The organism is Arsenicicoccus sp. UBA6765, assembly GCF_002453335.1.
Classification (GTDB): Bacteria; Actinomycetota; Actinomycetes; order Actinomycetales; family Dermatophilaceae; genus Arsenicicoccus; species Arsenicicoccus bolidensis.
On the sequence record NZ_DKGR01000063.1, the window covers coordinates 1 to 112767 of the forward strand.

Here is a 112767-nt window from a genome sequence, read left to right on the forward strand (position 1 = left end):
CGTGCGAACCCCGGCGAATGTGACTACCTGAGGTAGGTCCATCAGGCTGGGGGACGAAGGCCGGTCGATGCACCTGCCCCCGGTAGGGTTTGGCCATGACGAGCCTGACCGCCTCAGCCCTGATCGTCCCCGAGCACGGTGACTCCGGCGTGCTCCGCGTCGAGGAGCGCGAGGTCCCCGACCCCGGTCCCGGCCAGGCCCGCGTCACGGTCGCGGCCAGCGGGGTCAACTTCATCGACACCTACCAGCGCGGCGGGGTCTATCCCGTCGAGACGCCGTTCGTGCTCGGCATGGAGGGCGCGGGCACCGTCGAGTCCGTCGGCGAGGGCGTCACCGAGGTCGCGCCCGGCGACCGCGTCGCCTGGGCCATGCAGCTCGGCAGCGCCGCCTCCGTCGCCACCGTCCCCGCCGCCAACCTCGTGCCGGTGCCCGACGGCGTCGAGCTCGACGTGGCCGCCGCCGCGATGCTGCAGGCGATGACGGCTCACTTCCTGGTCAACGACACCTACCCCTGCACCGCCGAGACGGTGGCGCTGGTCCACGCGGCGGCGGGCGGCGTCGGTCAGCTGCTCGTCCAGCTGCTCAAGGCCAAGGGCGCGACGGTCGTCGCGACCGCCGGCAGCGAGGACAAGCTCGCCATCGCCCGCGACCGCGGCGCCGACCACGTCATCAACTACCGCGAGCACGACACAGCCGACAGCCTCGCGAGCGCCGTCAAGGAGGCGGCCGGGCGTGGTGTCGACGTGGCCTACGACGGCGTCGGTCAGGCGACCTTCGACGCGTCCATGGCGAGCCTGCGCCCCCGGGGCGTGCTCGTGCTCTTCGGCGCCGCCAGCGGTCCGGTCCCCCCGCTCGACCCGCAGCGGCTCAACCAGGGTGGCTCGCTCTACCTCACCCGCCCCACCCTCGCCCACTACATCGCCGGCAGGGACGAGCTGCTCGCCCGGTCGGGCGAGGTCCTCGACCTGATCGCGGACGGCTCCCTCGACATCGCCATCGACTCCCGGCACCCGCTCACCGACGCCCGCGCTGCCTACGACGCCCTCGAGGGCCGGCGCACCTCCGGCAAGGTCCTGCTGGTCCCGTGACCGACATCGAGCCCGCGGCCGCCCGGCCCACGACCCCCGCCGCACCCTCCGCGGCCACCCCACCCACCATCCGGCCCGCCACCGTCGACGACGTCCCCGCCCTGCACCGCCTCGTCCGCGACCTCGCGGCCTACGAGCGGCAGAGCCACGCCGTCACCGCCACGCCGCAGGACCTGAGGGACGCCCTCTTCCCCGAGGACGGTGACGCCGCCGTCTGCGCCGACGTGGCCGAGGTCGACGGCGAGGTCGTCGGCATGGCCGTGTGGTTCCTGACCTTCTCGACCTGGACGGGGCAGCACGGCATCTGGCTCGAGGACCTCTTCGTCGAGCCGGAGCACCGCGGAGCCGGTCTCGGGCGGATGCTCCTGGAGGGCCTCGCCGCGCGGGCCGTGGAGCGGGGCTACACCCGGGTCGAGTGGACCGTCCTGGACTGGAACGCCCCCGCCATCCGGTTCTACCGCTCCCTCGGCGCTGAGCCGCTCGAGGAGTGGCGGACGCAACGACTCCACGGTGACGCCCTCGCCAGGGTCGCCCGGCGCGCCGAGCAGCGCGCGTGACCGTCGACCAGCTCCTCCTGTCGATCCCACCGCTCGCGGTCTACCTCGTCGTCGCGCTCGTCATCTCATTGGAGTCCATGGGCGTCCCCCTGCCCGGTGAGGTCACGCTCGTCGCGGCCGCGCTGCTGTCGGCCCACCACGAGCTCGACGTCAGCCCGCTGTGGGTGGCCGTCGCCGGCTCCGCGGGCGCGATCATGGGCGACTCGATCGGCTACGGCATTGGTCACCACTTCGGCCAGCGGCTGCTCGTCTGGTTGCGGCGACGGTTCCCGCGCCACTTCGGCGCCAAGGAGATCGCCTATGCCGAAGCCGTCTTCGCCCGGCACGGCATGTGGGCCGTGTTCTTCGGCCGCTTCGTGGCGCTCCTGCGGATCTTCGCCGGTCCGCTGTCCGGCGTCCTGCGGCTGCCCTACCACCGGTTCCTGCCCGCCAACGCTCTCGGCGGCATCCTCTGGGCGTTCGGCACGACCTACGGCGTCTACCTCCTCGGCACCGTCGCCGAGCACTGGCTCAAGACCTTTGCGTGGGCAGGGCTCGCCGCCTTCCTGGTCGGAGGGCTGCTCGCCTCGACGCTCCTCGGTCGTCGCGTGCGCCGCGCCGTCGACCACTTCTCCGAGCACCATCCGGAGGCCGTGGCCGCCGTGGAGGCCCAGGGCTGAGCCGACGTCAAGGTCAGACCGGCAGAGCACCGAGCGCCGGTATGACGGACGGCCCGGCCTCCAGCGGGGTCACCGCGAGGAGGCCGGGCCGTCGGCATACGGTCCAGGCAGCCAAGAGCAGGGGCTGCGATCAGTGGGGCAGGGTGTAGGCCACGATCAGGTTGACCACCACGAGAGCAGCCGCGGCGTGCAGCAGGGCGGGCTTGGCCTCCCCGCGGCGGCCACGGGCGTGCGAGATCTCGGTCAGCGCCACGACACCGAGCATGACCAGCAGCTTGATGCCGATGAACATGTGGGGCGCGTTGCCCTCCATCTCCTCGAGGACGACGAGCGCCAGGCCGGACAGGAGCTGCAGCCGAGCGCCCCACGCCATGAGCTTGGTGGCGGCGCCGGGCTCGATGCTCTGGACGTAGCCGAAGACGAGCAGCGCGAGCGTGAGGTAGTGCAGGACGAGGAGTGCGAGGGTCATGGCCCGGATTCTACGGTGCCGGCGTCACCCGGCGAGGACGGCCAGCAGCGCGCCGAGCATGAGCGGTGGACCGAGGGCCAGGTGGTCCCGGCGGCCCGCCCGACGCGTCACCAGCAGCGCCGCCGCCACCACCCCACCCAGCGCGAAGCCCGCCCACAGGCCCAGCAGGACCTGCGACCAGCCGAGCTGAGCCAGGACCGCCGCCAGCAGGCCGGCGAGCTTGACGTCCCCGAGGCCCAGCCCCTGGCGCGGCGCGGTCAGCCACAGCAACCCACCCACCAGGAGGACGACGACGACCGCCACCGCGGACCGCAGCAGCGCCTCGCCGCCGTCTCGGGTGACCGCGGCGACAGCCGTCAGCGCGACGGCCAGGACGGGATAGAGCGGCAGCTGCAGCGCGTCGGGCAGCCGGTGGACGTCCAGGTCGATCGCCGCCAGCGCCACCATGAGCCAGGCGAGGGGCACCACGACGACCGCGAGCGGGGCCCGGTCGTGGGCGCAGAGCTGCCACCAGGCGAGAGCCGGGAGCGCGACGGACGCGGGCCGCACCCAGCGTGAGGCCCGGGGCCGCCGCACCAGGTCCCTGTCTCGGCGATAGGTCCCCGCCCGCAGCCACGCGTCCAGGCGGTGCCCCACGAGCAGACCCAGGACGGCCACGAGCACGGTCCCGCTCCCCTGCATGCGTTCCTCCTCACGGACGTCCTCGTCGCACCGTCGCAGCGTCGCACCGTCACGACGACCGGCTCACCTGGCGCGACCACCTGACGGTAGGCCAGGTCGGCACCGGGGTGCGTCGCGTCGTCCACAGGCGGTTTCGCCGTTAGGGCGTGGCCGCCGATGCCGTCTCGTTACCCTGGACCGGGCGTTCGTCCTGCCCGCGCCCCTGCCCCCATCCCTGTCGCCCCGCCCCGCCCCGTTGGAGGTTCTCCCCCGTGCCGCTGCCCGCCCGTCGACGCATCATGCTGGTCGAGCTGCCGCCCGCCGGTGGCCTCTTCCAGTTCGCCGTGCAGCTGGGCGAGGGCTTCGCCCGCCGCGGCCAGTCCGTGCGCGTGGTGACCGGCCCCTCCCCCGAGCTCGCGTCGCGCGAGCAGGGCTGCACCGTCGAGGCGATCCTGCCGACCTGGCACCCGACCGCCGGGGCGGACGCCCCCGAGCTGTGGCGCAAGGCCCGCCGCGTCGTCCGGGCCGGTCAGCACCATGCCGCGTGGGTGCGCCTCCTGCTCGAGATCCGGCGCACCCGGCCCGACGTGGTCCTGTGGTCGGCGTGGCGCTTCCCGGTGGACGGCTGGGGCGTCGTCGCGGCCCGGCGCCTCGCCCCCTGGGCCACCCTCGGCATCGTGGCGCACGAGCCGCGTCCGCTCGTCGAGCAGCCCGGACGCGACGGCCTCTACAACGACAGCGGCCCGACCTACCAGGCCCTGCGCGCCGCCTACGCGACCGTCGACGTCGTCTACGTCCTCGGCGAGAGCGCCCGCCGGGTGGTCCTCGAGACCTGGCCGGTGACCGGCCCGGTCCGCGTGATCCCGCACGGCGACGAGGACGTCTTCCGCACCGACACCCCATCGAGCGCCGCCTCCACGGCCCCCCACCTGCTGTTCTTCGGCACCGTCACCGGCTACAAGGGCCTCGACGACGTGCTCGAGGTCTGGCCCCGGGTGCGCGAGCACGTGCCCGACGCGACCTTCACCATCGCCGGGTCGATCAGCGCCGACGTCGACGCGGACGCCCTGCGCCGCCGCGTCGCCGGCCTGCCCGGCGTGGAGCTGCGCGACGGCTACGTCGCGGTCGAGGACGTCCCGGGGATCCTGGAGCGGGCGCGGGCGGTGGTCCTGCCCTATCGCCGGGCCAGCCAGAGCGGGGTCGCGCACCTCGCCCACACCTTCGCGCGGCCAGCGGTCGCGACGGCGGTGGGCGACATACCGGCCGTGGTCCAGGACGGGCGCACCGGCCTCGTCGTCCCGCCCGCGGACGCCGACCGGCTCGCCGACGGCATCGTCACCCTGCTGCGCGACCCCGGCCTCGCGGCCCGGCTCGGCGACGCCGGCCGGGCGGGCCTGGCCGGCGGCGCCTCGTGGGACGACGTGGCCGCGACCCTGCTCGACGGCCTCCCGGACCCGCGATGAGCGAGCACGTCACCGACGAGCACCACCCGCCGCCCGAGGAGGAGTCCCGCTCCACGCCCGCCCGTCGGGTCGGCGCCAGCACCGTCTGGAACGTCCTGCAGTACGGCGGCAGCAAGCTCGTCACCTTCGTCTCCACCGTCGTCCTGGCCCGTCTGCTGGCCCCGGAGGCCTTCGGCCTGGTGGCCCTCGCGCTGCTCGCGATCAACATCTTCGACCGGCTCAAGGACCTCGGCGTCGGCACCGCGCTCGTGCAGCACTCCGGGTCGTGGCGACGCATCGCCCCCACGGGCGCCGCGCTCACGCTGGTCCTGGCGCTGGGCTTCGGGCTGCTCTGTCTCGTCACGGCGCCCTGGCTCGCCGCCCTGCTGGGCAACGACGCCCTCGTCCCGCTCATCCAGGCCCTGTCCGTGTCGATGCTGCTGCAGGGCCTCGCCGTCTTCCCCGACGCCGCGCTGCGCCGCCACCTGGCCTTCAAGGAGCGCACGCTGCCCGAGCTCGGCGGCGCGCTGGTCAAGGCGGCCGTCTCGATCTCCATGGCGCTCGCGGGGGCCGGGGCGTGGAGCCTGGTCTGGGGCCAGGTCGCCGCCACCGCCACGATGGCCGTCCTCTACTGGCTGGTCTACCTCCGGCTGACACGCAAGGCCCGTATGACGGGCGTGGAGCCCACCGCCTCCCCCCTCACCGAGCCGGCCGACCGCCATCTCGGCTGGGACCGCCCGGTGGCGGGCGAGCTGCTGCGCTTCGGCGGCTCGCTGTCGCTGCTCGCCCTGCTGGCCCTGATCATCGACAACCTCGACTACTTCAGCATCGGTCGACGCCTCGGCGAGACCGAGCTCGGCTACTACACGATGGCCTTCCGCCTGCCCGAGCTGGTGGTCATCGGGGTGTGCGTGGTCGTCGGCCAGGTGCTCTTCAGCTCGTTCTCGCGGCTGCAGGACGACCGCGAGGCGCTGCGCGAGCACTACCTGCGGGCCATCGCCGCCGTCGCGACCCTCACCGTCCCCGCCGGGCTCGGCCTGGCCGCGGCGGCCGGTCCCGTCGTCGAGACGGTCTTCGGCGACCAGTACGCCCCGTCCGAGCCGATCCTCGTCGTGCTCGGCTGCTACTCCGCGGTCTACGCCCTGGGCTTCCACTCCGGCGAGGTCTACAAGGCCACCGGGCACGCGGGTCTGCTCAACACCCTGGCCCTCGCCCAGGTCGCGGTCTTCGCGCCCGTCCTGTGGGTCGCCGCCGGACGCTCCACCCTCGCCGTGGCCGTGGCCTTCCTCGCATGCCACGTGCTCTTCACCCTGCTGCGCTTCGTCGTCACCGACCGCGTCCTCGGGATCCCCGTCGCGTCCCAGCTGCGGGCGGTCGCCCCGGCCACGCTGAGCGCGCTGGTCATGGCGGGCGCCGTCACGCTCGTCGACCGGCTCGTCCCGCTGCAGCAGCCCTTCCTCCTGCTCGTCCTCGAGGTGGTGGTGGGCGCCCTGGTCTACGTCGGTGCCCTCGCGCTCGTGGATCGGCAGGCCCTGCCCCGCGTCACCCGCCTGCTACGACCCGGAGGTGCCTCGTGAGAGTGCTGCACGTCCTCGACTCCTTCAGCTTCGGCGGGGCGGAGAACCTCGTCGTCGAGCTGGCCCGGCACGTGTCCGCCGACCCCCCTGTCGGCCAGGACCTCCACCTGGACCTCGCGGTGGCCAGCCTCGGCCCGCGTGGGCGCGAGGGCAAGGACGCCATGCTCGACCGCTTCCAGGCCCTCGGGCTCGCCCCCACCTATCTCGGGGTGCGGCGCCTGCTGGACCCGATCGGCGTCATCCGGCTGGCCCGGACCCTGCGCGCCAGCAGCGCCGACGTCGTCCACGCCCACCTGGGCTACTCCGCGACCCTCGTGCCGCTGGCCGCCCGCCTCGCCGGGGTCCCCTGCGTCGCGACCCTGCACCTCGTGCCGCAGCTCGGGTCCCGCGCCGACCGGGTCAAGGAGGGTCTGTCGGTCCTCGTCCCGGCCACCCTCGGGCGGCTCGTCCTCGTCTCCCAGGCAGCATATGACGGCTACGCCCGCCACTACGGACCGGCCACCGCCAGCTGGCGGTGCATCCCCAACGGCATCGACGTGGACCGCTACTCCACGGCGCGGCGGCGGCTCCCCCAGGACGTCCCGGTCCCCGACGGCGCGCCCGTCTGGGCGGTCGTGGCGGCCCTGCGCGAGCCCAAGGGGCACGTGCCGCTCGTCGATGCCTGGGCCAGGGTCGTCGAGCAGCACCCCGACGCCCACCTGCTCGTCGTGGGCGAGGGAACGCACCGACCGGCGATCGAGGCGCGCGTGCGCGAGCTCGGCCTCGAGCGGCGCGTCCACCTCCTGGGGCGGCGCGAGGACGTCCCCGACCTGCTGGCCGGGGTCGACGGGGTCGTGTCCGCCTCGTTCACCGAGGCGCTGCCCACCTCGCTCGTCGAGGCCGCCGCGTGCGGCCTGCCCGTGGTGGCCACCGACGCCGGCGGCACCCGCGACGTCGTGCTCGAGGGCGAGACCGGACAGGTGGTCCCCGTCGGCGACGTCCCCGCCCTCGCGCGCGAGCTGTCCCGGCTGTTGTCCGACCCCGGCGCCCGCGCGGCCTACGGCGAGGCCGCGCGGCGTCGCGCCGAGCAGACCTTCTCCATGCAGACCTGGACCCGCGCCCTGCACGACCTCTACGCCGAGCTCATCGACCCGTCCCGCACGGAACCCAAGGAGAACGCATGACCACCGACACCACCCGCAGCCGCGGGCTCGGCCGCCTGCTGCCCGCCCTCGTCGCGGGCCTGCTCGCCGCCCTCGTCGTGGGTGGCTTCCTCCTGTCCCGCCCGGGCACCTACACCTCGACGATGGACGTCGTCGTCGTGCCGCAGAAGGTCGCCAGCGCCAACGACAGCGCCGCGCTCTTCGACAGCCTGAGCCGGGGCCAGGTCATCGCCACCGCGGCCGAGGTCTACTCCCAGAAGCGGTGGCTCCCCGAGGGCTCGAAGGTCGAGGTCACGGCCGGCAACGTCGCGCCGAGCGCCGTCGTCACGGTCCGGGCCGCGGGCAGCGACCCCGGCCAGGTGACCTCCGCGCTCGAGCGGGTCGTCGCGTCGGCCACCCCCGAGATCGGCAAGGTGCTCGCGCCCTACACGGTCACCACCCTCAGCACCGAGCCCTCCACCCCCGAGTCGGGTGGCCTGTCCACCCCGCTCAAGCTCGTGGTCGCCCTGCTGGCCGGCCTGCTCACGGCCATCCTCGCCGCGGGCGCCGGCTCGACGCTCAGCCGTCGCCGGGCCGGCTGACGAGACCTGAACAGACAGACCTCAGACGACAGCCGACAGACGACAGACGACATGACCCCCGCCACCCTCGAGCGCTCCCGCAGCGCGGACGTCGACCAGCCGCGAGCCGCGCTGCCGTCGTCCGCCGCCGCCACGCTGCTGCTCGCGGGGATGGTCGCCGTCGAGTTCTCCGGCGCCTCGGGGGTGCTCGAGGGGCGGGTGCCCGTGTCGCCGTTCCTCGCCCTGCTCGCGCTCGGCCTGCTCGTCGTGGTGGGGCGATGCCTCGTCCAGCGCGTGGCCGTCCCCTGGGCCACGGTGGGCGCGGTCTCGGCATACGTGCTGGCCACGGCCCTGTCCAGCCAGCTGGCCGACCTCGACGGCGTGGCCTTCCTGCGGACCGGCGTCGAGCCGGACTGGGGCTCGGCGGCGGTGCTGGGGGTGCTCAAGGAGCTGGTCTTCGTCGTGGTCGTGTGCCTGCTGGCGAGCGGCCTTCGGCGCTGGTGGCTGGTCGCCGCGGCGATGGTCCTGCCCATGGCGGCGATCTGCCTGCTCGGTGCCCTCAACGAGTGGGTGCTCGGCAACACGGCGACCTTCGGGGGCTTCGAGACCGTCACGACGGCCGAGGGGGTGGGCGTCGTCACCAAGCGGCACGCCGGTCCGCTGCCGGACGCCAACTTCTGGGGGCGCTTCCTGGTCCTCGGCCTCCCGTTCGCGCTGGCGCTGGTCCAGGAGTGCCTGCAGCGAGGGCGCCGGCTGCTCGCGCTCGTGCCCCTCGGCTGCCTCGGCGCGCTGCTCGTCGGCGTCTACCTCACCGGCTCGCGCGGGACCATGCTCGCCGCCCTGGTGGGCGCCGGCCTCTACCTCCTCCTGTGCGGCCTGGACCGCAGGGTCCTCGCCGCCGGCGCCGTGGTCGTGGTGCCGCTGCTGCTCGTCCTGCCCGGCGTCGGGAGCCGGCTGCTCTCGATGCTGGGGGTGGCCGAGTCCGGCCAGCTCGCCGCGGTCGACGGCTCGGTGCGCGAGCGCATCGCCACCCAGACCGTCGCGACCAAGATGATCCAGGACAACCCGCTGACGGGGGTCGGTCCCGGCGGCTACTTCGCGCGCTTCCCCGACTACGCCTCAGCGACCGACCTGCACCTCGAGCGGATCGTCGCCCCGCACAACCTCTACCTCGGGCTGTGGGCCGAGATCGGGCTCGTCGGGCTGCTGGCCTTCCTGTCGATCCTCGCCGTGGCGCTGTGGCAGGCGGGCTGGGTGCTGCGCGCCCTCCCGTCCCTGCCGTCCGCGGACGCCGCGCGCCTGCGGCCGTACGCTGCCGCCTGCGTCGCCGGGCTGCTCGCCTGGTGCGCCGCCAGCGTCTTCCTGCACCTCACCTACGCCCGCATCGTCTATCTCGTGGTGGCGCTCGCCGCCGCCCTCGCCACCCAGGCCCGGGCCCGCGGGGCCCACCGGGTGCCCCGTCCGCCCCGGCACCGCACCCCGGCGTATGCCGTCCCCCTGGCCGCTGCCGGGGCCGCCCTCGCCGCGCTGGTCGTGACCTCGCTGCCGCAGCCCGCCCACGCCCGCGTCGTCGGCTACCTCGAGCCGCAGTCGTCCAGCGCCTACCTGCTGTCCCTGCGCACCCGCGAGGTCACCGCACCGACCTATGCCGTCCTGACGTCGGTCGCCTCCGGCCGCACCGTCGACGCCCAGGGCGACCCCGCCTCCGGCCTCGTCTCCGTGTCCGCGGAGGCCGAGACGCCAGAGCGGGCCGCGGGGCTCGCGCGCGACGCCACCAGCGCCGGGGACGCGGCCGTGCGACGGGCCGGCCTCGACACCCTCTTTCGCACCCGCTGGGGCACCGTCACCACCTGGCGCGAGACCCCGGGCCGGTCGGAGGTGGCCGCCGCCATGACGATCGGGGCGGTCCTCGGTGCGGCCCTCGCCCACGCCCGGACGATCCTGGCGGCGGTGCGTCCTCGGCGACGTCCTGACCACCCTGACCACCCTCAGCGCCCCCGGCACCCCCATCGACCTACGGAGCAGCCATGACCCCGGCACGCGCACCGATGACCGTCGTCCACGTCATCCACTCCCTCGGCGCCGGTGGCGCCGAGAGCGTCCTGGTCGAGCTGGCCCGCACCGCGCGCGAGGCCGGGCTGCGCATCGTCGTCGTCGGCCTGTCCGACGCCGAGGACGACCGCGCGGCGCACCGGCTCGCCGAGGCGGGGGCGACGGTCTACCAGCTCCACGCCGGTCGCTACGACCTCCGGGCGGTGCGCCGGGTCGCCGCGATCGTCCGCCGCGAGGGCGCCGACGTCATCCACACCCACCTCAAGCACGCCGACCTCGTGGGCGGCCTCGCCGCGCGGCTGGTCGGCGTGCCCGCCGTCTCCACCCTGCACGTCATCGAGGCCGACCCCCAGGGCGCGGCCCACCGCGCCCGGGTGCGGGCCGCCGTGGCCGCGCGCGCCACGATGTTCGACCGCGTCGTGGCCCTGTCGGAGGCGCAGCGCGAGTGGTACTCGGCCTTCCGCTCCTCCACCCCCGTCGTGCTCGTGCCCAACGGCGTGCGCGAGCCCTCCCCCTCGGGCACGGGGTCGGCGGTGCGCCGCGAGCTCGGCGTCGACGACGACACCGTCCTCGGCGTGACCGTGTCGCTCATGCGCCCCGAGAAGGGCCACGCGGTCGCGCTGGACGCGGTCCGCCTCCTCCCCGCGGAGCTGCCGTTCGTCCTCGCGCTCGCAGGTGACGGTCCCCTGCTCGACGAGGTCCGCGCCGAGGTCGAGCGCGACCCCTTGCTGCGGGACCGCGTGCGGGTCCTGGGCTTCCGCTCCGACGTGGACGCCCTGCTGCACGCGGCCGACCTCGTCGTCCACCCCAGCCACGAGGACGCCCTGCCTACCTCACTGATCTCGGCGCTCGCGACCAGCACGGCCGTCGTGGCGACGCGGGTCGGCGGCATCCCCGACATCGTGGGCGACGACGCGGGGCTCCTCGTGCCGGTCGGTGACCCCGCCGCCCTCGCCGACGCCATCACCGCGCTGACCCGTGACCCGCACCGCCGCGAGGCGTGCGGCCGGGCCGGACGCGCCCGCTACGACACCACCTTCGCGGCGACGGTCTGGGTGGATCGCCTGCGCTCGCTCTACGCCCAGCTCGTCACCCCGCCCACGGAGTCGCTCCACGACGGCCCCGTGACCTCCGTCGCCGTGGTCAGCGCCGTGGCGCCATACCCCTCCGACAGCGGCAAGGCCATGGTGATCGCCGGGTTCCTGCGGCACCTGCGCTCCCGGCTGCCGGCCGAGGACATCCACTATCTGCACGTCGGCGCGCCACTGCGGCGCACCGCCGAGTTCGAGGGCGTCCAGGTGCACGAGATGGGCCGGCCGAGCCGCACGGACCAGCTGGTGGGGCTCGTGCGCGGCGTGCTCCTGCGCCGGCAGAGCCTGCAGGAGGCCTTCCTCGGCAGCCCGCGGGTCGCCGCCACCGTCCAGCAGACGCTGGTCGACCTCGACCCCGACCTCGAGATCATCGACACCGTCCGCATGGAGCAGCACGTGGCCGGCCGCCGGTTCCGCGGGCGCCGGGTGCTCTACCTCGACGACCTGTTCAGCGTGCGCTACACCCGCATGCTCGAGGTCCTGCGGGACAAGCGGATCGACACGGACTTCGACCCGCTGGGTCAGTTCTCGCACAACGTCCCCAGCCGCCTGCACTGGCTCACCCGCGCGCCCCTCACCCGCGAGGCCCTGCTGCGCTTCGAGCGTGGCCGGGTCGCGCGCTCGGAGCGCCGGGCGGCCCGCGCCAACCCCACCTCCGTGCTGCTCAACGCCGAGGAGGCCCGTCACCTGCGCGCGGAGACCGGCGCGGCGGTGGTGGCGGTGCCCCCGTCGATCCCCGGGCTCGACGAGACGTCGCACCAGCCGGACCGGTGGGACGGCCGTCCCGAGTTCGCCTTCGTCGGGCTGCTGTCGCTCGCGCACAACCACGACGGCCTCGGGTGGTTCCTGCACGAGGGCATGGACGAGCTGCTCGCCCTCCAGCCCGACGCCCGGCTGCACGTCATCGGCCGCGACGCCGACGAGTCCCTGCTGGCCGACGCTGCCCGGCACGGCGACCGGGTCGTCGTGCACGGCTTCGTCCCCGACCTGGACGAGGCCCTGTCGCGGATGTGCGCCCTGGTCAACCCCTTGCGCTTCGGCTCCGGCATCAAGATCAAGACGCTCGACGGGCTCGCCCGCGGCCTCCCGGTCGTCAGCACCCCGGTGGCCGCGGAGGGGATCGCCACACAGAGCCGCCCGGGCCTGACCGTGGTGCCCGACGCCGTCGAGGCGGCGCGGGCGCTGGCCGCACTCGTCGACCCGGCCGTCCGATCTCGCGAGGCGCAGGGCGCCCACGCGCTCTACGCCGAGCGGTACGCCGACCCCGTGGTGGCCGCGGCCTACGACGAGGTGTTCGGCACCGCGCGGGAGGACTGACCCCGACGGGCCTCGGCGCGCTCGAGCGCCCGGCCCACCTGCTCCAGCAGGGCCTCCACGTGCACCTCCGGGGCGTATGCCGTCCGCGCCGTCGCACGCGCCGACTCCCGGATGTCCGCGGCCTCGGCGGCGTGCGCGGGGTCCAGGCACCAGCGCAGCGTCTCGCCCAGCGCCGCCGCGTCCCCGGCCGGCACGACGAACCCCGTGACGCCCTGCTCGACGTGCTCGCGGACCCCGAGGGTGTCGGTGACCACGGTGAGCTTGCCCAGGGCCATCGCGTCGAGCAGCACCATGATCCCCGGCGCGCAGTCGTCCCGGTGCTCGAGGGCGACGACGACGACGCAGGCGCGGCGCAGGTCCCGGCGGAACGCCGGGGGGTCGACCTCGGTGCGCACGTGCACGTTGGCCGGCACGGGCACGCCCTGCGGCAGCCCGCCCGGCACGGTGGCGATGACGACCTCGGTGCCCTCGGGCAGGTCGGCGGCGCAGCCGAGCAGCGGGCGGTAGTCGCGGGCCGTGCGGCCGCCGCTGAACACCGGGCCGTCGTGGCGGATCTCGGGCTCGGCGCCCGCGGGACCGTCGGAGCGCTGCGGGCTTCCGGTCGGGTCGGGGCTGCCGGTCGGGTCGGGTCCGCCGGTCGGGTCAAGAGCGCCGGCCAGGTCGTCCGGGCCCAGGCCGTGGTGCCACGGGACGCTCACGACCCAGTCCCCCGGAACCCGGTGGACGCGACTGAACTGGACGCGCCCCTCGCGGGTCAGGGCCACGAAGGTCGTCCGCGGCCCCGCCATCGCCCGCACCCCCGCGCGGGTGACCAGCTCCACGAGGCGGCCCGGGCCGAGCTTCCACGAGCAGTCGACGACGAGCACCTCGGGTCCGCGCCGCGTGCGGGCGAGGATCGCGGTCGCGACCTTGTCCACCCGGCTGGTGCCGTCGAGCACCAGGACACCGCTCGTGCGGGCCGCGGCCAGGACACGGAGGAGCCGGACGGGGTCGCCGGGCCTGTCCTCGGTGAGGCAGCGGGTGCGCTCGACCCAGCGGGGGCGGAGGCGATAGTCCATCGTCGTGCTCGTTCTCACGCCCACGAGTGTGCGCTCGTCAGGGAGTCGGTGGCGGCGATTCCGGGAGAATGACGCGCACGAGGGCGGCCGGCGGCGGCATACCTAGCGGTGACCGGCCCGCAGGACCATGAGCAGCTCGAAGCGCACGTCCGGGTCGTCGAGGTCGGCGCCGAAGGCCTCGCGCAGCTGGGTCACGCGGTAGCCCACCGTCTGCGGGTGGATCGACAGGGCCTCGGCCACGGGCTGGCGCTGCCCCCAGTGGACGAGCCACTGCAGCAGGGTCTCGGCCAGCCGCTCACGGGTGGCGGGGGCGAACGCGTCCAGGGGCGCGAGCCGGATCCGCGCCAGGTCCGCGACGACGGCGGGCTCGGCGTGCAGGGCTAGCTGGGCCAGGTGGTCGCCGACGAAGACCGTGTCGGGACGCTCCATCCCCGCCGCCGCGGCCTGCTCGAGGCGGGCGATCGTCAGCACGGTGAGGCGCAACGACTCGGGCGCCTCGTTCCACGGACGGGTCGGCCCCACCACCGCACCCCGGCCGCGCAGCGCCCGCTCCAGGTCGCGCCGCGCACGCTCGGTCGTGGGCGCCGGGACCAGCGCCACGACGTCGTCCTCGCGCTCGACCACCAGGGCGCCGCGGCCGAGGGCGAGACGCAGCCCCTGGGCCTGCTCGCGGCGCAGCGCCACGACCGCCAGCTCCGGTGGCAGCGCCCAGCCCGCCGCGAGCGCCGCCTGGTCGACGCCCGCCGACGAGGCCCGCCCGTGCAGGACCAGCAGGGCGAGCTCGGTGCGCCGGCGCTCCACCTCGCCCAGCTGCTCGTTCTGCTCGTCGGCGTAGCCCTCGACCGAGGCGGCCGACAGCTCGTCGATGTAGGCGAAGATCGACTCGCCGAGGGGCACGATCACGTCCGGGGAGACGCCTGCGTCCACCGCGATCTGGGCCGCGGTGCGGAAGGTCACGCGGGCGCCGGAGCGGTAGGCCGCGAGCAGCGACCCCAGCTGGCGCCCCGAGCGGAACTCGCCGCGACCCAGCCCGGCATACACCCGTCTGGAGTCCGGCTCGAGGGCCGGACGGTCCGTCCCCGGCAGGTCGAGGAAGCGGTCGAGGGCGATGGCGACGCCCTGGTGCAGCCCCTGCCCGAAGCGGCCCTCCATGGGGCGCGCGTAGTCGGGAACGTCACGTGGGACGGCGCGGATGATCTGGTCGACGATCTCGACGACGCGGGGCCGCAGCAGCTCGGACACTTCAGCGGGCAACGACAACCATGGTGGCGCTTCAGCGGGACGGTCGAGGCTCATGGGGCCCGATTCTATCGTCGCGTGATAGTCCCTCGGCGCGATTCGGGCGCGCGCCGACGAGTATGAAAGGCCCTGCGTGGGAAATACTGGAGTATGCCGTCCATGCGTCCGCTCGATCGCCTGGCCAAGGCCGTCAGCCCCGTGCTGTCGCCCCTGGCCAAGCCGTTGACGACCCCGCTCAGCCCCCAGGACTTCCTGTCCCTGATCAATCCCCTGTCGTCGGCCCGCCAGCTCCGCGGTGTCGTCACCTCCGTCGTCCCCGAGACGACCGACACGGCGACCATCCACTTCCGCCCCGGCCACGGCTGGGACCCCCACATGGCCGGCCAGTGGGCCCGCGTCGGCGTCGAGGTCGACGGCGTCCGCCACTGGCGGTCCTACTCGCTGACCACCGCGGCCGGCGAGGACCCGGCCATCACGGTCCACGCCGAGGGCCTCGTCTCGGACTCGCTCGTGCACCGCACCCGCCCCGGCGACGTGCTGCACCTGGACGTCCCCCAGGGAGACTTCGTGCTCCCCGAGCACCCGCGCCCCCTGCTCATGCTCACCGCCGGCAGCGGGCTGACCCCCGTCATGTCGATGATCCGCACGCTGGTCGGTCACCGTGACGACGCCGACGTCGTGCTGGTCCACAGCTCCCGCACGGCGCAGGACGCGCTGTTCGCCGAGGAGCTGGCCGAGCTGTCGACCGCCCACCCCGGCCTGCGGGTCGTCCACTGGTACTCCGGCGAGCGCGGTCGCATCGACCTCACCTCGACCGCCGCGCTCGACGAGCTGTGCCCCGACTGGCGCTCGCGAGCGTCATACGCCTGCGGTCCGCCCGAGATGCTCGACGCGGCCGAGCGCCTGTGGCACGACGCCGACGCCCGGCACTCGCTCGTCATCGAGCGCTTCGCGCCCGTCGTCCTCGACGGCCAGGGCGGCGAGGGCGGTGTCGTGACCTTCCTGCGCTCCGACAAGGAGATCGAGGTCGACGGCGACACCACGCTGCTCGAGGCCGCCGAGTCGGCCGGCGTCATGATGCCCAGCGGCTGCCGCATGGGCATCTGCCACACCTGTCTCACCCCGCTGCGGGCCGGCAAGGTGCGCGACCTGCGCACCGGCGAGGTCCACGGCGACGAGGGACAATCCATCCAGACCTGTGTCTCCGCAGCCGCGGGACCCTGCCATCTCGAGATCTGAGGAGGGTCACATGACCACCACGGCCGAGCGCCCCACCGCACCCACCGACGGCGCCACCCCCACCCGCGAGCAGCTGCCCGCGATCCCCACCCGCAACCCCGGCCTGGCCGACAGCGGTCGCCCCGTGCGCCGCCCCGACCACGCCCAGCACCTGACCGACGAGCAGGTCGCCGAGCTCGGGCGCGAGCTCGACCAGATCCGCGCCGACATCGTCGCCTCGCGAGGGGCCGCCGACGCGGCATACATCCGTCGGGTGATCCGCGTGCAGCGCAGCCTCGAGCTCGCCGGCCGCGCCACGCTGGTGCTCGCCGGCAAGCGCAAGTCCGCCTGGGTCGCCGGCGTCGGCCTCATGTCGGTCGCCAAGATCCTCGAGAACATGGAGATCGGCCACAACGTCATCCACGGCCAGTGGGACTGGATGCGCGACCCGGACATCCACTCCTCCACCTGGGAGTGGGACTTCGTGGCCCCGGCCAAGGGCTGGAAGCACACCCACAACGACCTGCACCACACGTGGACCAACGTCGTGGGCAAGGACAACGACGTGGGCTACAACCTCCTGCGGATCAGCTCGGACCAGCCGTGGAAGCCCTACAACGTGCTCAACCCGGTCTACAACGCGATCCTCGCGCCGTTCTTCGAGTGGGGCATCGCGTTCTACGACCTCGAGCTCGTCGACGTGCAGGAGGGCCGCAAGTCCCGCGAGGCGCTCAACGCCGACCTCAAGGCCCTCGGCGTCAAGGCCGTCAAGCAGGCCGGCAAGGACTACGTCGCGACCCCCGCCCTGGCGTCGCTCACCGGGTCCGGCAAAGCCACGCTGGCCGGCACCTTCGCCGCCAACTGCATCCGCAACCTGTGGGCGCACACCGTGATCTTCTGCGGTCACTTCCCCGACGGTGTCGAGTTCTTCACCGAGGAGATGATCGAGGGCGAGACCCGCGGCGACTGGTACATCCGCCAGATGATCGGCTCCTGCAACATCTCCGGCAGCAAGCTCATGCACCTGATGACCGGCAACCTGTCGCACCAGATCGAGCACCACCTGTTCCCGGACCTGCCGAGCAACCGGTATGCCGAGATCGCGGTGCGCGTGCGCGAGATCTGCGACCGCTACGGCCTGCCCTACGTCACGGGTCCGCTGCACCGGCAGATCGGCCAGACCTGGCGCACGATCTTCCGGATGGCCCTGCCCTGATCCTGGCCCCACCGCTCGGCTGCTCTCGGCTGCACTCTGCTGCTCTGGGCTCACCGAGCAGGGCTGCTCTGGGCTGACCGAGCAGGCCGTATGCCGACGCCCGCCGCCCCTCGGGGACCGGCGGGCGTCGCCGTCCCGCCTTCAGACCCGCCCCCGGTAGAGGCATCGACCGGCCGTCGTTCGCCAGGCTGATGCCTTTACCCCCGGCGGGTCCATCGACGTGGCGTGCTAACCCGGGCGGTTGTGCCTACCTGAGGTAGGTCTAGAGGAGGTGGCGGTTCATCGCCCACGCGGTGAGCTCGTGGCGGCTCGACAGCTGCAGCTTGCGCAGCACGCTCGACACGTGCGTCTCGACGGTCTTGACGGAGATGAACAACTCCTTGGCCACCTCCTTGTACTGGTAGCCCCGCGCGATCAGCCGCATGACCTCGCGCTCGCGCGCCGACAGCCGGTCCAGCTCCTCGTCGACCTCGGCGATCTCACCCGCCGCGGCCCCGAACGCGTCGAGCACGAACCCCGCCAGCCGAGGGCTGAACACCGCGTCCCCGTCGGCCACCCGCCGGATGGCGCTGACCAGGTCGTTGCCGCTGATCGTCTTGGTGACATAGCCACGGGCCCCGGCGCGGATGACGGAGATGACGTCCTCGGCGGCGTCGCTGACCGACAGGGCGAGGAAGCGCACGGGCACCCCGGCCTCGGTCGCCGTGCCGGCGCACCCGAGGATGACGTCCGTGCCGCCGCGCCCGTCGCCGCCGGGCAGGTGCACGTCGAGGAGCACGACGTCGGGGCGCTCGGCCTTGATGACGGCGACGGCCGACCCCACGTCGCCCGCCTCCCCCACCACCGGCAGCGACGTGTCGAGCTCGGTGCGCACGCCCGCCCGGAACATCTTGTGGTCGTCGACGAGGACGAGGCGGATCGGGGTCGTCGGGGGAAGCATCAGGACTCCTCGGTCGTGGGTCGTGGTGGGAGGGTCAGCGAGACCTCGGTGCCGTCCTCGAGGCGGCGGATCCGCGCGGTGCCGCCGTGGCGGTCCATCCGGTCGACGATCGAGCCCCGCACCCCGAGACGGTCGAGCGGCACCTCGCCGAGGTCGAAGCCCGGCCCGTGGTCACGGACGAAGGCCTCGATCCCGAGCGGCCCCGCCTCGACATAGGCCGACACCGGCGCGGCGCCGTGGCGGACGGCGTTGTTGAGCGCCTCGCCGAGGGCCTTGACCAGCGCCGAGACGTCCGCGTCCAGGCCGACGTCGCCCGTGACGACGAGGTCGATCGGGACGCCGTGCCGGTCCTCGACGTCGTGCGCCACCTCGGCCGCGGCCGCCGAGAGCGTGGTGGGGGTGGAGCTGCCTCCGCCATACAGCCAGGTGCGCAGCTCGCGCTCCTGGGCCCGGGCCAGCCGCTGGACCGCCGTGGGGTCGTCGGCCTTGCGCTGGATGAGGGCGAGGGTCTGCAGGACGGAGTCGTGCAGGTGGGCGGCGATGTCGGCGCGCTCGGTGGCGCGCACCCGCTCCGCCTGCTCGGCCTTGAGCCCGTCCCAGAGCCGGATGGCCCAGGGGGCGAGGATGACGACGAGCCCCAGCAGGACCGCCAGGGCCGACAGGGCCGCGTCGCCGAGCCCGCCGACGCCCTGGGCGCGGCTGGCGAGGACGACGACCCCGGCCAGGGTCAGCAGGACCCCGGTGACGACGCGCGCCAGGCCGGCGCGCGAGTCGGCGGCCGACAGCTGCAGGAAGCGGTCGCGCTCGGTGCGGTCGAGCTGGGTCCAGACGACGATGGCGCCGCTGGCGATGAGGGCGAGCGGCAGGGTCACGCCGAGCCGCAGGTCGACGCCGTGCCGGGTGAGCACGACCGCGAGCCCGCCGACCACCAGGGCCAGCCCCAGCAGGACGTTGACCACGGCCTCGTCGTGCAGCAGCCGCTGGCGCAGGAGGGGCCATCGCGTGGCGCCTCCCCCAGCAGCCGACCCGCCCAACCCCGTGGTTCCTGCCGAGCCCGTCGATCCGGCCGCCCCGGGCACCTGCGGCGCCGTGCGCGTGGTGCCCCCCGGCCCGAGCCGCTGCGGGGTGAGCGCCCAGACGGCGAGATAGAGGATCACGCCCGTGCCCATCCCGAACATCGTCAGGAGCACGAGAGCCATCCGGATCACGCCCACCTGGATGCGCAGGTGCTCCGCGAGCCCCGCGCACACGCCCGCGACCCAGCCGCTGTCGACCGGGCGCAGCAGCCGTGGCGCCGGCTGCTGCTGCTCGACGCGCTGGGTCTCGTAGGGGGTGGGCACCTCCCCATCCTCACCCATGGACGCCGCCGGGACGAGGGTCTGACCCGCACGTCAGGGGATCGTCAGGGTGGGGTCAGGGGCGACCCTCATGGCCCACCCCCGCGCCGGGGAGAGAGATTGTCGGTATGACGCAGCAGCCGCCTCCCACGCCACCGGGTCCGCCCGAGGCCACCGAGCACCAGCCGGACGCGCTCGACCGGTTCTTCCGCGGCGTGCGCGGCACCGGCATCCGCCGCCGGCTGTCGCACCGCTGGGTCGCCGGGGTCTGCGGCGGCGTCGCCGACAAGATCGGCATCGACCCGATCGTCGTCCGCATCGTGTGGATCGTGCTGCTGGTCATGGGCGGCATCGCCTTCCCGGCCTACTTCGTCGCCTTCCTGCTGCTCGCGGACACCAAGGGCGAGATCCCGCTCGAGAAGGCCCTGCGCCGCGGGGACGGCAACTCCGTGGTGCTGCTGGTCTTCACGCTGTTGGTCAGCCTGGGTGGTTTCACCGACGCGTTCGGGTTCCACGACGGCTCCCCCGGGGGCAACGTGGGCCGGATCGTCGTCATGGTCTTCTTCGGGGTCGGCGCGTACTACTGGTGGTCCCGTCGCAACCGAGGCCAGCACGGGTCCGTCACGGAGGTCGGCACCGAGCAGGCCGCCCTGGAGCACCCCTCCGCCGAGCAGCCCTCTGCGGACCACCCCTTTGGCGATCGTGTCCCCGACGCCTCACCGAGCATGCTGGCCCTCCCCGCGGTCGAGCCGCTGGACGCGACCCCCCGCGGTGCCCTCGACGCTTCCGTCGGTGACACCACCACCACCGCCACCGCCACCGGTGACGGCGTCGGCTCCAGCCCGGCCATGAGCTGGCCCACGGCCGCAGGGGCCGTGCCGGAGCACCTCATCTCGGGTGCGACGCGGGTCGTCCCGCCTGCTGCCGCCTACGTCCCGATGCGTCGCCGCCGACCCACCCTCGGCTGGCCGGGCACCGTCGCGGCCATCGGGCTCGCCGCCGCCGGCATCGGCGCGGTCCTCGCGGCCCACCAGACCGGTCGGATCCACGTCGACCACCCCTACGCGATCGCGGCGGCCACGGCCCTCGGGCTCGTCTCGGCGCTGCTGGTGGTCGTGGGTCTGGCCGGCCGGCGCGGCGGCTTCACCGTCCCGCTCGTCCTCGCCCTGGCCATCATCACCCTGTCCCTCGGTGGCCCCCTGCGCCTCGACGTGGCCGACGGGGCGACGTCCTTCTCGTCCTCGTCGATGGACCAGCACTGGGCGCCGACCACGCTGGACGGCGGCACGTCATACCAGGTGGGCGCCGGCGACAGCGTCCTGGACCTGACCTCCGTGGAGGCCTCCAGCCTCAACGGGCAGGAGGTCAGCGTGCAGGTCGGGGTCGGCGAGATGACCGTCCGCATCCCCCAGGGGATGCCGGTGCGGGTCAAGAGCCACGTCGGGCTCGGCGACGTCGTCCTCCGTCATCCCGACGGGTCCAGGACGGACCTCGGCGAGACGGACACCACCATCGGCACCGGCACACCCGTGCTCGTCCTGCGGGGCCAGGTCGGCCTCGGGGACCTGATCATCGAGGAGGTCGCGCGATGAGCGACCAGCGCTACTACCCCATCGACCCCGACGAGGCGCACCGTCTCGCGGAGCTCGAGGCGACCACGCAGCCGCGCGGCCCCTACGCCCCGGCGATCGTCGTCGGCCTGCTCGGGCTCCTGTGCGCCGCCTCGGTGCTGCTGCGCGAGCTGGCGGTGATGAGCATCGACCTCGTCACCCAGGGCCCGTGGATCGTGGTGGGCGTCGGCGTCCTCCTGCTGCTGGTCGGCGCCGTGGGCATCGCTCGTCGTGGCCGTTGAGGGAGCCGCCTCAGTCCGGCCGGTCGGACGGCAGCAGGTCGGCCAGGTCGGACCAGGCCGGCGCCAGCCGGAGCCCCTGCCCCCGCACGACGTCCGCCGAGACCCACGCCGCGGAGGCCGTCGTGCCGTCGCGGTCGTGCACCACGACGTCGTGGCTGCCCACGACCTCGGCGCGATAGACCAGCCGCACCGCCTGGAAGTCCTCCAGGACTCCCTTGGGGGACAAGCCGATCCAGTGGTGGCTGCGGACCGCCACCAGTCGCGGCCGCATGATGTCCTGACCGGTCTCCTCCCAGACCTCGCGCACCACGGCGGCCGCCGGGTCCTCCCCCGGCTCCACGCCGCCACCGGGCAGCCCCCACGCGCCCGCGGCGTTGGTGCGGTCCGACGCCTCGGTCAGCAGCACCCCGAGGGGGCCGACCACGACGGCGTATGCCGCGACCCGCGTGCGCACCAACGGCGGCTCGTCGGGATCCAGCTCGATGCTGGCGTCCATCGGGGTGGTCACCACGGGCAACGGCTCCGGGCCCTCCGGGCGGTGCCGCACCGCGTAGGACAGGACCACGGCGTGCGGGTCCCCCAGCGACCGCTCGGCGGCGAGCGGCGCGCCAGGCTCCCAGCCGTGGCTGCGCAGCAGGTCCTCGGGCGTCACGCCGTGCGGCAGGTCGATCGCCACGCGGCGACGCCCGTCGTGGTCGTAGCCGTCGACCTGCACGGGCGAGTCCAGCACCCGCCCGTGGCGGACCACGCGACCGTACTCGTCCTCGCTCAGCAGACCTGGTTGGTCCCCACTCATGTCCTGCCCCTCCTCGCGAGCCGCCCGGCCCGCGCATACTCCGCCTCCACCATCCCCACCACCGCGGGCCACGACTGCGTGGGCGGCGTCTCCAGGCTCTGCCGCCGAAGTCGTTGCCGGGCAACGGGGTCGAGCACCAGGGTAGCCACGTGAGCGGCCAGCTCCCGGTCGCCCCCCGCGAGCAGCCCCGTCACGCCGTGCTCGACGAACTCCTCCACCCCGCTGCCGCGTCGACCGACGACCGGCAGCCCTGCGGCCCGTGCCTCGAGCGCGGCGATGCCGAAGGCCTCCAGCACCGTCGGCGAGACGTAGGCCGCTGCGCCACGGTAGGACTCGAGGAGCTGGTCGCGAGACACCCTGCCCCGCAGCAGGACCCGGTCGGTCAGGCCGTGGGTGCGCAGGTAGGCCTGCACCAGCCCGCGCTGCGGCCCCTCGCCGAACACCTCGATGCGCCAGTCGATCTGGTCGCCGACGAGGTCGTCGACCCGGCGTGCCACCCGCGCGAGGGGGACGGCGCGCTTGCGTCGCGCGAGGCGCATGGCGGTGACGAGCCGGACCGGTCCGGCAACTCCCTCCGGCACCGTGCCGACGACGAGATGCGTTGGCGCCGTGGGCGATCGCCAGCGGCCCAGGTCGATCCCGTTGGGCAGCACGGCGACCCGCGCGTCGGTGGCCAGGCGCTCGAGCGGGCGGGCCGCCATACGACTCACCGCCGACAGCGCGACACCTCGCCCGGCCCACCGACGCACGCGCCCGCTGACGGCGAGCACCCGCTCCATCGCGTCCAGCACGCAGTGCCAGGTGACCGCGGTCGGCAGCCCGACCGACAGGGCGACGTCGACCGCGTCGCTGGCGAAGGGGCTGACCACCCCCATGTGCACGTGCGCCACGTCGAACCCTCCGGCCAGCAGCCGACGCCGCAGCTCCGGCGGCGCCAGCGGGTTGACCGGCAGGTCGCCGGGCAGCCGCAGCGCGAGGTGGTGCACCGGGACGCCGTCGACCAGCTCCACCGCGCCGTGCCGCTCCCCCGCCCGCCCGGGCGTGGCCGTGAACACCTCGACCTCGTGCCCCGAGCGCCGCAGCCGGTCCGCGAGGTCGTGGACCTGCACCTCGATGCCACCGAGGCGCGGCAGATAGCAGTCCGACAGCAAGGCCACCTTCACGACATCCACCCTGCCATGCGAGAGGATGACCACGATGGCTCACACACTGCTCGCGTTCCACGCCCACCCCGACGACGAGGCCCTGCTCACCTCCGGCACCCTGGCCAGGGCCGCCGCCGAGGGGCACCGGGTCATCGTGGTGACCGCCACCGACGGTGACCTCGGCCTGACCTCCAGCACGTATGCCGGCTCCGCCGCCCGCACGCTCGGCGAGCGGCGTCTCGGCGAGCTGATGCGATCGTGCGCCGCGCTCGGCGTGGCGCGGGTCGAGTGGCTGGGCTACGCCGACAGCGGGTCGGGCGCCGAGCTCTACCCCGACCCCGAGGGCATGACGCGCTTCGTGCGCGCCGACGTCGACGAGGCCGCCGAGCGCCTGGCGCAGATCCTGCGCGAGGAGTCCGTCGACGTGCTGCTGACCTACGACCGCAACGGCGGCTACGGTCACCGCGACCACGTGCAGGTGCACCACGTCGGGGCGCGTGCGGCCGAGCTCGCCGGCACGCCCCGCGTGCTGCAGGCCACGGTCCCGCGCGACGCGATCTGCCGGGCGCTGGACCTCGCCGCGCTCGTCTACCCCTTCCCGGCCGAGTTCGACCGCGCCTCCTTCGACCGGGCCTACTCCGCCCGCGCCGAGATCACCCACCACATCGACGTCCATCGCCACATCGCGGCCAAGCGCGCCTCGATGCGCGCCCACGCCTCGCAGGCCGCGGCGGACGACGGCGACCGCACGCTGGCGGCCTTCCTGCGGATCCCCCGGCCGCTCTACGACCTGGTCTTCGGCCGGGAGTGGTTCGTCGACGCGTCGCGGCCGCCCGGCGGACCGGTGGCCCACGACATCTTCGACGGGCTGGGCTGAGCATGACTCCGGGGGGAGATCAGCGGCGGGCGGCCGAGGCGAGCGACACGGGACCAGCAGCCGCAGACGCAGACCAGACGACAGGGGCGACCGCGACGCCGGCGACCCGGGACACCACGCCCGACCCGCGTGCGACGCCCGACCCGCATGCGACGTCCGACGAGCCGGGGGCGACCCGAGCCAGGGGCGACCAGCGTCGATCGTGGTGGCGCACCGCCCTGCAGGCTGTCCTCGGCACGGCGCTGGCCGTCGCGCTGCTGGTGTGGGGACTGCCGTACTTCGCCGAGACCTCGTGGTCCGCCCTGCTGGCGCACCTCGACGCGCTGAGCTGGGGCAACACCATCGGCCTCTTCGTGCTCATGGTCGTGGCGCTGTGGTGCTACACGTTCACGCTGACCGGGTCGCTGGCCGGGCTCACCCACCCGCAGGCCCTCATGGTCAACGTCGCGGGCTCCGCGGCGGGCAACCTGCTGCCCGGCGGCGGCGCGATGGGGGCGGCGGCGACATACGGCATGTATCGCTCCTGGGGCTTCACCCCCCGCGACATCTCCACCTCCCTCATCGTCAGCGGTGTCTGGAACGTCCTCGGCCGCATGGCCCTGCCCGTCCTCGGCATCTCCGTGCTGCTGATCGCCGGCGAGCCGATGCCGCCCGGGGTCGCGCGCGGCGGTGCCGTCGGCGCGCTCCTCGGCCTCGGGCTGCTCGGCTGGTTCGTCGCCGTCATCGCCTCCGAGCGCGTCGCCACGACCACGGGTCACGTCCTCGATCGACTCATCGGGCCGCTCGTCCGTCGCCTCAGCCGCCGCTCCGACGGCCCCGGGGTCGACGGCCTGGTCGCCGACCTGCGCTCCCGGATCGGCCACGTCGTCGAGTCGGGGTGGTTGCCGATGACCTTCGGGCTGGTCGGCTTCTTCGGCTTCCAGTACCTCCTGTTCATCATGTGCCTGCGCGCCACCGGGGTGGAGCTCTCGCTGGCCCACTTCTTCGCGGCGTTCGCGGTCGGACGCCTGCTGACGGCCGTCGGGGTGACCCCGGGTGGCGTCGGCGTGACCGAGGCGGGCACCGCGATCGCGCTCGTCGGCTTCGGGGCCGCGCACGCACCGGCCGCCGCGGGCATCGTCCTGTTCACGATCTACACGCACCTGCTCGAGCTGCCGCTCGGCGCCCTGGGCGCGCTGATCTGGTGGCTGACCAAGGGCCGGTATGCCGACCGCCGCCCCGCCACCACCTGATCCGCCACCCCGGCGCCACCGACGCCACCAGGCGACCCCACCTGCCCCGGCAGGTCACTTAAGGTCGCCCAGCCCGCCCCCACGCGACCCCACCTGACCCGGCAGGTCACTTCCGGTCGCCTGAGCACCGCAACCAGGCCTCCGGGCGACCCAACCTGAGCCCGGAGCTCACTTCGCGTCGCCTGAACCTCCCCTCGAGACCCCCAGACGACCCAACCCGACCTCCCGGGTCACTTCCGGTCACCCAAGCCAACCCCACACGACCCCACCTGGCCTGACAGGTCACTTCCGGTCGCCCGAGCACCCCAAGCCGACCCACCCTGAGCCCGGAGCTCACTTCGCGTCGCCTGAGCACCGCAACCATGCCTCCGGGCGACCCAACCTGAGCCCGGAGCTCACTTCGGGTCGCCTGAACCTCCCCTCGAGACCCCCAGACGACCCAACCCGACCTCCCGGGTCACTTCCGGTCACCCATGCCAACCCCACACGACCCCACGTGGCCTGACAGGTCACTTCCGGTCACCTGAGCACCCCAACCAGGCCTCCGGGCGACCCAACCTGAGCTCCAGCTCACTTCCGGTCGCCTGAGCACCGCAACCAGGCCTCCGGGCGGCCCAACCTGAGCCCGGAGGTCACTTCCGGTTGCCTGAGCACCCCAAGGCGACCCCCACACGACCCCACGTGGCCTGACAGGTCACTTCCGGTCGCCCAAGCCGCCCACAGGCGCCACGACCCGACCTGACAGGTCACTTCCGGTCACCCGAGCGAGCCGGGGTCAGCGCCGGCGGGTGGCCGCCACGAGTCGGCGGACCTGGCGGGTGCGGGCGTGGTCGGCATACGTGTCGTCGATCGGCTCGGGCTCGAAGGCCCGCCCGGTCGCCCGCTCCGCCGCCCACCCGACCAGGGCGTCCGCGAGAGCCGGGTTGGCCGGCAGGATCGGACCGTGCAGGTAGGTCCCGACGACGTGGCCGGTGATCGCGCCCTCGGTCCCGTCCTGCCCGTTGTTGCCCTGACCTGCGCGAACGCGCCCAAAAGGCTGTTGCTCAGGCCCCAGCACCGTGGAGCCCGAGTGGTTCTCGAAGCCCACGACCTCGCCGAACTCGGTGTCGAGGACGATGCCGCCGATCATGCGCTTGGCGTTGCCGGTCGTGGTGACGTCGAGGATGCCGAGGCCGGGCAGCCGCTGGCCCTCGACCGTGATGAAGGCGTTGCCGAAGAGCTGGTACATGCCGCAGATGGCGAGCATCGGGCAACCGTCGGCCGCCAGCTCCACGAGCCGGCCGCCGATCCGCTCCAGGTCGGACTCGACCCGCGCCTGGCCGGAGTCCTGGCCCCCGCCGCCCATGACGAGGTGGACATCGTCGCGCCAGGGGTCGCCGGGCGCGTGCCCGACCACCTCGACGTCGTAGCCGTGCCACCGCAGCCGGGAGGCGAGCGCCCGCGTGTTGCCGAGGTCGCCGTAGATGCTCATCTCGCGCGGGTAGAGGTGGACGAGGGTGACCGTGCCCTTGCTGGTGCCAGGCGTCCGGGCGCTCGCGAACTCGCTCATCAGGCCTTCGCCTCCTCGCCGAAGTCCGGCAGGTCGTAGCGCTGGGCGAGCACCCGCCGCAGCGCCATCATCGCGGTGTAGGTGCAGAAGATCCGCTTGGGCTCGTCGCGGTGCTCGGCGAGGAAAAGGTCGAGAGCGGTCTCGAGCTCGGGCTGGACCGCGGCCACGGGCACGTCGTCATACCTGAGCCGCAGCGCCATGTCGTAGGCGCGGACGCCGCTCGTGACGGCGACGCCGAGATCGCGGAGGGACTCGAAGCTCACGTCATACAGCCAGGAGACGTCCTGCCCGTCGGCGTAGTTGTCGTTGATCGCGATCATGGACGCGACCGGGGTCGTGCCGTAGGTGCCGAGCGCGACGGTGAACCCGGCGGGGTTCTTGACCAGCACCAGCTCGAGCGGCTGGCCGTCGACGTCGACGACCTCGCCCCTCCCGAACGGCGGGGTGACCGTGGCGAGGGCCTCGGACGCGGTCGTATGCCGGAACTCCGCCCCCAGCAGCAGCCGCACGAGCGAGGTCGCCGCGGTCGCGTTGATCATCGCCGCGAGGCCACGCTGGCGCAGCGTCACCGGCCCGACGTCGTGCCCGTCGCCGAAGACCACGGTGAACGAGTGGTCGTCGACCGGTTTGAGCAGCCCGTCGGACGGCCCCGCCGCCGGCACGTCGTCGGCCTCGCTGAACCGCACGTCGGCCTCCTGCAGCTCCGGCAGGCGGTCGGCGATGGACGGGTCGACGCCGAACCACCGCACCTCGGCACCCGGACGCACGTGCTCGTCGATGCGGGAGATGAAGGAGTCGTCGCGGTTGAGCACGACGCCCCGGGTGGTCTGCTCGGCGAGGCGGGTGAGCAGGCCTGCGGTGTGGTCGATCTCGGCGAACCGGTCGAGCTGGTCGCGGGCGACGTTGAGCAGCAGCGCGTGGGTGGGGGTCACGACCTCGGCGAACTTCAGGGCGTGGGCCTCGTCGAGCTCCAGGACGGCGATGTCGGCGTCGACGCGTCCGGTCAGCGGCAGCTCGGCGAGCATCGAGGAGATCACGCCGCGGGTGAAGTTGGACCCGGTGGGGTTGGTCAGCACGCGCAGCCCGTGGGCGCGCAGCAGGGCGACGACCATCTTGGTGGTGGTGGTCTTGCCGTTGGTGCCACTCACCACGACGATCCCGCGCGGCAGCTCCCCGAGCGTCGACCGCAGGAACCCCGGGTCGATCCGCTCCGCCACCAGGCCCGGGAGCGCCGAGCCGCCGCTGCCACCTCCCCGCAGCCGCGAGGCGGTCCGGGCGAGCTTGCCTGCCGCGATCGCGGCCGTCGTCCTCAACACGTCCGTCACCCTACCGTCGAGCCCCGGGCCGAGCCCGTATGCCGAGCCGGGCCCCGCGCGGAGGCGCAACCAGGTGGACACGGTGGGCGCTCGACGTCCCTGACCCCTGGCGCTCAGCCCCCGGCCCGGCCAGGGTGGGTCCATGGACCAGACCTGGCACGACGACACGAAGTCACGACTGCACCGCCAGCTCGACCGGCAGCGTGACGCACTGCTGATGAAGCTGCGCGGCCTCGGCGAGCGCGACCTGCGCCGTCCCATGACGCCGACCGGCACCAACCTGCTCGGGCTCGTGCGCCACGTGTCGGGGGTCGAGGCGGGCTATTTCGGCGAGACCTTCGGCCGGCCCCTGCCCGAGCGTCTCCCCTGGGACGAGACGTATGCCGACAACGACGACATGTGGGTCCCCCGCGACGTCCCTGCCACCGAGGTGCTGGCGTTCTACGACCGGGTGCGGGCGCACGCCGACGCCACGATCCGGGAGCTGCCGCTGGACGCGCCGGGCTCCGTGCCGTGGTGGGCCGAGGGCGGACGCGAGGTCACGCTGCTCGTGATCATGGGCCACGTCACGACCGACGTGAGCCGGCACGCGGGGCACGCCGACATCCTGCGGGAGACCATCGACGGCGAGGCCGGCTACCTCGTCGACAACGACAACCTGATGAGCACCGACCCGGCCTACTGGGCCGATCTGCACCGCCGCCTGCGGGAGATCTCCGACTCCTTCGGCGCGTGAGGCCCCTCGCACCGCCCCCCATCGCCGGGGAGGTTTGGTGCCGTCATAGCGACACCGAACCTCCCCGCTGCTGGGGCGTCGCGCGCGGTCGAGCGACGCCGACTGCTCACCGGCCGGTCACCGGGTGGACACGTGCCCATCCCCCACCGCGCCGTGACGCGGGGTTACCGTTCGAGCACTCCCCGGCGACGTCGTCGTCGCACCCCCATCAGCCCAGGAGCCCCCATCATGCGCATCCACCTGCGCGCCGTGAGCCGCCTCAGTGCCGTCGCCCTGCTGGCGACCACAGCTGCCGCCGTGCCCGTCGTCGCCAACGCCGTCGACACCGCCAGCCCCGTCGTGATCTCCGAGGTCTTCGGGGGCGGCGGCAACGCCGGTGCCCCCTACCGCACCGACTTCGTCGAGCTCTACAACTCCTCCGACCAGCCCGTCTCGCTCGACGGCTGGTCCGTGCAGTACGCCTCCGCCGCCGGCACCTCCTGGCAGCGGACGGCCCTGACCGGCACCATCGCCCCCAAGGCCACGTATGTCGTGGCGGAGGCCTCGGGCGCCAACACCGCCGCTCCCGCCCTGCCCCGCATCGACGCGCAGGGCACCATCGCGATGTCCGGCACCGCGGGTCGCATCGCGCTCGTCAGCTCGTCCACCGCGCTCGCCTGCGGCGCCGACTGCGACGCGGCCGCCGGCGTGGTGGACTACATCGGCTGGGGCACGGCCACGGACTTCGTCGTGGCGGCCGCACCGGCCACCACCAACGCCACCTCGATCAGCCGCGCCCTGCCCGCGCCGACGAGCGGGTGGGACAACAGCAAGGACTACACCGCGGGCGCGCCCACGCCGGCCGCGGTCACCGTCGGGACCGGCCCCACCGACCCCACGCCCACGCCCACGCCCACCCCGACGCCGACTCCCACCCCGACCCCGACTCCCACCCCCGGCAGCACCACCATCCAGGACATCCAGGGCCCCGGATTCGTGTCCCCGCTCAAGGGCCAGGCCGTCACCAACGTGCCCGGCGTCGTCACCGGCGTGCGCAGCACCGGTCGCACCAAGGGCTTCTGGATCCAGCAGCCGACCAAGGACCCGGCCAAGGCCAACGCCTCCACCGGCGTCTTCGTCTTCACCGCCTCGGCCCCGATCACCGTCAAGGAGGGCGACGCGGTCCTCGTCAGCGGGCAGATCAGCGACTACTACCCCCTGGCCGGCGGCGAGACGGTCGCGACCACCCCCAACCTGTCGATGACCGAGATCACCAAGCCGGTCGTCAACGTCCTGACCAGCGGCAACCCCCTGCCGAGCGCCCTGACGCTGCCGGCCGACATGCCGGACACCTACGCCCACAAGCCCCCGAGCGGCAACGTCGAGGACCTCACCCTGGACCCCAGGCGCTCCGCCATCGAGTGGTACGAGACGCACGAGGGCGAGCTCGTCACCGTCGGCGACGCCCGCGTCCTGGGCCCGGGCCAGCCGGAGTACGGCGAGATCTACGTCCAGACCAAGCCGGGCGAGCTGCGCACCCCGCGTGGCGGCACCTACATCGCGGACTACGACCGCACGCCCACCGGCCGCATGCTCGTCATGCCGGTCGACGGCAAGGTCCCGGCCGCCAACGTCGGCGACGTCCTCGCGGGCGCCACGACCGGCCCGGTCGACTGGTCCACCTACGGCGGCTACACCATCGCCGCCACCCGCCTCGGGGCCCGCACCGACAACGGCCTCACCCGCACGGTCGTCGCCCCGGCCGCCGACGACCAGCTCACCGTCGCGACCTTCAACGTCGAGAACCTCAAGCCCGGCGACACCGACGCCAAGTACGCCGCGCTGGGCCAGGCCGTCGCGACCAACCTGCGGTCCCCCGACGTCATCACGGTGGAGGAGATCCAGGACGACAGCGGCGCGACCAACGACGGCACCACCTCCTCCGACACCACCGAGGCCAAGCTCATCGCGGCGATCCGGGCCGCGGGCGGTCCGGCATACAAGGCCGCGGTCATCGACCCCGAGGACGGGCGCGACGGCGGGCAGCCCGGCGGCAACATCCGCGTGGGCCTGCTCTACAACCCCGAGCGGGTGACCTTCGTCGAGCGCGCGGGCGGCACCGCGACCAGCGCGACCACGGTCACCAAGGACACGACCCCCCGCCTGGAGGACACCCCCGCGCTGTCGGCGAGCCCCGGCCGAGTCGACCCCACCAACCCGGCGTGGAACGCCTCCCGCAAGCCGCTGGCCGGTGAGTTCGTCTACCGCGGCCGCAAGGTGATCGTCGTGGCCAACCACTTCAACTCCAAGGGTGGCGACGACTCGGCCGACGGGCGCTTCCAGCCGCCCAACCGCGCCTCGGAGGTGCAGCGCACGCAGCAGGCGCAGTCGCTGCGGGCCTTCGTCGAGCAGGTCAAGGCCGTGGACCCGCAGGCCAACGTCATCCTCGGCGGTGACTTCAACGACTACCAGTTCTCGGCCCCGATGAAGGTCCTGACCGCGGACGGCGCGCTGCTGCACGACACGATGTGGACGCTTCCCGAGAACGAGCGCTACTCCTACGTGTTCAACGGGATCAGCCAGACCCTCGACCACGTCCTCGTCTCGGCCAACCTCAAGGGCTCGACCTCCCTGCAGGTCGCGCACATCAACAGCGAGTTCGCGGTGCAGACCTCCGACCACGACCCCCAGGTCGTCCGGGTCCGCCCGGCGCTGCACCTCTACCAGCCCGGCACGGTCACGGTCGACGAGAGCGTCCGCAAGCCGGGCCAGAAGCTCACGCTCACCCTGGCCGGCTGGAAGCCCGGCGACGTCGTCACGGTCCGCCTGGACGGCGCCGTCGTCGGCACGGTCACGGTCGACGCCACCGGTGCCGGCACGCTGCGCTGGACCGTGCCCACCGGCACGGCGGTGGGCGCACACACGCTGACGCTGACCGGTCGCCAGACCTACCCGGCGAGCGTGGCCCTCACGGTCCGGCCCAAGAACGGCCCGGCCCGCTGACCCGTCGACAGCGATGACGCCGTATGCCGCGCGCCCGGTCCCTCACGAGGGGGCCGGGCGCGCGGCATAAGGGCGGAGTGGTCGTCCCGGCAGCAGGGCGAGCCTGCCGGCGGCGCGGGACCCTCAGCGCAGGTACTTCTCCACGGCCCGCGAGGTCGCCCCGACCAGGCCGCCCACGAGCCCGCCGATCAGCAGCAGCGAGCCGATGCCGAGGACGAGGCCGAGCGGGTTGGACAGGACGCCGACGCCCCACGACACGAGCAGCACCCCCATCACCACGACGGCCGACAGGCCGGACAGGACCAGCAGCGTCAGGCCGTAGGGAGCGTTGGAGACCCGGGGCTCACGGGTCCGCTGCCACCCGAGGCCACGGACCTGCGTGCGAAAGTCCCGCAGCATCCGTCGCTGCTGGGGACGACCGGCGACCAGCGCCGCGACCCCGACCCCGATGCCCGTCCAGAGGGCGACGAGGGCGATCGCGGCGATCACGTCGCCGGGCCGGTTCATGCGGACGACCACGACGCCGAGGGCGGCCCAGCTCGCCCACAGCGCGGCGAAGAAGGTCACCCACAGGCGGATCGTCATCGGCGTCACGAGGACGATCGCGATGGCGATCGAGCAGGACGCGACGGCGTGCCCGCTCGGCGCGGAGTTGACCGGTCCGAGGTGGTCGAGGCCGTAGTCCGGGCGGTGGATCAGGTAGGTGCGGGTGAGGTAGGCCGTGAGGTTGGCGCCCACCACCACCACGAGCGCCCCGAGCGCCAGGTCGAACCTGCGCCGCCACACCGCGAGCACCACGCAGATCGCGAACGCCGCGGCGAGGGTGCGCACCTCGACGGCGGCCAGGACGGTCCCGATGTGCTGGTAGCGGAAGGTGTCGGTGATCGCGATCGACCCGAACGCGCGGGTGTCGAGCCGCTGACCCCAGGGGGCGAAGACGTTCCAGGCGATGGTGATGACCAGCACGAGGAGTCCGGCGGCGGCCACGGCGAGCGCCCAGCGGCGCGCGTGCCCGTGGAGCTGGGTCACGGGCGGCGCGGTGGGCGCGGTCTCGGTCGACGACATACGTCCACCTTGCCCCGGGATGAAAAAACACGACGTATGCCGGGACAAACACCACCCCGCTGCATCGTCCCGGAGCGGCCCTCGTTAGGGTTGGGCTCATGCCCGACGCCAGCACCGCCCTCCCCACCGACGACGCCGAGGGCACCGCCCCCACGGGCAGCGTCCCCGCTCGTGCCCTGGTGGTGGGCGGTGGCGTCACCGGCCTCCTCGCGGCGCGGCGCCTCGCCCAGGCCGGCTCCCGGGTGACGGTGCTCGAGGCCGGCGACCGGCTCGGCGGGCAGGTCCGCTCCGTGGACTTCGCCGGCCGTCGCTGCGAGCTCGGCGCCGAGGCGGTCCACCTGGCGTCCCCCGCGGTGACCGCCCTCGTGCGCGAGCTGGGGCTCGAGGCCACGATGATCCGGTCCAACCCCGGCGCCACCTGGCTCGCCACCCGCAAGGGTCTGCGCCGCCTCCCCCAGGGTGTCGGCCCGACCGGCCCCACCCAGCTGATGCCCGTGGTCCGCTCCGGGATCGTCTCGGTGCAGGGTCTCGCGCGCGCCGCCCTCGAGCCGCTCGTGGCCCGCCGCCACCGCGTCGAGGGCGACGTCTCGGTCGGGCGCTTCGTCCGCGAGCGGTTCGGCGACGAGATCGCCGACTCCTTCGTCGACCCGATGCTCGGCGGGCTGCACTCCGGCGACATCGACCAGCTGTCGCTGCGGGCAGCCTCGCCGATGCTCGCGGCGGTCGCGCGCGACGGCCGCTCCCTCACCCTGTCGGTCCGCACGCGCAAGGCCGGGCCGAGCGTGGCGCCGTCGATGTTCGCGACCTGGCCGCAGGGCCTGTCCACCCTCACCGATCACCTCCTGGATGGCGTCGACGTCGACGTGCGCCTCTCCTCGCCCGTCGCCTCCCTGCGCCGGACCGAGCAGGGGTCGTATGCCGTGACCACCGTCTCCGGCGAGGACCACCACGCCGACGCCGTCGTGCTCGCGGTCAACGCCGCCGTCGCGTCCCGCCTCCTGGCCGGCGCCTCCCCCGACGCCGCGGCGCCCCTGGCGCAGGTCCGCTCCGCGTCGCTGGCGTCGGTCCTCGTGGCGCTGCCCGCCGCCGAGGCGCAGCGGTGCCGCCCCATCGCCGAGGGCACCGGCATCATGATCCCGAGCCGGCTCGGCCGCCGGCTCAAGGCCGCGACCTTCCTGTCCTCCAAGTGGCCCCAGCTGGCCGGGGGCGACACCACGCTCGTGCGCCTCTCCGCCGGCCGCGACGGCTCCACCATCGTCGACGACCACAGCGACGCCGAGCTGGTCGACCTGCTCCTGGCCGACCTGGGCGAGCTCACCGGGCTCGGCGCCCGGCCCGTCGAGACGCGGGTGCACCGCTGGCTCGACACCGCGCCCCAGCTCGTCGTCGGTCACCAGGAGCGGCTGACCGCGGCCCGCGCGGCCCTGCAGCGCGACCTGCCGGGCGTCGTCGTCGCCGGCGCCTCCCACGACGGGGCCGGCATCAGCGGCTGCGTCACCTCCGCCCTGCAGGCCGTCACCACCCTCACCGAAAGGCCCACGCGATGAGCCACGACCTGCGGCACCCCGGGGCGCCCGGCGCCGCGCCCGACCTCGCCAAGGCGGTCCGTCACCAGCGGCACGACGTCGCGGACAAGCCGTTCATCACCATCTGGGAGGTCACCCGGGCCTGCCAGCTCGCGTGCCTGCACTGCCGCGCCGACGCCATCACCCGGCGGGACCCCCTCGAGCTCAGCCTCGACGAGGGCAAGGCCCTGCTCGAGCAGATCGCGTCCTTCCCCAAGCCGCACCCCCTCGTCGTGCTCACCGGCGGCGACCCCTTCGAGCGCCCTGACCTGGCCGAGCTCACGGCATACGGCACCTCCCTCGGCCTGTCCATGGCCCTGTCACCCTCGGCCACCCCCAACCTGACGACCGAGCGGCTGGCCGAGCTGCGGGACGCCGGCGGCAAGGCCGTGTCCCTCTCGCTCGACGGTGCGCAGGCCCCGACGCACGACGCGTTCCGCGGCTTCGAGGGGACCTTCGAGCGCACCCTGGACTCGGCGCGGCTGGTCACCGAGGCGGGCTTCCGGCTGCAGATCAACTCGACCGTCACCCGCTCGACCGTGCTGGAGCTGCCGCGGCTGCTCACCACGGTCCTCGACCTCGGTGCCAAGCTGTGGAGCGTGTTCTTCCTCGTCCCCACGGGCCGCGGCCAGCAGCTGCAGACCCTCACGGCCGACGAGGTCGAGGACGTGCTGCACTGGCTCGTCGACGTGTCCCGCTTCATCGCGATCAAGACCACCGAGGCGCCGCACTACCGCCGGGTCGTGCTGCAGCGGCTCACGGCCGCGCACGACGGCTCGGCGGCCGAGGAGCGCGGCGAGCTCTACCGCCAGCTCACCGAGGCCACGGCCGTCCTGCTCGGCGACCGCGAGGTGCGCGAGCGGCCCGCCCGTCCGCCGATCGACGTCAACTCCGGCCGCGGCTTCGTGTTCATCGACCACCAGGGCTGGGTCTACCCCTCCGGCTTCCTCCCCCACCGGGCCGGCAACGTCCGCGAGACGCCGCTGCCCGAGATCTATCGCGAGTCGCCGATCATGCGGTCGCTGCGGACGCCGGAGCAGTTCGTCGGCAAGTGCGGGGTGTGCGAGTTCCGCGAGGTGTGCGGCGGGTCGCGCTCCCACGCGTATGCCGTCACCGGTGACCCGTTGGCCTCGGACCCCACCTGCGCCTACCTCCCGGCGTCGGTGACCGCGGAGGACGCGCTGCTCTCCGAGGCGCCCGCCGCCGCCCAGATGCGGGCGCACGCCCACTGACCCCGGACACCCCGACACGCGGGCGCAATGAGGGGACTGGTCCCGGATTCACCGACAATGAGCGGGTGCCGCACCGAATCTCCCCCCTCGTCCTGGCCCTCGGCCTCGCCGCCTCCGGGCTGAGCGGGTGCGGCGGGTCCGGCGCTGCCGCATCAGCGACCACGACCGTCACGGCCCCCGCCGTCACCCACACCGTCATCGCCCCGACCGACGACGAGCGCCCCGCGAGCGCGTCCACGACGGCCGGGTCGCCGACCACCGCCGTCTCGCCGTCGACCAGCGCGACGTCGACCACCCCGCCAGCGGCCGGCACGACGAGCTCGGCGGCCCCGACCTCGGCGCCGGCGTCCACCCCCGCACCGGCGGCCGGCGTCACCGAGGCCGGGTTCGACGCGGCCGCCGCGGCCTACCTCAAGGGCCGCAAAGGTCACGTCGGTGTGTTCGCCGTCGACCTGACCGACGGTCGGCAGGTGCAGCACAACGCCGGGCAGCGGTGCGAGACGGCCAGCATGGTCAAGCTCGACGTGCTGCTCACCCTGCTGCTGCAGCGGCAGGACGCGGGCAAGCCCCTCAGCAGCTCCGACCGGGCGCTGACGTCCTCCATGATCATCAACAGCGACAACAACGCCACCACCACGCTGTGGGGACGGATCGGGCAGCACGAGGGCGTGCGGGCGGCCAACCGCAGGTTCGGGATGACCGAGACCGAGCCGGGCACCTCCTACCGCTGGGGTCTGACCACCACCACCGCCGCCGACCAGGTGCGCCTGCTGCGCAACCTCGTCCGCGACGACGGCCCGCTGGACCAGGCGAGCCGGGACTACGCGCTGGGCCTGATGGGCCGGGTCGCCGACGGGCAGGACTGGGGTGTCTCGGCCGCCAACCCGCAGCACGAGGCCCAGGTCAAGAACGGCTGGCTCCCCCGGTCCGACGGCTGGGTGGTCACGTCGGCCGGACGCGCGCAGACCGCCGCTGGCCACGAGGTGCTCCTCGCGGCCGTGAGCTGCGAGGTCAGCAGCCAGCAGCACGGCATCGAGACCATCGAGCACCTCGCCGAGATGGCCGCGAGCGCCCTCGACCGCTGACCGGCCTCCCGCTGGGTCACTCCAGACCGGGTCACTCCAGACCGGGTCACCCCAGACCGGGTCACCCCAGACCGGGTCACCCCGGACCCGGCCAGCCCGGACCAGGCCAGCCCAGACCGGGTCACCCCAGGCGGGGCCGGGTCACTCCCACTCGATGGTGCCCGGCGGCTTGCTCGTGATGTCGAGCACCACCCGGTTGACCTCGCTCACCTCATTGGTGATGCGGCTGCTGATGGTCGCCAGCACGTCATAGGGCACGCGCGACCAGTCGGCCGTCATCGCGTCCTCCGACGAGACCGGGCGCAGCACGATCGGGTGGCCGTAGGTGCGGCCGTCGCCCTGCACGCCCACCGAGCGCACGTCGGCGAGCAGCACGACAGGGCACTGCCAGATCTCGCGGTCGAGGCCCGCCTCGGACAGCTCCTCGCGGGCGATCGAGTCCGCGCGCCGCAGGATCTCGAGGCGCTCGGCGGTCACCTCGCCGATGATGCGGATGCCGAGGCCCGGGCCCGGGAAGGGCTGACGCCACACGATCGCCTCGGGGACGCCCAGCTCGAGGCCCACCTGGCGCACCTCGTCCTTGAAGAGGGTGCGCAGCGGCTCGACGAGCGCGAACTGCAGGTCGTCCGGCAGGCCACCGACGTTGTGGTGGGACTTGATGTTGGCCGCGCCCTCGCCGCCGCCGGACTCGACGACGTCGGGATAGAGCGTGCCCTGCACCAGCCACTTGACGGGGTGCTCCTCGTCGCCGCGGTCCTCGACCACGTCGCGGGCGGCCTGCTCGAAGGCGCGGATGAACTCACGGCCGATGATCTTGCGCTTGGTCTCGGGGTCGGTGACGCCGGCCAGCGCCGTGAGGAACTGCTCCCGCGCGTCGACGACGATCAGGTCGACCCCCGTCGCCTCGACGAACTCGCGCTCCACCTGCTCGCGCTCGCCCTCGCGCAGCAGCCCGTGGTCGACGTGCACGCAGGTCAGCTGGTCGCCGACGGCCTTCTGCACGATCGCCGCGGCCACGGCCGAGTCGACCCCGCCGGACAGGGCGCACAGCACCCGGTCCTCGCCGACCTGCTCGCGCACGGCGGTCACGAGCTCCTCCGCGACGTTGCCCGGCGTCCAGTCCGCCTCGATCCGGGCGCCCTTGGACAGGAAGTTCTCGAGCACGCGCTGCCCGAACGTCGAGTGCATGACCTCGGGGTGCCACTGCACGCCGTAGAGCCGCCGCTCGTCGTCCTCGAAGGCCGCCACGGGGGCGCCTGAGGTCGCCGCGGTGACCCGCATGCCGTCCGGGGCCTCGGTCACCGAGTCGCCGTGGCTCATCCACACCGACTGGTCGGCCGGCTGGCCGTTGAACAACGTGGAGCTGGTGTCGCTGACCTGCGCCTGGGTCGAGCCGTACTCGCCGAGGCCGGTGTGCGCGACCGTCCCACCGAGCGCCTGGACCATCGCCTGGAAACCGTAGCACATCCCGAACACCGGGATCCCCGCCTCGAGCAGCGCCGGGTCGAGGCGCGGGGCGCCCTCGGCATACACGCTCGACGGACCGCCGGAGAGGATGATCGCCGAGGGCTCCTTGGCGAGCAGCCGCTCGGTCGACCAGGAGTGCGGCACCACCTCGGAGTAGACATCGGCCTCACGCACCCGACGGGCGATGAGCTGGGCGTACTGCGCGCCGAAGTCGACGACGAGAACCGGCTTGGCCTGGAGGGACTCACTCACGCGGCCAGCCTACCGTCGACCTCGTGGGCGACCTTGCGCTCGACCCAGAAGGACAGGAACGGCACGATCCCGGCCAGCATGACCTTGATGATCTTGGACAGGGGCCACCTGGCCGCCGTCCCCAGGTTGAAGGTCGCCACGAGATAGATCATGTAGAGGAAGCCGTGCGGCATCGCCCACCAGGCGAGGACGTCGTTCTTCCAGGGGCCGTACTTGAGCAGCATCTCGAGCACGAGCACGAGCAGCCCCACGCCGACGATGAAGGCCATGACCTTGAACGGCGTGAGCGCCTTGCGGACGGTCTCGGGGTTGTCGTAGCCGGCGGACGGCACCTGGGTCATCGGGCGGGTTCTCCTTGGTCGATCGGGTGGTCGTTGTCGTGAGGGGCTGGCCGTATGCCGGACCGGTGGTCGTCACGCACCATGCGCCACCACATGTAGACGGCGAAGGCGGCGAAGACCCACCACTGCAGCGCGTAGGCGAAGTTGCGCCAGTTGAGCTGAGACTCAGGCTGGGGCGGGGGGATGCGTTGGAGCGCGGTGCCGGCGCCGAGGTCCGGGCGCTCCGCCCCGGCGAGCACGAAGGCGTTGTAGAGGTCCTGCGGCCACCGGTTGACGAGCACCGCCAGGTCGATCGAGCCGAGCTGCCCGGCGGGCAGGACCTGGTCGGACGGGGACTCCCCCGGCGCCAGGGTCCCGGTCACCGTCACCGTCGTGGTCGGCGCGGCGGGCGCGTCCGACGGCCGTATGACGAAGCCCCGCACCACGGCGACGCGGGCCCTCGTGGCGGTCTCGTCGAGCGGCGTCACGACCCAGTAGCCGGTGCGGCCCTCGAGCAACCGTCCCGGCACCAGGAACTGACCCGACGGGTCGTAGGCGCCGGTCACCTCGACGCGACGGTTGGACATGACGCCCTCGAAGGGCGCGTGCGGCTGCACGACCTGGGACAGCGGGGCAGCGGGTCGGGCCTGAGCCTCGGCCAGGGCCTTCTTGGCGCCCTGGTCCTTGGAGACGTCCAGCTGCCACAGCCCGAGGCGGGTGAAGGCGATGACGACCAGCACCACGAGCGCGAGCAGCCCCAACCAACGGGGCTTGAGGGCGGTGCGGATCACCGTCCTACCCTAGGCGACCCGGCTGGGCGTCCCGTGCACGAGGGGTCTCAGTCGTGGGCGGGCCCGGAGGGTGTCGCCGTCGGCTGCCCGCCCTTGGGCGACGGGGCGGGCGTGCCGCCCTTGGCCTCGTCGAGCACCAGGATCGAGCCGCTGTAGCAGGACACCCACACGGCGTTGCGCGTCGGCTCGTAGGCGACGCCGATCGGGCTGGGCTCGGTGGCGACGACCTGCTGGACGGTGAGGTCGCTGGTCCGGACCTTGCTCATCGCGGCGGCGCCGTAGCTCACGACATACAGGGCTCGTCCGTCGCGGCTCATGGCCATCGACCGCGGCTGGCTCGCCAGGGAGACGGTCTGGTCGACCTTGGCCGAGGCGAGGTCGACGCGGACGAGGGTGTTGGCGTCGTTGTTGGTGACGTAGAGGTGCTTGCCGTCGGCCGACACGACGAGCGCGCGGGGACCCTTGCCGGGCTTGACCAGCGGCTTCGCCGTCCGCGCGGCCAGGTCGACCTGGTAGACGGTCTCCCCGCCCATCTCGGCGACGTAGGCGGTGGTGCTGTCGGGGCTGATCGCGATGCCGCGCGGGTGGGCGCCGATCTTGACGGTGGCCACCTCCTTGGCCTGCGCCACGTCGACGATCGACAGGGTGCCCGAGCACCAGTTGGTCGCCAGCAGGGTGCGCTGGTCGGGGCTCAGCGCGACGACCTTGGGGACCGCGCCCACCTGGATGACCTGGTCGACCTTGAGGGAGGCGGAGTCCAGGCGGTAGACGTAGGACCGGTCCACCGCAGAGGTGGCGCTGCAGTCGTCGAAGCCGTTCTTGGCGAACCCGGGGCCGTACATCGAGTAGTTGGAGACATAGGCCTTGGCGCCGTCCCGGGTCCAGGTCGCCTCGACGGGCGCGCCCTTGACGGTGCCCTTGGCGTCCTTGACGCCGAACTGCCCGAGGTCCACCGCGTCGGGGACGGTCGCCTTGAGCTGGCCGTCCGCGCCGTATGCCGTGACCGTGTGGCGGTACATCATGTTCTGCGCGATCACGAGACCGCTCGGGGACGCGGCCACCGACTTGGGGTTGATGTTGCCGGTGATCGTCTGCCGCTTGACGAGCTGGGTGCCCGACACGTCGTAGGCGGCCTTCTGAGCCTGGAGCGCGGCAGCCGTGGCGTCGTCGCCCCGTCCTCCGACGAGGGCCTGGCAGGCGCGGACGCCGCCCAGCACGAGCAGCGCCAGCAGGAGCAGCGCGATCAGCCCGACGATGCGCCGCCGGCGCACGTAGACAGGGTCGCGACGCACGACGAGCTTCACGGACGTCCTCCAGCACCAGGTCGGCTTTGTCCCATTCCTGGCTCAACCTAGCCGGGCCGGGCGCCCATCCCGCGCAGAAACCCCGCGCAGAACCCCACGCCGGCGCAGGACGCAGAGCCGGTCAGCGCCAGCCGGTGACCCGCAGGGACCGCAGCCCGCTCGTGAGCAGGCCCGTCCACAGCGACTGGTCCACACCCGCCGGGCCCTGCACGGGGACGAGCCGCTGCACGGCGACGTTCTGCTCCTCGGTGTACTTGCGCAGGCCCTCGGCGCCATGACGTCGCCCGATGCCGGACTGCTTCATGCCGCCCATGGGCGCCCCGACGGCGGTCCAGGCGGCGGCGTAGCCGTCGTTGACCCCGACGGTGCCCGCGTCGATGCGGCGGGCCAGATCCTTGCCGCGCCGCACGTCGCGGGTCCAGACCGAGGCGTTGAGGCCGTAGTCGGTGTCGTTGCACATGGTGATGGCCGCGCGGTCGTCGCGGGCGCGATAGATGGTGACGACGGGCCCGAAGGTCTCGCCGCGGGCGCACAGCATGTCCTCGGTCACGTCGGTCAGCACCGTGGGCTCGTAGACATAGGGCCCGAGGTCGGGACGAGCCCGGCCGCCGGTGAGGACGGTGGCGCCCTTGGCGCGCGCGTCCTCGACGTGCTCCTCCACGGTCGCCAGCTGCTGCGGGCCCGCGAGCGATCCCATGTCGGCGCCGTAGGCCAGGTCGACCGAGAGCCGCATCTGGCGCACCAGGGCCACGAACCGGCGGACGAAGTCGTCGGCGATCGCCTCGTGGCAGATGATCCGCTCGGCGGAGATGCACAGCTGGCCGGCGCTGCCGAAGCACGCGGTGACGGCCCCTCGGGCCGCGCGGTCCAGGTCGGCGTCCGCCGCGACGTAGAGCGGGTTCTTGCCGCCGAGCTCGAGGGAGCAGCCGACGAGGCGCTCCGCGCACGTGGCGGCGACCTTGCGCCCGGTGGCGGTCGACCCCGTGAAGCAGACGTAGTCGGTCAGCTCGACGACCGCCTGCCCCGCGCTGGGGCCGTCGCCCAGCACGACCAGCAGGACACCGTCGGGCAGCCCGGCCTCCTCGAGCAGCTGCACGGCGCGCAGGCAGCTGAGGGCGGCGCGGTTGTCGGGGCGCAGCACGACCGCGTTGCCCGCGAGCAGCGCGGGGATCGCGTCGGTGATCGACATGGACAGCGGGTAGTTCCACGGCGCGACGACCCCCACCACGCCCTTGGCACGCCGGGCGGCCCGAGCGGTGGACAGGAACGGCAGCCCGCCCTGGGCCGAGGTGCCCGCGAGATAGCCCGGCAGGCGACGCGCGTAGTGCCGGGCCACGATCGCCGTGTCGGCGACCTCTTCGAAGCCGTGGAAGCGCGTCTTGCCCGACTCGAGCTGGACGAGGTCCAGCAGCTCGGACTGGTGCTCCAGGACCAGGTCGTGGAAGCGCAGCAGGATGCGGGACCGGTCCGCCAGACGAGTCCGCGCCCAGCGCACCTGCGCCATACGACCGGCACGGACCGCGGCCTCGACGTCGGCCCGCGAGGACTGGGCCACCGTGCCCAGGACCTCACCGGTCAGCGGCGTCGTCAGCTCGACCGCGGGCACGGTCCCGTCGCTGACGACACCCCGGCTGACCTGGTCGATCCACGCCTGGTCGACCGTATGCCGTGGCGCCCCACCCACGACGGGGTTGCCGCCGGCGGCGCGGACGGAGTCGGTCTTCGCGGACGTCGAGAGGCTCATGGGCAGACCGTACTACGCAGTCATGACAGACCCCCGGGCGCCTGTAGCGCACGTCACTCACCTGGTTGAGCGCCGGGGTTTGGCAGGCTGGGGCCCGTGAGACGAGCTGCGCGGGCCACCGCGATCCTGACGGTGACCTACCTCGGCGTGCTGTCGGTGGGCAACACCGACTCGCGGCGGTGGCTCTACCTGCTCGTGTCCCTGTCCGCGTGGATCGTCTTCGGGCTGGTGGCCCGCTGGTTCTTCCGAGCCGACCGCACATGCCGCGCCGACCGACCCCTGCTCGCGATCGCCGCCCTGGCCCTCGTCGTCCAGCTCCCCGGCGTCTTCTTCGCCCCCGCCAGCTCGACCGACCTCAACCGCTACGTCTGGGACGGCCGGGTGCAGCTGGACGGCGTCGACCCCTACCGCTACGTGCCGTTCGACGACCGCCTCGCGCACCTGCGCGACCCCGTCCTGTTCCCGGGGCTGCGGCCCGACGAGCCGTCCGGCGTCACGACCGAGCCGCTGCCCGCCACCCGCGAGGGGGTTCTGGAGTACGCCCGCAACGACCCGCGCTCCCCCATCAGCCGCCCCCGCTTCCTCACGCCCTACCCACCCGTCGCCGAGGCCTACTACGCGGCCGTGTCCGCCGTGACGCCGTGGTCGTGGGGGTCCAAGGGCTTCCAGATCAGCGGGGCGCTGATCGCCGTCGCGACGTCGGTGCTGATCGCGCGCTACCTGCGCTCCCGTGGTCGTGACCCCTTCCAGGCCCTCGTCTGGGCCTGGTCGCCGATCGTCGTCCTGGAGGCCGGCAACGGCGGTCACGTCGACGTGCTCGTCGCCCTCCTGGTCGTGCTCGCCGTCATGGCCGCGGTGCACCGGCGGGCCGCGGTGGTCGTCGGCGGGCTCGTGGGCCTCGCGGCGGCGGTCAAGCTCACGCCGTTCGTCCTGCTGCCGGCGTTCACGCCCTGGCGGTTCACCCGCGACGACGGGTCCCCGGCCGGCGTCTGGGGCGGCATACGACGCTCTCTCGTGGTCGGGCTTACCGCCATCGGCCTGGTCGTCCTGGTCTATCTGCCGCACTATCTCGCCGTCGGCCCGGCGATCAAGGGATCGCTCGACGGCTACCTCGCCGAGGAGGGCGGCGAGAACCGCGCCTCTCTGCTCACGCTCGTGATGCCGCTGCCCGTCGCCAACGTCCTGGCCGTCGTCGTGTGCCTGGGCGTGGCCGCCTGGGCGGTGCTCGGGCGCCGCGGGCGTGAGGACGACCCGGCGCTGCCCGCGCTCTACCTCTTCGGCGCGCTGCTGCTCACCACCACGCCCGTGCTCGCGTGGTACTCCCTGCCGCTCGTGGCGCTGGCCGTGATGGTGGGACGTCCCGAGTGGCTGGCGCTGGCCGTCGCGGGGTGCTGCGCGTACGGGGGCCACGGGGCGTACCCTGCGACCCCCGTCGCGTATGCCGCGGCGCTGCTCGTGATCTATCTCGTGACGGTGCGCCGGATCAGGCGTCGTCGTCCGGCAGCAGCGACTCCGCCGCCGCCAGCACCACGCACGACGTGAGGACCCGCAGCGCGGTGTCCAGGTCGTCGGTCGACGGCATGGTCGGGGCGATGCGGATGTTGCGGTCGTCCGGGTCCACGCCGCCGGGGAAGGTCGCGCCGGCTGGCGTCAGGGCGACGCCCGCCTCCTTGGCGAGCTCGACGACCCGACCCGCCGTGCCGGGCACGACGTCGAGGCTGATGAAGTAGCCGCCGTCCGGGTCGGTCCACTCCGCGATCCCGAGCTCGGCGAGGTCCTTCTCGAGGTGCCGCAGCACGGCGTCGAACTTGGGCTCGAGAATCTCGCGGTGCCGCTGCATGTGCGCTCGCACGCCCTCGGTGGTCTCGAAGAACCGCAGGTGGCGCAGCTGGTTGAGCTTGTCCGGCCCGATCGAGCGGAAGCCGTCACGCTTGAGGAACCACGCCACGTTGGCCGGCGAGGAGGCGAAGAACGAGACGCCGCCGCCGGCGAAGGTCACCTTGGACGTGGAGCCGAAGACGAACGCACGGTCGGGGTTGCCGGCCTGCTCGCACGCCTCGAGGATCGGGTCGAGCTGCGCCTCGGTGCTGCGCAGGTGGTGGATGGCATAGGCGTTGTCCCAGTAGACCCGGAAGTCCGGCGCCGCGGTCTGCATCGCCGCGAGCCGCTGCACGGTCTCGCTGGAGTAGGTCACGCCCGTCGGGTTGGAGTACTTCGGGACGCACCAGATGCCCTTGATCGAGGCGTCCTTGCCGGCGAGCTCCTCGACGAGGTCCATGTCGGGGCCCTCCGGCGTCATCGGCACGGTCACCAGCTCGACGCCCAGCTCCGAGCACACCGTGAAGTGCCGGTCGTAGCCGGGCACCGGCGCCAGGAACCGCACCGTCCGGCCCGCCCAGCCCGTGCCCTCGGGAGCGCCGGGCGGAGCGTGGAAGAACGACGACGCCACGCACTGGTGCATCAGCGACAGCGACGAGTTGTCCCGCACCACCAGCTGGTCCGGGCGGACGTCGAGCAGCGGGGCAAAGATCTCCCGCAGCTCGGTCAGGCCCTGCGTCGGGCTGTAGTTGCGCAGGTCACCCTCGGCCTGCGTCGTGTGCTCGCCCTCGGCCAGCACGGTCAGCAGCCGCTCGCTGAGGTCGAGCTGGGCCGAGCAGGGCTTGCCCCGCGTGATGTCGAGCTTGAGCCCCGAGGCCTTGGCCTCCTCGTGCTCCCGGCGGGCGCGGTCCCGCGCCTCTCGGAGCAGCTGCGGGTCGACGGTCGGGTGGTTCACGGTGTCCTCCGGTGCTCGAGGTGGTCGACGCACCCGACCCTACCGATCCAGGCCGTATGCCGCGCGCCCCGCTCACGCCGGCCCACCCCCACCCGCGCCGCTGCGCGAGGTTCGCGCTCCCAGCGCAGACCCCGCACACCCCAGCCCCGGCCTATCCGCACGTGCACGAACTGCAGGCCGGACGCAGCATCGCCACGTCCCAGCCCCCTCCACGTGGACAAACTGCAGGCCGGACGCAGTTCGTCGCGGCCGTCCGATGGCTGCGACCGTCGTCACCGCTCGTTCGTCACTGCGCCGTATACGACTGGCGCAGCTCCTCGGACTCCGCTACGGCCGCACCATCCTCCGTCGGGCGCAACCTCCGCTACGCCCTTCGTCACTGCGCTCTATTTGATTGGCGCAGCTCCTCGGACTCCGCTACGGCCGCACCATCCTCCGTCGGGCGCAACCTCCGCTACGCCCTTCGTCACTGCGCCGTATACGGGTTGACCACGACCTCCACCCGCTGGAACTCCTTCAGGTCGCTGTAGCCCGTCGTCGCCATGGCGCGGCGCAGGGCACCGATCATGTTGGTCGTGCCGTCGGCGGTGTGGGCAGGGCCGAAGAGCAGTTCCTTCAGCGGGGCGGCGCCGCGGACGTTGACGCGGGCGCCGCGCGGCAGCTCCTCGTGACGTGCCTCCGACCCCCAGTGGTAGCCCTGGCCGGGGGCGTCGGTCGCACGCGCGAGCGCGGCACCGATCATCACCGCGTCGGCGCCGCACGCGACCGCCTTGACGATGTCGCCGGCGCGTCCCACGGAGCCGTCGGCGATGACGTGGACGTAGCGTCCGCCCGACTCGTCGAGGTAGTCGCGCCGGGCCGCCGCCACGTCGGCCACCGCGGTGGCCATCGGGGCGTGGATCCCGAGCGTCTGGCGGGTGGTGCTCGCCGCTCCCCCGCCGAAGCCGACGAGGACGCCGGCCGCACCGGTGCGCATCAGGTGCAGGGCGGCCGTGTAGGTCGCTGCCCCGCCGACGATCACGGGGACGTCCAGCTCGTAGATGAAGCGCTTGAGGTTGAGCGGCTCGGTGCGGCTCGACACGTGCTCGGCCGAGACGGTGGTGCCCCGGATGACGAAGAGGTCGCACCCCGCGTCGACGACGGTGCGCCAGTGCTCCTGGGTCCGCTGCGGCGACAGCGCGCCGGCGACGGTGACGCCCGCGTCGCGGATCTCCTTGAGGCGTGCGGTGATCAGCTCGGGCTTGATGGGCTCGGCATAGATCTCCTGCATGCGCGGCGTGACGTCCGCCCCGGACAGCGTGGCGATCTCGTCGAGGAGGGGCTGCGGGTCGGCATACCGGGTCCACAGGCCCTCGAGGTCGAGGACACCGAGACCACCCAGCCGACCGAAGGCGATCGCCGAGGCCGGCGAGACGACGGAGTCCATCGGCGCGGCCATGATCGGCAGGTCGAAGTGGTAGGCGTCGATCTGCCACGACACCGACACCTCCTCGGGGTCGCGGGTGCGCCGCGAGGGCACGATCGCGATGTCGTCGAAGGTGTAGGCCTGGCGGGCGCGCTTGCCCCGTCCGATCTCGATCTCGGTCACGTCTGGTGCCTGTCTGTGGGGTGGAGGGTGGGTGCGTGGGGCCGCGGCGCGTCAGCGACCGGAGTAGTTGGGCGCCTCGGCGATCATCTGCACGTCGTGCGGGTGGCTCTCCTTGAGCCCCGCCGACGTGATGCGCACGAACTGCCCCTTGGCCTGGAGGTCGGGCACGGTGCGGGCCCCGACGTAGAACATCGACTGGTGCAGTCCGCCCACGAGCTGGTGGGCGACGGCCTGCAGGGTGCCGCGATAGGCGACCTTGCCCTCGATCCCCTCGGGGACCAGCTGGTCGTCGCTGGTGACGTCGGCCTGGAAGTAGCGGTCCTTGGAGTAGGACTTCTTGGTGCGCGAGCTCATGGCGCCGAGCGAGCCCATGCCGCGGTAGGCCTTGAACTGCTTGCCGTTGACGAAGATCAGCTCGCCCGGGCTCTCCTCGCAGCCGGCGAGCAGCGACCCGACCATGACCGAGCTGGCGCCCGCGACCAGGGCCTTGGCGATGTCGCCGGAGTACTGCAGGCCGCCGTCCGCGATGACGGGGACATCGGCCGCCGCGGCCGCCTGCGCCGCCTCGTAGACCGCGGTGAGCTGCGGGACGCCCACGCCGGCGACGATGCGGGTCGTGCAGATGGATCCCGGTCCGACACCCACCTTGACGGCGTCGACGCCGGCCTCGACCATCGCGGCCGCGCCGGCGCGGGTGGCGACGTTGCCGCCGATGATCTGGACGTGACGGGTGGCGCTGTCGGCCTTGAGCCGCTTGATCATGTCGATGAGCAGGCGAGCGTGGCCGTGCGCGGTGTCGACGACGAGCACGTCGACCCCCGCCTCGATCAGCGTGGTCGCGCGCTCCCAGGACTCGCCGAAGTAGCCGACGGCCGCCCCGACCAGCAGTCGTCCGTGGGCGTCGTTGCTGGCGAGGGGGTACTGCTCGGACTTGACGAAGTCCTTGACCGTGATCAGCCCGGCGAGCCGGCCCTGGTCGTCGACCAGCGGCAGCCGCTCGCGCTTGTGCTGGCGCAGGAGGCCGGTGGCGTCCTCGCGCGAGATGTCGACGGGCGCGGTGATGAGCGGCATCGGTGACATGACGTCGCGCACCAGCGTCGTGGTCCACTCGGCGACGGGCGTGAAGCGAAGGTCGCGGTTGGTGCAGATGCCGAGCAGGGTGCGGTCCTCGGCGACGACCGGGAGCCCGGACACGCGATACTCCCCACAGATCTGGTCGAGCTCCTCGAGGGTCGCGTCGGGGCCGATCGTCACGGGGTTGCTGATGCGCCCGGTCTGGGTGCGCTTGACCAGGTCGACCTGGTAGGCCTGGTCCTCGATCGACAGGTTGCGGTGCAGGATGCCGAGGCCTCCCTGGCGGGCCATCGCGATGGCCATGCGGGCCTCGGTCACGGTGTCCATCGCCGCCGAGACCAGCGGGATGCGGATGGACAGCTCGCGGGTCAGGCGGGTCGTGGTGTCGACCTCGCTGGGGATGACGTCGGTCTCCCCGGGCAGGAGGAGCACGTCGTCATAGGTGAGCCCCAGGGTGGCGAACTTGTCGGGCACGGCGCGGGTCTCCTCGAGGCTCATGCCACAAGTCTATCGGCGGGGACGCCGTGGCTCGTATGCCGACAGCCCGGCGCCTCCCCGCGTCACCGACTCAGGGCTGGTCGCCGCTCTGGCCGCCCGACGGCGCACCCGTCAGGCTCGTCGACCGGTCGAGGGCCGGTGTGCGCTGCTGCGTGGTGCCGAAGGTGCGGGTGCGGCCGGAGGCCGGTGCGCGCGACTCGACACGCGGCGTCCCCGTGCCAGTCACGGACGGCGTCGGGTTCGGCGGTCGCAGCGGGAGGCTCGTCGAGGGGGCGCTCGGAGACGTGGGCGACGTGGTGGGAGACGTGGGCCGGGTGGTCGGCGTCGTCGGCCGCGTGGTCGGTGTGGTCGGCTGCGTGGGTTGGGTCGTCGGGCGCGGCGACGACGGGCTGGGGCTCTGGCTCGGCGACGACGGGGTCGTCGTCGGCGTCGGCGTGCTCGTCGGCGAGGTGCTCGGTGACGAGGAGGGGCGCGTGGTGACGGGGCCCGCCGCGGACGACCCGGTGCCCGACCGGTCGGGCGAGCGGGTCCCGGGACGCGTGGGCGACGCGGACGCCGCAGCGGTGCGCGGCGGATCCGCCAGCACCAGGCCGTCGTCGCCGGACCCGGACCCCGACAGGTCCTGGCGCACCGCGGCGAGCAGCGCGTGGTCGCCCTCGCCGAGGAGCGACGGGTCACGGCGGACCTGGTCCTCGACGAGGCTCAGGACGGCGGCGGCGGCGTCGCGGTCGCCGGCCTTGAGCCGCTGCGAGGCGAGGTTGAGGGCCGTGCGCACGGAGTGACCGTCCGGGCCGTGGCTCGTGGCGTCGGCGGTGGCGAGCACGGCAGCGTCCGCGGGCCGGGGGGCCGCCACGCCCTTCTCGACGCCGCGCTCGACCTTGCTGACGAAGCCGGCCAGGCCGCCCTCGCTCGCCGCGGCGGCGACGGTGACGCCCGACAGGACGACGGCGGCGACGCTGGCCGCGACACCCGCCCGCGTGACGATGACGGTGCGCCTGGAGGGGAGCGGTCGGGGCGCGCCCTCGGCCAGGTCCTCGGGCAGGTCCTGGTCGATCTCGGTGGCCCAGCCCTCGAGCATGGCCAGGACGGGGTCGTCGTGCTCGACGGTCTCGCGACGGTCGGCGATCTGCTGCACGAGCTCGTCGTCGTCGCGCACGAGGCGCAGCGAGGGCTGGGGCGTGCCGTCGGGTCGGTGGTTCATCGGGATCCTCCCCCGCCGGCCGGGCCGGCCATCATGGCGCGCAGCCGGGTGAGGGCGCGGTGCTGGGCGACGCGCACCGCTCCCGGGGTCATGTCGAGGGAGGCGGCGACCTCGTCGGCGGTCATGCCCACCGCGACGCGCAGGGTCAGGATCTCGCGCTGGGTCTCCCCCAGCCGGTCGAGCATGGCCCAGGTGTCGGAGGAGCGCTCCGCCGCGATGACCGTGTCGAGCGGGTCGGCGTCCAGGTCGATCTCGTCGGGGAGCTCGTCGGTCGGCTCGGGTCCGCGCAGGCTCGACCGCATGGCGTCGGCGACCTTGTTGGAGGCGATGCCGTAGACGAAGGCCTCGAAGGGGGCACCACGGTCCTCGTAGCGCGGCAGCGATCGGAGCACGGCGACACACACCTCCTGAGCTGCGTCATCGGCGGCCTGCACACCGGCGGGGAGACCCCCGAGGCGCGCGCGGCAGTAGCGGAAGGCGATGCGTCGGACGTCGGTCAGCAGCGCCTGCAGAGCGGCGGGCTCGCCCTGGGCGGCAGCCGACACGACGTCGGCCGAGCGCATGGCTGGACCCGTGGGTGACATCGGTGCGGCGACCCCGGACGTTACGTCCTCGGTGGGCCGGTTTGCGCCGGGTCCCCGGCCGCGGTCGGCGGGGTCGGCTCCGTAGACGTGAAGGTGCCGCTGATCACGGGCGTCGGGGACGCTCATCGGCACCTCCTCGGGGAGCGACGACCGGCCCCTCGTCGGGCGGGTCGTGGACACGGCGAAGGCCGCCTCACGGCGTGCCTGTTCCCTCAGAGTAGCCGCCTGGCCCTGCCCAGAGCCACCCAGCGCGTCAGGTCAGCTGATCAGGCCGGTGCGGTAGGCGATGGCGACCGCGTGAGCACGGTCCGAGGCGTCCAGCTTGCGGAAGAGTCGTCGGGCGTGGGTCTTGATCGTGTCCTCGGTGAGGTACAGCTCGGCGCCGATCTCGGCGTTGCTGTGCCCCTGGCTCATCCCGCGCAGCACCTCGAGCTCGCGGGCGGTGAGGGTCGCCGTCACCCCGGGGCGCCCGGCCCCGCCCGATCGCGGCATCGCCTCACCGATGAAGGGCGCGAGCGCGACGGCCAGCTCCTCGCGGGTGGAGTCCTTCATGACATAGCCCTTGGCGCCGTAGGCCAGGGCCCGCGCCACACCGTCGATGTCCTCGGCCAGCGTCATCATCATGATCTGCGCGCTGGGGCGCAGGGCGAGCAGCCGCTTGACGGCGTCCAGTCCCCCCATGCCGGGCATGCGCAGGTCCGTGAGCGTCAGCGCCGGCTGCTCCGTGGCGTACTTGGCCAAGAGCTCCTCGCCGGAGGAGGCACCGCAGACCCGGGTCACGCCGGGCAGCGAGCCGATCCGGCGCATCATCACCTCGCGGGTGAGTGGCGCGTCGTCGCACACCATCACGGTCGTCATCCCTGCCTCCGGTCGGGTCAAGTCAATTACCAAGAGTTATCTTGGCTCACAAAAGCGTCCAGGTGCAGGTAAATCACCGAACCGGTCGCAACGTCCCCCCAGAGAACCGACACTACCCATGCAGCCCAGAAGCGTGACCGCGAGCGACTGCCCGTCCCCCGCATGCGTGCCGCCGATGTCGGTGCGCACACCGGCCATCACGCTCAGCAAGGTCACCCCGACGGGGCGCAGCACTTGCCCTCGACCGCCCGCACGACGTCGGCCATGGTGGCCTCCTGCCCCGGCCAGTGCAGCCAGCCCTCGCCCCAGTAGACCTGGTCGCCCGACCGCGCGGACTGCCGCAGCCGGCCGGCCACCTGGGCGGCGACCGCACCCTCCCCGACGTAGACGACCAGCACCCCCTCGATCCCCTCACCCAGGACGCGGGCGGCCCTGCTGGCCGACCCCTCCAGCGAGAGGTCGCTCACGGCGATGGACCGCTCGGCCAGGGCGGCGCGCAGCAGGAGGCGGGCGGCGGGGTCGTCGAGGCCGGGCAGGGACACGACGTGCACCGGGCGGAGGTTGCGAGGGCTGCGTCGGAGCCGTATGTCGCCGACCGCCCCCGCCGTGGCGGAGGCCAGCATGGCGTCCGCACGCCCCTGGGCGACCGGCGCCAGCATCCAGGCCGCGTTGCGCGCGGGCAGCACCCGCTCGTCCCACGTGCGGGCGGCCCCGAGGTCGCGTTGCGCGAGGCGCAGGAGCGCCGTGCTGCCCTGCGCGTCGCCGTTGCCCAAGGTCCCCAGCAGGGTCATGACGGGAGCCGCCACCTCGCCCACCTGGGCGCCGCGGCCGAGGTAGCCGCCCCGCAGCGCGGTCGCGTCGCTGCGCCCGGAGACCAGGGACACCTCCCCCTCCCCGGGGTGCGTGGGGTTCGAGCTGGCGGCCAGCTCCTCCGTCGTGGCGTCCAGGGCGCGACGGGCGGCGTCCCGCGAGGTCAGGCCGGACTGGGTCAGGGCGCGCATGAAGCGCAGGCGCGCCACGTCGGTCTCGGAGTAGCGACGGTGCAGACCCGACCGGTGACCGGACGGCTCGAGGCCGTAGCGCCGGGCCCAGGTGCGCAGGGTGGACGGGGCCACCCCGACCATCTCGGCCACCACGGCCACCGTCAGGCTCTCGAACCCGCTGGGACGCCGAGGTGCGCCGGTGCTAGCAGCCATGTCCATGTACCCATCCTCGTCGCCGAACGGGGCCGTCCGATCCGCCGTCACGCTGACCGACCCCTGTCGACCTGTCAACCAGGTGCAACGATCCCCAGGGTCGCCCCCGACCGCGGGCGGCCACCGGCTGGTCACCTCGACTCCACCCGACCGGCACGAAATTGACACTGCGTTGCCACGATTTCACATTGTGTGTCGAATATTTATCCGGTCGGGCCCACCGGATGCCCAAGGGGCGAGAAGGCGACGTGGATTACGCCTGCCGCATCTTGCCGCAGGCGCATTCACGCAGGTACGGTCTGTCGCAGCAGCACGCCCCCGCCACCACGCGACGTCGCTGGCTAGGGCTCATGGGTCACCTCAGGTTACTCGTGAGTATGTCATACGTTTGATCATTATGCGAAGTGCTTGCATCGTGTGACTTGCGTGACATCCTCGGTCATCGTCGCCGCATCTCTGCACAGGAGCACACCATGGCCGAGATCAGCCGCCTCCCGGGACCCGTCGCCGATCAGTGGGACTGGCAGCTGCAGGGATCATGCCGCCGGGAGAACCCCGACGTGTTCTTCCACCCCGAGGGCGAGCGTGGCCCCGCCCGGCGCAACCGGGACGGCGCGGCCAAGGCGGTCTGCATCGCCTGCCCCGTCCTGGGCCAGTGTCGCGAGCACGCCCTGCGGGTGCGCGAGCCCTACGGCGTCTGGGGCGGCATGACCGAGGACGAGCGCGAGTCGCACTACGCCGCCAGCACCGCGATCGCGATCGCCTGACCCCCCTCACCACGCGCGAAGGCCGCCCACCCCGATCGGGGCGGGCGGCCTTCGCGGCATACGGCCTGGCGTGAGGTCAGGTCGCGTCGGGTCAGGTCAGTGACCGTGCCCGTGGCCGTGACCACCGGCGGGAGCGGCAGGCTCCTCCTCGGGCTTCTCGACCACGAGGGTGTCGGTCGTCAGGACCATCGAGGCGATGGACGCGGCGTTGCGCAGGGCGGAACGCGTGACCTTGACCGGGTCGATGACGCCGGCCTTGACCAGGTCGACGTACTCCCCCGTCGCGGCGTCGAGCCCGTTGCCCGGCTCCAGCTCGGCGACCTTGGAGACGGCGACGTAGCCCTCGAGCCCGGCGTTCTCGGCGATCCAGCGCAGCGGCTCGGCCGCGGCCTTGCGCACGATGTTGGCGCCGGTCAGCTCGTCGCCCTCCAGGTGGAGGTCGTCGAGAGCGCGGACCGCGTGGACGAGGGCGGAGCCGCCACCGGCGACGATGCCCTCCTCGATCGCGGCGCGCGTCGCGGAGATCGCGTCCTCGATGCGGTGCTTCTTCTCCTTGAGCTCGACCTCGGTGTGGGCACCCACCTTGATGACGCAGACGCCACCGGCGAGCTTGGCGAGACGCTCCTGGAGCTTCTCGCGGTCCCAGTCGGAGTCGGTGCGCTCGATCTCGGCCTTGATCTCGGAGACGCGGCCGTCGACCGCGCCGGCGTCGCCGGCGCCGTCGATGATCGTGGTGTCGTCCTTGGAGACGACCACGCGGCGGGCCTGGCCGAGGACCTCGAGGCCGACCTGGTCGAGCTTGAGGCCGACCTCCTCGGCGACGACCTGGCCACCGGTGAGGACGGCGATGTCGGCGAGCATGGCCTTGCGGCGGTCGCCGAAGCCCGGCGCCTTGACGGCCACGACGTTGAAGGTGCCGCGGATCTTGTTGACCACCAGGGTGGACAGCGCCTCGCCGTCGACGTCCTCGGCGATGATCAGCAGCGGCTTGCCGGCCTGCACGACCTTCTCGAGGAGCGGCAGGACGTCGGCGATGGCCGAGATCTTGCCCTGGTTGACGAGCACGTAGGCGTCCTCGAGGACGGCCTCCATGCGCTCCGGGTCGGAGACGAAGTAGGGGGAGATGTAGCCCTTGTCGAACTGCATGCCCTCGGTGAACTCCAGCTCGGTGCTAGCGGTGGAGGACTCCTCGACGGTGATGACGCCGTCCTTGCCGACCTTGTCGAAGGCCTCGGCGATCTGCGTGCCGACCTCCTCGTTCTGCGCGGAGAGCGAGGCGACCGCGGCGATCTCGGACTTGCCGGAGACCTCGCGGGCGTTGGCGAGCAGGCGCTCGGACACGGCGTCGACGGCCTGGTCCATGCCGCGCTTGACACCGGCCGGGGCGGCCCCGGCGGCGACGTTGCGCAGGCCCTCCTTGACCATGGCCTGCGCGAGGACGGTCGCGGTGGTGGTGCCGTCACCGGCGATGTCGTTGGTCTTGGTGGCGACCTCCTTGGCGAGCTGCGCGCCGAGGTTCTCGTAGGGGTCGTCCAGCTCGACCTCACGGGCGATGGTCACGCCGTCGTTGGTGATGGTGGGGGCGCCCCACTTCTTGTCGATCACGACGTTGCGGCCCTTGGGGCCGAGCGTGACCTTCACCGCGTTGGCGAGGGCGTCGACACCGCGCTCCAGGGACTTGCGCGCGTCGTCGTTGAACTCAAGCGTCTTGGCCATGAGCTTCCTTGTCTGTCTAGAGGTATGACGAGAGCCCCGCCCCCAGCCGCGAAGGCTCGGGCCGGGGCTCCCAGAGAAGTCGATGCTGCGTCAGCCGACGATCGCGAGGACGTCGCGGGCGCTCAGGATCAGGAGCTCCTCGCCGCCGTACTTGACCTCGGTGCCGCCGTACTTGGAGTAGATGACCTTGTCGCCGACGGCGACGTCGACGGGGACGCGGTTGCCCTTGTCGTCGATGCGACCGGGACCCACGGCGAGGACCTCGCCCTCCTGGGGCTTCTCCTTGGCCGTGTCCGGGATGACGAGACCGGACGCCGTGGTCTGCTCGGCCTCGACGGCCTTGACGACGATGCGGTCCTCGAGCGGCTTGATGGAAACCGACACTGTGGTGACCTCCCCTTCGGGAATGTCGAGAGTGGACAGATGATGGACTCCGGCGCGTGGTGGTACGTCCGGGTCGCCGTCGCGGGGGTCGACCCTTAGCACTTGCCTGCCGAGAGTGCTAACCCACAATCTAGGAAGCCACTGGCACTCGGTCAAGTCGAGTGCCAGCGCGGCGCGGACCTACCCCCGGCGGTCACGTCGACCGGCCGTCGTTCCCCAGGCGGGTGTGACCGAGGCCGGTCGATCTGACGGTGGGAGAGGATGGCGCCATGGATCTCGCCACCACCCGTGCGCTCACCTCCCCCGAGGGGCTCGCCCTCCTCCGGGGACTGCCGGTGTATGACGAGGCCCGCTCGCTCGCCACCTCCTCCACCCTGCGCCGGGAGGGGCACTCCCCCGAGCTCGTCGCCGCGGTGCTCACCCAGAGCCGGCTGCGCCAGCGCGGCCGCGCCAAGCTGGGAGACGCCGTCGACCGGCTCCTGCTCACCCCCGACGGCCTGGAGCAGGCGACCCGCCCCGTCGTGGCGCAGCAGCACGCCGAGCGCCTGGCGGCGGCCGGGGTCCGCACCGTCCACGACCTGGGGTGCGGCCTCGGTCTGGACGCCGCCGCCATGGCGCACGCCGGGCTCGAGGTCCTCGCCGTGGACGCCGACCCCGTCACCGCCGAGATCGCCGCGCACAACCTCGCCGGCGTCGTCAGGCCCCCGGGCACCTCTGCCCCGCAGGTGCGGTGCGCCCGCGCGGAGGAGGTGGCCGACGAGCTGGTCGGCGCGGACCGGCATACGGCCGTCTGGCTCGACCCGGCCCGGCGCACCCCCGGGGTCGCCGACGCGACCGGACGCACCCGCAGGACCTTCCGCCTGGACGACCTGGCCCCGTCGTGGGAGCTCGTGCAGGACCTCGCCGGCCGGGTCGAGGCAGCCGGGGCCAAGCTGTCACCCGCGTTCCCGCACGCGGCCCGCCCCGACGGGACCGAGGCGCAGTGGGTCTCGTGGCGCGGCGAGGTTGTGGAGTGCGTCCTGTGGTGGGGCTCGGCGGTCCGGTCCGCCGGACGCTCCGCGCTGGTCCTCGACGGCGACACGGAGACGCCGTGGTCCGCGCACCTGGTCACCGAGGCCGACGTGCCCACGGACCGCCCCGCGCCGGGGAGCGACCGGGGCGACCTGCTGCACGAGCCCGACCGGGCCGTGATCCGCGCCGGGCTGGTGGGCGCCCTCGAGGCCCTCACGGGTGGGGCCGAGCTGGACGGCGGCGTGGGCTACGTGCGGTCGGCGGACCGGGGACCGGTGGCGGTGCCGTGGGCCCGGGCCTACCGCATCCTCGACGAGATCCCGTTGCAGGACAAGGCGATCCGCGCGTGGTGCCGCGAGCGCTCGATCGGTGACCTGACGCTCAAGAAGCGCGGGGTGGACCTCGACCCGGATCGCCTGCGGCGCTCCCTCAAGCTCAAGGGCACCGGTCGCGCCATCCTGGTCCTCACCCGCGAGGCGGGCCGGCAGGTCGCCCTGCACGTCGTCCCGATCGACGCCGGCTGAGGCTGCACGGCCGTCCGGCCCTGGGCGGCGGTGCTGGGCGGTGCTGGGCGGTGCTGGGCTCGACCGCTCAGAGCAGCGCGTCGCGCTGGGCGCCCCGGTGCCGCACCGCGTCGGCGCCCGCCCGCAGCGCGCCGGCCACCGCCTCCTCGTGCGTCGCCCCCAGGGCCAGGTGCGCGGCCAGCGCCCCGCAGAACGCGTCCCCCGCGCCGGTCGTGTCCACCACGTCCTCCGGCGGGACCGGTGTGGCGGGGTGCTCGACGCCCATCCAGGACGCCCCGGCCGCGCCGAAGGTCACGAGCAGCGACGCTGGGAAGGCCCCGTCGTCGGCCAGCTCCAGCGCCTCGTGCTCGTTGACGACCAGCGGGTCCGCCACCTCCACGACGTCCACCGGCAGGTGGTGGTAGGGCGCGGCGTTGACCACCACCCGGATGTCCCTGGTCGAGACCCGCTGCACCGCCGCCGCCACCGTCTCGATCGGCACCTCGAGGCTCACCAGCAGCACGTCGCCCGCCGCCATCGTGTCGAGCACCCCCATGTGGTGCGGCAGCAGCTCGGCGTTGGCGCCGGGGCTGACGACGATGACGTTCTCTCCCTCGAGGTCCACGGTGATGAACGCGTGACCGGTCGGCTCTCCCTCCACGACGCGGACGTGGGAGACGTCGATCATCCTGTCCTGCAGTCGATCTCGGTATGCCGCGCCCGCCTCGTCCCCACCGATGGCCGCGACCATGACGACCTCCGCACCCGTCGCCGCCGCCGCGATCGCCTGGTTGCCGCCCTTGCCGCCAGCCGTGCGCCGGGTCGACCCGCCGACGATCGTCTCGCCGGGCCGGGGCAGGCGGTGCACGGTGGTGGTGAGGTCGACGTTGAGGGACCCGAGGACGTAGACGCGGCTCATGCGCCCCATCCTGCCGCCACCCAAGCACGCCGCGCGTGCCAGCCCCTCCCCGGGTACCGTCGGACCTGATGCCCCCGCACGTCACCCGCACCCCCGCCCTCCTCCTGGCCGCTGCCCTCACCGTCACGGCCGGCTGCGCCACCCCACCCACCGCGCAGGGTCCGACCGGCGCGTCCACGGACGGCGCCGGAGCCGGTCCCGGGCGATCCAGCACCCCGACCGCCACCGGCTCGACCCGCGGGGGTGACGTTCCTTCGTTCGACGTCACCGGCCTGCCGCGTCGCGCGGCCTCCTCGTCGGGCTCCGCGACCACCGCACCTGGCGCCCCGGCAGCATCGGCGCCGGCCCCGGCCGCGGGCGGTTCCCGGCATACGGCCCAGGCCTCCTGCGCCGCCGGCATCGTCGACGGGCTCACCCCGGGGCAGCGGGTGGGGCAGCTCGTCATGGTCGGGGTCACCCGGGGGCGCGAGGACGACGCCCGCCGCGTGATCGCGGGGCAGGCGATCGGCAACGCCTTCTTCATCGGCGGGTGGCGGGACCGTGGGCAGGTCGCCGAGGTGAGCCGCCGCCTCCAGGCGGCGGCGGACCGGGCCGGCCACGAGCTCGACCTGCTCGTCGCCGCCGACCAGGAGGGTGGTCAGGTCCAGCAGCTCAAGGGCTCCGGCTTCCGACGCCTGCCGTCCGCGGTGGAGCAGGCCGCGCTGCCGCCGGACGACCTGCGCGCTCTGGCCACCGACGCCGGGCGCGAGCTGCGCGCCGCCGGCGTCAACCTCAACCTGGCCCCCGTCGCGGACACCGTCTCGCCGGAGCTCGGCCGCGCCAACGCGCCCATCGGCGGCCTGTCGAGGCAGTACGCCACCGAGCCCGGGGCCGTGTCGCCCCCGGTGGCGGCCGTGATCGCGGGGCTGCACGCCGCCGGCGTCGGCGCCACGCTCAAGCACTTCCCGGGGCTCGGGCGGGTCCGCGCCAACACCGACCACTCGGCCACCGGCATCGATGACACCCAGACGACGGCGGACGACGGCTACCTGCAGCCGTTCGCCGACGGGATCGCCGCCGGGGCGGACGTGGTGATGATGTCGACCGCGCGCTACCGCAGGATCGACCCGACCACCCAGGCGGCCTTCTCCCGCCCCGTGGTGACCGGGGTGCTGCGCGAGCGGCTGGGCTACGACGGGGTGGTGGCGACCGACGACCTCGGTGGCGCGGAGGCCATCCAGCACATCCCGACCGGCGAGCGGGCGGTGCGCTTCGTCCGCGCGGGCGGCGACGTCGCCGTCACCGGGATCGCCCTGGACGGCCGCGTCATGTCGCGCGCGCTGCTGGCGGAGAGTCGGCGGGACCCGGCCTTCGCGGCGCTCGTGCACCGTGCGGCCGAGCGGGTCGTGGAGCTCAAGGTGCAGCGCGGCCTCGCCCGCTGCGAGTAGGTGCGACGACGCCGAGAACGCCGCCGACGACGCCGGCGCCGGCCCGGTCAGCCTGACGCAGTCATCCTGACGCGGTCAGCCAGACGCGATCTGGCCGAGACGGTCAGGCCGAGACGACCGTCACCGGCATCGACGAGTCGGCCGGCAGGCCCAGCTCGGACGGCTCCCGACCGCGCATCACCATCTGCGCGCCGAGGGCCGCGACCATGGCGCCGTTGTCCGTGCACAGCCCCGGCCTCGGCACGCGCAGCGTCACCCCGGCGGCGTCGCACCGTTCCTGGGCGAGGGCCCGCAGCCGCGAGTTGGCCGCCACGCCGCCGCCCACGACGAGGTCGTCGACGCCGTTCTCGCGGCACGCGAGCAGCGCCTTGCGGGTCAGCACGTCGACCACGGCCTCCTGGAAGCTCGCGGCCACGTCCGCGACGGGCACGTGCTCCCCCGCGTCCTGCTTGGCCCGCACCCAGCGGGAGACGGCGGTCTTGAGCCCCGAGAAGGAGTAGTCGAAGCGGTGCCGCTCCATGTCCTTGCCCGCGGTCAGGCCGCGCGGGAAGTCGATCACCACCTGGCCCTCGCGGGCGGCACGGTCGATGTGCGGCCCGCCCGGGAAGCCGAGCCCGAGCACGCGCGCGACCTTGTCGAAGGCCTCGCCCGCCGCGTCGTCGATGGTCTGCCCCAGGTGACGGACGTCGTGGGTGATGTCGGGGACGAGCAGCAGGTTGGAGTGCCCGCCGGACACGAGCAGCGCCAGGGTCGGCTCGGGCAGCGGGCCGTGCTGCAGGGTGTCGACGGCGACGTGCGACGCGAGGTGGTTGACGCCGTAGAGCGGCTTCCCGAGCGCCACGGCGAGCGACTTGGCCGCGGCCACGCCCACCAGCAGCGCCCCGGCCAGGCCCGGCCCGGAGGTCACGGCGATGGCGTCGAGGTCGGCCAGGCGCACCCCGGCCTCGCGGCAGGCGCGCTCGATGGTGGGGACCATGGCCTCGAGGTGGGCCCGGGACGCGACCTCGGGCACCACGCCGCCGAAGCGGGCGTGCTCGTCGACGCTGCTCGCGATCGCGTCGACGAGCAGCGTGCCGCCGCGCACGATCCCGACGCCGGTCTCGTCGCACGAGGTCTCGATGCCGAGGACGAGTGGCTCGTCGGTGCGGGTCATGCGGGCTCTCCCTGGGTGGCGGGGTGATCAGGTCGTGTGCCGGGAAGGTGCCGCCGCATGACGAGGGCGTCCACCCCACCGGGCTGGTAGTAGCGCCGCCGCACGCTGATGGTCTCGAACCCGTTGCGGTCGTAGAGCGCTCGAGCAGCGGCGTTGTCGGCGCGGACCTCCAGCAGGAGCGCCTCGGCGCCTCGTGCGTGGGCCCGGTCGACGAGCTCGTCGAGCATCCGCCGGCCCAGGCCGAGGCCGCGGGCATCGGGCGTCACGGCGACCGTCATGACGTCCGCCACGTCACCGGCGGCGTCGATCCCGGCATACGCGAGGACACCGCCACGAGAGGGGTCGTCCCAGACGACGTAGTCGCGCCGGGGGCGCTCGGCGAGCTCGGCCCACCAGGTCTGCTCGGTCCACGCGTCGTCGGCGAAGGCCTCGCGCTCCAGCGCGGCGAGACGGGGGATGTCGGTCCAGCGCAGCTCGCGCAGCATCAGACCACCGTGACGGGGGCGACGGAGGGGACGGCGTCCGGGCGCCGGAGATAGAGCGGGGTGGTGTCGGAGAGGGACTCGCCTCGGGCGAGCCGCTGCACGGCCAGGTCGGCGAGCCACCCGGCGGAGACGTCGAGGGGCGCGCCGTCGGCCGCGGGCCCCAGCAGGTCGGGATAGAGGACCGGACCTCGTCCGACGACGGGCCGGCCGTCGAGCAGCGGGGCGAGGTCGGCGGGGCGAGCCACGTCCGGCGCGGTCTCGGCCACGGGCAGGCCCTCCTCGATGCGGTAGCCGGCCCAGTAGACCTCCTTGCGGCGGGCGTCGGTGGCGACGACGAACCGCTCCGCGCCGGCGAGCGCCCCGCGGGCCGCGTCGTGGGCCAGGGCGTCCAGGGAGCACAGGCCGTGGACCGGGACGGCCCGGGCGAGGGCGAAGGTCCGCGCGGTCACGATCCCGACGCGCAGCCCGGTGAAGGGGCCGGGACCGGTGCCGGTCACGACCGCGTCGACGTCGGCTGCGGCGATGCCGGCCTGCCGCAGGACCTCCACGATGCCGGGGGCCACGAGCTCCCCGTGCGCCCGCGCGTCGAGGACGCTGCTCTCGGCGACCACGCGGGTGCCGTCGTGCAGCGCCACGGTGATGGCGGTGGTGGAGGTGTCGATGGCGAGCAGCACGCCCACCAGTCTATCGCCGCGCCGGCGCGGTCAGCCGGCGTCGTTGGTGACCCGGGCCGCGGCCACGGGCAGGGCGCGACCGAGGACCGGGGCGAGGGCCACCCCGGCCAGCGCGACCACCGTGAGCGCCACCCACACCGGCAGCGGCCCCCGGGCGAGGAGCCAGGAGAAACCCACCGGCCCGATGATGGACGCGACGTTCCAGGACAGCTGGTAGGCGGCGAGGTAGCGCCCCCGCAGGTGCTCGGGGCGGCTGTCCACCGCGACGGTCGTGAGGACCGGGCCGCCGAGCAGCTCCCCGACGGTGTAGACGGCGGCCGCCACGAGCACCCCGGTCACCGCGACGGCGACCGGCAGCATCCCGGCCGCAGCCATGAGCACGAATCCCGCTGCGAACGCGAGGTTCCCGGCGGCGACGACCCGGTGCCGACGGTGCCCGGTCATGGACCGCACGGCCAGCCCCTGCCCGAACCCGACCATGACGGTGTTGAGCGTGAAGATCGCGCCGGTCACCCAGCCTGGCAGGTCGAGGATCTCGACGGCGTAGACGGGCATGGCGTAGTTGAGCGCCAGGCACGCGAGCGCGTAGCCGGTGTTGGCGACGATGAGGGCGTGGAAGGGCTTGTCGCGCAGCACGATCGACAGCCCGGCCAAGGCGCCCGACCGCTCGCCCGCCGCGTGCGCATCGGCGTCCCCGGCCGGCTGCGCACCGCCGGGACCCCGGTCGTGGGCCGGGACGGCGAGGAGCAGGACGAGCGCGAGCAGGTATGACGCCGCGTCGGCCGCCACCATCGCGCGGAACGCGGCCGGGGTGCCGACGGAGATCGCGACGCCCGCCACCAGGCCCCCGATCGCGAAGCCGACGTTGCGCAACGCGCCGAGGAAGCCGTACCACAGCTCCCGCTCCCCGGGACGGGTGATGGCGGCGACCATCGGGGAGTAGGACGCCCAGAAGGCCGCCTGCCCCGTGGCGACGAGCGTGGTCACCAGCTGCACCCCGAGGTAGCCGTCGACGGTCAGGTAGGCGAGATAGCCCACCGCCTGGATCGCGTTGGCGGCCAGCAGGATCCGTTTGGCGCCGAAGCGGTCCACCAGGTGCCCGACGAGCAGGACCACGGGCAGCGCGACGGCGGCGGCGACCGACAGCGCGAGCCCGACCTGCTCGAGCGGGACGTCCGTGGTGCGCAGGAAGTAGAGGACGGTGATGGGCATGAAGACGCCGCTGCCGATCGCGTCCACGCCGATGGCGACGACGAACCGACGGTGGTCGCCGACCGGGGGAAAGCCGAGGCGGCTGAGCATGGTGTCAGCCTGCTACATCAAGCACGCTTGACCTCAACGGATCTCGATGACGAGCCGAGCCGGGTTGCCGCGCCTGATGATTCGCTCGACGAGCATGAAGACCTTGAACTCCAGGCCGTACTTCGCCGTCATGGTGCTCATGACGCGCTGGACGGTCCAGGGGTCGTCGTGGACGGTCGCGCGCGCCTCGACGGTGGGGGCGTCCGGGGCCACCCGACCACGCCGGTCGCACGGACGCAGGGTCACCCGGTCGTCGCGGCGCAGGCGGCGCAGCTTGCCGGTGCCCTCCGGGGTGATGACCACGAGGGCGTCGCCGTCGCGGGCCACCCACACGGGGGTCGCCACGCCCTCCCCGTTGCGGCGAAAGGTCGTGAGGGACACGAAGCGCTCGTGGCCGAGGGCGGTGAGGGTCGTCATACGGCTCAGACTAGGTCCCGGACCGCCCCGAGGGCGTCCGGACCGGTCCACCGACGGCCGTGGCCGGTGAGCCGGGCGGTGCGGGTGGTCTCGCCGGTGAGCTCCAGCTCGAGGTAGTCCTCGGACAGCAGCTCAGCGACCCCGTGGCCCCACTCGACCACCGTGACCGACTCGTCCACGGTGGCGTCCAGGTCGAGGTCGTCGAAGTCCAGCGCCCCTAAGAGGCGGTAGGCGTCGACGTGCACCAGCCGCGGACCCCCGACGAGGGAGGGGTGCACGCGCGCGATGACGAAGGTCGGGGAGGTGATCGGCCCCCGCACCCCGAGCCCCTCGGCCAGCCCCTGCGTGAGGGTGGTCTTGCCCGCGCCCAGGTCGCCGGTCAGCAGGAGCAGGTCGCCGGCGTGCAGGACCGTGGCGAGCCTGCGGCCGAGGTCCTGCGTGGCCTCGGCGGTGGGCAGCGAGATCGCGTGCGGCACGGCGTCGTCAGGACTCACGGCGGTCCTTCCCGGAGCGGGCGGAGGTGATGGGTGTGGTGACGGACCGGACCTTGCGCGCCTGGCGCCCGACCTCCTCGGTCGCGCGGGCCACCTGCTCGCGGCGCCGGGCCTGCTGCTCACGACGTCGGACCTGCTGCTCGCGCCGGAGCGTGGCGCGGCTGTGCCCGAGGTCGGTGACCTCGCGCCGCCGGCCCCGTGGCGTCCCGTCGGCATGGCGTTCGGCGCGGTCCAGCATCTCGAGGATCTGGTCGGTGACGAGCTCGGGGTACTCCAGCATGATCAGGTGCCCCGCGTCGGTCACCACGACGTGCTCGGCGCCCGGCAGCAGCCGCACGATCTCCTCGCTGTGGCGCGGCGGGGTCATCAGGTCGTCCGCACCGTTGATGACCAGGGCCTCGATGCCCGCGAAGGTCGCCAGCGCCTGGCGCTCGTCGTGCTCGGACAGGGTGCGCAGGAAGCCGTGCATCACCTCGATCGGCGTCGACATGATGATGTCGGCGGCGTAGCGCAGCAGGCTCGGCGGCACGGGCGAGTGGAAGGAGTAGCGGTAGGTGAAGAAGTCCTCGGCCTGTCGCGCGAGGCGGCGGGCCTGCTCGACGGCCTCCTGGCGGCCGGTCAGCGGGGCGAGGGCGAACGGACCGACGCGCTGGGCCGCGCGACCGAGCAGGTCGCCGAGCTGCACCCGCAGCTCCCCCTCCCCGCCGGAGCTGGTGGCGACGAACGCCACCGCGACGCACCGCTCGCGGACCAGGGTCGGATAGAGCCGGGCCAGCCCCATCTGCGTCATGCCGCCCATCGAGTGCCCGACGAGCGCGAACGTCCCCTCGGGGCAGGTGGCGTCGATGACGGACTTGAGGTCCCGGCCGAGCGTCTCGATGCGGTAGGAGTCGCGGGCCCCCGGGCCGGACCGCCCGTGGCCGCGCTGGTCCCACAGCACCACGCGATAGCCGGCCGCCACCAGCCGGCGCCGCACGAAGATCCAGGCCTTGGTCGACAGGGTGTAGCCGTGCGAGATGACGATGCTTGGTCGCCCGATCGCCGTGTCGCCTGCCGGCTCGTCCGGCTCGTCCGGCTCGTCCACCTCGACGTGCAGCACGGTGCCGTCCTCGGCGACGACGACGGTCTCGTGGGTCGGGACGTGCTCGTAGGTCTCGTCCGTCTCGGGGGCGGTCGCGTGCGCGCGCGAGAGCACGCCCGCGAGGGCTCCGGCGGCGACGGCGCCGAGGCCGAGGCCCAGCCCGGTCAGCCGCCCCATGGGGGTCACGCCAGGTGCCACGCGGGCTCACCTCCGACATACCGGCGCGGCACGCGGTCGCCGACGCGGGTGATGAGCTCGTAGGAGATCGTGCCGATCGCCTCGGCCCAGTCCTGGGCGGTGGGCTCGCCCTGGGTCCCCGGGCCGAAGAGGACGCACGGGTCGCCCTCGCGGGCGCCCGAGCCGGGACCGAGGTCGACGACCAGCTGGTCCATGCAGACCCGACCGGCGACCGTATGCCGGGAGCCGGCCACCCACAGCGGACCGACGCCGCTGCCGGCCCGGGGCACGCCGTCGGCGTAGCCCACGGGCACGATCCCGACCCGCGTGGCCCGCTCGGTGCGATAGGTGTGGCCGTAGGAGATGCCCTGGCCCGCGGGGACGTCCTTGACCTGCGCCAGCGGGGCGGACCAGGTCATGGCGGGGGTCAGGCCGTCGTGCTCGTGGTCGCCCAGCGACGGCACCGGCGACAGGCCGTAGACCGCGAGCCCGGGGCGCACGAGGTCGTAGGCGAGGGACGGGTTGGTCAGCGTGGCGGCGGAGTTGGCGAGGTGGCGCACCTCGAGCCGGCAGCCGGCGGCCTCCGCCTCGGCCACCGCCGCGTCGAACCGCGCGACCTGGGCCCGCACCTCGGGGTGGTCGGGCGCGTCGGCATACGCGAAGTGCTGCATCATCCCGACGACCCGCACGCTTCCCTCGGCCTCGAGGGCCCGGGTGCGGTCGAGCAGGGAGGTCAGGGCGGGGCCGTGCAGCACCCCGTTGCGCCCCAGGCCGGTGTCGACCTTGACGTGGACGCGGGCGGCGCGGCCGACGGCGCGCGCCGCCTCGGCGACGGCCTCGAGCCCCCAGGGCGCGGACACGGCGAGGTCGACGTCCTCGCGCACCGCGGCGGCGAAGTCGGCCCCGGGCGCGTGCAGCCAGGACAGGACGGGGCAGGTCAGCCCGGCCGCGCGCAGCTCGAGCGCCTCGGACAGCTGGGCGACCCCCAGCCAGGTCGCGCCGCCGCGCAGGGCCGCGAGGGCGGACGGCACGAGACCGTGGCCGTAGCCACCGGCCTTGACCACCGCCATGACCCCGGCGGACCCGGCGAGCTCGTCGAGCCGGCGGACGTTGTCGCTGATGGCCGCCAGGTCGATCCGCAGCTCACCGGCGAAGCTCTGCCCGGTCACCGCTCACCCCACCTCCGAGGCGCGGGCGAGGAGCCGCGCGACGGTGGCAGGCACCTGCTGGGCGATCTCGAGCGCGCGGACCGGGCCGCCTGGGTTGGCGTCGTGGGCGGCGACCCCGTGCACGAGCGCGGCGAGGGACCCGGCGTCGACGGGGTCCAGCCCGGACGCGAGCAGGGTGCCGGCGAGCCCCGCGAGGACGTCGCCCGACCCCGCCGTGCCCGCCCACGCGGGGGCGTCGGCCTGCGCCCGGACGGCGAGGCCGGAGGCGGGGGGCGCGACGACATACGTGGTGGATCCCTTGAGCAGCACCGTCGCTCGCAGCAGCTCGGCGGCGCGGCGGGCCCAGCGCAGCGGCTCGGCGACGACGCCGGCCCGGTCGAGCTCGGACGCGTCGGGGTCGAGACGGGCGAGCAGGCGGGCCAGCTCGTCGGCGTGGGGCGTCAGCAGGGTGCGGGCGCCGGCCTGGGTGCGGGGGCCGTCGAGCAGGTCCAGCCCGCCGGCGTCGACGAGGCAGGGCAGCTCGCTGTCGAGGGCGCGGTGGGCGGCCTCGACCTGCGCCAGACCCAGCTGGTCCCAGGAGTGCGGGTGCGCGTCGAGACCGGGCCCGACGACCCAGGCCTGCACGCGGCCGGGCCCGTGCACGGCCTCGGGGACCTCGGCACGGACGAGCTGCGTGGGACCGGGCGGACCGACGTAGCGCACCATCCCCGCCCCCGCGCAGACCGCGGCCGTGACGCTGAGCAGCGGGGCTCCGGTGTAGACCTCGCCGCCGGCCACGACACCCACCACGCCGCGGGAGTACTTGTCGTCCTCGGGCCCGGGCGTGGGCCACAGCGCGGCGACGTCGTCGTGGTCGAGCCGCTCCGCCGCGGGGAGCGTGGCGAGGTCGAGGCCGATGTCGACCACCGTGAGCAGGCCGCAGCGGCCGGCGGTCCCGAGCACGTGGACGGGCTTGGCGCACCCGAAGGTCACCGTCTCGTCGGCGAACACCCCTGTGCCGCCGACCAGCTCGCCCATGGGGTCGGTGCCGGAGGGCACGTCCACCGCGATGACGTGGGCGTCGTCACCGATGGCGTCGAGGAGCTCGGTGACCAGGTCGGGCAGCCCGGGCCGACCGCCGATCCCGAGGACGCCGTCGAGGACCACGTCGGCGACGCCCAGGGCCTCGACCGATTTGGCCCGGCCCTTGGGCTCGGCCTTGCGTCTGCCCCTGCTCCCCTGGCCCGTGGCGTCGAGGACCTCGACCTTGGCCCGGCGCGCGGCGCGCAGGCCCTCCTCGTGCGGCGTCTCGGTGGTGAGCACGGCGACCAGGTCGAGCGGCTCCCCCACCAGGTCCGCGAGGTGCGCGAGGGCCCACAGGGCGTCCCCGCCGTTGTTGCCGCCGCCGACGAGCGCGACGACGAGCGGCTGAGTGCTGGTGTCGTCCGGGAGGCGCGCGGCGACGACCTGGGCCAGACCGGTGGCGGCCCGCTGCATCAGCTCGCCGTCGGGGAGCTGCGCCATGGCACGCGCCTCCGCGGCACGGACGTCGTCGACCGACCAGGCGTGGATCATCTCGGGCCTCCTTGCGATCGCCGGAGCGGGACCGGCCGAGTGTGTCACCTCTCGGCGATGACGAACGCCGAGGCCACGCCCGCGTCGTGGGACAGGGACAGGTGCAGCCTAGTCACGCCCAGGTCGTCCATCCGGTCCTGCACGCTGCCGCGTACCTGCCAGTAGGGTCGGCCGTGCTCGCCCCGCACGACCGTCGCGTCCTGCCAGCTGAGCGAGCCGGGCGATCCGAGCGCCTTGGCCAGCGCCTCCTTGGCGGCGAAGCGGGCGGCGGTCGACTCGGTGCGCAGGCCGCGTTCCTCGGGCGTGAACAACCGCTCGAGCAGGCCCGGGGCCCGCTCGAGGGTGCGCGCGAAGCGCTCGACGTCGACGACGTCGATCCCCACGCCCAGGATCATGGACGACCTGCTCGTATGCCGACGCCCGCCGTCACTCGACGGTGACGGACTTGGCGAGGTTGCGCGGCTGGTCGACGTCCAGCCCCTTGGCGGTGGCGAGCTCGCAGGCAAAGACCTGCAGCGGGATGATCGACAGCAGCGGCATCATCATGACGCTGGTGCGGGGCACCTCGATGACCTCGTCGGCGAACGGCCGGACCGCCTCGTCGCCCTCCTCGGTGATGACCAGGGTGCGGGCACCGCGGGCGCGGATCTCCTGGATGTTGGAGACGACCTTGGCGTGCAGGTCGTAGGGGCTGTCCTGCGCGGGCATGACGATGAACACCGGCTGGCCGGGCTCGATCAGGGCGATCGGGCCGTGCTTGAGCTCGCCGGCGGCGAAGCCCTCGGCGTGGATGTAGGCGATCTCCTTGAGCTTGAGCGCGCCCTCGAGGGCGATCGGGTAGCCGACGTGGCGTCCCAGGAAGAGCACCGAGCGGGTGTCGGACATGAAGCGCGCGATCTCGCGGACGCGGTCCATGGAGCCCAGCACCGTGTCGACGTGCTGCGGGATCTCGGCGAGCTCGCGCATGACGGCCTGCGCGTCCTCGGCATAGGTGCCGCCGCGGAGCTGCGCGAGGTAGAGGCCGAGCAGGTAGCAGGCCGCGATCTGGGCGGTGAAGGCCTTGGTGGACGCGACGGCGATCTCGGGGCCGGCGTGGGTGTAGAGCGCGGCGTCGGACTCGCGCGGGATGGTCGCGCCGTAGGTGTTGCAGATGGAGACCGTGAGCGCGCCGAGGTCCTTGGCGTGCTTGACCGCCATGAGGGTGTCCATCGTCTCGCCCGACTGGGACATCGAGACGACGAGGGTGCGATCGTCCACGACCGGGTCGCGGTAGCGGAACTCGTGCGCCAGCTCGACCTCGGTCTGGATGCGGGTCCAGTGCTCGATGGCGTACTTGGCGGACAGCCCGGAGTAGAACGCGGTGCCGCAGGCCACGATGATGATCTTGTCGATGGCCCTGAGGCGCTCGGGGTCGATGTTCATCTCGTCGAGCACGAGCTTGCCGTCCTCGTCGGTGCGCCCGAGCAGGGTGTCGGCGATGGCCTTGGGCTGCTCGAGGATCTCCTTCTCCATGAAGGACGAGTGCCCGCCCTTCTCGGCCGCCTCGGCGTCCCAGGTGACCTCGAACCTCTTGCCCTGGGCCGGCGTGCCGTCGAAGCCCATGACCTGCACGTCCTCGGGCGTGATGACGACCAGCTGGTCCTGGTCGACCTCCATGGCCGACTTGGTGTAGCCGATGAACGCGGCGACGTCGGAGCCGAGGAAGTTCTCGCCCTCGCCGAGGCCGATGACCAGGGGGCTGTTGCGGCGGGCCGCGACGACCGTGCCGGGGTGGTCCGCGTGGACGGCGAGCAGAGTGAACGCGCCCTCGAGGCGGTTGACCACGTCGAGCATGGCGGCCGTCAGGTCACCGTCGTAGGCCTTGGCCAGCAGCTGGGCCGCGACCTCGGTGTCGGTCTCGGACAGGAACTCCGCACCCTCGGCGAGCAGCTGGGTCTTGAGCGCGTGGAAGTTCTCGATGATGCCGTTGTGCACCACCGCGATCTTGCGGTCGTCGCCACCGCGGTGCGGGTGGGCGTTCTGGTCGGTGGGTCCACCGTGCGTCGCCCACCGGGTGTGGCCGATGCCGGTGCTGGCGGCCCCGAGGGGGTGCGCCTCCAGCTCGGTCGTGAGGTTGACGAGCTTGCCGGCCTTCTTGGCCGACGAGACCCCGTCGGGCCCGACCAGCGCGATGCCCGCCGAGTCGTAGCCGCGGTACTCGAGCCGGGCCAGCCCCTCGAGGACGACCTGCTGAGCCTTGTCATCCACCTGGGGGCCGACGTATCCCACGATTCCACACATGCGGCACACGATAACCGGCCGGAGGCCCTCACCACGCGAGAAACCCCCACGTGCGCGAGGCGGCGGGGCGTCATACCTGCTCATGGGCCACAATGTCGGGGTGTCGTCCAACGCTGCCGTCGCGCCGGTCTCGACCCCGTACGTCGAGATGGACCGGGCCGCGTGGGCCCGGTTGCGGGATCGGCACCCCCTCTCGCTCGACGCCGCCGACCTCGCCCGCATCCAGGGCACCGGCGTGCCGCTGGACCTGCAGGAGGTCGAGGAGGTCTACCTCCCCCTGTCGCGCCTGCTCTCCTTCTACGTCGACGCCACCTCCCAGCTGCACCGCGTCACCAGCAGCTTCCTGATGGAGTCGACGCCCCCGCCGACGCCGTTCGTGATCGGCGTCGCCGGGTCGGTCGCGGTCGGCAAGTCCACGACCGCCCGCCTGCTGCGCGACCTGCTCCGCCGGTGGCCGTCCACCCCCAAGGTCGAGCTGATCACCACCGACGGCTTCCTCTATCCCAACTCGGTGCTCGCCGAGCGAGGCCTCATGCACCGCAAGGGATTCCCGGAGTCCTACGACCGGCGGGCGCTGTTGAAGTTCGTGGCCGCCGTCAAGGCCGGGGCGCCGTCCGTGCAGGCCCCCGTCTACTCCCACCTCGTCTACGACATCGTCCCGGGCGAGCAGGTCGTCGTGGAGCAGCCCGACGTGCTCATCGTCGAAGGGCTCAACGTCCTGCAGGCCCCCCAGCCCCGCCGCGACGGGCGCCTCGGCCTCGCCGTCTCGGACTTCTTCGACTTCTCCGTCTACGTCGACGCACGGATGGACCACATCAAGAAGTGGTACGTCGACCGCTTCCTCAAGCTGCGGCAGACGGCCTTCGCCGACCCGGCGTCCTACTTCCGGCGGTATGCCGACCTGTCGGACGCCGAGGCGCGGGCCACGGCACTGCGGATCTGGGAGGAGATCAACGGCCCCAACCTCGAGGACAACGTCGTGACCACACGTGGGCGCGCGAGCCTCGTGCTCACCAAGGGCGAGGACCACTCGGTGCGCCGCGTGCTCCTGCGCAAGCTCTGACACCTCGCCCGCTGCCGGCCCCAGGAGCTGAGGTGGCGGGGCGGCGGCCTTCCATCCGCCGCTCGTCCCTCGCGGCTCCCGCCAGGCCCGCCCGTCCACCGCCCCACCACCTCGACTCCTCCCGGTCCCCGCGCCAGCGAGGGGCTAGCGGCGGCGCAGGGTCAGCTGGACGAGGACCGGGCCGGATCGGCGCCGCGACGGGCCGTCCGCACCGCAGCCGGCGTCCCCGTCGGACGAGCCGGAGGCGCACGACCCGCAGCCGCCGTCTGGGCACCCCGTCGCAAGCTCGCGCGCCTCGATGCGGCCCATCCGCACGAGGTGGTCGACGGCGGCGTCGACGGACGCGCGCGACAGCCCCGTCGCGCGCGAGATCGCGTCCAGGGACGACGCCCCCGACGCGAAAGCCGCCAGCACCTGCCGCAACGGCCCGCCCGACGAGACGGTCGGGCTTGCGGCGGGCGAGGTGGAGCCCGGGACCGTCATACGACCAGCCGCCCGACCTGGAACACGAGCACCGACAGCGTCCAGGCCATCGTCATCTGCACCGCGATCCCGAACACCGTCCAGCGCCAGCCGATCTCGCGCTTCTGCGCGGCGAGGGTGGCGACGCAGGGGGTGTAGGCCAGCAGGAACACCATGAACGCCAGAGCCGCCGCGGTGCCGTGACCGCCGGACGAGCGTTCGAAGTCCTCCCGGATGACGTCGCCCAGCCGACCCGGCTCCCGCTCGCTGTCCGGCTCGGACACGGCATAGGTCTGGGCCCAGGAGGAGATCACGGCCTCCTTGGCGACGAAGCCGACGACCAGCGCCGACGACGTCCGCCACTCGCCATAGCCCGCGGGCGCGAAGACGGGGGCGACCGCGGAGGCGCCGGCGGCGTAGACGGAGTCCGACGCCTCCACCTCGCCGAACGACCCCTTGCCCGGCATCGGGGTGGCCTGCAGCAGCCAGATCGCGACCACGGTGGCGACGATGATGCCGCCGGCGGTCTGCAGGAAGCCGCGCAGCCGCACCCAGGTCTGCGAGGTCATGAGCCGCAGCTGCGGCAGCTGGTAGGGCGGGAGGTCGAGGATCAGCGGCTCGTCCCCCACGCGCCGCCACACGGTCGAGCGCAGCGCGAGGCCGAGCAGGACGACGAGGACGATCGACAGGAGGTACATCGCGAAGACGACGGTGCCTGCCTGCTGCGGGAAGAAGGTCGTGGCCAGCAGGACGTAGACGGTGAGTCGCGCCGTGCACGAGGTGAGCGGCACGAGCAGTGCGGTCATGGTGCGGTGGTGCGCGTTGGGCAGCGTGCGGGTGGCGGCGATGGCGGGCACGTTGCACCCGAACCCCACCACGAGCGGCAGGAAGGCCCGCCCCGGCAGGCCGATCGCCCGCATCAACCGGTCCGTGACGACGGCGGCCCGCGCCATGTAGCCCGAGTCCTCGAGCAGCGACAGCAGCGCGAACATCAGCGCCATGAGCGGCACGAAGGTCAGGAGCATCCCGACGCCGGCGATGAGACCGTCGACGACGAAGCCGCGAACCGGGCTGTCCCCCAGACCGATCCGTTCGAGCAGCCAGCCGGCGCCGTCGCTGATCGGGCCGGTGAACAGGCCGTCGAGCCAGTCCTGCATCGGTGCGGCGACGGTCGTCGTGAGCTGGAAGACGACCCACATGGCGGCCAGGAAGACCAGCGGTCCCCAGACGCGGTGCGTCACGATCCCGTCGACGCGGTCGGTCCACCCGACCCTCACCTCGCCGCTGTGGCTGGCCGCAGCCTCCACGGCGGCCTCGACCCACGCGAACCGGTCGTCGGCGAGCATCAGCTCGGAGTCGTCGGAGTCGTCGGGGTGCCGAGGCCGTATGCCGGAAGCGGCGCCAGGACGGGTCGCCGGCACGGGCCGGGCCAGGGTCTGGACGACGACCTCCGCGAGAGGGTCCAGCCCCGTGCGCCGACGCGGGTCGACCTCCACGACCGGCACGCCCAGGGCCGCCGCAAGGCGGTCGGCGTCGACGTGGATCCCGCGGCGCTCGGCGACGTCGCCCATGGTGAGGGCCACCACGACCCTCAGGGCGTGCTCGCGCACCTGGGCCACGAGATAGAGGCTGCGCGCCAGGTGCGCCGCGTCGGCCGCGACGACCACCACGTCGGGGCGCTCGGCGGGAGGCTTGTCGATCAGCAACGCCCGGGTGAGCTCCTCGTCCGGCGAGGCGGGGTCGAGGCTGTAGGCGCCGGGCAGGTCGACGAGGTCGACCTCGGCGACCGGGCCGGCGGGCTCGTCCCCGCCCCCGGTGCCGCCCCCCGCGGCGGCGTGCCCCATCCGCCAGGCGCCGCGCCCGACCTCGACGGACGTCCCGGGCCAGTTGCCCATCTGGCGACGGGCGCCGGTGAGCGCGTTGAACAACGTCGACTTGCCGACGTTGGGCGAGCCCGCGAGCGCGACGACGGGCGTGCCCGGGGCCGCGGCCGGGCCCCCTGCGTCGCTGTGGCAGCTCGGGACGCTGCTCGCGGTGATGTGGGCGACCGTGGTGGAGCCGGCGGCGGCCGCGCCGGCACCGGGCGCGGCCGGGAGGGGCGGGGCCTGCGTCATACGACCGGAGCCTCCTCGACCACGAGGACCTGTATGCCGTGCGCCGTGGCCCGGTCGAGCGCGATCCGCGAGCCGGCCACCGCCACGACGCGACCGCCGCCCGCCGTGCGGTGGACGACCTCGACGGTGGCGCCGGCGCGCAGGCCCAGCTCCGCGAGGCGTCGTCGCGCCACGAGCGGCAGGTCGACCAGGGTCAGCCGCACCGGTCGTCTCGTGGGGACGGACTGCAGGGTGTCGGTGGGCCTCATGCGGGCCACGCTACGCCCGAGGTTAGGCACTCCTCAGTGCGGGGTTCCCTTGAGCGGAACACCCCTGCCCCGTGGCGCCCCGTCCCCGCACGGTTGTCAGATCTCGAGGCCCTCCAGCAGGTCGGTGACGAGGGCCGCGATCGGGCTGCGCTCGCTGCGGGTGAGCGTGACGTGGGCAAAGAGGGGGTGCCCCTTGAGGGTCTCGATGACCGCCGCGACGCCGTCGTGCCGACCGACCCGCAGGTTGTCGCGCTGCGCCACGTCGTGGGTGAGGACGACGCGGGAGTTCTGGCCGATGCGGGACAGGACCGTGAGCAGCACGTTGCGCTCGAGCGACTGGGCCTCGTCGACGATGACGAACGCGTCGTGCAGCGACCGTCCGCGGATGTGCGTGAGCGGCAGCACCTCGAGCAGGCCACGGTCGATGACCTCCTCGACGACCTCGGTGGAGACGACGGCCCCCAGGGTGTCGAAGACCGCCTGCGCCCAGGGCCCCATCTTCTCGTTCTCGGTGCCGGGGAGGTAGCCGAGCTCCTGGCCACCGACGGCGTAGAGCGGGCGGAAGACGATGACCTTGCGGTGCTGACGGCGCTCCATGACGGCCTCGAGCCCGGCGCACAGCGCCAGCGCGCTCTTGCCGGTGCCCGCGCGACCGCCGAGCGAGATGATGCCGACGTCCGGGTCCATCAGCAGGTCCAGGGCGATCCGCTGCTCCGCGGAGCGGCCGTGCAGCCCGAACGCGTCCCGGTCGCCGCGCACCTGGCGCACCGCGCCGTCGGCGCCGACCCGGCCGAGACCGCTGCCCCGGGCCGAGGACAGCATCAGGCCGGTGTGCACGGGCAGGTCCTTGGCCTCGGGCATCTCGGCGCGGCCGTTCTCGTAGAGCGCGTCCAGCTGCTCCGGCGCGACCTCCAGCTCGACGATGCCGGTCCAGCCCGAGTCGACCTTCCACTCGTGGCGGTACTCCTCGGCGTCCAGGCCGACCGCGGACGCCTTGACCCGCATCGGCAGGTCCTTGCTGACGATCGTCACGTGCCGACCGGAGTCCGACAGGTGCTTGGCCACCGCCAGGATCCGGGTGTCGTTGTCGCCCAGACGGAACCCGTCGGGCAGGACGCGCGGGTCGGTGTGGTTGAGCTCGACGCGCAGGGTGCCGCCGTCGTCACCGACCGCCACCGCGTGGTCCAGGCGGCCCTCCTTGACCCGCAGGTCGTCGAGCAGCCGCAGCGCCTGGCGGGCGAAGTAGCCGAGCTCCGGGTGGTGCCGCTTGGCCTCGAGCTCGGTCACGACCACGACCGGGAGCACCACCTCGTGCTCGGCGAACCGCAGCATCGCCCGGGGGTCGGACAGGAGCACGGAGGTGTCGATCACGTAGGTGCGGCACCCCTCGGCCACCGCGCCCTGTCCGGCGCCGGCGTCCCCGACGGCCTCGGCGTGCGGGACGTCCGGAGCGCCCTCGCCCCGCTGGTCCACCGACGACTCGTCATGGCTGGTCTGCGTCACGCTGACTCCCACGCGCGACGGTGCCGTCGCGCTCGCTCTCGGTCCGGAGGCCGACCCTGGCGCCGGGGCGCCGGGTCCGGCCCCCGTCCGGAGCTCGTGTGGCTCCCTCAACGTCAAGGCCTTCCCATCCGTGCGCTGGATGCGCCGGATGCCGCCACGCTACGTGCGCCCGGTGGTGGTCGCGCGGGATATCCCGCCGCGACGCGTCGGGGTTCAGCCGAAGTTCACCCGCGCGGACCCCTGGCGTCGCGGACGACGGACCGCTCGGGGCAGGGGTGCGCCCGGCGATGCCGGCGGCCGCGCGCGCGAGACCTCAGGAGCCGTAACGCCGTTCGCGGTCGGCATACGACCGCAGGGCCCGCAGGAAGTCGACCCGCCGGAAGTCCGGCCAGTAGGCCTCGCAAAAGTAGAACTCGCTGTGGATGGACTGCCACAGCAGGAAGCCACCGATCCGCTGCTCCCCCGAGGTGCGGATCACGAGGTCCGGGTCGGGCTGGCCCTTGGTGTAGAGGTGGTCGGCGATCTGGTCCACGTCGAGCGTCTCGATGATCTGCTTCAGCGAGCGGCCCTTGTCGGCCTCGGCCCGCAGGAGGTCCTTGACGGCGTCGGCGATCTCGCGGCGTCCGCCGTAGCCGACGGCGATGTTGCAGACGAGGCCGTCGAGCTCGGCCGTGGCCTGCTCGGCGCACCGCAGCGGCGCGGCGGTCTCGGCCGGCAGCAGGTCCAGCGCCCCGACCAGGCGGATGCGCCACCGCTGCTGCTCGGCGAGCGAGGCGACGGCGCCCTCGATGATGCGCAGCAGCGGCGCGAGCTCGGCCTCGGGGCGGTTGAGGTTGTCGGTGGACAGCAGCCACAGCGTGACGAACTCGATACCCACCTCGTCGCACCACTCCAGCAGGTGCTCGATCCGGTCCGCCCCGGCCTGATGGCCCTCGGCCGTGTCAGCGCCCTTGGCCCGCGCCCACCGCCGGTTGCCGTCCAGCATGACGCCGACGTGACGCGGCAGGCCCTCGGTGGGGAGCTGGCTGAGCAGCCGACGCTCGTAGGCGGAGTACAGCGGGTTGCCGACTGAGCTGCGCACGGGGGACCTCCTTCACCGGTGACTCGGCGGACAGCGGGCTCGGCGACGTGCTGCGCGGCACGAACCGTGCCGAGGCTACTCCTGTCGTCCGGACCCTGTCTGCGGACGCCGCCCGTCCTGCTCACGGGGCTCATTGAGCTCATTGAGCTCACTGAACTCACTGAGCTCGCGGCTCCCGCTGTTCTCACTGCGCTCGTTGCGCTCACGCTGCGCCTGCTGCTCCGCGGCCTCGCGGTAGCGCACCCGGCGCAGGTGGCCGTTCATGCTCCGCACGAGCAGCCAGATCGCGAGCGCCAGCAGGAACACGACCACGAAGGCCGCGAAGCCGGGGCCGATCTGGTTGTAGAGGTCGTTGCCGCCGCCACCGGGGTTCATCAGGCTCGCTCCTCGCGCTCGCGCTCGTGCTCCGCCTCGAGGGCCACGCGGCCGTCGTAGGCGATGGACAGGTCCGTCCGCCGACCCAACGCGTCGGCCTCCTCGGGCGTGCCGAGGCCGGCGAACAGGTCGTCCTCGCCCGCCTCGATCGGCACGTAGGACAGCGCCGCCTCGAAGTCGTCGTAGGGCCAGGACTGCTCCTGGATCGCGAGGGGCACCTGGAACCACGTGCCGTCCGGGTCCACCTGCGTGGCGTGGGCCATGAGGGCGGCATCGCGGACGGGGAAGTACTCCGCGCAGTGGATCTTGGTGGTGACGGTCCGCTCGGGGCGGTCGCGCCAGCCCTTGAGCCAGTCGTCGTAGGGGCTCTTGTGCCCGCCGGCCAGCATGGCCTCGTGGAAGGACGTGATGCGCGCCTTGGAGAAGGTCTGGTTGTAGTAGATCTTGAGCGGTTGCCACGGCTCGCCGGCGTGCGGGTAGCGGTCAGGGTCGCCCGCCGCCTCGAACGCCGCCATCGCCACCACGTGGGTCATGACGTGGTCGGGGTGCGGGTAGCCGCCCTTCTCGTCATACGTGGTCATCACGTGCGGGCGGAACTCCCGGACGACGCGGACCAGCGCCTCGGTCGTGACGTCCAGCGGCTCGAGCGCGAAGCACCCGTCCGGCAACGGGGGCAGCGGGTCGCCCTCGGGCAGACCGGAGTCGACGAAGCCCAGCCACACCTGGCCCACGTCGAGGATCTCGCGCGCCTTGGCCATCTCCTGGCGGCGCACCTCGGGCAGGTTGCGCTGGATGTGCGGGTCGTCCTTGAGCTTCTCGTTGAGCACGTCCCCCCGCTCGCCGCCGGTGCAGGTGACGACGAGGACCTCGTGCCCCTCCGCGCGGTAGCGGGCCATGGTGGCCGCACCCTTGCTGGACTCGTCGTCGGGGTGGGCGTGCACGCACATGAGCCGCAGCGGGCCACGGGCGGTGTCGGTCACGAGGGGTCCTTCCGGCGGGACTACGGTGGTGGGCGAACCCCATTGTGCCCCGAACCACCTGCAGGAGCCGACGTGCCTGACGACGCCTACCCGGACGTGGACGAGCGGGACTACGACGAGGAGCTCGAGCAGCCCGTCGTCCCCCGGCTCGGCACGCGTCGGTGGTGGTGGATCGCGGCAGCCATCCTCGTCCCGGCGATCGCGCTCCTCGCCTGGATCGGCGTCCAGAACGCCACGGACGTGGTCACCCACCGGGTCATCAACTACCGCGTCGCCGACGACCGGTCGGTGATGGTGGACTTCGAGGTGACCCGGCCCCGCGGCTGGACCGTGTCCTGCGAGGTGGAGGCCCTGGACGTGCGTTTCGCTCCGGTGGGCACGACCCACGTGCGGGTGCCGGCGGACGACCGCCAGGACACCACGCGCACCAAGACCAGCCTGCGCACGACCTCGCGGGCCGTGACCGGCACCGTCAAGCTCTGCACGCGCGTCTAGCCCCCGGCGAGCACCACCGCGGGGACCAGTTGGTACAATGGAGGCTTACTCGTGCCGGGTCTGGACCTGACGCGCGGCTCTTTCGAGCCTCGTCGCTGCGGTCCGGACCCGAACTTATACCGACCAGGAGAATCATCGTGACCGAGACGACCGCTCAGCAGAGCTTCCTGACCCAGGAGGCCTACGACCGCCTCAAGGGTGAGCTCGAGCAGCTGTCGGGCCCCGGCCGCACCGACATCGCCAAGCGCATCGAGGCCGCCCGTGACGAGGGCGACCTCAAGGAGAACGGTGGCTACCACGCGGCCAAGGAGGAGCAGGGCAAGATGGAGGCCCGCATCCGCCAGCTCAAGCAGCTGCTGGAGACCGCCAAGGTCGGCAACACCCCGCCCGACGACGGCATCGTCGAGCCCGGCATGGTCGTCACGGTCGACCTGTTCGGCGACGACCTGAAGTTCCTCCTCGGCAGCCGCGAGATGGCCGGCGACGAGGACCTCGAGGTCTACTCCGAGAAGTCCCCCCTCGGTGCCGCCATCAACGGCAAGAAGAAGGGCGACCAGGCTTCCTACGAGGCCCCCAACGGCAAGACCATCACGGTCAAGATCAAGGACGCCAAGCCCTACGTCGCCTGAGCGCCTACCCCAGCAGGCGTGCGGCCACGCGGCGCGCCGCCGCCTCGTCCACGCCGGCCAGGAGGCCGACGGCGCACAGCAGGTAGTCCCGGTCGACGGCCGTCCGCGCGTGGTCGGGCACCCGCCACCCGCCGGCCCAGTCGCCGGTGACCGCCCCGAGGACGGCGTCCGCGACGCTGCCCCGCTCCCCCGCACCGCCGCCGTGCCTCAGCGCCCCGCCCGACCCGAGGACCAGGGCGACGTCACCGGTGGGGCGGTCCGGTCGTGCGTGGCGCCGCACCGCGATCGTCGCCGCCAGCCGGGCCAGCTCCGCGTCGTGCCCGCGCTCGTCTGCGTCGGCCGGCAGGTGCCCGGTGTCGGCGTGCACCCTCTCGGCATACGCGCGCAGTCCCTCGCTCACCGCGAGGCCCTCCGCGGGGGCCGCGTCGACGATGGTGGGGGCGTTCCACCGCATCCCGAGGTCCCCCTCGACCGTGCGCATCGCCCACATCGGGCCGACCACGTGCTTGCGCAGCGTCGCGTCCTCGCCCTGCGGCTCGATGACGGAGTAGACGTCGGTCGTCGCCCCACCCACGTCCACGACCAGCACGTCCCCGTCGTGCAGCGCCGAGAGCACCTCGACCCCGCTGAGCACGGCGTCGGGGGTCGCGGCACGCACCAGGGCGGCGAACGTCGGCCCTCTCGACAGGCCCTTGCCGCCGATCACGTGATCGAGGAACACCTCGCGTATGGCGGCGCGCGCACCCTCAGGCGCGATGACGCCGATGCGCGGGACGACGTTGTCGGTGGCGACCACCCGCCGACCGCGCTCTCGCAGGATGGCGACCACCTCGTCGCGGGCCTCGGCGTTGCCGGCCACCACGATCGGCATGGTCACGCGCGCCCGCGCCAGGCGAGTCGCGTTGTGCCGCAGCACCTCTGCGTTGCCCCCGTCGGTCCCGCCGACCAGGAGGACCACGTCGGGGCGGGCATCCCGCAGGTCACGTATGCCCTGTGCGTCGAGCTCCCCCGCGCTGACGTGCACGACCTTGGCCCCCGCGGACAGCCCGACCCGGTGCCCCGCCTCGGCCGTGACCGTCCGCTCGTATCCCACCACCGCCAGCCGCAGCCCCCCGCCCGCGCTGGAGCACAGGAGCACGTCGTCGATCTCCCCTGCGCCGTCCGGCAGCTGCGCCTCGGCGAGGTCACGGACGATGCGGTAGCCGTGCAGCACGTCCGTCCCGACGGTGGTCGGCGTCTCGGCCCGCGCCAGCAGCTCGCCCGTCCCCGTCTCGACGACCACCGCCTTGGTGAAGGTCGAGCCGACATCGACGCACAGCACTCGGGACATGGTCGCCAGGCTATCCACCCGCATCGAACGAGCTCACACGCACAACGGCGCCAGCCGCCACATCGACCTGGGCCGATACCTCGTTGTGCGTGCGGGTCACTAGCCTGGGGCCATGCCCGGCACCCAGCGCAGCGTGACCCTCCGCTTCATGGCGGCACCGACCGACGGCAACGTCCGCGACCGGGTGGGCGGCGGCCGCATGCTGGAGTGGATCGACAAGTCCGGATATGCCTGTGCCGCAGGGTGGTCCGGCACCTACTGCGTGACGGCGTATGTCGGCAACATCCACTTCACCCGCCCCGTCGAGGTCGGCGACCTGGTGGAGGTGCAGTCCCGCGTGGTCCACACCGGGCGCTCGTCGATGCACATCGTGGCGACCGTCTCGTCCGGCGACCCGCGCGACGGGACGCTCACGATCAACACCCAGTGCCTGCTGGTCTTCGTCTCGATGGGTGAGGACGGGCGACCGGCGGCGGTGCCGGAGTTCGTGCCCGAGGACGACTGGGAGCGGGAGCAGCAGGCCCTCGCGCAGAGCCGCATCGAGGGTCGCCGGGCCATCGAGGCCGACATGGAGCGTCAGCGCTACACCGAGGACACGGACGCCTGCCGCGAGACCTTGCGCTTCATGGCGGCGCCGACCGACGTCAACTGGGGCGGCAAGGTCCACGGCGGCATCGTCATGCGGTGGATCGACGAGGCGGCGACGCTGGTGGCCGAGCGCTGGCACCGCGGCAGCGTGATCGCGGTCTACGCCGGCGGCGTCCGTTTCTACCGCCCCCTGCTCATCGGGGCCGTGGTCGAGGTGGAGGCCCGCCTCATCTACACCGGCCACTCCAGCATGCACGTGTCCGTGCACGTGCGCTCCGGCAACCCGCGCACCGGCGAGATGCGCACGACGACCCACTGCACCATGGTGCTCGTGGCCCTCGACGAGGACGGCCACAAGCAGCACGTCCGCTCGTGGAACCCCCAGCGCCCCGAGGACCTCGCCCTGCAGGAGCACGCCAAGGCGCTCATCGACATCCGCGAGCGGCTGCGGCGTCCCATCCCCGCGGCAGCGCCCGACGCCCCGCACTGAGCGTGGGAGGATAGGGGGATGATCTTCGGTCGTTCCACCCCCGTGATGGTCACCCCCGCCGAGGCCCTGCCCGGGCGCGACACCCCGATGGGCGGGCTGGCGGCCCGTCATACGGTCCTCGATGCCCCGCTCACCGGTCCCTGGACCACCGCCGGCGGCTCCCCCGCCGAGATCCTGTATGTCGCGGGCGGGTGCTTCTGGGGGCTGGAGCGCATCTTCTGGAAGCTGCCCGGCGTGGTCGGCACCGCGGTGGGCTACATGGGCGGGTTCACCCCCAACCCGACCTACGAGGAGACGTGCAGCGGTCGCACGGGGCACACCGAGATGGTGCTCGTGGCCTACGACCCGGCGCAGGTCGGCGCCGACCGGATCGTCGCCACCCTCATGGAGAACCACGACCCCACGACCGCCAACCGCCAGGGCAACGACATCGGCACGCAGTACCGCTCGGCGATCTACTGGACCACCCCCCTGCAGGAGGCCCAGGCCCGCGCGGCGTGCGACGCCTTCGACGGGCTGCTCACCTCGCGCGGCCACGGCCACGTGACGACGGAGCTGCGCTCGGCCGAGGACGCGGGCCCGTTCTACTTCGCCGAGGACTACCACCAGCAGTACCTCCACAAGAACCCCGGCGGCTACTGCAACCACGGGCCCAACGGCTACACCTGCCCCGTCGGCCTGGTCTCCTCGGACGACCTGCCCGCCCAGACGACCGTCGAGCCGCCCCGCGCCTGACCGAGACGCGGCCACTGCCGACCACGGGTCAGACGCGCACCACCCGGATCCCGCAGACCTCGCCCAGCACGTCGAAGTCATCATCCTGGGTGTAGACGGGCAGGTCGTTGGCCCGGGCGGTGGCTGCGATCCAGAGGTCGTTGACGTTGACGCGTCGTCCGGCGTCACGGAGCAGGACGCGCATCCGCGCCCACTCCCGCGCCACCGCCTCGTCGACCGGGAGCGCCTCGACCATGGCGAGCGCCGTGGCCGTCGCCATGCGTGCGGCTCGGGTCTCGACGTCGCCGGCTGCGAGGACGCCGGCCTCGATCTCCGCGACGGTGATCACGGAGACGTACGAGCGCTCGGGCAGTGCCTCGGCGGTGACGGGGCGCCCGACCTCGCCGGCGATCCAGACGCTCGTGTCCAGCAGGCCCGCCGCTGTCACCGGATCGGACCGAGGTCGTCGGTGCTGCCTGCGCCGATCCAGGCCTGGTCCTGCGTCCAGGACCCTCCCCGCCCGGGTGCCAGGACGGCAAGGACCTCGTCCCGCTGGAGGTAGCCACGACGACGACGTCCCGGCCGGGTCAGCTCGGCCACGGGCTCGCCGCGGTGGGTGATGGTGAGTCGCTCACCCGCCGCGACGCGGGCGAGGAGCGCGCCGGTGTGGTTGCGCAGCTCTCGCGCGGCGATCGTCGTCATGTGCGCAATCGTAGCCCTCGGCGCACACCATGGACCGGGTGAGGCTCGGGTTCAGGCTCGGCGGCCCGTCCGCGCCAGGACGCGGGCACACCGGTCCGCCCCCTCGGGCACCTCGACGGGTCGGGCGAAGATGCCGGGTGCGTAGGCGTGCTCGCCGAATCCGTCCACGGCGGCGTCGATCTCGTCGAGCTCGGCATCCGTGAGGACCTCGTCGCGGCCCTGGGAGCGTGAAATGTCCCAGCGGTGCACCAGCAGGTCGAAGCCGTAGAAGCGGGTGAGGGTGGCGCCCACGGTCGTGGGGCCGAAGTGGCCGTCGAACGCCTGGTCCCCCACGGCCGGGTCCGCCAGCAGCGCGGCCACGGCCGTCTCGTGCGCGGCCCACCGGTCGGCCGGGGATCCCTCGGCGGTGACCGGCAGGGAAAGGCCGCATCCCTCGACGAAGTCCCGCTCCGTCTGGACGACGTGATCCACCACGTCGGTGGCGGTCCATCCCTCGCACGGGCTGGCGGCGTCCCAGTCGGTCGCCGCCACGACGACCGCCGTGAAGGGCTCGGCGTGCTGCCGCCAGCTCGCGAGGGTGGGGTTGTCGTCGGTCCTGGTGGTCGGGTGGGTGGTGGTGGTCATGAGGGCCTCCTCGGCAGATGGGGAGTCGAGACGGCGGGGCACGTCTGGACCGGACACCCCGACGCTAGGCTCGGCGGGCATGGGCCGTCTTGACGATTCCCGACAGCCGGGCCGGGCGACCGACGACATCGACCGGGCGCACCTGCGCGACCCGGCGGACGACAGCTTCGTGATCAGCCGCTATCTCCCGCCGGACGCGCTGCAGGGCTGGATCAGGCGCTACTGGGTGCCGGTGTGGGACGTGCCGGAGGATCCCGACCAGCCCGACCACTCCGACCAGCCCGACCGGCCCGAGCGGCCCAAGCGAGGGCGCCGGGAGCAGAAGGTCCTGCAGTACCCCGTCACCCTGGCCGTCGTGTCGCCGGTCTACGCACGGTTCGTCGGCCCGCGGCGAGGCCTGTCGATCACGGTCCTGGAGGGACGCGGGTGGGCCTTCGGCGTGATGCTCGCACCCGCCGCCGGCACGCCGCTCCTGGGTGGGCCGGTCAGCGGGATCACCGACCGGTATGTCGACCTGGCCACCGTCCCGTTGCTCGGGGACCTGCCCGAGGCGCTGCGAGCCGTGATGAGCGAGGACCCGAGCGACGAGGCAGCCCACGCCGTCGGCCGCCGGCTGGTGGAGGACCGGGTCGCCCGCCTGGGCCCTCCGGACGTCGAGGACCGGTTGGTGAACGACGTCGTCCGCACCGTCGAGGAGGACGGCTCGGTCCTCACGGTCACCCAGCTGTGCGAGCGGGTGGGCCTGTCCGAGCGGACGCTGCAGCGCCTCACCGAGCGCCGGCTAGGGCTCACCCCGCTGTGGCTCGTCCGTCGTCGCCGGCTGCACGAGGCGGCCGACCGGTTGCGTCACCACGAGGGCAGCCTCGCCGACGTGGCCGCCGACCTGGGGTACGCCGACCAGGCGCACTTCTCGCGCGACTTCCGCACGGCGACGGGCTACTCGCCGCGGGAGTTCGTCATGCTGCAGCGCGGAGGGGCCTGAACCCTCGGCTATCGTGCGCGCCATGGACGACGCCCCGCAGCCTGACCCGACCTCCCTGCTGGACGAGCTGGAGTGGCGCGACGCCACGACCGCCGACGAGGAGCTCCTCGAGGTCGCCACGTGGGTCAACGTCAACTGGCTGCGGCACCGCACCAGCCGTGCGGAGGTCCGCGAGAACCCCCGGCTGGCGCACTACTTCGCCGACTTCGGGCACCGCGGCGGCGACCTCGGCGTGGTCGCCCAGACGCGCACCGAGACCGTCGGCGTCGCCTGGGCCCGGACGTTCTCGGCGCAGGACCCGGGCTACGGCTACGTCGCCGACACCGTGCCCGAGGTGAGCGTCACGGTGTTCGAGGACTACCGCCGCGAGGGGGTCGGACGAGCCCTGCTTGAGCGGCTCGCCGACCGGCTCCGGACCGCGGGGTATGCCGGAGCCAGCCTGTCGGTGGAGGACGGCAACGAGGCGGTCAACCTCTATGGCCGGCTCGGCTATCGCACGGTGGGGCACGACGGCACGGCCGAGACCATGCTCCTCGACCTGCGCGTCTGAGCCGCCGGGCCTGAGCCGTCGACGCTCAGCCGTCGGGCCTGACCTGACGGGCCAGAGCTGTCGAACCTGAGGGGTCCGGCCTGACGTGTCCAGACCCAGGCGGCCGATCAACCCTGCGGGGTGCTGGTGAAGCGAGGGTGCCGCTTCTCCAGGAAGGCGGTCATGCCCTCCTGGCCGTCGACCCCCACCGCGCCGTCCGCCATCGCGGCGATCGCCATCGCATAGGCCTCGGACTGGTCCCGGCCGACCTGGGCGTAGAAGAGCCTCTTGCCTGCGGCGCGCTGGGCGGCGCTGCCACGGGTGACGCGAGCGACCAGGGCGGCCACCGCCTCGTCCAGCTCGTCCTCGGGGACGACCGCGTTGACCAGACCCCACTCCAGGGCGGTGCCCGCGTCCACGACGTCGCCGGACAGGGCCATCTCGAGGGCGCGCTTGCGACCGACGTTGCGCGCCACCGCCACCAGCGGGGTGTGGCAGAACAACCCGCCGCGGCCTCCCGGCAGCGCGAAGCCCGCCGTCTCGGCCGCCACCGCCAGGTCGCAGGTCGCGACGAGCTGGCAGCCGGCGGCCGTGGCGAGGGCGTGCACGCGGGCGATCACGGGCTGCGGCATGGCCTGGACGGTGTCCATCAGCGACGTGCACAGCTCGAACAGCTCGGTGACGTCCTCGGACGTGGCTCCCACCATGTCGCGGAAGCTGTGGCCGGCGCTGAACACCGGGCCCTCCGCGGCCAGCACCACCGCGAGGGTGTCGGTGCTGCCCGCCTCGGCGAGGGCGTCGCGCAGCGCGCGCATCATGTCGACCGACAGGGCGTTGCGCTGCCTCGGGCTGGTCATCGTCACCGTCGTGACGTCGCCGGTGCGGTCGACGCGGACGAGCTCGTCTGCCATGGATCCTCCTCGATCGGGCGTGTCCTGGCAGTCTGGCAAAGGGGGACGAACCTGGGCAGGCCCCGTGGCCCCACGTCGACCGTCGGCCCCTCCCGCGCGCCGAGCGGTCGGGTGCGTCAGACGCTCCGGCGCGTCAGATGCTCCGGCGCGTCAGATGCTCGGGCGCAGCGCCCCGGCCGTCCGCGGCCGCTCGAACGGGGTGAACAGACCCGGCCCGATCGGGCGCAGCGTCAGGACGACCTGCCCCTGGCGATAGACCGGCCGCACGAAGTCCAGGCCCTCGATCCGGGCCTCGGGGTCGATCCGGCCGGGGTGGCCGGGGACGACGAGCTCGTCGATCACGGTCTCCGCCAGCACCCGCCCCGCCGTCATCGCCCCCGCGAGGGTGCACTGGCCGGGAAACACGAACAGCCGCCCGCCATACCGCGCCTCGTGGTCGGCGACGGCGTCGCGCGCCATGACGGCCCAACGGTCGTGGTCGCGGTGCGAGGCGCTGGACCACCGGTGCGGACCCGCGACCTGCGCGGTCACGAGGGCGATGCCGTCGACGACATGGGTGGCCGCAGTGACCACGTCGGTGCCGCGCGTCAGCTGCAGCGCCTGCTGCTCGGCCTGCTGCACCGTGGTCCACCAGCCCGGCAGGACCGCGACGTGCTCGTCAGGGCGGCGCGGAGGTGCGTCGCTGTCCATCGGGGCCCCCTGCACGTCGTCGGCGCAGCAGCGGGAGTCGCCTGCGCCAGACGTCCATTCGACTCGTGCCGAGCATCACCGCGGCCACCCTGACGTGAACGGAAGCCGAACTCGGAGAAGCCAGGTGATGCGCCTCGGGCATTACCGACAGGTAACCGAGTTTGCTTACCCTTGAAGGGACATCGACGCGGCGAACGAGGTGGGGACACTGGGTCTGGGGACGAGGATCGCGCGGGGCGGGGGCTACGGCCTCGCCGGGGCGGCGGGGGTGGGGGCGGCCGGCTACGGCATCCTCAAGGTCGAGGCGCGCATGGTGCGGCGGGTCGTGGGCAAGCCCTTCGAGACCGCGCCGCCGGACTCCGACGTCTATGGCGCCGGCCTCGGCGACCCCATCGAGCTCGGCGTGCTGGGCGACTCGCTGGCCGCAGGGCTCGGCGTCGACCACCGCCGCCAGACGATCGGCGCCACCCTGGCCCACGGCATCTCCGCGATCGCCGGGCGGCCGGTCCGTCTCACCAACGCCGCCGTCGTGGGCGCCGAGTCGACCGACCTGCCCGCCCAGCTCGAGGACCTCCTGGCCCGCGCGCCCGAGCCGCACGTCGTGGTCGTGGTCGTCGGTGGCAACGACGTGACCCACCGCAAGGACGTGCCCGAGGCCGTGGGACACCTCGCCGAGACCATCACGGTGCTGCGGTCGCGCGGCGCCACCGTCATCGTCGGCACCTGCCCCGACCTCGGCACGGTCGAGCCCCTCCCCCAGCCGCTGCGGTGGCTCGTCAGCCGGTGGTCGCGGGACTTCGCGGCCGCGCAGACGGTGGCCGCCGTCGAGGCGGGCGCCCGCACGGTGTCGCTCGGCGATCTCATCGGTCCGGACTTCCTCGCCGAGCCGGCGCTGATGTTCTCCAAGGACCAGTTCCACCCCTCGGCGGCGGGCTACGCCCGGGCGGCGTCGGCGATCCTGCCGTCCGTCGCGTCCGCGCTCGGCCTGTGGCCCGAGTCGGACCGCCCCCTGGAGGTGTCGCGCGGCGAGGGCGTCGGACCGCTGCACGTGGCCGCCGTCCACGCCGTCGCCCACCCCGGCACCGAGGTGAGCGCCGAGGCCGAGACGGAGGACACCGGCGGGGGCCTGTCGCGGACCACGCGCACCCGTCGCGCCGTGCTGCGTCGACTGCGCCGCCCGGACGTGGGCCGGCTGCGGCGACCCCAGGTGACGTCGGCCACCCCGCCTGGCGCGAGCGTGACCGACGAGCCGCAGCCGGGCTAACCTCTCGGCATACCTGCGGGTAGTGAACCCGCACGACACGAAGGAGTGCCGCATGCAGGACGCCGTCATCGTCTCGACCGCACGGACCCCGATCGGCCGGGCCTTCAAGGGCTCGCTCAAGGACGTCCGCCCGGACGACCTCGCCGCCCACGTCGTGCGGGCCGCGCTCGACAAGGTCCCCGGCCTCGACCGCTCGCTCATCGACGACCTCTACCTCGGCTGCGCCGAGCCGTCCGGCGAGCACGGCGCCAACATGGCCCGCGTCGTCGCGATCCTCGCCGACCTCGACCACGTGCCCGCCGCGACCGTCAACCGGTTCTGCGCCAGCTCCGTGCAGACGACCCGCATGGCCTTCCACGCGATCCGCGCCGGCGAGGGCGAGGTGTTCGTCTCCGGCGGCGTCGAGTGCGTCTCCCGCTACAAGAGCTTCGCCGGCGCCGGCGGCTCGGACGACGGCGACAAGAACCCCCGCTTCAAGGACGCCGAGGAGCGCATGAAGCGCATCGCCCAGGACAACACCACCTGGAGCGACCCCCGCGAGGAGGGCCTGCTGCCCGACGTCTACCTGACGATGGGCCAGACCGCCGAGAACGTCGCGACCCTGCGCGGCGTCTCGCGCGAGCGTCAGGACGAGTGGGGCGTCCGTTCGCAGAACCTCGCCGAGGAGGCCATCAAGAGCGGCTTCTTCGCCGAGGAGATCACGCCGGTCACCCTGCCGGACGGCACGGTCGTCTCCACCGACGACGGCCCCCGCGCCGGCGTCACCCTCGACAAGGTCCAGACCCTGCAGCCGGTCTTTCGCGAGAACGGCACGGTCACGGCCGGCAACTGCTGCCCGCTCAACGACGGCGCCGCGGCCGTGGTCGTGATGGCCGCCGACAAGGCCAAGGAGCTGGGCCTGACCCCGCTCGCCCGGATCGTCTCCACGGGCGTCAGCGCCCTGTCCCCCGAGATCATGGGCCTCGGCCCCGTCGAGGCGTCCCGCCAGGCCCTGGCCCGCGCCGGCATGACCATCGGGGACCTGGACCTATACGAGATCAACGAGGCCTTCGCCGCGCAGGTGCTCCCGAGCGCCGACGACCTCGGCATGGACCTCGACAAGCTCAACGTCAACGGCGGCGCCATCGCGCTCGGCCACCCCTTCGGGTCGACCGGCGCGCGCATCACCACGACGCTGCTGCACTCGCTGCAGGCCCGCGACCTGACCTACGGCCTGGAGACGATGTGCGTGGGTGGCGGCCAGGGCATGGCCATCATCTACGAGCGCCTCAGCTGATCTCGCGCCGCACCTGCGCGAGACGCTCCGCGAGCGTCCGTATGCCGCCCGCCTGCCGCCCCTCGGGGTGCAGGCGGGCGGCGTCGTAGGTGCACACCTGGAGCTGGTGCAGCAGGGTCGCCGGGCCGAGCTCGGGCAGCGTCTCGCGGGGTCGCGCCTCGGCGTCGGCCACCTCGTCGGCCAGGGCCTGGGCGAGCTCGCGCACCGGTCCGGACGCGCGAAGCGCGTGGTCCAGCGGCAGCTGCTGCCACCGCCGGACCACGCGCTCCAGCTCGACCCTGACCTCGTCAGGGATCGCGGTCATGCTCAGTCGCGGAAGCGCCCGATGAGGCGAAGCATCTCGATGTAGAGCCAGACGACGGTCACGACGAGACCGTGCGCCAGCAGCCAGGAGTACTTCTCCGGGGCGCCGGAGCGGACGGCGTTGTCGATCGAGTCGAAGTCGAGCGCGAGGGTGAAGGCCGCGAGGCCGGTCGCGAACAGCGAGATCCCGATGCCGATCGGACCGCTGCCACCGAAGCCCCAGCCGCCGCCGACGCCCAGGAGCGCGGCGCCGAGGTTGATGAGGGCGAAGATCGCGTAGCCGATGAGCGCCATGCCCATCATGCGGCGGAACTTGTCGGTGACCTTGATGAAGCCGCCCTTCCAGCCCGCGAACATCGCGCCGAAGACGCAGAGCGTCGCGAGGATGGCGGTCGGGACGGCACCGTCGTAGGCCCGCTCGAAGTTCTGGCTGAGGGCGCCGACGAAGGCACCTTCCAGCACGGCGTAGGTCACGATCAGCGGGACGCTGATGGCCTTCTTGAAGGCGATGACGAGGCCGAGGACCAGCGTGCCGATCATCCCGCCGAAGAGCAGGACGAGGCTGGTGGCGGGCATCATGGCCGAGGCGTACCAGCTGACGGCGCCCACGCCGATGACGATGCCGAACAGCAGCAGGGCCTTCATCATCACGTCGTCCAGCGTGAGGCGGCGCTCGTGCGCGGGGATGACCGGCGGCGCGGCATACATGTCCTGCAGCTGGCCTGCGGACAGGTCGGGCGTGCGCTGCTGGCCGAAGCCGGCGTAGCCGCGCTGCGCCTCCCGGTCGACGCGATCGAAGATCGGGTTGCTCATCGTGGTCTCTCCCAGTGATCGGGCCGTCACGCTCGTGGCGACGGTCTCCTTCAGCATGACGCCACAGCGGCCGGAAATGTTCCCGACAGGCGGCGTAGGTCTCGCGCGCGGCTCGCACCCGGCTGGGTCGGACGGTTCGCGTCTCGTGCACCTCCGTAGAGAGTTTGAGAACCCTGGCCCGGCCCTGAAAACCGTGGCTTCTCGCCTGTCTCGGGGTGCCTACGAGCGTAGCGAACGGCCATCCGAACCCTCGGTGACCGACTCGCGGGGTCGTGTGGTGCGGTCAGTTGGGAAGACTCAAACCTCTCTGAGCGCCGCCGAGGTTGATGAGCTGGTGGCGCTGTACGAGCAGGGCATGACGCTAGCGCAGCTCGGTGAGCGGTTCGGCGTCTACCACCGAACGGTGGCCGCGCACCTCGTCCGCCGTTCCGTCCCGATGCGCGTGCGAGGGCTGGCTGAGGAGCACACGTGCGAGGCTGTGAGGCTCTACGAGGGCGGGATGACCTTGATGGAGGTTGGTCTGCATTTCGGGGTGAGTCAGGGGGCAGTGAAGAGGGCGGTGGCCGCAGCAGGTGCGACCATCCGCCCTCGGGGACGTCGGGTGGCGGTTACAGAGTGAAGTCCTCCTCGGAGTGCTTGGCCTCGTACTCGGCGATCGCCAGCATGATGCCGAGCTCGGGAGTCGCGGGAAGGCTCACGCGGCCTTGCCCGACGACGTAGAGGGGCACGTCGGCCTCGTCCAGCGCCTCGATGATGCGGGCGAACTCGGTAGACGGTCGGCTGAGTCGGTAGAGGTCCGCGACGATGAGCGCCGATGCCTGCCCGTCGCGGATGGTGGCGAGGGCCTGGTCGAGCGCGGGTCGTGTCCGGCCGTTGTCGTGGAACTCGCCGCTGACCTCGTAGCCGAGCTCGGCGGCCAGGCATTGGCAGGCGGCCCGCTGGTGAGCGTGGGTTGCCCAGTTCGGGCGTGCGCTGCGGGTGTAGATCACGGCGCCCATCACGCCACACTCGCCATCGGGTACTTGAGGGACTGTGCCTCGTTCATGCGGCGGGCGGCGACGCTCGACGGCCTCCTGGACGCGGGCGCGGACGAGCAAGATGACACTGACCAGGCCCATGATGAGGAACTTGAGCGCATTCCAGCAGAACAGGAGCACGAGGAGGTTCAGCCAGCCCGGGCCGCCGCCCTCGATCAGCGTGATGCAGTAGTTCGCTGCGAGGAAGTACGGGACCGCGAGGAGCATCGCGAGGATGCCCCACTTCAGGCCGCGGCGGGTGCGGATCGCGTCGAGCGCGATGTTGGTGGGCATGTAACGCCGCAGGTAGTAGCGGGCGTGGGCGCTGAGCGCCCAGAGCAGTCGGATCATGGCGTTTCCTCTCGTGGCACGGTCAGGTGACGAGACAGTGCGTAGAGAGTGGCCCGAGGGCCTGTCCGCGAGGGACGCCACATCAAGGAGGAATCTGCCTCCCCTCCAGAGTACGACGCTCCGGCGACATTCGTAAGAGGTGCGCCCGGGGATTCGGGCGGCGCTCGCGCACCTGTCTGGCACACACGGATGGGAGCCGGGCATGGTCACGATCACTTCTCTCGCCAAGGACGAACGCTCCGCACGGGTCGCCCTGGCATCGACCTTGGAGCCCGACGACGCCGTGACCGGCAGGCTCCTCGCCGCGGTCGGCGCGGTCGAGACCGTGCGCCTGGCAGCCGGTGCCGGCGCACTCCCGAAGAACGTCGATGCGGTCGAGGCCAGGCTGTGGCGCAACAAGGTCGCCCCGCGAATGGATGCCCGCACGGTCACGCAGGCACTCGCGGAGACTGACCGCCTCGGGCTGCGCATCCTCATCCCCAGCGACGATGAGTGGCCGACCGCCCTCAACGATCTGGGCAACCGCGCCCCCACCGCTCTATGGCTGCGAGGCGCTGTCTCCTACCTCACCGCGCCGCTGAACGATCGCGTCACGATCACCGGAGCCCGCGCCGCCACTAGTTACGGCGAGCACGTCACGGGCGAACTCGCCTCCAATCTGACCCATGCTGAGCGGATCATCGTGGCCGGCGGCGCCTACGGCATCGACGCCGCCGCACACCGAGCCGCACTCGCCACAGGCGGGCAGACCCTCGCCGTCATGGTCGGCGGCTTGGATCGCCTCTACCCATCCGGCAATCGTGAGCTGCTGGCACGAGTCGGAGACCTCGGCCTGCTCGCCAGTGAGATGCCGCCCGGCTCCGCGCCGACCAAGTGGCGTTTCCTCGCCCGCAATCGCATCCTCGGTGCCCTCTCCGGTGCAACCGTCGTCGTGGAGGCCGGCTATCGCTCCAGCTCCCTCAACGTCGCCGCCCGCGCTACGCAGCTCGGACGCCCGGTCGGCGCCGTGCCCGGCCCGGTAACCAGTGCCGCCAGCTCCGGCACGCACCGGCTCCTGCGCGAAGGCATCGCGTCCCTCATCACCGACGCCACAGACGTCACGGCCCTCCTCGACTCGCCCGCAGGTGGCGGCGGGCAGGCATTCGCGCGTGAGTCGGGCATCACCCCGTCCGCTCATCGGGAGGGGCGCGCGCTGTAGGCAGCCACTGGTCGGCGTCACCGCCAGTTGTCGCAGGTGATCCCTACGCTGGGGGTCATGATCTTCACCGCTCTGCATCGCGCCCTCGGGGTCGCTCCTGGACCTCTGACGGACGAACTGCTGGATGCGGCGGTGAGCAGCGGAGTCATGGAGACGACCGACCTGGACTGGAAGTCAGAGCTGCCCCCGGCGAAGGGACTACCGCAAACAGACTTCCCCAAGGACGTTGCAGCGATGGCGAACAGCGGCGGCGGCGTCATCGTGTTCGGAGTACGCGAGTCGCAGAAGGCCGCGACAGAGCGAGTCGACGTCGGAGAGTTCGATGAAGCGTACGAGCGATCCCTGCGCTCCGCAGCGATCACCGCTATCTCCCCGCCCGTCTTCGGCCTCAACGTGCACCGCCTCGGAACGGAGGGTGCCCGCGCTGTCGTCGTGGAAGTGCCGGCAAGCGTTGACGGGCCACACCTGATCTACCGCAACGACTACTTCGGCGCTCCGGTGCGCAACGACTCCGACACCGTATGGATGAAGGAACGACAGATCGAGGCGATGTACCGAGCACGCTTCGATGAACGCCGCCACGCCAGCGAAGCGCTCGACAACCTGTATGCCGAGACCGCGGGCGGCCGCGCCACGAGCGAACGCGCCTGGCTGATCGCTGTCGCCCACCCGCGCGTCCCTCGCCTCCACAACCGCCTGACGCGCGACGGAGCGCGCGACGTACTGACCAAGGCCGAAGGCCTCGCCCTGTTCTACGCCGGACGTGGAGGTGTGCACCCGCTGGAAAACGTCGACCGGCACAACCCACGACCGGGATCGCGGCGCTGGGTCGCCGTCAACACCGCAACGGGCGACAGATCACAGTGGAAGGAAGCATGGGCAAGTCTCCACCACGACGGATCAGTCACGCTCGCAGCCGCAATCGGCGGCCACCGCATGAGTAGCGACGGGTACTTCGAGGGATCGCAGGTCCAGTCGGACGCGGTCGAGTGCGGCGTCGCAGGCCTGATGGCTCTCATCCGGACGACCGCCGACGCGACGGGCAACGACGAGTACGACGTGCGCGTCGGGATCGAGTGGACCGGATCAGAGGCCCTGACGATCCTCACGGTGGATAACTTCGGCCACTCCTACGGTGGTGTCTCCACACCGTTGCACCGCTACATGCCTGTCGAGAGCACCGTGAACGCGGCGGCTGCCGACCTTGACTTCTACTGGCGTGTTCACGACCTCGCTCAGGATTGCGTCAACCAAGGCGGCGTATCAAACGTGCGGCTGATCCGTCCGCCCGAGCGCGAGGAGGCATAGTTCTTCCGCCTCCTCTGCGGTGGGCGGCCCTCGTCCCGTAGGAGCTGGCTACGTCAACGTTGTCGGCGTGAGCGGCCAGCCCTGTCCGATCTCCGGAACGGATTCAGAGAGCACGGCGACCTCAGTGGCTTTGCCGACGCGATGCGCTGAGTAGTGGAGCTCAAACTCTCGACGCCGACGCGCCGCGTAGAGCTCCGCCACCTGTGGAGCGTTGTCATAGGTAAGAATCCACGGCCTGTCTGCGACGGAGTTGAGGACCCGCGCAAGGTCTTCGTGGTCGGTTGCAGAGAAGGCGTTGAGGTACAACGAACCGGCCTTCTCGAAGTAGGGCGGGTCGGCGTAGATGAAGACATCGTCCTTGGGAGCGTACTCAGCGATGACCTCAATACCATCGCGCGACGTCGGGACGATGTTGTCTGCATAGAGCGACAGTATTCGGATACGTTCAGCAAGGCCGTCCCGGTTGAAGCGGGCGTCGATCTTGTAATTACCCGTTTGGTCTAGCCCGCCGATCGGGCCGCCGTTGAGCACCCCGGACCTGTTCGTGCGATTGAGATAGAAGGTGGCAAATCCGAGCTGTGACAGATCGCTGGTGTCGGCGGCAACATAGATTTCGCGCTGCCGCCGCCACTCGGTGACGTCAAGCTTGGCCTTGTGGATTCGCTCGATCAGCCATCCGGGCTCGGACTGAACCGTAGTCCAGAATGCGTGGATAGCCGGGTCGAGGTCGTTGATGACGACGCGCTCGACTTGCCCCGTTACCAGGAGACTGAGACCGGCGCCGACTCCGCCCGCATACGGCTCGACGTAGGTGCAGCCTGCGAGGTCCATATCGCGGATCATCTTGCGCAGGCGCGAGTACAAGGCAGACTTTCCGCCCGGGTACCGGAGCGGTGAGATTCGCGGGCGTCGTGTGGACACCCCGATGGCGCTCGTGCTCATGGCTTCATCACGTATCTCATGATCGAGTCGATGGAGGCCCACATTGAGAACGTTTGGTCGGGATCGACTAGGAAGTGGTGGTTGTGGTTGATCGCATTGAGCGAGTCGCCTGAGTTCGTGTACGTAACGAGCTTCCCTGTCCTGACGCCCTCGATGACCTGGATCAGGTGCTTCGGGCCGTTCGCCTTGACGTGTTCCAAGAGCCAGTTCAGGGCGTGGCCAAGTTGGACACGGCCGTTCTGGTTGTTCCCGGAGCCCTTGATGTCGATCGACTTTGCCTCCGCATACGCCTTGATCGACTTTTCCAGTACGGCCCGGATCATTAGGAAGGTGGCGTTAGGGAACTTTTGCACGTCGACCTCAGACAGTTCGCCGAGCAGCAGTTTCAACCCTTCGGGGTAACTCGCGGGAGCCTTGATCTGCCCGAGGTCGAGGTTCCTGAGCTTCTTCTTGGCTGGACGCTTCCTCGGAGGCTTCGGCTCCGCGGTGCCAGGCGCAGCGCTCGGAGGTTCTCCGAGACCAGGTGCCCCCGTGGGCGGAGTCGGCTTAGCGCCGGGGCCACCGGGCGGTGGGTTGTTCCCTCCGTCGGGAGTCGTCCCTGTAGTTGGGGTTGTGGGGTTAGGCGGAGCTGCTTCTCCCGCGTCAGCAACGATCTGACGCAGTTCCTTCATCAGCTGCGTGTAGCGAGGACTTGAGACCGAGTTCAGGCTGCGCGTGTTGATGTTCTCGTCGTACATCCCGCGAACGATTGCCGTAGCAACATCTTTGAAGACTTCGTCCGAGAGCGTCTTCGTGACGTTGCCGTCTGAATCCATCGTAAGCCCCGTCAGGTCAAGGAACTCTTTCGACTCGTAGATGCGCGCCAGCGTCGATAGGCCCCTGGCCCACTTCTTTGTTGCAAGGAAGTCTTGAAGCTCGGCCTCGTCGTAATGCACGGACTTGAAGAGATTGATGATGTGCGCTCGAAAGACGAATTTGCGAACGTCGATCGTGGGATACCTAGTCAGAAGTTCACGGAGCTTCCTCCCCGCGTCGATCTGCGCCTGGAAGAACGCCGCCTGCCTGCTGGGACTCCAGGCCCGCCGCAGGTTCCCGGTGTGGATAGCCGCGATCAACTGATCCGCTTCGGTCTGGTTCGGTGCAACCATGACCCGGACCTTCGCGAGCGCAGAGCGGTCTGGCAGAAGGGCCGCCAGCGACGCGACTCGCGCCTGATAGTCGGGGACCAACATCGGGTTCTGGATGGCTTTGAGTGCAGCGAGCCTGCGGTTCCCCTCAACCATCACATACTTACCGCGTCGCTTTAGGACGACCGGCGTCTCGTGTGTCAGATAGCCGACCTTGCAGATGCCCTCGACAAGCGCTAACGCATCTTCGTTGACGAACAGGTCTTCAATGATGTCGGCCTCGACCTTCGCGTCGGCCACTTCAAGGCGAACGTTTTTTGGATCGAGTTGGATTTCTTTCAGGACGTCAAGCTCAACTTCGGGCCAGTTCGAAGTATCTAGCATTTGTCACCGCCTAGGACACTGTTCATCTCGGACAGTGCCGTCACGACCTCACTCATTGTGCTCTGCTCCTGCCTGCGGCAGTGAACCGCGGACGTACGCAAGGACATCGCTCCTCACGAAGCGCCAAGCGCGTCCCACCTTCTCTCCGGGCAGCGACCCCGCGCGGGCGAGTGAGAGCACTGTCTTGGTGGAGACACGCAAGAGCGCTGCCGCTTCATCAGCGGTCAGAACCTCGTTATCTTCCGGCATCTTCTCGTAGCCTCCTTGTACGGGACACATCTTCACGCTACCAGGTCGCGGGCTTCGTAGGTTGGCGTTCAGGCGCTACAAGGAGCGTCGGACCGGCCTAGTAGTAGCAGGCGATTGACGTGCGCTGTTCGGTTCTCTTTCGAGCGAGCGGGTTCGGTCAAGCGCAGCACGGGCGCGGGCGACGTCGATCTTCTGCGTCTCGGCTTCGGCGGGTGCTCCGAGGGGTGCGGGTCCGGTGATGCCGTAGCGGTCGCGGTAGGCGGCGATGGTGCGCGCGGCGTTCCGCCATGCCTGGGCCGCTCGTGCAGTCTTGGGTGGGGTTCCGAGTTTCGTGATCCACTCGTGTTTCTCGGTGAGTGCGGTGTCGAGGAGAGCATCGGCCCGGGCTTCGATGAGGTCGCGTCGCTCGGTCAGCGCTTGCCGCATCTCGGATGGCATGATGCCGGTGGCTTCGGGGATGAGGCCCACGATGAGACGTGGTGTTCTGCGTGCACGCCCGGCTCCCGCTGGCCTGGCGGTCGCGCGGGCAAGACGGTAGTGCAGGACCGCGGCGATGTCGTCGGCGTCCCCGAACCCGCGTGCTCGCACGAGGCGCGGCAGCAGGGTCTCGACGTCGTGCTGGTTGGCCTCGGCCCGACGGAGCTCGGCAGTCAGCGCTCCGAATGCGGGTGAGGCGATCGCGTCCTCGGCGTCGTCGTCGCTGAGCCCAGACGAGCGGACGAGCGCGGCCCAGCGGTCGTGTTGGGCGGCGGCGGCCAGGGTCTCGTACTCGGCGGTAAGCTGCGCGATCGAGGCCCAGGTGTCCTGCTCCGCAGTGATCGTCTCGTGCGCCGACAGCTCGGCACCGACGTGCTGCAGCACCCCGAACAACACGGACCGGGCTGTCGCCTCGGTGTTGTCGCCGGGGCGAGGGCCGTCGTGGGCGGGGTCGGGCTTGTCGACGGCGACGTAGGCGATGTTCTGCTCGCGCCCCCTCGTCATGGCGACATAGAACGTCTCTCTGGTCATCGACGCATCCGCCAGGACGTGCGAGGAGTCCACGGTGATGCCCTGCGCCCGGTATGACGTCACGGCGTAACCGAGATCGAGGTGTTCGGCCGCGTACTCGGCCGGGACCACGACCGAGGCGCCCCACGTGCGCCCTGCGCGGCGGAGGGTGAGAGCGCCGTCGTCACGGACCTCGGTGACCGTCCACCTATCGCCGTTGCGGACCCAGGACCGTCCCGCGCGGAGGCGGCGGTCGTTGCGGCGAGTGATGACCGTATCCCCGACCGCAGCCCTCATTCCGTCGTGCAGTTCGACCTCACGGCGGGCGTTCACGGTGCCGTCGAGGATCAGATCAGCGCGTGCCCGGTTGTTGAGCGCCTGGACGGACTCGTTCGAGGCGGTCACGAGCACACTGGCTCGCCCGGCGAGTGTGTCGTTGCGCCAGGCGGTGTAGGCGACGTCGATCATCTCCTCCGTCTCACCACCTCGGATGCGACCGTGTTCGGTGTAGGTGTCGATGACATCGGTGCGCCCATGCCGCAGCGCGAGGGACGCGGTCTTCTCCCACGGGTGGACGAACCGGTGCACGTCGACCAGCTCCGGGGCGTCGTCACGGTCGTGGACGAGGAGGGAGAACGCGCCACCGGCGGTGACGGACTGAAGCTGGGCGTGGTCCCCGACCAGCAGCACCTTCGCCCCGGCCTCCGCCGCCAAGGCGGTGATGCGGTCAAGGGAGAGCGTGCCCGCCAGCGATGCCTCGTCGACGATGACGAGCTGACCCTTGCGGAACGTCTCGCCGGCGCGGTCGTGAGTGTCGAGCCACTTGGCCGTGTTCTCGGTCTGGATGCCGAGGTCATCGGCCAGGACCTGCGCGGCGACCGCGGACGGCGCAAGCCCGACCACGCTGCCACGTCCGTGCTCGCGTTCCCACGCCCGCCGCAACGCTGACATCGCGGTGGTCTTCCCCGCCCCAGCAGGGCCGACCAGCACATCGACCACCCGGCCCGAGAGCGCGATCTTCGTCAGTGCGGCCGCCTGGTCGTCACCGAGCATCCGGCCCTTGCTGTCGGGCCGCTTCGTAACCCGTTCGACGGTGGTCAGCGGCACGGTCGGTGCGGTGGTGGTGTGGGCGCGTTCGAGGAGGCGGTCTTCGGCGGCCAGCAGCTCCTCGGAGGAGAACAGCGCGGAGTGCTTCGGCCGGAACACGCTCGTGCCGTCCGGTCGGCGGAACGCGGCCGGGCTGGATGCGAGCTCGGGCGGGGTCAGGCGCAGCGAAGCGGCTTCGGCGGCGTCTACGACCAGGCCGACGATAGCTTCGCGATCCTCTGTCGACGCGAACCGGTAGGCCATCGTCTGCCGCGCGGCCTCGGCAGTGAGGTTCCAGCGATGCCAGGTGGATCGCTTCTCACCGACCGCAGCCACAACGTCTGCCCCGAGCGAGTCGATCACATCCAACGGCACGTCGTCCGCGCGCAGCAGCAACGGCTCCTTGTTTGCCGTCACGCCGCGCGCCCACGAGGTCGTATCCGACCCGAGCACCTGCCCGGCCCGTTCCCGCCAGGAGGCGGTGAGGTCAGCCAGCGACCGGACTTCCTTCTCCGGCCGGGTCGAGAGGGTGGCCTGGGCGCGGAGCTTCATGATCGTCGCCGGCGACGGCCGCCGCCCATGCGCGTCGACGTACTGGCCGATGAGGCGGTCGGTCTCGGCATCAATGTGCCGGGCACGGGTGGAGAACTCCTTCACCATCGCCTCGGGCACCGCGGCGATCGCCCACGCGGGGTTGCGGTCGCGGCCCATGTCGCGCGCCTCCCACGAGACGCCAAACGAGCGAGTGAGGTGGTCAGCGAACACCGCCTCGTGCAGCTCGGAGAGGGCGACCACGGCGGCGTGCATCGGCCGCCCATCCAGCGACCGCCATTTGCCATCGAGGACGGTCTGCACCTTGTTGCTGATGACGACATGCGTGTGCAGGTGCGGGTCGCCCGCCCGGCTGTCGTAGTGATCGAACGCCGTGGCGACCAGACCTGCGACGTCGACCTGTGCAACCGCGCCGTCGCGGTCGGTTGCGCCGGTGCGGGTGGCTGCAACCTCCCGCTCCATGAACGCAACCACCTCCGCAACCGCAGCGTGATGCGCGTCCGCGATCAACGCCTGCGTCCCCGCGTCCGCGACCGCCCAGAGCACGCTGGCGGACTTCGGGATCGAGAACGTGAAGTCGAACCCCGCAACCGCCCGCCGCGTCCCGCGCCCGGCCTCCTCCGTGTCGATGGCCGCGACCGCCTCCGCGCGTGACGCCGGCCCGAGTGCGGGATCAAGCGCACTGGTACGTGCCTCGATCCGCTCGGCCACGGTTCGGTATTCGGGGTACGCGCGGCCCAGCGGTTCACCGGTGATCGGGTCTCGACCCATGCCGACCAGCAGCTGGAGCTGGGCTTCGGAGACCTGATCACCCACGCTGATCCGCCCGCCGCCGAGTGTGGCGACCCCGGCACCGAGCCAGCGACCGGGCGGGGTGCCCTCGGCGTTGTAGTAGCGCGTCAACGGAGTCGAGAGCGAGCGGTCGCCGTCGCCGGCCGCGACAGTGCGCAACAGGTACTTATACCCGTCACCCGCCGACATCACGCGCATCGAAACCGTCATCCGGCCCGCCCTCTCTGCCTGCTCACGAGGTGAGCAGCGGCCCGCCGAAGGCGGGCTCAACCTCGATCTGCAAGAGGCGTGGTGGCTCTGAGGGAGGCGGAGACGAAGGCTCCGTCAGAGGCCGGGCGCGGCGCGGTCAGCGAGGCACGGGAGGCACGGGAGGCGCGGGAGGCGCGGCGAGCACCTGGCAGATAACCAGCCCGGTCAGCGCTCGCAGAGGCAGCGACCGGGGATCACCGATCTGCCGGAGTCCTCATGCCGAACGCCAGCGACGAACCGGGCGACCGCCGCCTGCGGGTCGGGTCGCTGTTCTCCGGCTACGGCGGACTCGACCTCGCTGTCGAGGAGGTGTTCGACGCCCGCACGATCTGGTTCTCCGAGATCAACGAGCCCGTCGCCCGCGTCTTCGCCCACCACTGGCCCGACGCCCCCAACCTCGGCGACATCACCACCATCGACTGGAACACTGAAACCCGGGGCGCTTCAGAGGGAGTCCTCGGTGCACAGCGGCCAGGTCGGGCAGCCCAGCCCGGATGCGGTAAGCCTGACCGCCCCGCCGGTCGCGACGATCAGGATGTTCGCGGCCAGGGAGAGCTTCGCCCACACGAGCGGTCGGGCACGGACCCATTCCCACAGCCGCGCCCGCCAACCATCGCCCCGCCCGGCGACGTGGGGCGTGTCGAGGGGGCGGGTTTCAGGCACGGCGGTAGCGGCGTGCGCGGATGAACGAGGTCACCCCGAGAACCAGGTAGACCAGCAGCGCGACGAAGGTCAGGGTGCTGGCGATGACCGCTATAGGGCGCTCTGCGGTGCCCCCGAGGAGCTCCCCGAGCTTGAGGACGTTCATGAGCGTGCCGGCCAGGCCGACGAGCGCGACTGCCAGCGCCGCATGGATCGCGTGCCGGTGCGCCGCCTCTTTCCGGGAGATGAGTCCGGCGATCACCAGCAGGATGCCGAGGGCTGCGGGGATCAGCGCGGTGAGGCTGGATGCCCCCGACGCGATGTAGGCGACTATCCCGATCACAGTCACGACTGCCCCGGTCCCGATCGTCCACTTCGTCATGCTGTCGTTCCTCTCCACACACGGTTACTGTACCATTTAGTATAGTCTAGTGGTTGGTGAGGTACGGCGTCGATACGGAGGAGGCGGCACGGTGGTGAGGCCGAGTAAGAAGTCTGCGATCGTCGAGGCGGCGATGCGGGTCGCTGAGGAGCAGGGGCTGTCTGCGGTGACGATCGACGCTGTCGCCGAGCAGGCGGGCATCACCAAGGGGGGCCTGCTGTATCACTTCCCGAGCCGGACGGCACTGCTGAGTGGGGTGTATGAGCAGTTGGCGGCCGACTGGGAGAAGGAGATGGTCTCAGCCGCCGGGAAACCCGCTTCTGAGGCGACCCGTGCTGAGCGGTTGGCGGCGTATGTGCGGGTCGCCCGGTCGATGACCCGCGCGGAACTGGTGTTCATGGCTGACGGCGCCGCGCACCGTGACCTCTTCGCACCCTGTGCGGAAGTGGCCGCGCGGTGGACGACCCCGCTCCCTCAGCCCGGCGTGGACGACAGGTATCCGCGGGAGGAGCTGCGGATGCTGACCGCACGGATGGCCGCCGACGGGCTGTGGAGCTACGAAGCCCTCACCGGGGAGCCCATCCCGCAGGCTCTGCGGGTGCAGCTCCTGGAACACATCGCCGCCTCCCTGGACACCACCAGCACGGACTCTGCGCGATGAACACAAGAATCTATGGCAACCGGCCGGGCGCAATGATCGAAAGAACTCCTGACACAAGAAGGCATCCCCGCACATGAACACTGTGAACACTCAAGCGTCATCGCTGTCATCGCGGCGGTGGGTGCTGCTGGTGACTGTCGCGTTCGGCCTGTTGCTGATCACGCTCGACAACTCGATCCTCTACACCGCCCTGCCCACCCTGACGGTGGACCTGGGCGCGTCGGCCTCCCAAGGCCTGTGGATCATCAACGCCTACCCGCTGGTGATGGCGGGCCTGCTGCTGGGGTCGGGAACCTTGGGTGACCGGTTCGGGCATCGCCGTCTCTTCCTGGTCGGTCTCACGCTCTTCGGGGCGGCGTCGCTGGTGGCCGCGTTCTCCCCGACACCGGAGGTCCTGATCGGTGCGCGTGCGCTCCTCGCGGTGGGGGCGGCGTGCATGATGCCCGCCACTCTCGCGCTGATCCGGCTCGGGTTCGATGACGTGCGGGAGCGGAACATCGCGATCGCGATCTGGGGCAGCATCTCCGTGGTCGGCGCCGCGCTCGGACCCATCGTCGGGGGTGCACTGTTGGAGCGGTTCTGGTGGGGGTCGGTGTTCCTCATCAACATCCCCGTCGTGATCGCAGCCCTCATCCTCACCCCGCTCGTCGTCCCTGCAGGAACCCGGGACCGGGCGAAGAAGTGGGATGCGATCTCCTCCCTCTACGCCCTCCTCACCCTCACCGGCGCGGTCCTCGCGATCAAAGAAGCCGCCCACACCCCGCAGAACTGGGCGATCGTCGCAGGCGCCACGGTCGTCGCGGCCATCGGCGGTGTCCTGTTCACCAGACGCCAGCTCCGCTCGAACGATCCGCTGCTGGACTTCGGGGTGTTCCGCAACCGCGCGTTCAGCGCCGGGATCATCACCGCAGCGACCGCAATGTTCGCCATCGGCGGCATCCAACTGGTCACCACGCAACGCTTCCAACTCGTCGACGGGTTCACCCCACTCCAAGCAGGACTCCTCGTGGCCGCTGTCGCGATCGGGTGTCTGCCCACCGGGATTCTCGGCGGCGCGTTCCTGCACAGGCTCGGGCTGCGCATCATCATCAGCGGAGGCTTCACCCTCGCCACAATCGGCATGATCATCACCCTCATCGGAGTGCAGACCGCGTTCCCGGTATTCGTGGCCGGGCTCGCCGTCACCGGCGCCGGATTGGGGGCCACGATGTCAGTCGCATCGACCGCGATCGTGGGGAACGTCCCCCCACGCAAGGCCGGTATGGCAGCCTCGGTCGAGGAAGTGTCCTACGAGTTCGGCAGCCTCATCGCCGTCGCCGTCCTCGGCAGCCTCCTCTCCCTCTTCTACACCTCCCGCATCCACCTCCCCCAGGGCGCCCCTGCCGAAGCCGCCGACAGCATCGCCACCGCCCGCGACCTCGCCAGCGACCATCCGGGCCTGCTCGACGCCGCCGCTATCGCGTTCAACAGCGGCTACACGACCATCATGATCATCATCGCCGTCGTGATCGCCGCAGGCGTCATCACCACCGGGTGGCTGCTCCGACAGTACGGACCCGGCAGCACCGCCTCCGCCTACGAAGACAACACCCACTAAGCCTCGCGCTAAGAGGATCACGACCTATGGATTGTCACCACCGCAACCACGCCGCGGAGCATCAATGACACACACGCCCTCACGAAACGAACGCTTCTTCCGACTCGCCTTCCGCACCACCGCGCTCATCGAAGGCATCAGCTGGCTCGGCATGCTCACCGCCCTCGCTATCAAATACCCCCTCCACGGCAGCCCCCTACCCGTCACCATCTGGGGGGTGGGTGCACGGAATCGCATGGATCGCCTTCGTCCTCGCCTGCGTCGCCGCCGCCATCCGCTTCCGCTGGACCTGGTGGGCACTCCCCACCGGCATCATCGCCTCGATGCTCCCGTTCCTCACCGTCCCCTTCGACCTCTGGATGGAAAGAACCGGGCGACTCTCGACAGCGAACCGACCTGCCAACCACGTACAAACAACGGCTCCTCACCCCCTCACCAAGGAAGAGGCATCAAAAGACGTTTCTACGAAATGATATCAACCGCATTCAATAGAGTCTTAAGAAAGGACTCCCTGCGCTGATAGCGGCTGTTGCCATGTCACCCGCACATAGGAACAACGCGCGAGAACTGTGAGAGCAAGCGAATACCGCGATCCACATGAAGGGTCGTCTACGAGACCAGACAACCCCGGCACGAGGTTAATCAATCGCGGCGCACGGCTTCTGACGGCGATCGAAATCTCCCGCAGCGCAATGACCAGGCGAGTGATTCCTGCGGAGATAAAGATCCTGCACATTCTTGAGGGCGCAGCTGAAATCTCGACGGCACAGGGCCGGTACCTTCTCATGCCTGGCATGGCCTTGGCTCTAGGAGCTGGTGAATGGTGCCAGATGCGTCCGAGGCAATACGTCCGACTCTGGGCGGTGTACAGCGATGAACGCTTCTTGCGTGAACAGATGGCATGGTTCCTTCCCGACAAGACGCGGCTCCGCGCTGGCGTGCATCCTCACGACTGGGACGGGAGCCCACTCGTTCTGCATCCTGGTGTGTCTACCCTGCGCCGTGTCGAACCGATCTGGCGGCAGCTGAGCGTACTCGGCAACGGCACGAAGTCACCGGAGGTGGTGGCAGTACGTACCGTAGAACTGTTCGCCGGTTGGGTAGGCCTTGTGACTCCCGCGTTCCTCGCGCCGGATGCGGCCGCCAACTCAGATGGTACTGAGTTGAGCCAGGCAGGCGGGCTACTCATGTCGATCTCCTTGGCCGGACACGTGGGACGTGCAGTGCAGCTTCTGCGTGACCGCATGGCTGAGTCGTGGACGACTACGGCCCTCGCGCGTTCCGTCGCCGTCTCCCGTACTCACTTAACCCGCCTGTTCGTTGCCTGTACCGGCTTTCCACCGATGCGTTACCTCACGGAGATACGGCTGACAGAGTTCACCCGGCTCATTGATGAGACTGACTGGACTGTGGCACGTGCTGCGGGCGCAGTCGGCTGGCGCGATCCCCGGGTCGCCTCACGCTGGTTCTCCCGCCGCTACGGCATCACGCCATCGCAGTACCGCGCCAGCGGGCGTCCCGAAGGACGCCAAGCAAACCCTCCGCACTCACCGGCAGGCTGACTCGTCAACCCCCTCGACTCGCCGTATGTCGCGTACTTCTCGTCGTGTGAACCCTGAGCACTTGAAGGACTTCGACTCTACGCCGCACCGCAGGTAAACCGGATGAGACACGTCGGGTTCATCGTGGAGCCTGGCGGTCGCCACGCTCTGTTCCGTCCGTCTCGTTCCTGATCTCCCCGGCGCACCTAATGGTCGCAGGGGTCACCGGCTTGTGCCGTTGGCCTTGCCGGGAGGAGGTCACAGGTGGCGACGGACGAGGAGGCACGGGCTACGCGCGACGCGAAGCTCGAACAGCTCCATGAGCGGTTGACGGCTGCGGTCGACCTGCTTGTGTCGGGTGAGGATTGGAAGCGTGCGCTGGAGTTCGCTGCTCGGTTCCGGGCGCGCTCGTTCCGCAACACGCTGCTGATCCTCGCCCAGCATCTCGATGCTTACGAGCAGGGTCGTGTCGCGTCGCCGGAGCCGTCCTATGTCGCGGGCTATAAGCAGTGGCAGTCGCTGGGTCGGCAGGTGGAGCGGGGTCAGGCGGGGTATGTGATCTTCGCGCCGGTGACGGGTCGGTTCGCGTCGAGTAATCCGGCTGATTCTGAGTCGTGGCGGCGGCTGGGCCGGTTCGAGAAGCCGAAGCCCGGCGAGGTGGTGCGTTCCCGGATGGTCGGCGCGAAGCCCGCCTACGTCTGGGATGTGTCGCAGACCAGCGGTGATCCCGTGCCCGAGCGCCCTGCCCCGACGCTCCTGGAAGGCGAGGCGCCCGACGGGCTGTGGGCAGGGCTTGCCTCCTTGGTGGAGGCCGAAGGGTTCACGGTGACGCGCGTCGCGGATGAGCGGGAGATTCGTGGCGCGAACGGTGTCACGGACTACACGAACCGCACGGTGGCGGTGCGGTCGAACATGGACGACGCCGCGCAGGTGAAGACACTCGCGCACGAACTCGCACATGTGAAGCTCCACGGCCCCGACAACCCGGATGCGACCGGGCATCGCGGGATCGGTGAAGTCGAGGCGGAGTCGGTGGCGCTGATGATCGGTGCCGCGCACGGCATGGACACCACCGCCTACACGATCCCGTATATCTCCGGGTGGGCGGGTACGGTCAAGGACAAGGACCCGGCCGAGGTCGTGCAGGCCACCGGTGAACGCGTCCGCAAGACCGCCGGGGCGATCCTCGATGCCCTCGACACCGTCCAGGTCGGCACGGGCGACCCACCCGGCCTGACCCGTGAGTCCGCCACCCCGTCGCGAGGGGCCGGGGCGGAGCGAACAGTTCCGGCACTGGTCGAGCCAGCGCGTTCCTCGCGTGCGGCGGATGCCGTGGTGAGGGGGCTGTGATGAGCGTCGCCAGCGTCCTTGCCTCCCTCAGCGGGCTCCCGCTTCCGCAAGCCGCCGCGCGGCTCGCGGCGGCGGGGGTGCCGGTGTTCCCGTGCGTGCCGGGCGAGAAGCGTCCGCTCACCCGGCATGGGTTCCATGAGGCGAGCGTTGACCTGGCGCAGGTTGTGGCGTGGTGGCATCGCTGGCCGTCCGCGAACATCGGCGTCCCCACCGGCACCGCGTCTGGGGTCGATGTCGTGGATGTGGACCGCAAGCCGGACGGGAACGGGTTCGACGCCTTCGGTCGTGCCCGCCGGGCGGGGCTCGTGGAGGGGTGGGTGGCGGTGGTGCGCACGCCGTCCGGTGGTGCGCATTTCTACTACCCGGCCGACCCCGGCCGGTCGCAGCCGTCGTGGCAGGCGGCCGCGGCACGTGTCGACTTCCGTGGCACCGGCGGGTACGTCATCGTCCCTCCCTCCGCCGTCATGACCGTCCACGGCCCGGCCGGGTACTCGCTCACCGCGCACGGTAACCGGGAGCCGCGCCCGGTGGATGCGGCGGCGCTGCGGGACTTCCTCGATCCGCGTCCCGAGCCCGTCGTGCATCGGGCGCGGGGCCCTGTTCGTTCGGAGGACGCGAAGCGGCTGGCCGACTGGGTGGGCATGCGCGCGGAGGGCGAACGCAACCGTGGCCTGTTCTGGGCCTCCTGCCGCCTCGCGGAGGCGGGGTTGTCTCTGCCGGAGATGGTCGATGCGCTCGCCCCGGCGGGTGAGCGGGTCGGGTTGCCGCCGCGGGAGGTCGTCACGACGATCCGCTCCGCCTACCGCGCCACCCACGTCCAACCCGCACCATCCAGCGTGGTACGGGACGATGATCTGCGGCGCGTGCCGCGTCTTGCAGGGCAGGTGCTCTCATGAACCCGCAGGCGCCGGCACCTGTGCGGTCGCGGGGTGGCCGGGTGGCGGTGGCGACGGCGGTCGCCGGGACGGTGTTCATCGCTGCAGGTGCGTTCTGGCTCTCCTTCACCGCTCTGGCGGACCTTGCCCGCCGCTCCGGGATCGATGCGGGGCAGGCGTGGGCGTGGCCGCTGATCGTGGACGGGATCATCGTCGTCGCAACCGTTGCCGTCGTCGCGCTCGCTCGGCAGCGGTCGGCTTGGTATCCGTGGGTGCTGCTCGCTGCGGGTGCGCTGGTGTCGGTGACGGCGAACGCGATCCATGCCGTCGTCGCCGCCGATGCCGATGTGCCCGGGGTGCTGGCGGCGTCGGTGGCGGCGGTGCCGCCGCTGGTGCTGCTTGCGATCACGCACCTCACCGTCATCCTCACCCGACCGGCCTCCGAGGCCGCCAAGCCACATCTCGCCGACGAGGACGAGCCGACGCCGGAGAGCGGTCTGTCCGAGCTGCAGGCCGTTATTCCCACACCGGGGTCGGAGCAGACGCCCGCGCGGGAGGTGGCGGGGCGGTTGCGAGATGAGGAGGGCTGGTCGAACAAAGCGATCGCCCGGCACCTCGGCGTGCACCCCTCCACCGTGGGCCGCTGGTTCGCACGCCCCGAACTCACCACCCGTGACGAACAGGAGACGCCATGAACGACGACCAGCACACGTACGTCGAGCCCACCGCTACGGCGCTGCACGAGCGAGACCATGACCGTGCTGAGGAGACGCCGCGTGAAAGCGAGGCGTCGGCGCTGGCCCGGCACCGCGACCCGTCACTGGCCAAAGACTCGACGGCGAAGGACGCGGCGACGAGAGCGCGTGCTGGTGTGGAGTGGGTGCGTCCGACTGATCTGATGGCGTCGCGTTCGGCGCGGATAGTGGGGCGGGGTATCGATTTTCAGGCCGAGCTCGCCCGCCGCGCCCGCCGGGTACCTGGTCAGGCGTATCGGGCGACCCGTGACGGGGCACGGTCGGGTGCGCGGTTCGTGAGCGAGCGGGCACGGAAGCTGCCGCCGGTGACCGCGTTCGGTCGTGGTGGCGGGGAGCGGTTCTCATGGGTGTCGCGCTCCGGGATCGGGCTCGGGTAACCGCCATGCACGCCCCCAGCCAACGTCTGAGCGCGCCTGCTGGGGAGCGTGTGCGCACCTGCCTGTCAGGAGGTGCTCCCATGCAGACTGCATCAGACCGTGACAGGCGGAATCGTTTCGAGGACTCCGAGGCGCTGCGCGCCCTGCTGAATCGGCTCCATCAGGCGGGGCGTGGGGCGTGGCAGCGTGACCCGGAGGCGGCGGCGCTGATGGAGCACGCCGCGAACAAGTACGCCGCTCTCGCCCGCAAGCACGGCCTCGACCCGTGGGAGGCGGCTTCGGCGGCGTTCGAGGCGATGCGGGGAACTGCGACGCGGCGGGCGGATGACCCGTGGGCGGTGGTGACGCGGGCGGTGCAGGTGACCTGCACCGCCGAGGAACGCGGCAACGGACTGCTGTGCTCCGTGCATCAGGCCCGTCGCCCGAAGTATTCGGTGTTCCACGACGCCGAACGATTCAGCGACCGCGAGAACCCCCTGCCCGACTACCACCCCGCGTTCTGCTTCGACCCCGACGAGGACCCGGACGATGAGCGTCCGGTGCGGGAGCGGGCGATGAACGTCACCGCCGCCGTCGAGGACACGATCGCGTTCCTCTCGTGGGTCGGCTGGGAACCCTCGACAGCCCGGGCTGCGGTCGAGTACATCACCACCAGGTTGGCGGGGTCGCCGTCGCGGGCGTCGGCGTTCGAGGTGCTGCGCCGTGACCGGCAGGCCCGCGCCCTCCTGGACCTGCCGGGTGCGTCGTGGACGGCGCTGCTGCGGATCGTGCTCGGCACCCCCGACCCGACCCTCGCGCATACGAACGCTGGGCGCGGGTTGCTCGTGCGGCTCCTGATCGGCCAACCCCTGCGCGCACTCCTCACCGACGACGACCTCGTGATCACTGCCGGGCTCGCCGCCCCGCGCCTGGCAGGGGGCGAGGAGTCATGAGCACGGTGCCGGCGGGCCACATCGAGCTGGAGCGCGCGGTCGACTCCATCATCGTCGGCCGCCGGCACCGGCAAGACCACGGCGACCTTGCCCCGTTGGTGGAGTCGATCCGCCGCAACGGGCTCTTGCAGCCCATCACGATCACCCTCGACGGGCACCTGATCTGCGGCGCGCGGCGCCTCGCGGCGCTGAAACTCCTGGGCATCAAGACCGTCAACGTCTGGGTACGGTCCGGGATCTCCGACCGGCTCGGGCAACTCCTCGCCGAACAAGACGAGAACGTCCTGCACAAGCCGCTCACCCAGCTCGAAGCCGCAGCCCTCTACCGCGAACTCAAGACCCTGCTCGCCGAAGACGCCGCCCGCCGCCAGGAGGCCACCCGGTTCCAGACGACCGCAGACGACGCAGAAGACGGTGGTGCCAATTTGGCACCACCGCAGTTCGAGCAAGGCAAGGCTCGCGCTCAGGCTGCGCGGATGGTGACTGGCCGCGCGTCCTATACGACGTTGGAGCGCATCGGCCGGTTGGAGGACCTGGCCGCGGACGAGTCGCAGCCGGAACCGGTACGGGCGCGTGCGGCAGAGGAGGTCGAGCGGATCAAGGCAGGTGGGAGCGTCTATCCCTCGCACCTGCGCGTGAATGCCGAGCTGTCGCTGGCGGAGCTCAACCAGCTCGCCGCGGATCCCGCCCAGTCCGTCGAGGTGCGCGAACGAGCACGGGTCGAGGCGGATGCGGTGCGTGCGGCGGAGCAGGAGGCGAGGGCGGCGGAGTTGGAGCAGCTGGCAAAGGCCGCGCTCGCCCGCGTCAAAGCAGCCAAGGCCTCCGGGGAGAAGAAGCCAGCGCGGCCCGCGCTGACGGCGGTGAACACCGGGGAGCCGGTGCCGTTCCCGCTGACCGCGTTCCTGGCCACCTGGGACGACATGGCCGAATGGTGGACCCACTACGACCCCGCCGACGTCGGCCCAGCCCTCACCGCTGAACAGTGGGCACGGTTCGAGGAGACCATCGCCGGGACCATCGCGTTCACCGACGCCGCACGCGCGGCACGGCAAGACAGGGCCGAGCACATCGCCTGAACCGCGGGGCGGGTGCGGTGGTGCGCACCTTCCTGGCAACCACGCATCCGTTGTTGCCGTCCGGGAAGGACCCGTGCTCATGGACCCCGCCACGTCTGATGACCGTCGCCGTCGTCGCCTGCTGATCGCCGCCACCGCTGGCGGCCTCGCTCTGCTCTTGCTCGTCGGAGTCGGCATCTACGGCCTCGTCCGCGGCCCCGCCGCCCCGTCGGCCTCGACGCCGAACGAACGACCTTCCACCGCCGCGCCCGTGACACCGGCCCCGACCTCGGTCGCAGAGCTGGAGCCGCTGGACCAGCACCTTGGGCCGGAAGCGTTCGCCCAAGCGGTCGCTGAGGCGCTGTTCACCTGGGACACCACGACCGGGCACATGCCATCGGACTATGCGCAGGTGCTCGCGGATGCCGCGCACGGCAGCGAGGCCGACGCCTTCGTCGGTGACGTCCGCGCCTACATCCCGACGAACGATGCGTGGGCGCAGCTGCGCACCTACGCGACTCGGCAGTGGCTGACCCTCGACGAGGTGTTCGTCCCGGAGGCGTGGGAGACCGCCGTCGAGCAGGCAGCCCCCGGTCAGATACCTGATGGTGCGGTCGCGTACACCATCTCGGGGACACGGCACCGGGAAGGCATCTGGGGCACCGACCCCGTCGAGGCATCCCGCCCGGTCTCCTTCACTGTGTTCCTCGTCTGCACCCCGCCCAATCCCGGTCGCGGCACCGGGTCGGGGTTGTGTGAGGTGCTGCGGCTCTCACAGCTCGACAACCCTCTCCGCTGAGCCGAGGCCGTGATGAAGAAGCTCGCGCTCCTCGCCCTCACCTTGCTGCTCCTGGGGCCGTCCACGATCCTGCTGGGCGTCGCCACGCTCGGCGGAACACCTGCGACCGCCGCCGTCTGCACGCCCGGCTCGTTGGCGGTCGGCCCGATCCCGGACTCGCTGACCGCGACGACCCGCAACGGGGAGACGGTCACGCTGAACCGGCAACAGCTCACCCACGCCGCGACGATCATCACGGTCGGCGGGCAGACAGCCGGCGTCGGACGTGAAGGGGTGCTGATCGCGCTGATGGCTGCGCTGACCGAGTCGACCCTGCGGATGCTCGCCAACACGAGCGCCTATCCCGAGTCGGCGGAGTACCCCAACGACGGCGAGGGTTCGGATCACGACTCGCTCGGGCTGTTTCAGATGCGCCCGGTCAGCGGGTGGGGCACAGTCGCGGAGCTCATGGACCCCAGCTACCAGGCGAGAGCCTTCTACGGTGGCCCCACGGGCCCGAACTACCCATCGCCGCGGGGCCTGCTCGACATCGCCGGCTGGCAGCAGCTCGACCCCGGCGAAGCAGCCCAAGCCGTCGAGGTCAGCGCCTACCCGGACCGGTATCAGAACTACCAGCCGGTCGCCGAAGCGATCCTCACCGCCCTGACCCGTCCCGTGTCCTCCGGCAACGATGGCGGGGACGAGACGCCCGTCGTGCCCGAGACGACGCGCATCGTGTTCCCGCTGCCGGAGGGGACCTGGGCGCGGACGAGCCCGTTCGGATGGCGTAACGACCCGATCACCGGCGAACGCCGCTTCCACGCAGGCAGCGACTTCGCCGCCCCCGACGGCACCCCCATCTACGCCGTCGCGGACGGCATCGTCGTGCGAGCCGGATACACCGACGCAGGAGGCGGGGTCATCGTCATCGAGCACACCGTCCGGGGCGAGCGGGTCGCGTCGATGTACGTGCACATGTGGGCGCACGGCATCCATGTCGCAGAAGGCGACACCGTGACCGCCGGGCAGCGCATCGGAGACGTCGGCTCCTCGGGACACTCCACCGGCCCTCACCTGCACCTGCAAATCCACCCCGGCGGCGCAGACGCCGACCCGGTGAACTCCGACGCCTGGCTCACCGACCACGGCGCCGCTGAATCCGGCGCGAGCACGGCACCAAACGCAGGTTGCGCTCCGG

General features: G+C 72.2%; 105 protein-coding genes and 2 pseudogenes (1 of these 107 only partly in view). 48 read left to right on the forward strand and 59 right to left on the reverse strand.

Annotation, left to right across the window (positions count from 1 at the left end; all coding sequences use genetic code 11):
- Positions 1–95 precede the first annotated feature (95 nt).
- The 3 genes from B4K29_RS16940 to B4K29_RS16950 all read left to right on the forward strand — a co-directional run bounded on the left by B4K29_RS16940 (position 96) and on the right by B4K29_RS16950 (position 2304).
- A complete protein-coding gene (locus B4K29_RS16940) occupies positions 96–1088 on the forward strand; it encodes a quinone oxidoreductase family protein (RefSeq protein WP_286959247.1) in 993 nt (330 codons plus the stop codon).
- Positions 1089–1156: 68 nt separating this feature from the next.
- Positions 1157–1645 carry a GNAT family N-acetyltransferase gene (locus tag B4K29_RS16945; RefSeq protein WP_286968417.1) on the forward strand — a complete coding sequence of 163 codons (489 nt, stop codon included), beginning with the start codon at positions 1157–1159 and terminating at the stop codon, positions 1643–1645.
- On the forward strand, positions 1642–2304 hold the full coding sequence (locus B4K29_RS16950; RefSeq protein ID WP_019285574.1) for a DedA family protein: 663 nt from the start codon (positions 1642–1644) through the stop codon (positions 2302–2304). The genes B4K29_RS16945 and B4K29_RS16950 overlap by 4 nt, the downstream gene beginning before the upstream one ends.
- Before the next feature lie 130 nt (positions 2305–2434).
- Here B4K29_RS16950 and B4K29_RS16955 read toward each other — a convergent pair whose 3' ends face one another.
- Together B4K29_RS16955 and B4K29_RS16960 are read right to left on the reverse strand one after the other, a co-directional pair.
- Complete coding sequence (locus B4K29_RS16955) at positions 2435–2773, reverse strand: hypothetical protein (RefSeq protein ID WP_019285573.1); 339 nt, start codon at positions 2771–2773, stop codon at positions 2435–2437.
- 24 nt (positions 2774–2797) lie between these two features.
- On the reverse strand, positions 2798–3454 hold the full coding sequence (locus B4K29_RS16960) for a prepilin peptidase (protein WP_286959244.1): 657 nt from the start codon (positions 3452–3454) through the stop codon (positions 2798–2800).
- A gap of 251 nt (positions 3455–3705) precedes the next feature.
- On the opposite strand from B4K29_RS16960, the gene B4K29_RS16965 reads away from it, so the two are divergent.
- From B4K29_RS16965 to B4K29_RS16990, 6 genes are read left to right on the forward strand one after another with little or no spacing between them, the layout of a single operon-like run.
- A complete protein-coding gene (locus B4K29_RS16965; RefSeq protein WP_286968319.1) occupies positions 3706–4896 on the forward strand; it encodes a glycosyltransferase family 4 protein in 1191 nt (396 codons plus the stop codon).
- Positions 4893–6452, forward strand: a complete 1560-nt coding sequence (locus B4K29_RS16970; RefSeq protein ID WP_286968321.1) for a lipopolysaccharide biosynthesis protein — start codon at positions 4893–4895, stop codon at positions 6450–6452. Before B4K29_RS16965 ends, B4K29_RS16970 begins: the two co-directional genes overlap by 4 nt.
- Positions 6449–7615 (forward strand): glycosyltransferase, encoded by a 1167-nt coding sequence (locus B4K29_RS16975; RefSeq protein WP_286968323.1) that lies wholly within the window; start codon positions 6449–6451, stop codon positions 7613–7615. Before B4K29_RS16970 ends, B4K29_RS16975 begins: the two co-directional genes overlap by 4 nt.
- Positions 7612–8175: a hypothetical protein gene (locus tag B4K29_RS16980; RefSeq protein WP_019285568.1), complete on the forward strand. Its 564-nt coding sequence runs from the start codon at positions 7612–7614 to the stop codon at positions 8173–8175. Before B4K29_RS16975 ends, B4K29_RS16980 begins: the two co-directional genes overlap by 4 nt.
- Positions 8176–8226: 51 nt before the next feature.
- On the forward strand, positions 8227–10185 hold the full coding sequence (locus B4K29_RS16985; protein WP_286968325.1) for an O-antigen ligase family protein: 1959 nt from the start codon (positions 8227–8229) through the stop codon (positions 10183–10185).
- Complete coding sequence (locus B4K29_RS16990) at positions 10182–12614, forward strand: glycosyltransferase (protein WP_286968327.1); 2433 nt, start codon at positions 10182–10184, stop codon at positions 12612–12614. The genes B4K29_RS16985 and B4K29_RS16990 overlap by 4 nt, the downstream gene beginning before the upstream one ends.
- Here B4K29_RS16990 and B4K29_RS16995 read toward each other — a convergent pair.
- Both B4K29_RS16995 and B4K29_RS17000 read right to left on the reverse strand, forming a co-directional pair.
- Complete coding sequence (locus B4K29_RS16995) at positions 12578–13672, reverse strand: glycosyltransferase (protein WP_286968329.1); 1095 nt, start codon at positions 13670–13672, stop codon at positions 12578–12580. The genes B4K29_RS16990 and B4K29_RS16995 overlap by 37 nt on opposite strands.
- A gap of 102 nt (positions 13673–13774) precedes the next feature.
- Entirely contained in the window at positions 13775–14968 is a 1194-nt protein-coding gene (locus B4K29_RS17000) for a PucR family transcriptional regulator (protein WP_286968330.1), read from the reverse strand.
- A 102-nt stretch (positions 14969–15070) separates the two neighbouring features.
- Between B4K29_RS17000 and B4K29_RS17005 the strand changes: the two genes are divergently transcribed.
- Together B4K29_RS17005 and B4K29_RS17010 are read left to right on the forward strand one after the other, a co-directional pair.
- Positions 15071–16150 (forward strand): ferredoxin reductase, encoded by a 1080-nt coding sequence (locus tag B4K29_RS17005; protein ID WP_029212507.1) that lies wholly within the window; start codon positions 15071–15073, stop codon positions 16148–16150.
- A 10-nt stretch (positions 16151–16160) separates the two neighbouring features.
- Positions 16161–17345, forward strand: a complete 1185-nt coding sequence (locus B4K29_RS17010) for a fatty acid desaturase family protein (protein WP_286968332.1) — start codon at positions 16161–16163, stop codon at positions 17343–17345.
- Positions 17346–17607: 262 nt separating this feature from the next.
- Here B4K29_RS17010 and B4K29_RS17015 read toward each other — a convergent pair whose 3' ends face one another.
- The gene (locus tag B4K29_RS17015; protein WP_029212508.1) at positions 17608–18285 is read right to left on the reverse strand and encodes a LuxR C-terminal-related transcriptional regulator; all 678 of its coding nucleotides are present in this window, start codon (positions 18283–18285) and stop codon (positions 17608–17610) included.
- Entirely contained in the window at positions 18285–19625 is a 1341-nt protein-coding gene (locus B4K29_RS17020; protein WP_239266514.1) for an ATP-binding protein, read from the reverse strand. Before B4K29_RS17020 ends, B4K29_RS17015 begins: the two co-directional genes overlap by 1 nt.
- A 125-nt stretch (positions 19626–19750) precedes the next feature.
- Between B4K29_RS17020 and B4K29_RS17025 the strand changes: the two genes are divergently transcribed.
- On the forward strand, positions 19751–21214 hold the full coding sequence (locus B4K29_RS17025; protein WP_286968336.1) for a PspC domain-containing protein: 1464 nt from the start codon (positions 19751–19753) through the stop codon (positions 21212–21214).
- Entirely contained in the window at positions 21211–21474 is a 264-nt protein-coding gene (locus tag B4K29_RS17030) for a hypothetical protein (RefSeq protein ID WP_019285557.1), read from the forward strand. The genes B4K29_RS17025 and B4K29_RS17030 overlap by 4 nt, the downstream gene beginning before the upstream one ends.
- Positions 21475–21484: 10 nt before the next feature.
- Here the strand turns inward: B4K29_RS17030 and B4K29_RS17035 are convergent, their stop codons facing one another.
- Both B4K29_RS17035 and B4K29_RS17040 read right to left on the reverse strand, forming a co-directional pair.
- Complete coding sequence (locus tag B4K29_RS17035) at positions 21485–22270, reverse strand: NUDIX hydrolase (protein WP_286968338.1); 786 nt, start codon at positions 22268–22270, stop codon at positions 21485–21487.
- On the reverse strand, positions 22267–23433 hold the full coding sequence (locus tag B4K29_RS17040; protein ID WP_286968340.1) for a glycosyltransferase family 4 protein: 1167 nt from the start codon (positions 23431–23433) through the stop codon (positions 22267–22269). Before B4K29_RS17040 ends, B4K29_RS17035 begins: the two co-directional genes overlap by 4 nt.
- Before the next feature lie 34 nt (positions 23434–23467).
- Here B4K29_RS17040 and B4K29_RS17045 point away from each other — a divergent pair, with 34 nt between their 5' ends.
- Together B4K29_RS17045 and B4K29_RS17050 are read left to right on the forward strand one after the other, a co-directional pair.
- Positions 23468–24292, forward strand: a complete 825-nt coding sequence (locus B4K29_RS17045) for a PIG-L deacetylase family protein (RefSeq protein ID WP_286968342.1) — start codon at positions 23468–23470, stop codon at positions 24290–24292.
- A 2-nt stretch (positions 24293–24294) separates the two neighbouring features.
- Positions 24295–25524, forward strand: coding sequence for a lysylphosphatidylglycerol synthase domain-containing protein (locus B4K29_RS17050; protein ID WP_286968344.1), 1230 nt, complete (start codon positions 24295–24297; stop codon positions 25522–25524).
- A gap of 775 nt (positions 25525–26299) precedes the next feature.
- Here B4K29_RS17050 and B4K29_RS17055 read toward each other — a convergent pair.
- Together B4K29_RS17055 and B4K29_RS17060 are read right to left on the reverse strand one after the other, a co-directional pair.
- Positions 26300–27073, reverse strand: coding sequence for a type 1 glutamine amidotransferase (locus tag B4K29_RS17055; RefSeq protein WP_286957842.1), 774 nt, complete (start codon positions 27071–27073; stop codon positions 26300–26302).
- Positions 27073–28389: a Mur ligase family protein gene (locus B4K29_RS17060; protein WP_286968347.1), complete on the reverse strand. Its 1317-nt coding sequence runs from the start codon at positions 28387–28389 to the stop codon at positions 27073–27075. The genes B4K29_RS17055 and B4K29_RS17060 overlap by 1 nt, the downstream gene beginning before the upstream one ends.
- Positions 28390–28531: 142 nt before the next feature.
- Here B4K29_RS17060 and B4K29_RS17065 point away from each other — a divergent pair, with 142 nt between their 5' ends.
- Together B4K29_RS17065 and B4K29_RS17070 are read left to right on the forward strand one after the other, a co-directional pair.
- On the forward strand, positions 28532–29125 hold the full coding sequence (locus tag B4K29_RS17065; RefSeq protein WP_286968349.1) for a DinB family protein: 594 nt from the start codon (positions 28532–28534) through the stop codon (positions 29123–29125).
- A gap of 228 nt (positions 29126–29353) precedes the next feature.
- Positions 29354–32107, forward strand: coding sequence for a lamin tail domain-containing protein (locus B4K29_RS17070; RefSeq protein WP_286968351.1), 2754 nt, complete (start codon positions 29354–29356; stop codon positions 32105–32107).
- 123 nt (positions 32108–32230) lie between these two features.
- On the opposite strand, the gene B4K29_RS17075 is transcribed toward B4K29_RS17070, so the two are convergent.
- Positions 32231–33172 carry a hypothetical protein gene (locus tag B4K29_RS17075; RefSeq protein WP_019285547.1) on the reverse strand — a complete coding sequence of 314 codons (942 nt, stop codon included), beginning with the start codon at positions 33170–33172 and terminating at the stop codon, positions 32231–32233.
- 98 nt (positions 33173–33270) lie between these two features.
- On the opposite strand from B4K29_RS17075, the gene hemG reads away from it, so the two are divergent.
- The 3 genes from hemG to B4K29_RS17090 all read left to right on the forward strand — a co-directional run bounded on the left by hemG (position 33271) and on the right by B4K29_RS17090 (position 37054).
- A complete protein-coding gene (gene hemG, locus B4K29_RS17080; RefSeq protein WP_084412647.1) occupies positions 33271–34719 on the forward strand; it encodes a protoporphyrinogen oxidase in 1449 nt (482 codons plus the stop codon).
- Positions 34716–35969 (forward strand): TIGR04053 family radical SAM/SPASM domain-containing protein, encoded by a 1254-nt coding sequence (locus B4K29_RS17085; protein ID WP_029211393.1) that lies wholly within the window; start codon positions 34716–34718, stop codon positions 35967–35969. The genes hemG and B4K29_RS17085 overlap by 4 nt, the downstream gene beginning before the upstream one ends.
- A gap of 65 nt (positions 35970–36034) precedes the next feature.
- Complete coding sequence (locus B4K29_RS17090; protein WP_029211392.1) at positions 36035–37054, forward strand: serine hydrolase; 1020 nt, start codon at positions 36035–36037, stop codon at positions 37052–37054.
- A 141-nt stretch (positions 37055–37195) separates the two neighbouring features.
- On the opposite strand, the gene guaA is transcribed toward B4K29_RS17090, so the two are convergent.
- The 5 genes from guaA to B4K29_RS17115 all read right to left on the reverse strand — a co-directional run bounded on the left by guaA (position 37196) and on the right by B4K29_RS17115 (position 42932).
- Entirely contained in the window at positions 37196–38773 is a 1578-nt protein-coding gene (gene guaA / locus B4K29_RS17095) for a glutamine-hydrolyzing GMP synthase (RefSeq protein WP_286968353.1), read from the reverse strand.
- Complete coding sequence (locus B4K29_RS17100; protein WP_019285542.1) at positions 38770–39114, reverse strand: DUF3817 domain-containing protein; 345 nt, start codon at positions 39112–39114, stop codon at positions 38770–38772. The genes guaA and B4K29_RS17100 overlap by 4 nt, the downstream gene beginning before the upstream one ends.
- Positions 39111–39884 carry an SURF1 family protein gene (locus tag B4K29_RS17105; protein WP_029211390.1) on the reverse strand — a complete coding sequence of 258 codons (774 nt, stop codon included), beginning with the start codon at positions 39882–39884 and terminating at the stop codon, positions 39111–39113. Before B4K29_RS17105 ends, B4K29_RS17100 begins: the two co-directional genes overlap by 4 nt.
- Before the next feature lie 47 nt (positions 39885–39931).
- Entirely contained in the window at positions 39932–41188 is a 1257-nt protein-coding gene (locus B4K29_RS17110) for a YncE family protein (RefSeq protein WP_286959215.1), read from the reverse strand.
- 121 nt (positions 41189–41309) lie between these two features.
- Entirely contained in the window at positions 41310–42932 is a 1623-nt protein-coding gene (locus tag B4K29_RS17115; protein ID WP_286968356.1) for a succinic semialdehyde dehydrogenase, read from the reverse strand.
- A gap of 96 nt (positions 42933–43028) precedes the next feature.
- On the opposite strand from B4K29_RS17115, the gene B4K29_RS17120 reads away from it, so the two are divergent.
- Entirely contained in the window at positions 43029–44474 is a 1446-nt protein-coding gene (locus tag B4K29_RS17120) for a glycosyltransferase 87 family protein (protein ID WP_286968359.1), read from the forward strand.
- Here the strand turns inward: B4K29_RS17120 and B4K29_RS17125 are convergent.
- From B4K29_RS17125 to B4K29_RS17155, 7 genes are all read right to left on the reverse strand, one after another.
- Positions 44416–45705 (reverse strand): aminotransferase class I/II-fold pyridoxal phosphate-dependent enzyme, encoded by a 1290-nt coding sequence (locus tag B4K29_RS17125; RefSeq protein WP_286968361.1) that lies wholly within the window; start codon positions 45703–45705, stop codon positions 44416–44418. The genes B4K29_RS17120 and B4K29_RS17125 overlap by 59 nt on opposite strands.
- Before the next feature lie 466 nt (positions 45706–46171).
- Positions 46172–47293, reverse strand: a complete 1122-nt coding sequence (locus B4K29_RS17130; RefSeq protein ID WP_019285534.1) for a GuaB3 family IMP dehydrogenase-related protein — start codon at positions 47291–47293, stop codon at positions 46172–46174.
- Positions 47294–47344: 51 nt separating this feature from the next.
- A complete protein-coding gene (gene guaB / locus B4K29_RS17135; RefSeq protein WP_286968362.1) occupies positions 47345–48865 on the reverse strand; it encodes an IMP dehydrogenase in 1521 nt (506 codons plus the stop codon).
- 70 nt (positions 48866–48935) lie between these two features.
- Positions 48936–50066, reverse strand: a complete 1131-nt coding sequence (locus B4K29_RS17140) for a hypothetical protein (protein ID WP_286968363.1) — start codon at positions 50064–50066, stop codon at positions 48936–48938.
- Entirely contained in the window at positions 50063–50776 is a 714-nt protein-coding gene (gene shbA, locus B4K29_RS17145) for an RNA polymerase sigma factor ShbA (protein ID WP_029211383.1), read from the reverse strand. The genes B4K29_RS17140 and shbA overlap by 4 nt, the downstream gene beginning before the upstream one ends.
- A gap of 132 nt (positions 50777–50908) precedes the next feature.
- Positions 50909–51508 (reverse strand): response regulator transcription factor, encoded by a 600-nt coding sequence (locus B4K29_RS17150; protein ID WP_019285530.1) that lies wholly within the window; start codon positions 51506–51508, stop codon positions 50909–50911.
- Between the two features lie 212 nt (positions 51509–51720).
- Positions 51721–52710, reverse strand: a complete 990-nt coding sequence (locus tag B4K29_RS17155; RefSeq protein WP_286968365.1) for a MerR family transcriptional regulator — start codon at positions 52708–52710, stop codon at positions 51721–51723.
- Between the two features lie 467 nt (positions 52711–53177).
- Between B4K29_RS17155 and B4K29_RS17160 the strand changes: the two genes are divergently transcribed.
- Positions 53178–53471, forward strand: coding sequence for a WhiB family transcriptional regulator (locus B4K29_RS17160; RefSeq protein ID WP_019285528.1), 294 nt, complete (start codon positions 53178–53180; stop codon positions 53469–53471).
- Between the two features lie 96 nt (positions 53472–53567).
- Here B4K29_RS17160 and groL read toward each other — a convergent pair whose 3' ends face one another.
- Both groL and groES read right to left on the reverse strand, forming a co-directional pair.
- Positions 53568–55187 carry a chaperonin GroEL gene (groL, locus tag B4K29_RS17165; protein WP_019285527.1) on the reverse strand — a complete coding sequence of 540 codons (1620 nt, stop codon included), beginning with the start codon at positions 55185–55187 and terminating at the stop codon, positions 53568–53570.
- 90 nt (positions 55188–55277) lie between these two features.
- Positions 55278–55571 (reverse strand): co-chaperone GroES, encoded by a 294-nt coding sequence (groES, locus tag B4K29_RS17170; protein ID WP_019285526.1) that lies wholly within the window; start codon positions 55569–55571, stop codon positions 55278–55280.
- 269 nt (positions 55572–55840) lie between these two features.
- Between groES and B4K29_RS17175 the strand changes: the two genes are divergently transcribed.
- On the forward strand, positions 55841–57106 hold the full coding sequence (locus tag B4K29_RS17175; RefSeq protein WP_286968366.1) for a class I SAM-dependent methyltransferase: 1266 nt from the start codon (positions 55841–55843) through the stop codon (positions 57104–57106).
- Positions 57107–57173: 67 nt separating this feature from the next.
- Here the strand turns inward: B4K29_RS17175 and B4K29_RS17180 are convergent, their stop codons facing one another.
- Positions 57174–58004: a ribokinase gene (locus B4K29_RS17180; RefSeq protein WP_029211379.1), complete on the reverse strand. Its 831-nt coding sequence runs from the start codon at positions 58002–58004 to the stop codon at positions 57174–57176.
- Between the two features lie 68 nt (positions 58005–58072).
- Between B4K29_RS17180 and B4K29_RS17185 the strand changes: the two genes are divergently transcribed.
- Entirely contained in the window at positions 58073–59431 is a 1359-nt protein-coding gene (locus B4K29_RS17185) for a glycoside hydrolase family 3 N-terminal domain-containing protein (protein ID WP_286957922.1), read from the forward strand.
- 103 nt (positions 59432–59534) lie between these two features.
- Here the strand turns inward: B4K29_RS17185 and tsaD are convergent, their stop codons facing one another.
- The 11 genes from tsaD to glmS are packed head-to-tail and all read right to left on the reverse strand — an operon-like array spanning position 59535 to position 70217.
- Positions 59535–60584 (reverse strand): tRNA (adenosine(37)-N6)-threonylcarbamoyltransferase complex transferase subunit TsaD, encoded by a 1050-nt coding sequence (tsaD, locus tag B4K29_RS17190; protein WP_029211377.1) that lies wholly within the window; start codon positions 60582–60584, stop codon positions 59535–59537.
- A complete protein-coding gene (rimI, locus tag B4K29_RS17195; RefSeq protein WP_239264431.1) occupies positions 60581–61069 on the reverse strand; it encodes a ribosomal protein S18-alanine N-acetyltransferase in 489 nt (162 codons plus the stop codon). Before rimI ends, tsaD begins: the two co-directional genes overlap by 4 nt.
- Complete coding sequence (gene tsaB, locus B4K29_RS17200; RefSeq protein ID WP_239264429.1) at positions 61069–61743, reverse strand: tRNA (adenosine(37)-N6)-threonylcarbamoyltransferase complex dimerization subunit type 1 TsaB; 675 nt, start codon at positions 61741–61743, stop codon at positions 61069–61071. Before tsaB ends, rimI begins: the two co-directional genes overlap by 1 nt.
- Positions 61744–61773: 30 nt before the next feature.
- The gene (locus B4K29_RS17205; protein ID WP_239264426.1) at positions 61774–63045 is read right to left on the reverse strand and encodes an MFS transporter; all 1272 of its coding nucleotides are present in this window, start codon (positions 63043–63045) and stop codon (positions 61774–61776) included.
- A gap of 33 nt (positions 63046–63078) precedes the next feature.
- A complete protein-coding gene (locus B4K29_RS17210) occupies positions 63079–63462 on the reverse strand; it encodes a PPOX class F420-dependent oxidoreductase (RefSeq protein WP_019285516.1) in 384 nt (127 codons plus the stop codon).
- A 5-nt stretch (positions 63463–63467) separates the two neighbouring features.
- A complete protein-coding gene (gene tsaE, locus B4K29_RS17215; RefSeq protein ID WP_239264421.1) occupies positions 63468–63956 on the reverse strand; it encodes a tRNA (adenosine(37)-N6)-threonylcarbamoyltransferase complex ATPase subunit type 1 TsaE in 489 nt (162 codons plus the stop codon).
- Positions 63946–65235: an alpha/beta fold hydrolase gene (locus tag B4K29_RS17220; protein ID WP_286957915.1), complete on the reverse strand. Its 1290-nt coding sequence runs from the start codon at positions 65233–65235 to the stop codon at positions 63946–63948. Before B4K29_RS17220 ends, tsaE begins: the two co-directional genes overlap by 11 nt.
- Positions 65220–66383 (reverse strand): alanine racemase, encoded by a 1164-nt coding sequence (alr, locus tag B4K29_RS17225; RefSeq protein WP_286959201.1) that lies wholly within the window; start codon positions 66381–66383, stop codon positions 65220–65222. The genes B4K29_RS17220 and alr overlap by 16 nt, the downstream gene beginning before the upstream one ends.
- A gap of 3 nt (positions 66384–66386) precedes the next feature.
- Complete coding sequence (locus tag B4K29_RS17230) at positions 66387–67937, reverse strand: bifunctional ADP-dependent NAD(P)H-hydrate dehydratase/NAD(P)H-hydrate epimerase (RefSeq protein WP_286968367.1); 1551 nt, start codon at positions 67935–67937, stop codon at positions 66387–66389.
- Positions 67938–67981: 44 nt separating this feature from the next.
- Positions 67982–68332, reverse strand: a complete 351-nt coding sequence (locus B4K29_RS17235) for a holo-ACP synthase (protein WP_286959199.1) — start codon at positions 68330–68332, stop codon at positions 67982–67984.
- A 31-nt stretch (positions 68333–68363) separates the two neighbouring features.
- A complete protein-coding gene (glmS, locus tag B4K29_RS17240; protein ID WP_286968368.1) occupies positions 68364–70217 on the reverse strand; it encodes a glutamine--fructose-6-phosphate transaminase (isomerizing) in 1854 nt (617 codons plus the stop codon).
- A gap of 82 nt (positions 70218–70299) precedes the next feature.
- On the opposite strand from glmS, the gene coaA reads away from it, so the two are divergent.
- Positions 70300–71280 (forward strand): type I pantothenate kinase, encoded by a 981-nt coding sequence (gene coaA / locus B4K29_RS17245; protein ID WP_029211368.1) that lies wholly within the window; start codon positions 70300–70302, stop codon positions 71278–71280.
- A gap of 144 nt (positions 71281–71424) precedes the next feature.
- Here the strand turns inward: coaA and B4K29_RS17250 are convergent, their stop codons facing one another.
- From B4K29_RS17250 to mca, 7 genes are all read right to left on the reverse strand, one after another.
- Positions 71425–71763 carry a FeoC-like transcriptional regulator gene (locus B4K29_RS17250; RefSeq protein ID WP_019285506.1) on the reverse strand — a complete coding sequence of 113 codons (339 nt, stop codon included), beginning with the start codon at positions 71761–71763 and terminating at the stop codon, positions 71425–71427.
- A complete protein-coding gene (gene feoB / locus B4K29_RS17255) occupies positions 71760–73856 on the reverse strand; it encodes a ferrous iron transport protein B (protein WP_286957908.1) in 2097 nt (698 codons plus the stop codon). The genes B4K29_RS17250 and feoB overlap by 4 nt, the downstream gene beginning before the upstream one ends.
- Positions 73853–74104, reverse strand: coding sequence for a FeoA family protein (locus B4K29_RS17260; RefSeq protein WP_051274072.1), 252 nt, complete (start codon positions 74102–74104; stop codon positions 73853–73855). The genes feoB and B4K29_RS17260 overlap by 4 nt, the downstream gene beginning before the upstream one ends.
- Positions 74105–74200: 96 nt before the next feature.
- Positions 74201–75436: a PhoH family protein gene (locus B4K29_RS17265; protein ID WP_240483965.1), complete on the reverse strand. Its 1236-nt coding sequence runs from the start codon at positions 75434–75436 to the stop codon at positions 74201–74203.
- 484 nt (positions 75437–75920) lie between these two features.
- Positions 75921–76688, reverse strand: coding sequence for an isoprenyl transferase (locus B4K29_RS17270; protein ID WP_019285502.1), 768 nt, complete (start codon positions 76686–76688; stop codon positions 75921–75923).
- Between the two features lie 75 nt (positions 76689–76763).
- Positions 76764–77063, reverse strand: a complete 300-nt coding sequence (locus B4K29_RS17275) for a hypothetical protein (RefSeq protein ID WP_286959195.1) — start codon at positions 77061–77063, stop codon at positions 76764–76766.
- A complete protein-coding gene (gene mca, locus B4K29_RS17280; protein WP_037213412.1) occupies positions 77063–78010 on the reverse strand; it encodes a mycothiol conjugate amidase Mca in 948 nt (315 codons plus the stop codon). Before mca ends, B4K29_RS17275 begins: the two co-directional genes overlap by 1 nt.
- A gap of 105 nt (positions 78011–78115) precedes the next feature.
- Here mca and B4K29_RS17285 point away from each other — a divergent pair, with 105 nt between their 5' ends.
- Both B4K29_RS17285 and greA read left to right on the forward strand, forming a co-directional pair.
- Complete coding sequence (locus B4K29_RS17285; protein ID WP_019285499.1) at positions 78116–78538, forward strand: DUF4307 domain-containing protein; 423 nt, start codon at positions 78116–78118, stop codon at positions 78536–78538.
- A gap of 137 nt (positions 78539–78675) precedes the next feature.
- Entirely contained in the window at positions 78676–79167 is a 492-nt protein-coding gene (gene greA / locus B4K29_RS17290) for a transcription elongation factor GreA (protein ID WP_029211361.1), read from the forward strand.
- Between the two features lie 4 nt (positions 79168–79171).
- Here the strand turns inward: greA and B4K29_RS17295 are convergent, their stop codons facing one another.
- Entirely contained in the window at positions 79172–80497 is a 1326-nt protein-coding gene (locus B4K29_RS17295; protein ID WP_239264397.1) for a glutamate mutase L, read from the reverse strand.
- A 112-nt stretch (positions 80498–80609) separates the two neighbouring features.
- Between B4K29_RS17295 and B4K29_RS17300 the strand changes: the two genes are divergently transcribed.
- Together B4K29_RS17300 and msrA are read left to right on the forward strand one after the other, a co-directional pair.
- A complete protein-coding gene (locus tag B4K29_RS17300; RefSeq protein ID WP_286959194.1) occupies positions 80610–81575 on the forward strand; it encodes an acyl-CoA thioesterase in 966 nt (321 codons plus the stop codon).
- Positions 81576–81593: 18 nt separating this feature from the next.
- On the forward strand, positions 81594–82310 hold the full coding sequence (gene msrA / locus B4K29_RS17305) for a peptide-methionine (S)-S-oxide reductase MsrA (protein ID WP_019285494.1): 717 nt from the start codon (positions 81594–81596) through the stop codon (positions 82308–82310).
- A 28-nt stretch (positions 82311–82338) separates the two neighbouring features.
- Here msrA and B4K29_RS17310 read toward each other — a convergent pair whose 3' ends face one another.
- Genes B4K29_RS17310 through B4K29_RS17320 form a run of 3 tightly spaced genes read right to left on the reverse strand, consistent with a single transcriptional unit; the run spans position 82339 to position 83615 of the window.
- Positions 82339–82737 (reverse strand): PIN domain-containing protein, encoded by a 399-nt coding sequence (locus B4K29_RS17310; protein WP_051274071.1) that lies wholly within the window; start codon positions 82735–82737, stop codon positions 82339–82341.
- Positions 82734–82991, reverse strand: coding sequence for a type II toxin-antitoxin system Phd/YefM family antitoxin (locus tag B4K29_RS17315; RefSeq protein ID WP_029211357.1), 258 nt, complete (start codon positions 82989–82991; stop codon positions 82734–82736). The genes B4K29_RS17310 and B4K29_RS17315 overlap by 4 nt, the downstream gene beginning before the upstream one ends.
- Positions 82992–83042: 51 nt before the next feature.
- Positions 83043–83615, reverse strand: coding sequence for a maleylpyruvate isomerase N-terminal domain-containing protein (locus B4K29_RS17320; protein WP_029211356.1), 573 nt, complete (start codon positions 83613–83615; stop codon positions 83043–83045).
- A 79-nt stretch (positions 83616–83694) separates the two neighbouring features.
- Here B4K29_RS17320 and B4K29_RS17325 point away from each other — a divergent pair, with 79 nt between their 5' ends.
- Together B4K29_RS17325 and B4K29_RS17330 are read left to right on the forward strand one after the other, a co-directional pair.
- On the forward strand, positions 83695–84597 hold the full coding sequence (locus tag B4K29_RS17325; RefSeq protein WP_029211355.1) for a helix-turn-helix transcriptional regulator: 903 nt from the start codon (positions 83695–83697) through the stop codon (positions 84595–84597).
- Between the two features lie 22 nt (positions 84598–84619).
- Complete coding sequence (locus B4K29_RS17330) at positions 84620–85147, forward strand: GNAT family N-acetyltransferase (protein ID WP_019285490.1); 528 nt, start codon at positions 84620–84622, stop codon at positions 85145–85147.
- A gap of 107 nt (positions 85148–85254) precedes the next feature.
- On the opposite strand, the gene B4K29_RS17335 is transcribed toward B4K29_RS17330, so the two are convergent.
- The gene (locus tag B4K29_RS17335; protein WP_019285489.1) at positions 85255–86037 is read right to left on the reverse strand and encodes an enoyl-CoA hydratase-related protein; all 783 of its coding nucleotides are present in this window, start codon (positions 86035–86037) and stop codon (positions 85255–85257) included.
- 150 nt (positions 86038–86187) lie between these two features.
- Complete coding sequence (locus B4K29_RS17340) at positions 86188–86727, reverse strand: hypothetical protein (protein ID WP_019285488.1); 540 nt, start codon at positions 86725–86727, stop codon at positions 86188–86190.
- 199 nt (positions 86728–86926) lie between these two features.
- Between B4K29_RS17340 and B4K29_RS17345 the strand changes: the two genes are divergently transcribed.
- A complete protein-coding gene (locus B4K29_RS17345; protein ID WP_029211353.1) occupies positions 86927–87991 on the forward strand; it encodes an SGNH/GDSL hydrolase family protein in 1065 nt (354 codons plus the stop codon).
- Between the two features lie 52 nt (positions 87992–88043).
- Positions 88044–89267, forward strand: coding sequence for an acetyl-CoA C-acetyltransferase (locus B4K29_RS17350; RefSeq protein ID WP_286959188.1), 1224 nt, complete (start codon positions 88044–88046; stop codon positions 89265–89267).
- Here B4K29_RS17350 and B4K29_RS17355 read toward each other — a convergent pair.
- The 3 genes from B4K29_RS17355 to B4K29_RS18375 form a co-directional block, all read right to left on the reverse strand.
- Positions 89260–89571, reverse strand: coding sequence for a hypothetical protein (locus B4K29_RS17355; protein WP_239264387.1), 312 nt, complete (start codon positions 89569–89571; stop codon positions 89260–89262). The two genes, B4K29_RS17350 and B4K29_RS17355, sit on opposite strands and share 8 nt — an antisense overlap.
- A gap of 2 nt (positions 89572–89573) precedes the next feature.
- Positions 89574–90383, reverse strand: coding sequence for a Bax inhibitor-1/YccA family protein (locus B4K29_RS17360; protein ID WP_286968369.1), 810 nt, complete (start codon positions 90381–90383; stop codon positions 89574–89576).
- A 608-nt stretch (positions 90384–90991) separates the two neighbouring features.
- Positions 90992–91750 carry a recombinase family protein gene (locus B4K29_RS18375; RefSeq protein WP_275702903.1) on the reverse strand — a complete coding sequence of 253 codons (759 nt, stop codon included), beginning with the start codon at positions 91748–91750 and terminating at the stop codon, positions 90992–90994.
- A gap of 202 nt (positions 91751–91952) precedes the next feature.
- Here B4K29_RS18375 and B4K29_RS17375 point away from each other — a divergent pair, with 202 nt between their 5' ends.
- The gene (locus tag B4K29_RS17375) at positions 91953–92948 is read left to right on the forward strand and encodes a DNA-processing protein DprA (RefSeq protein ID WP_144317176.1); all 996 of its coding nucleotides are present in this window, start codon (positions 91953–91955) and stop codon (positions 92946–92948) included.
- Positions 92949–93005: 57 nt separating this feature from the next.
- Positions 93006–94256, forward strand: coding sequence for a helix-turn-helix domain-containing protein (locus B4K29_RS17380; RefSeq protein WP_144317177.1), 1251 nt, complete (start codon positions 93006–93008; stop codon positions 94254–94256).
- A gap of 48 nt (positions 94257–94304) precedes the next feature.
- On the opposite strand, the gene B4K29_RS17385 is transcribed toward B4K29_RS17380, so the two are convergent.
- From B4K29_RS17385 to mobF, 4 genes are read right to left on the reverse strand one after another with little or no spacing between them, the layout of a single operon-like run.
- Positions 94305–95198: a DNA adenine methylase gene (locus tag B4K29_RS17385; protein ID WP_144317178.1), complete on the reverse strand. Its 894-nt coding sequence runs from the start codon at positions 95196–95198 to the stop codon at positions 94305–94307.
- The gene (locus B4K29_RS17390; protein WP_144317179.1) at positions 95195–96709 is read right to left on the reverse strand and encodes a hypothetical protein; all 1515 of its coding nucleotides are present in this window, start codon (positions 96707–96709) and stop codon (positions 95195–95197) included. Before B4K29_RS17390 ends, B4K29_RS17385 begins: the two co-directional genes overlap by 4 nt.
- 48 nt (positions 96710–96757) lie before the next feature.
- The gene (locus B4K29_RS17395; RefSeq protein WP_313420503.1) at positions 96758–96988 is read right to left on the reverse strand and encodes a helix-turn-helix domain-containing protein; all 231 of its coding nucleotides are present in this window, start codon (positions 96986–96988) and stop codon (positions 96758–96760) included.
- Positions 96989–97033: 45 nt separating this feature from the next.
- Positions 97034–100585, reverse strand: a complete 3552-nt coding sequence (mobF, locus tag B4K29_RS17400) for a MobF family relaxase (protein ID WP_259914337.1) — start codon at positions 100583–100585, stop codon at positions 97034–97036.
- Positions 100586–100840: 255 nt separating this feature from the next.
- Here mobF and B4K29_RS17405 point away from each other — a divergent pair.
- Positions 100841–101035, forward strand: a pseudogene (locus tag B4K29_RS17405) (DNA cytosine methyltransferase); the annotation flags it as partial.
- Between the two features lie 33 nt (positions 101036–101068).
- On the opposite strand, the gene B4K29_RS18480 reads toward B4K29_RS17405, so the two are convergent.
- A complete protein-coding gene (locus B4K29_RS18480; protein WP_376783098.1) occupies positions 101069–101287 on the reverse strand; it encodes a COX15/CtaA family protein in 219 nt (72 codons plus the stop codon).
- On the reverse strand, positions 101280–101648 hold the full coding sequence (locus B4K29_RS17415) for a hypothetical protein (RefSeq protein ID WP_144317182.1): 369 nt from the start codon (positions 101646–101648) through the stop codon (positions 101280–101282). The genes B4K29_RS18480 and B4K29_RS17415 overlap by 8 nt, the downstream gene beginning before the upstream one ends.
- Before the next feature lie 94 nt (positions 101649–101742).
- On the opposite strand from B4K29_RS17415, the gene B4K29_RS17420 reads away from it, so the two are divergent.
- The 12 genes and pseudogenes from B4K29_RS17420 to B4K29_RS17475 all read left to right on the forward strand — a co-directional run.
- Positions 101743–102309, forward strand: coding sequence for a TetR/AcrR family transcriptional regulator (locus B4K29_RS17420; RefSeq protein WP_280559908.1), 567 nt, complete (start codon positions 101743–101745; stop codon positions 102307–102309).
- Between the two features lie 73 nt (positions 102310–102382).
- Entirely contained in the window at positions 102383–103906 is a 1524-nt protein-coding gene (locus B4K29_RS17425) for an MFS transporter (protein WP_280559906.1), read from the forward strand.
- Between the two features lie 209 nt (positions 103907–104115).
- Positions 104116–104379, forward strand: a pseudogene (locus tag B4K29_RS17430) (DUF3817 domain-containing protein); the annotation flags it as partial.
- Between the two features lie 231 nt (positions 104380–104610).
- The gene (locus tag B4K29_RS17435; protein WP_186366105.1) at positions 104611–105468 is read left to right on the forward strand and encodes an AraC family transcriptional regulator; all 858 of its coding nucleotides are present in this window, start codon (positions 104611–104613) and stop codon (positions 105466–105468) included.
- Between the two features lie 243 nt (positions 105469–105711).
- On the forward strand, positions 105712–106797 hold the full coding sequence (locus B4K29_RS17440) for an ArdC-like ssDNA-binding domain-containing protein (protein WP_144317187.1): 1086 nt from the start codon (positions 105712–105714) through the stop codon (positions 106795–106797).
- Entirely contained in the window at positions 106797–107693 is an 897-nt protein-coding gene (locus B4K29_RS17445; RefSeq protein ID WP_144317188.1) for a bifunctional DNA primase/polymerase, read from the forward strand. Before B4K29_RS17440 ends, B4K29_RS17445 begins: the two co-directional genes overlap by 1 nt.
- Positions 107690–108367, forward strand: a complete 678-nt coding sequence (locus tag B4K29_RS17450) for a DUF2637 domain-containing protein (RefSeq protein WP_186366106.1) — start codon at positions 107690–107692, stop codon at positions 108365–108367. Before B4K29_RS17445 ends, B4K29_RS17450 begins: the two co-directional genes overlap by 4 nt.
- Positions 108364–108804 carry a hypothetical protein gene (locus B4K29_RS17455; RefSeq protein WP_144317189.1) on the forward strand — a complete coding sequence of 147 codons (441 nt, stop codon included), beginning with the start codon at positions 108364–108366 and terminating at the stop codon, positions 108802–108804. The genes B4K29_RS17450 and B4K29_RS17455 overlap by 4 nt, the downstream gene beginning before the upstream one ends.
- A gap of 80 nt (positions 108805–108884) precedes the next feature.
- Entirely contained in the window at positions 108885–109736 is an 852-nt protein-coding gene (locus B4K29_RS17460) for a hypothetical protein (RefSeq protein ID WP_286968375.1), read from the forward strand.
- Positions 109733–110812, forward strand: coding sequence for a ParB N-terminal domain-containing protein (locus B4K29_RS17465; RefSeq protein WP_144317191.1), 1080 nt, complete (start codon positions 109733–109735; stop codon positions 110810–110812). Before B4K29_RS17460 ends, B4K29_RS17465 begins: the two co-directional genes overlap by 4 nt.
- Before the next feature lie 79 nt (positions 110813–110891).
- On the forward strand, positions 110892–111590 hold the full coding sequence (locus B4K29_RS17470) for a hypothetical protein (RefSeq protein WP_144317192.1): 699 nt from the start codon (positions 110892–110894) through the stop codon (positions 111588–111590).
- Between the two features lie 12 nt (positions 111591–111602).
- Positions 111603–112767, forward strand: the 5' portion of a protein-coding gene (locus tag B4K29_RS17475; RefSeq protein WP_211346236.1) for a peptidoglycan DD-metalloendopeptidase family protein. 458 nt of this gene lie beyond the right edge of the window; 1165 of the gene's 1623 nt are visible here — the first part of the coding sequence; its start codon is at positions 111603–111605; the stop codon falls past the right edge of the window.

What these genes read in the sequence shown, in the direction of transcription:
- B4K29_RS17210 (WP_019285516.1), bottom strand. Translation starts at nt 63,462, where the DNA reads ATGACGACCCTCACCGCCCTCGGCCACGAGCGCTTCGTGTCCCTCACG.
- B4K29_RS17260 (WP_051274072.1), bottom strand. Translation starts at nt 74,104, where the DNA reads ATGAGGCCCACCGACACCCTGCAGTCCGTCCCCACGAGACGACCGGTG.
- B4K29_RS17175 (WP_286968366.1), top strand. Translation starts at nt 55,841, where the DNA reads ATGGATCTCGCCACCACCCGTGCGCTCACCTCCCCCGAGGGGCTCGCC.
- B4K29_RS16960 (WP_286959244.1), bottom strand. Translation starts at nt 3,454, where the DNA reads ATGCAGGGGAGCGGGACCGTGCTCGTGGCCGTCCTGGGTCTGCTCGTG.
- B4K29_RS17005 (WP_029212507.1), top strand. Translation starts at nt 15,071, where the DNA reads ATGCGTCCGCTCGATCGCCTGGCCAAGGCCGTCAGCCCCGTGCTGTCG.
- B4K29_RS17205 (WP_239264426.1), bottom strand. Translation starts at nt 63,045, where the DNA reads ATGCTCAGCCGCCTCGGCTTTCCCCCGGTCGGCGACCACCGTCGGTTC.
- B4K29_RS17385 (WP_144317178.1), bottom strand. Translation starts at nt 95,198, where the DNA reads ATGAGCACGAGCGCCATCGGGGTGTCCACACGACGCCCGCGAATCTCA.
- B4K29_RS17390 (WP_144317179.1), bottom strand. Translation starts at nt 96,709, where the DNA reads ATGCTAGATACTTCGAACTGGCCCGAAGTTGAGCTTGACGTCCTGAAA.
- B4K29_RS17395 (WP_313420503.1), bottom strand. Translation starts at nt 96,988, where the DNA reads ATGTGTCCCGTACAAGGAGGCTACGAGAAGATGCCGGAAGATAACGAG.
- coaA (WP_029211368.1), top strand. Translation starts at nt 70,300, where the DNA reads ATGGGCCACAATGTCGGGGTGTCGTCCAACGCTGCCGTCGCGCCGGTC.
- B4K29_RS17030 (WP_019285557.1), top strand. Translation starts at nt 21,211, where the DNA reads ATGAGCGACCAGCGCTACTACCCCATCGACCCCGACGAGGCGCACCGT.
- msrA (WP_019285494.1), top strand. Translation starts at nt 81,594, where the DNA reads ATGATCTTCGGTCGTTCCACCCCCGTGATGGTCACCCCCGCCGAGGCC.
- B4K29_RS17100 (WP_019285542.1), bottom strand. Translation starts at nt 39,114, where the DNA reads ATGACCCAGGTGCCGTCCGCCGGCTACGACAACCCCGAGACCGTCCGC.
- guaB (WP_286968362.1), bottom strand. Translation starts at nt 48,865, where the DNA reads ATGAGCCTCGAGGAGACCCGCGCCGTGCCCGACAAGTTCGCCACCCTG.
- B4K29_RS16955 (WP_019285573.1), bottom strand. Translation starts at nt 2,773, where the DNA reads ATGACCCTCGCACTCCTCGTCCTGCACTACCTCACGCTCGCGCTGCTC.
- B4K29_RS17140 (WP_286968363.1), bottom strand. Translation starts at nt 50,066, where the DNA reads ATGAACCACCGACCCGACGGCACGCCCCAGCCCTCGCTGCGCCTCGTG.
- B4K29_RS17230 (WP_286968367.1), bottom strand. Translation starts at nt 67,937, where the DNA reads ATGATCCACGCCTGGTCGGTCGACGACGTCCGTGCCGCGGAGGCGCGT.
- B4K29_RS17455 (WP_144317189.1), top strand. Translation starts at nt 108,364, where the DNA reads ATGAACGACGACCAGCACACGTACGTCGAGCCCACCGCTACGGCGCTG.
- B4K29_RS17115 (WP_286968356.1), bottom strand. Translation starts at nt 42,932, where the DNA reads ATGAGCCTCTCGACGTCCGCGAAGACCGACTCCGTCCGCGCCGCCGGC.
- B4K29_RS17065 (WP_286968349.1), top strand. Translation starts at nt 28,532, where the DNA reads ATGGACCAGACCTGGCACGACGACACGAAGTCACGACTGCACCGCCAG.
- B4K29_RS17460 (WP_286968375.1), top strand. Translation starts at nt 108,885, where the DNA reads ATGCAGACTGCATCAGACCGTGACAGGCGGAATCGTTTCGAGGACTCC.
- tsaD (WP_029211377.1), bottom strand. Translation starts at nt 60,584, where the DNA reads ATGACCCGCACCGACGAGCCACTCGTCCTCGGCATCGAGACCTCGTGC.
- B4K29_RS17450 (WP_186366106.1), top strand. Translation starts at nt 107,690, where the DNA reads ATGAACCCGCAGGCGCCGGCACCTGTGCGGTCGCGGGGTGGCCGGGTG.
- B4K29_RS17075 (WP_019285547.1), bottom strand. Translation starts at nt 33,172, where the DNA reads ATGTCGTCGACCGAGACCGCGCCCACCGCGCCGCCCGTGACCCAGCTC.
- B4K29_RS16940 (WP_286959247.1), top strand. Translation starts at nt 96, where the DNA reads ATGACGAGCCTGACCGCCTCAGCCCTGATCGTCCCCGAGCACGGTGAC.
- B4K29_RS17150 (WP_019285530.1), bottom strand. Translation starts at nt 51,508, where the DNA reads ATGACGACCGTGATGGTGTGCGACGACGCGCCACTCACCCGCGAGGTG.
- B4K29_RS17380 (WP_144317177.1), top strand. Translation starts at nt 93,006, where the DNA reads ATGATCTTCACCGCTCTGCATCGCGCCCTCGGGGTCGCTCCTGGACCT.
- B4K29_RS17295 (WP_239264397.1), bottom strand. Translation starts at nt 80,497, where the DNA reads ATGTCCCGAGTGCTGTGCGTCGATGTCGGCTCGACCTTCACCAAGGCG.
- B4K29_RS17050 (WP_286968344.1), top strand. Translation starts at nt 24,295, where the DNA reads ATGACTCCGGGGGGAGATCAGCGGCGGGCGGCCGAGGCGAGCGACACG.
- B4K29_RS17010 (WP_286968332.1), top strand. Translation starts at nt 16,161, where the DNA reads ATGACCACCACGGCCGAGCGCCCCACCGCACCCACCGACGGCGCCACC.
- B4K29_RS16980 (WP_019285568.1), top strand. Translation starts at nt 7,612, where the DNA reads ATGACCACCGACACCACCCGCAGCCGCGGGCTCGGCCGCCTGCTGCCC.
- B4K29_RS17355 (WP_239264387.1), bottom strand. Translation starts at nt 89,571, where the DNA reads ATGACCGCGATCCCTGACGAGGTCAGGGTCGAGCTGGAGCGCGTGGTC.
- B4K29_RS17340 (WP_019285488.1), bottom strand. Translation starts at nt 86,727, where the DNA reads ATGGACAGCGACGCACCTCCGCGCCGCCCTGACGAGCACGTCGCGGTC.
- B4K29_RS17375 (WP_144317176.1), top strand. Translation starts at nt 91,953, where the DNA reads ATGGTCACGATCACTTCTCTCGCCAAGGACGAACGCTCCGCACGGGTC.
- B4K29_RS17335 (WP_019285489.1), bottom strand. Translation starts at nt 86,037, where the DNA reads ATGGCAGACGAGCTCGTCCGCGTCGACCGCACCGGCGACGTCACGACG.
- B4K29_RS16970 (WP_286968321.1), top strand. Translation starts at nt 4,893, where the DNA reads ATGAGCGAGCACGTCACCGACGAGCACCACCCGCCGCCCGAGGAGGAG.
- B4K29_RS17155 (WP_286968365.1), bottom strand. Translation starts at nt 52,710, where the DNA reads ATGGACATGGCTGCTAGCACCGGCGCACCTCGGCGTCCCAGCGGGTTC.
- B4K29_RS17350 (WP_286959188.1), top strand. Translation starts at nt 88,044, where the DNA reads ATGCAGGACGCCGTCATCGTCTCGACCGCACGGACCCCGATCGGCCGG.
- B4K29_RS17250 (WP_019285506.1), bottom strand. Translation starts at nt 71,763, where the DNA reads ATGACGGTCCCGGGCTCCACCTCGCCCGCCGCAAGCCCGACCGTCTCG.
- glmS (WP_286968368.1), bottom strand. Translation starts at nt 70,217, where the DNA reads ATGTGTGGAATCGTGGGATACGTCGGCCCCCAGGTGGATGACAAGGCT.
- hemG (WP_084412647.1), top strand. Translation starts at nt 33,271, where the DNA reads ATGCCCGACGCCAGCACCGCCCTCCCCACCGACGACGCCGAGGGCACC.
- B4K29_RS17185 (WP_286957922.1), top strand. Translation starts at nt 58,073, where the DNA reads ATGCCCCCGCACGTCACCCGCACCCCCGCCCTCCTCCTGGCCGCTGCC.
- B4K29_RS17325 (WP_029211355.1), top strand. Translation starts at nt 83,695, where the DNA reads ATGGGCCGTCTTGACGATTCCCGACAGCCGGGCCGGGCGACCGACGAC.
- B4K29_RS17425 (WP_280559906.1), top strand. Translation starts at nt 102,383, where the DNA reads ATGAACACTGTGAACACTCAAGCGTCATCGCTGTCATCGCGGCGGTGG.
- B4K29_RS17315 (WP_029211357.1), bottom strand. Translation starts at nt 82,991, where the DNA reads ATGACGACGATCGCCGCGCGAGAGCTGCGCAACCACACCGGCGCGCTC.
- B4K29_RS17415 (WP_144317182.1), bottom strand. Translation starts at nt 101,648, where the DNA reads ATGACGAAGTGGACGATCGGGACCGGGGCAGTCGTGACTGTGATCGGG.
- B4K29_RS16985 (WP_286968325.1), top strand. Translation starts at nt 8,227, where the DNA reads ATGACCCCCGCCACCCTCGAGCGCTCCCGCAGCGCGGACGTCGACCAG.
- B4K29_RS17320 (WP_029211356.1), bottom strand. Translation starts at nt 83,615, where the DNA reads ATGACCACCACCACCCACCCGACCACCAGGACCGACGACAACCCCACC.
- B4K29_RS17470 (WP_144317192.1), top strand. Translation starts at nt 110,892, where the DNA reads ATGGACCCCGCCACGTCTGATGACCGTCGCCGTCGTCGCCTGCTGATC.
- B4K29_RS17360 (WP_286968369.1), bottom strand. Translation starts at nt 90,383, where the DNA reads ATGAGCAACCCGATCTTCGATCGCGTCGACCGGGAGGCGCAGCGCGGC.
- B4K29_RS17070 (WP_286968351.1), top strand. Translation starts at nt 29,354, where the DNA reads ATGCGCATCCACCTGCGCGCCGTGAGCCGCCTCAGTGCCGTCGCCCTG.
- B4K29_RS17235 (WP_286959199.1), bottom strand. Translation starts at nt 68,332, where the DNA reads ATGATCCTGGGCGTGGGGATCGACGTCGTCGACGTCGAGCGCTTCGCG.
- rimI (WP_239264431.1), bottom strand. Translation starts at nt 61,069, where the DNA reads ATGCTGCGCGAGCTGCGCTGGACCGACATCCCCCGTCTCGCCGCGCTG.
- B4K29_RS16995 (WP_286968329.1), bottom strand. Translation starts at nt 13,672, where the DNA reads ATGGACTATCGCCTCCGCCCCCGCTGGGTCGAGCGCACCCGCTGCCTC.
- B4K29_RS17035 (WP_286968338.1), bottom strand. Translation starts at nt 22,270, where the DNA reads ATGAGTGGGGACCAACCAGGTCTGCTGAGCGAGGACGAGTACGGTCGC.
- B4K29_RS16990 (WP_286968327.1), top strand. Translation starts at nt 10,182, where the DNA reads ATGACCCCGGCACGCGCACCGATGACCGTCGTCCACGTCATCCACTCC.
- B4K29_RS17265 (WP_240483965.1), bottom strand. Translation starts at nt 75,436, where the DNA reads ATGCTGCGGTTCGCCGAGCACGAGGTGGTGCTCCCGGTCGTGGTCGTG.
- mobF (WP_259914337.1), bottom strand. Translation starts at nt 100,585, where the DNA reads ATGACGGTTTCGATGCGCGTGATGTCGGCGGGTGACGGGTATAAGTAC.
- B4K29_RS17025 (WP_286968336.1), top strand. Translation starts at nt 19,751, where the DNA reads ATGACGCAGCAGCCGCCTCCCACGCCACCGGGTCCGCCCGAGGCCACC.
- B4K29_RS17180 (WP_029211379.1), bottom strand. Translation starts at nt 58,004, where the DNA reads ATGAGCCGCGTCTACGTCCTCGGGTCCCTCAACGTCGACCTCACCACC.
- B4K29_RS17015 (WP_029212508.1), bottom strand. Translation starts at nt 18,285, where the DNA reads ATGCTTCCCCCGACGACCCCGATCCGCCTCGTCCTCGTCGACGACCAC.
- B4K29_RS17275 (WP_286959195.1), bottom strand. Translation starts at nt 77,063, where the DNA reads ATGAACCCCGGTGGCGGCGGCAACGACCTCTACAACCAGATCGGCCCC.
- B4K29_RS17330 (WP_019285490.1), top strand. Translation starts at nt 84,620, where the DNA reads ATGGACGACGCCCCGCAGCCTGACCCGACCTCCCTGCTGGACGAGCTG.
- B4K29_RS17445 (WP_144317188.1), top strand. Translation starts at nt 106,797, where the DNA reads ATGAGCGTCGCCAGCGTCCTTGCCTCCCTCAGCGGGCTCCCGCTTCCG.
- B4K29_RS18375 (WP_275702903.1), bottom strand. Translation starts at nt 91,750, where the DNA reads ATGATCCGACTGCTCTGGGCGCTCAGCGCCCACGCCCGCTACTACCTG.
- B4K29_RS17055 (WP_286957842.1), bottom strand. Translation starts at nt 27,073, where the DNA reads ATGAGCGAGTTCGCGAGCGCCCGGACGCCTGGCACCAGCAAGGGCACG.
- B4K29_RS17160 (WP_019285528.1), top strand. Translation starts at nt 53,178, where the DNA reads ATGGCCGAGATCAGCCGCCTCCCGGGACCCGTCGCCGATCAGTGGGAC.
- feoB (WP_286957908.1), bottom strand. Translation starts at nt 73,856, where the DNA reads ATGACGCAGGCCCCGCCCCTCCCGGCCGCGCCCGGTGCCGGCGCGGCC.
- B4K29_RS17045 (WP_286968342.1), top strand. Translation starts at nt 23,468, where the DNA reads ATGGCTCACACACTGCTCGCGTTCCACGCCCACCCCGACGACGAGGCC.
- B4K29_RS17465 (WP_144317191.1), top strand. Translation starts at nt 109,733, where the DNA reads ATGAGCACGGTGCCGGCGGGCCACATCGAGCTGGAGCGCGCGGTCGAC.
- B4K29_RS17085 (WP_029211393.1), top strand. Translation starts at nt 34,716, where the DNA reads ATGAGCCACGACCTGCGGCACCCCGGGGCGCCCGGCGCCGCGCCCGAC.
- B4K29_RS17000 (WP_286968330.1), bottom strand. Translation starts at nt 14,968, where the DNA reads ATGAGCCTCGACCGTCCCGCTGAAGCGCCACCATGGTTGTCGTTGCCC.
- groL (WP_019285527.1), bottom strand. Translation starts at nt 55,187, where the DNA reads ATGGCCAAGACGCTTGAGTTCAACGACGACGCGCGCAAGTCCCTGGAG.
- mca (WP_037213412.1), bottom strand. Translation starts at nt 78,010, where the DNA reads ATGTGCGTGCACGCCCACCCCGACGACGAGTCCAGCAAGGGTGCGGCC.
- shbA (WP_029211383.1), bottom strand. Translation starts at nt 50,776, where the DNA reads ATGAGCGTCCCCGACGCCCGTGATCAGCGGCACCTTCACGTCTACGGA.
- B4K29_RS17300 (WP_286959194.1), top strand. Translation starts at nt 80,610, where the DNA reads ATGCCCGGCACCCAGCGCAGCGTGACCCTCCGCTTCATGGCGGCACCG.